108 protein-coding genes, 2 pseudogenes and 1 riboswitch (1 of these 111 only partly in view) are annotated in these 111,181 nt (G+C 72.4%); of the genes and pseudogenes, 64 read left to right on the forward strand and 46 right to left on the reverse strand.

Annotation, left to right across the window (positions count from 1 at the left end; all coding sequences use genetic code 11):
• Positions 1–25 precede the first annotated feature (25 nt).
• On the forward strand, positions 26–1,681 hold the full coding sequence (gene pgi, locus ACZ3X1_RS25915) for a glucose-6-phosphate isomerase (protein WP_390075196.1): 1,656 nt from the start codon (positions 26–28) through the stop codon (positions 1,679–1,681).
• 72 nt (positions 1,682–1,753) lie between these two features.
• Here the strand turns inward: pgi and pgl are convergent, their stop codons facing one another.
• From pgl to tkt, 5 genes are all read right to left on the reverse strand, one after another.
• The gene (pgl, locus tag ACZ3X1_RS25920) at positions 1,754–2,536 is read right to left on the reverse strand and encodes a 6-phosphogluconolactonase (protein ID WP_467281126.1); all 783 of its coding nucleotides are present in this window, start codon (positions 2,534–2,536) and stop codon (positions 1,754–1,756) included.
• 161 nt (positions 2,537–2,697) lie between these two features.
• Positions 2,698–3,741 carry a glucose-6-phosphate dehydrogenase assembly protein OpcA gene (opcA, locus tag ACZ3X1_RS25925; protein ID WP_467281127.1) on the reverse strand — a complete coding sequence of 348 codons (1,044 nt, stop codon included), beginning with the start codon at positions 3,739–3,741 and terminating at the stop codon, positions 2,698–2,700.
• On the reverse strand, positions 3,738–5,264 hold the full coding sequence (gene zwf, locus ACZ3X1_RS25930) for a glucose-6-phosphate dehydrogenase (RefSeq protein ID WP_356811984.1): 1,527 nt from the start codon (positions 5,262–5,264) through the stop codon (positions 3,738–3,740). The genes opcA and zwf overlap by 4 nt, the downstream gene beginning before the upstream one ends.
• A 5-nt stretch (positions 5,265–5,269) precedes the next feature.
• A complete protein-coding gene (tal, locus tag ACZ3X1_RS25935) occupies positions 5,270–6,388 on the reverse strand; it encodes a transaldolase (RefSeq protein WP_356811985.1) in 1,119 nt (372 codons plus the stop codon).
• Between the two features lie 32 nt (positions 6,389–6,420).
• A complete protein-coding gene (gene tkt / locus ACZ3X1_RS25940) occupies positions 6,421–8,523 on the reverse strand; it encodes a transketolase (protein WP_362631739.1) in 2,103 nt (700 codons plus the stop codon).
• A gap of 326 nt (positions 8,524–8,849) precedes the next feature.
• Between tkt and ACZ3X1_RS25945 the strand changes: the two genes are divergently transcribed.
• The 3 genes from ACZ3X1_RS25945 to ACZ3X1_RS25955 all read left to right on the forward strand — a co-directional run bounded on the left by ACZ3X1_RS25945 (position 8,850) and on the right by ACZ3X1_RS25955 (position 11,401).
• Positions 8,850–9,797 (forward strand): heme o synthase, encoded by a 948-nt coding sequence (locus ACZ3X1_RS25945; protein ID WP_467281183.1) that lies wholly within the window; start codon positions 8,850–8,852, stop codon positions 9,795–9,797.
• A gap of 24 nt (positions 9,798–9,821) precedes the next feature.
• Positions 9,822–10,181 (forward strand): hypothetical protein, encoded by a 360-nt coding sequence (locus ACZ3X1_RS25950; protein ID WP_356811988.1) that lies wholly within the window; start codon positions 9,822–9,824, stop codon positions 10,179–10,181.
• A gap of 128 nt (positions 10,182–10,309) precedes the next feature.
• Complete coding sequence (locus tag ACZ3X1_RS25955) at positions 10,310–11,401, forward strand: amidohydrolase family protein (RefSeq protein WP_467281128.1); 1,092 nt, start codon at positions 10,310–10,312, stop codon at positions 11,399–11,401.
• Between the two features lie 31 nt (positions 11,402–11,432).
• Here ACZ3X1_RS25955 and ACZ3X1_RS25960 read toward each other — a convergent pair whose 3' ends face one another.
• The 4 genes from ACZ3X1_RS25960 to ACZ3X1_RS25975 all read right to left on the reverse strand — a co-directional run bounded on the left by ACZ3X1_RS25960 (position 11,433) and on the right by ACZ3X1_RS25975 (position 15,319).
• Positions 11,433–12,392, reverse strand: a complete 960-nt coding sequence (locus ACZ3X1_RS25960; RefSeq protein ID WP_467281129.1) for a COX15/CtaA family protein — start codon at positions 12,390–12,392, stop codon at positions 11,433–11,435.
• 34 nt (positions 12,393–12,426) lie between these two features.
• Positions 12,427–13,560: a hypothetical protein gene (locus ACZ3X1_RS25965; protein ID WP_467281130.1), complete on the reverse strand. Its 1,134-nt coding sequence runs from the start codon at positions 13,558–13,560 to the stop codon at positions 12,427–12,429.
• A 68-nt stretch (positions 13,561–13,628) separates the two neighbouring features.
• Complete coding sequence (locus ACZ3X1_RS25970; RefSeq protein WP_467281132.1) at positions 13,629–14,396, reverse strand: ABC transporter permease; 768 nt, start codon at positions 14,394–14,396, stop codon at positions 13,629–13,631.
• Positions 14,393–15,319, reverse strand: a complete 927-nt coding sequence (locus ACZ3X1_RS25975) for an ABC transporter ATP-binding protein (protein WP_467281133.1) — start codon at positions 15,317–15,319, stop codon at positions 14,393–14,395. The genes ACZ3X1_RS25970 and ACZ3X1_RS25975 overlap by 4 nt, the downstream gene beginning before the upstream one ends.
• A gap of 358 nt (positions 15,320–15,677) precedes the next feature.
• On the opposite strand from ACZ3X1_RS25975, the gene ACZ3X1_RS25980 reads away from it, so the two are divergent.
• The 10 genes from ACZ3X1_RS25980 to ACZ3X1_RS26025 all read left to right on the forward strand — a co-directional run bounded on the left by ACZ3X1_RS25980 (position 15,678) and on the right by ACZ3X1_RS26025 (position 23,454).
• Positions 15,678–16,439: a helix-turn-helix transcriptional regulator gene (locus tag ACZ3X1_RS25980; protein WP_356811994.1), complete on the forward strand. Its 762-nt coding sequence runs from the start codon at positions 15,678–15,680 to the stop codon at positions 16,437–16,439.
• The gene (gene sufB / locus ACZ3X1_RS25985; protein ID WP_356811995.1) at positions 16,436–17,851 is read left to right on the forward strand and encodes a Fe-S cluster assembly protein SufB; all 1,416 of its coding nucleotides are present in this window, start codon (positions 16,436–16,438) and stop codon (positions 17,849–17,851) included. Before ACZ3X1_RS25980 ends, sufB begins: the two co-directional genes overlap by 4 nt.
• Positions 17,852–17,927: 76 nt before the next feature.
• On the forward strand, positions 17,928–19,106 hold the full coding sequence (sufD, locus tag ACZ3X1_RS25990) for a Fe-S cluster assembly protein SufD (protein ID WP_356811996.1): 1,179 nt from the start codon (positions 17,928–17,930) through the stop codon (positions 19,104–19,106).
• The gene (locus ACZ3X1_RS25995; RefSeq protein ID WP_030831344.1) at positions 19,106–19,423 is read left to right on the forward strand and encodes a bifunctional 3-phenylpropionate/cinnamic acid dioxygenase ferredoxin subunit; all 318 of its coding nucleotides are present in this window, start codon (positions 19,106–19,108) and stop codon (positions 19,421–19,423) included. Before sufD ends, ACZ3X1_RS25995 begins: the two co-directional genes overlap by 1 nt.
• A 7-nt stretch (positions 19,424–19,430) precedes the next feature.
• The gene (sufC, locus tag ACZ3X1_RS26000) at positions 19,431–20,195 is read left to right on the forward strand and encodes a Fe-S cluster assembly ATPase SufC (protein WP_356811997.1); all 765 of its coding nucleotides are present in this window, start codon (positions 19,431–19,433) and stop codon (positions 20,193–20,195) included.
• Entirely contained in the window at positions 20,192–21,448 is a 1,257-nt protein-coding gene (locus ACZ3X1_RS26005) for a cysteine desulfurase (RefSeq protein ID WP_356811998.1), read from the forward strand. Before sufC ends, ACZ3X1_RS26005 begins: the two co-directional genes overlap by 4 nt.
• 22 nt (positions 21,449–21,470) lie before the next feature.
• Positions 21,471–21,932, forward strand: coding sequence for a Fe-S cluster assembly sulfur transfer protein SufU (gene sufU, locus ACZ3X1_RS26010; RefSeq protein WP_030027090.1), 462 nt, complete (start codon positions 21,471–21,473; stop codon positions 21,930–21,932).
• Positions 21,929–22,273 carry a metal-sulfur cluster assembly factor gene (locus ACZ3X1_RS26015; RefSeq protein ID WP_030027092.1) on the forward strand — a complete coding sequence of 115 codons (345 nt, stop codon included), beginning with the start codon at positions 21,929–21,931 and terminating at the stop codon, positions 22,271–22,273. Before sufU ends, ACZ3X1_RS26015 begins: the two co-directional genes overlap by 4 nt.
• A 309-nt stretch (positions 22,274–22,582) precedes the next feature.
• Complete coding sequence (locus tag ACZ3X1_RS26020) at positions 22,583–22,903, forward strand: DMT family transporter (protein ID WP_030831355.1); 321 nt, start codon at positions 22,583–22,585, stop codon at positions 22,901–22,903.
• A complete protein-coding gene (locus tag ACZ3X1_RS26025; protein ID WP_390075108.1) occupies positions 22,903–23,454 on the forward strand; it encodes a TetR/AcrR family transcriptional regulator in 552 nt (183 codons plus the stop codon). Before ACZ3X1_RS26020 ends, ACZ3X1_RS26025 begins: the two co-directional genes overlap by 1 nt.
• A gap of 237 nt (positions 23,455–23,691) precedes the next feature.
• Here the strand turns inward: ACZ3X1_RS26025 and ACZ3X1_RS26030 are convergent, their stop codons facing one another.
• Entirely contained in the window at positions 23,692–24,576 is an 885-nt protein-coding gene (locus ACZ3X1_RS26030; protein WP_362631719.1) for a winged helix-turn-helix transcriptional regulator, read from the reverse strand.
• A gap of 94 nt (positions 24,577–24,670) precedes the next feature.
• On the opposite strand from ACZ3X1_RS26030, the gene ACZ3X1_RS26035 reads away from it, so the two are divergent.
• Entirely contained in the window at positions 24,671–25,900 is a 1,230-nt protein-coding gene (locus tag ACZ3X1_RS26035; protein ID WP_467281184.1) for an MFS transporter, read from the forward strand.
• Positions 25,901–25,909: 9 nt separating this feature from the next.
• Positions 25,910–26,890 (forward strand): 2,3,4,5-tetrahydropyridine-2,6-dicarboxylate N-succinyltransferase, encoded by a 981-nt coding sequence (gene dapD / locus ACZ3X1_RS26040; RefSeq protein ID WP_356812001.1) that lies wholly within the window; start codon positions 25,910–25,912, stop codon positions 26,888–26,890.
• Between the two features lie 118 nt (positions 26,891–27,008).
• Here dapD and ACZ3X1_RS26045 read toward each other — a convergent pair whose 3' ends face one another.
• The 3 genes from ACZ3X1_RS26045 to ACZ3X1_RS26055 form a co-directional block, all read right to left on the reverse strand.
• Complete coding sequence (locus ACZ3X1_RS26045) at positions 27,009–27,467, reverse strand: hypothetical protein (RefSeq protein ID WP_356812002.1); 459 nt, start codon at positions 27,465–27,467, stop codon at positions 27,009–27,011.
• A 24-nt stretch (positions 27,468–27,491) separates the two neighbouring features.
• Positions 27,492–27,746: a hypothetical protein gene (locus tag ACZ3X1_RS26050; protein WP_356812003.1), complete on the reverse strand. Its 255-nt coding sequence runs from the start codon at positions 27,744–27,746 to the stop codon at positions 27,492–27,494.
• A 445-nt stretch (positions 27,747–28,191) separates the two neighbouring features.
• On the reverse strand, positions 28,192–30,033 hold the full coding sequence (locus ACZ3X1_RS26055) for an endonuclease/exonuclease/phosphatase family protein (RefSeq protein ID WP_356812004.1): 1,842 nt from the start codon (positions 30,031–30,033) through the stop codon (positions 28,192–28,194).
• Positions 30,034–30,409: 376 nt separating this feature from the next.
• Here ACZ3X1_RS26055 and ACZ3X1_RS26060 point away from each other — a divergent pair, with 376 nt between their 5' ends.
• Positions 30,410–31,906 (forward strand): hypothetical protein, encoded by a 1,497-nt coding sequence (locus ACZ3X1_RS26060; protein WP_467281135.1) that lies wholly within the window; start codon positions 30,410–30,412, stop codon positions 31,904–31,906.
• Between the two features lie 188 nt (positions 31,907–32,094).
• Positions 32,095–33,534 carry an alkaline phosphatase PhoX gene (locus tag ACZ3X1_RS26065; protein WP_467281185.1) on the forward strand — a complete coding sequence of 480 codons (1,440 nt, stop codon included), beginning with the start codon at positions 32,095–32,097 and terminating at the stop codon, positions 33,532–33,534.
• A gap of 27 nt (positions 33,535–33,561) precedes the next feature.
• On the opposite strand, the gene ACZ3X1_RS26070 is transcribed toward ACZ3X1_RS26065, so the two are convergent.
• The 4 genes from ACZ3X1_RS26070 to ACZ3X1_RS26085 all read right to left on the reverse strand — a co-directional run bounded on the left by ACZ3X1_RS26070 (position 33,562) and on the right by ACZ3X1_RS26085 (position 37,079).
• Positions 33,562–33,738, reverse strand: coding sequence for a hypothetical protein (locus ACZ3X1_RS26070; RefSeq protein WP_356812006.1), 177 nt, complete (start codon positions 33,736–33,738; stop codon positions 33,562–33,564).
• 102 nt (positions 33,739–33,840) lie between these two features.
• A complete protein-coding gene (locus ACZ3X1_RS26075) occupies positions 33,841–35,118 on the reverse strand; it encodes a TerD family protein (protein WP_467281136.1) in 1,278 nt (425 codons plus the stop codon).
• A gap of 91 nt (positions 35,119–35,209) precedes the next feature.
• Positions 35,210–35,464 (reverse strand): hypothetical protein, encoded by a 255-nt coding sequence (locus tag ACZ3X1_RS26080; RefSeq protein WP_356814763.1) that lies wholly within the window; start codon positions 35,462–35,464, stop codon positions 35,210–35,212.
• Between the two features lie 91 nt (positions 35,465–35,555).
• Positions 35,556–37,079, reverse strand: a complete 1,524-nt coding sequence (locus ACZ3X1_RS26085; RefSeq protein ID WP_467281137.1) for an aldehyde dehydrogenase (NADP(+)) — start codon at positions 37,077–37,079, stop codon at positions 35,556–35,558.
• A gap of 127 nt (positions 37,080–37,206) precedes the next feature.
• Between ACZ3X1_RS26085 and ACZ3X1_RS26090 the strand changes: the two genes are divergently transcribed.
• The 9 genes from ACZ3X1_RS26090 (at position 37,207) to ACZ3X1_RS26130 (ending at position 46,898) form a co-directional block, all read left to right on the forward strand.
• Complete coding sequence (locus ACZ3X1_RS26090; RefSeq protein WP_356814761.1) at positions 37,207–37,989, forward strand: IclR family transcriptional regulator; 783 nt, start codon at positions 37,207–37,209, stop codon at positions 37,987–37,989.
• Between the two features lie 141 nt (positions 37,990–38,130).
• On the forward strand, positions 38,131–39,114 hold the full coding sequence (locus ACZ3X1_RS26095) for a hypothetical protein (protein WP_467281138.1): 984 nt from the start codon (positions 38,131–38,133) through the stop codon (positions 39,112–39,114).
• Entirely contained in the window at positions 39,114–40,406 is a 1,293-nt protein-coding gene (locus ACZ3X1_RS26100) for a sensor histidine kinase (RefSeq protein ID WP_467281139.1), read from the forward strand. Before ACZ3X1_RS26095 ends, ACZ3X1_RS26100 begins: the two co-directional genes overlap by 1 nt.
• Positions 40,403–41,086, forward strand: coding sequence for a response regulator (locus ACZ3X1_RS26105; RefSeq protein WP_467281140.1), 684 nt, complete (start codon positions 40,403–40,405; stop codon positions 41,084–41,086). The genes ACZ3X1_RS26100 and ACZ3X1_RS26105 overlap by 4 nt, the downstream gene beginning before the upstream one ends.
• 62 nt (positions 41,087–41,148) lie before the next feature.
• Complete coding sequence (locus ACZ3X1_RS26110) at positions 41,149–42,597, forward strand: peptidoglycan D,D-transpeptidase FtsI family protein (protein ID WP_356814757.1); 1,449 nt, start codon at positions 41,149–41,151, stop codon at positions 42,595–42,597.
• A gap of 213 nt (positions 42,598–42,810) precedes the next feature.
• Positions 42,811–43,518, forward strand: a complete 708-nt coding sequence (locus ACZ3X1_RS26115) for a DsbA family oxidoreductase (protein ID WP_467281141.1) — start codon at positions 42,811–42,813, stop codon at positions 43,516–43,518.
• Positions 43,519–43,588: 70 nt separating this feature from the next.
• Positions 43,589–44,650: an aminotransferase class V-fold PLP-dependent enzyme gene (locus ACZ3X1_RS26120; RefSeq protein WP_390075122.1), complete on the forward strand. Its 1,062-nt coding sequence runs from the start codon at positions 43,589–43,591 to the stop codon at positions 44,648–44,650.
• 30 nt (positions 44,651–44,680) lie between these two features.
• A complete protein-coding gene (locus ACZ3X1_RS26125) occupies positions 44,681–45,775 on the forward strand; it encodes an amidohydrolase family protein (protein WP_467281142.1) in 1,095 nt (364 codons plus the stop codon).
• Positions 45,776–45,962: 187 nt separating this feature from the next.
• Positions 45,963–46,898 (forward strand): SCO1860 family LAETG-anchored protein, encoded by a 936-nt coding sequence (locus ACZ3X1_RS26130; RefSeq protein ID WP_390075126.1) that lies wholly within the window; start codon positions 45,963–45,965, stop codon positions 46,896–46,898.
• Between the two features lie 259 nt (positions 46,899–47,157).
• On the opposite strand, the gene ACZ3X1_RS26135 is transcribed toward ACZ3X1_RS26130, so the two are convergent.
• A complete protein-coding gene (locus ACZ3X1_RS26135; RefSeq protein WP_467281143.1) occupies positions 47,158–48,390 on the reverse strand; it encodes a CapA family protein in 1,233 nt (410 codons plus the stop codon).
• Between the two features lie 216 nt (positions 48,391–48,606).
• Positions 48,607–50,028, reverse strand: a complete 1,422-nt coding sequence (cobC, locus tag ACZ3X1_RS26140; RefSeq protein ID WP_467281144.1) for an Rv2231c family pyridoxal phosphate-dependent protein CobC — start codon at positions 50,026–50,028, stop codon at positions 48,607–48,609.
• A 128-nt stretch (positions 50,029–50,156) separates the two neighbouring features.
• Here cobC and ACZ3X1_RS26145 point away from each other — a divergent pair, with 128 nt between their 5' ends.
• A complete protein-coding gene (locus tag ACZ3X1_RS26145) occupies positions 50,157–50,882 on the forward strand; it encodes a ZIP family metal transporter (protein ID WP_362631673.1) in 726 nt (241 codons plus the stop codon).
• An 11-nt stretch (positions 50,883–50,893) separates the two neighbouring features.
• Here ACZ3X1_RS26145 and ACZ3X1_RS26150 read toward each other — a convergent pair whose 3' ends face one another.
• The 7 genes from ACZ3X1_RS26150 to ACZ3X1_RS26180 all read right to left on the reverse strand — a co-directional run bounded on the left by ACZ3X1_RS26150 (position 50,894) and on the right by ACZ3X1_RS26180 (position 59,634).
• Positions 50,894–52,321, reverse strand: coding sequence for a cobyrinate a,c-diamide synthase (locus tag ACZ3X1_RS26150; RefSeq protein ID WP_467281186.1), 1,428 nt, complete (start codon positions 52,319–52,321; stop codon positions 50,894–50,896).
• A gap of 11 nt (positions 52,322–52,332) precedes the next feature.
• Positions 52,333–52,932: a cob(I)yrinic acid a,c-diamide adenosyltransferase gene (gene cobO / locus ACZ3X1_RS26155; RefSeq protein WP_356814750.1), complete on the reverse strand. Its 600-nt coding sequence runs from the start codon at positions 52,930–52,932 to the stop codon at positions 52,333–52,335.
• Entirely contained in the window at positions 52,932–55,058 is a 2,127-nt protein-coding gene (locus ACZ3X1_RS26160; protein WP_467281145.1) for a putative cobaltochelatase, read from the reverse strand. The genes cobO and ACZ3X1_RS26160 overlap by 1 nt, the downstream gene beginning before the upstream one ends.
• Positions 55,059–55,269: 211 nt before the next feature.
• The gene (locus ACZ3X1_RS26165; protein ID WP_356814748.1) at positions 55,270–56,829 is read right to left on the reverse strand and encodes a cobyric acid synthase; all 1,560 of its coding nucleotides are present in this window, start codon (positions 56,827–56,829) and stop codon (positions 55,270–55,272) included.
• Positions 56,826–57,782 carry a cobalamin biosynthesis protein gene (locus tag ACZ3X1_RS26170; protein ID WP_467281146.1) on the reverse strand — a complete coding sequence of 319 codons (957 nt, stop codon included), beginning with the start codon at positions 57,780–57,782 and terminating at the stop codon, positions 56,826–56,828. Before ACZ3X1_RS26170 ends, ACZ3X1_RS26165 begins: the two co-directional genes overlap by 4 nt.
• 58 nt (positions 57,783–57,840) lie before the next feature.
• Positions 57,841–57,926: riboswitch (cobalamin riboswitch) on the reverse strand.
• 180 nt (positions 57,927–58,106) lie between these two features.
• Positions 58,107–58,328: a hypothetical protein gene (locus ACZ3X1_RS26175; protein ID WP_030766819.1), complete on the reverse strand. Its 222-nt coding sequence runs from the start codon at positions 58,326–58,328 to the stop codon at positions 58,107–58,109.
• A 31-nt stretch (positions 58,329–58,359) separates the two neighbouring features.
• Entirely contained in the window at positions 58,360–59,634 is a 1,275-nt protein-coding gene (locus ACZ3X1_RS26180) for an inorganic phosphate transporter (RefSeq protein ID WP_356814746.1), read from the reverse strand.
• Positions 59,635–59,943: 309 nt separating this feature from the next.
• On the opposite strand from ACZ3X1_RS26180, the gene ACZ3X1_RS26185 reads away from it, so the two are divergent.
• Together ACZ3X1_RS26185 and ACZ3X1_RS26190 are read left to right on the forward strand one after the other, a co-directional pair.
• Positions 59,944–61,074, forward strand: coding sequence for an alpha/beta hydrolase family protein (locus ACZ3X1_RS26185; RefSeq protein ID WP_356814745.1), 1,131 nt, complete (start codon positions 59,944–59,946; stop codon positions 61,072–61,074).
• 116 nt (positions 61,075–61,190) lie between these two features.
• Positions 61,191–62,618 (forward strand): hypothetical protein, encoded by a 1,428-nt coding sequence (locus ACZ3X1_RS26190; RefSeq protein ID WP_390075135.1) that lies wholly within the window; start codon positions 61,191–61,193, stop codon positions 62,616–62,618.
• Positions 62,619–62,689: 71 nt separating this feature from the next.
• Here the strand turns inward: ACZ3X1_RS26190 and ACZ3X1_RS26195 are convergent, their stop codons facing one another.
• Entirely contained in the window at positions 62,690–63,085 is a 396-nt protein-coding gene (locus ACZ3X1_RS26195; RefSeq protein WP_356814744.1) for a VOC family protein, read from the reverse strand.
• Positions 63,086–63,147: 62 nt separating this feature from the next.
• Positions 63,148–63,386 (reverse strand): annotated as a pseudogene (locus ACZ3X1_RS26200) (neutral zinc metallopeptidase); the annotation flags it as partial.
• Between the two features lie 37 nt (positions 63,387–63,423).
• Here ACZ3X1_RS26200 and ACZ3X1_RS26205 point away from each other — a divergent pair.
• From ACZ3X1_RS26205 to amaP, 8 genes are all read left to right on the forward strand, one after another.
• The gene (locus ACZ3X1_RS26205; RefSeq protein ID WP_030829587.1) at positions 63,424–65,022 is read left to right on the forward strand and encodes an ABC-F family ATP-binding cassette domain-containing protein; all 1,599 of its coding nucleotides are present in this window, start codon (positions 63,424–63,426) and stop codon (positions 65,020–65,022) included.
• A 386-nt stretch (positions 65,023–65,408) separates the two neighbouring features.
• Entirely contained in the window at positions 65,409–65,630 is a 222-nt protein-coding gene (locus ACZ3X1_RS26210) for a helix-turn-helix domain-containing protein (RefSeq protein WP_030010789.1), read from the forward strand.
• Between the two features lie 157 nt (positions 65,631–65,787).
• Positions 65,788–66,567 (forward strand): enoyl-CoA hydratase/isomerase family protein, encoded by a 780-nt coding sequence (locus ACZ3X1_RS26215; protein WP_467281147.1) that lies wholly within the window; start codon positions 65,788–65,790, stop codon positions 66,565–66,567.
• 130 nt (positions 66,568–66,697) lie between these two features.
• Positions 66,698–67,132 carry an Asp23/Gls24 family envelope stress response protein gene (locus ACZ3X1_RS26220; RefSeq protein WP_467281148.1) on the forward strand — a complete coding sequence of 145 codons (435 nt, stop codon included), beginning with the start codon at positions 66,698–66,700 and terminating at the stop codon, positions 67,130–67,132.
• A 17-nt stretch (positions 67,133–67,149) separates the two neighbouring features.
• Positions 67,150–67,347 (forward strand): hypothetical protein, encoded by a 198-nt coding sequence (locus ACZ3X1_RS26225; RefSeq protein ID WP_356815104.1) that lies wholly within the window; start codon positions 67,150–67,152, stop codon positions 67,345–67,347.
• 86 nt (positions 67,348–67,433) lie between these two features.
• Positions 67,434–67,766 (forward strand): Asp23/Gls24 family envelope stress response protein, encoded by a 333-nt coding sequence (locus tag ACZ3X1_RS26230; RefSeq protein WP_467281187.1) that lies wholly within the window; start codon positions 67,434–67,436, stop codon positions 67,764–67,766.
• Positions 67,763–68,338, forward strand: coding sequence for a DUF6286 domain-containing protein (locus ACZ3X1_RS26235; RefSeq protein WP_467281149.1), 576 nt, complete (start codon positions 67,763–67,765; stop codon positions 68,336–68,338). The genes ACZ3X1_RS26230 and ACZ3X1_RS26235 overlap by 4 nt, the downstream gene beginning before the upstream one ends.
• Positions 68,335–68,892 (forward strand): alkaline shock response membrane anchor protein AmaP, encoded by a 558-nt coding sequence (gene amaP / locus ACZ3X1_RS26240; RefSeq protein WP_467281150.1) that lies wholly within the window; start codon positions 68,335–68,337, stop codon positions 68,890–68,892. The genes ACZ3X1_RS26235 and amaP overlap by 4 nt, the downstream gene beginning before the upstream one ends.
• A gap of 44 nt (positions 68,893–68,936) precedes the next feature.
• On the opposite strand, the gene ACZ3X1_RS26245 is transcribed toward amaP, so the two are convergent.
• From ACZ3X1_RS26245 to ACZ3X1_RS26265, 5 genes are all read right to left on the reverse strand, one after another.
• Positions 68,937–69,692 carry an SDR family oxidoreductase gene (locus tag ACZ3X1_RS26245; RefSeq protein WP_467281151.1) on the reverse strand — a complete coding sequence of 252 codons (756 nt, stop codon included), beginning with the start codon at positions 69,690–69,692 and terminating at the stop codon, positions 68,937–68,939.
• Between the two features lie 10 nt (positions 69,693–69,702).
• Positions 69,703–70,494, reverse strand: coding sequence for an SURF1 family cytochrome oxidase biogenesis protein (locus ACZ3X1_RS26250; protein ID WP_356815108.1), 792 nt, complete (start codon positions 70,492–70,494; stop codon positions 69,703–69,705).
• A gap of 91 nt (positions 70,495–70,585) precedes the next feature.
• Positions 70,586–70,819, reverse strand: a complete 234-nt coding sequence (locus ACZ3X1_RS26255; protein WP_075972011.1) for a hypothetical protein — start codon at positions 70,817–70,819, stop codon at positions 70,586–70,588.
• Between the two features lie 99 nt (positions 70,820–70,918).
• Positions 70,919–71,890 carry a DEDDh family exonuclease gene (locus tag ACZ3X1_RS26260; protein WP_467281152.1) on the reverse strand — a complete coding sequence of 324 codons (972 nt, stop codon included), beginning with the start codon at positions 71,888–71,890 and terminating at the stop codon, positions 70,919–70,921.
• 48 nt (positions 71,891–71,938) lie between these two features.
• A complete protein-coding gene (locus ACZ3X1_RS26265; RefSeq protein ID WP_356815110.1) occupies positions 71,939–72,574 on the reverse strand; it encodes a TetR/AcrR family transcriptional regulator in 636 nt (211 codons plus the stop codon).
• 138 nt (positions 72,575–72,712) lie between these two features.
• Here ACZ3X1_RS26265 and ACZ3X1_RS26270 point away from each other — a divergent pair, with 138 nt between their 5' ends.
• From ACZ3X1_RS26270 to ACZ3X1_RS26300, 7 genes are all read left to right on the forward strand, one after another.
• Positions 72,713–73,510, forward strand: coding sequence for an acetoacetate decarboxylase family protein (locus ACZ3X1_RS26270; protein WP_467281154.1), 798 nt, complete (start codon positions 72,713–72,715; stop codon positions 73,508–73,510).
• Complete coding sequence (locus tag ACZ3X1_RS26275; protein ID WP_356815112.1) at positions 73,510–74,394, forward strand: SDR family NAD(P)-dependent oxidoreductase; 885 nt, start codon at positions 73,510–73,512, stop codon at positions 74,392–74,394. The genes ACZ3X1_RS26270 and ACZ3X1_RS26275 overlap by 1 nt, the downstream gene beginning before the upstream one ends.
• Before the next feature lie 12 nt (positions 74,395–74,406).
• Positions 74,407–75,699, forward strand: a complete 1,293-nt coding sequence (locus tag ACZ3X1_RS26280) for an amidohydrolase family protein (RefSeq protein ID WP_467281155.1) — start codon at positions 74,407–74,409, stop codon at positions 75,697–75,699.
• Positions 75,696–76,919 (forward strand): amidohydrolase family protein, encoded by a 1,224-nt coding sequence (locus ACZ3X1_RS26285; RefSeq protein WP_467281156.1) that lies wholly within the window; start codon positions 75,696–75,698, stop codon positions 76,917–76,919. Before ACZ3X1_RS26280 ends, ACZ3X1_RS26285 begins: the two co-directional genes overlap by 4 nt.
• A gap of 202 nt (positions 76,920–77,121) precedes the next feature.
• Positions 77,122–78,078, forward strand: coding sequence for a sterol desaturase family protein (locus ACZ3X1_RS26290; RefSeq protein ID WP_467281158.1), 957 nt, complete (start codon positions 77,122–77,124; stop codon positions 78,076–78,078).
• Positions 78,075–78,758 (forward strand): lysoplasmalogenase, encoded by a 684-nt coding sequence (locus ACZ3X1_RS26295; protein ID WP_436840871.1) that lies wholly within the window; start codon positions 78,075–78,077, stop codon positions 78,756–78,758. The genes ACZ3X1_RS26290 and ACZ3X1_RS26295 overlap by 4 nt, the downstream gene beginning before the upstream one ends.
• A 56-nt stretch (positions 78,759–78,814) precedes the next feature.
• The gene (locus tag ACZ3X1_RS26300; protein WP_390075146.1) at positions 78,815–79,858 is read left to right on the forward strand and encodes a zinc-dependent alcohol dehydrogenase family protein; all 1,044 of its coding nucleotides are present in this window, start codon (positions 78,815–78,817) and stop codon (positions 79,856–79,858) included.
• A 72-nt stretch (positions 79,859–79,930) separates the two neighbouring features.
• Here the strand turns inward: ACZ3X1_RS26300 and ACZ3X1_RS26305 are convergent, their stop codons facing one another.
• A complete protein-coding gene (locus ACZ3X1_RS26305) occupies positions 79,931–81,475 on the reverse strand; it encodes a S8 family serine peptidase (protein ID WP_362634709.1) in 1,545 nt (514 codons plus the stop codon).
• Positions 81,476–81,732: 257 nt separating this feature from the next.
• On the opposite strand from ACZ3X1_RS26305, the gene ACZ3X1_RS26310 reads away from it, so the two are divergent.
• The 3 genes from ACZ3X1_RS26310 to moaA all read left to right on the forward strand — a co-directional run bounded on the left by ACZ3X1_RS26310 (position 81,733) and on the right by moaA (position 84,890).
• Positions 81,733–82,098, forward strand: a complete 366-nt coding sequence (locus ACZ3X1_RS26310; RefSeq protein WP_356815118.1) for a DUF485 domain-containing protein — start codon at positions 81,733–81,735, stop codon at positions 82,096–82,098.
• A complete protein-coding gene (locus tag ACZ3X1_RS26315; protein WP_467281159.1) occupies positions 82,095–83,723 on the forward strand; it encodes a solute symporter family protein in 1,629 nt (542 codons plus the stop codon). The genes ACZ3X1_RS26310 and ACZ3X1_RS26315 overlap by 4 nt, the downstream gene beginning before the upstream one ends.
• A 177-nt stretch (positions 83,724–83,900) precedes the next feature.
• The gene (moaA, locus tag ACZ3X1_RS26320; protein ID WP_356815120.1) at positions 83,901–84,890 is read left to right on the forward strand and encodes a GTP 3',8-cyclase MoaA; all 990 of its coding nucleotides are present in this window, start codon (positions 83,901–83,903) and stop codon (positions 84,888–84,890) included.
• Positions 84,891–84,957: 67 nt separating this feature from the next.
• Here the strand turns inward: moaA and ACZ3X1_RS26325 are convergent, their stop codons facing one another.
• Entirely contained in the window at positions 84,958–85,209 is a 252-nt protein-coding gene (locus tag ACZ3X1_RS26325) for a hypothetical protein (RefSeq protein ID WP_356815121.1), read from the reverse strand.
• Positions 85,210–85,355: 146 nt separating this feature from the next.
• On the reverse strand, positions 85,356–85,634 hold the full coding sequence (locus tag ACZ3X1_RS26330) for a DUF3099 domain-containing protein (RefSeq protein WP_356815131.1): 279 nt from the start codon (positions 85,632–85,634) through the stop codon (positions 85,356–85,358).
• A gap of 238 nt (positions 85,635–85,872) precedes the next feature.
• On the opposite strand from ACZ3X1_RS26330, the gene ACZ3X1_RS26335 reads away from it, so the two are divergent.
• Positions 85,873–86,151 carry a GlsB/YeaQ/YmgE family stress response membrane protein gene (locus tag ACZ3X1_RS26335; protein ID WP_356815122.1) on the forward strand — a complete coding sequence of 93 codons (279 nt, stop codon included), beginning with the start codon at positions 85,873–85,875 and terminating at the stop codon, positions 86,149–86,151.
• A 106-nt stretch (positions 86,152–86,257) separates the two neighbouring features.
• Here the strand turns inward: ACZ3X1_RS26335 and tyrS are convergent, their stop codons facing one another.
• The 3 genes from tyrS to ACZ3X1_RS26350 all read right to left on the reverse strand — a co-directional run bounded on the left by tyrS (position 86,258) and on the right by ACZ3X1_RS26350 (position 90,582).
• Entirely contained in the window at positions 86,258–87,526 is a 1,269-nt protein-coding gene (gene tyrS, locus ACZ3X1_RS26340; protein WP_356815123.1) for a tyrosine--tRNA ligase, read from the reverse strand.
• Between the two features lie 52 nt (positions 87,527–87,578).
• Positions 87,579–88,970, reverse strand: coding sequence for a metallopeptidase TldD-related protein (locus ACZ3X1_RS26345; RefSeq protein WP_467281160.1), 1,392 nt, complete (start codon positions 88,968–88,970; stop codon positions 87,579–87,581).
• Between the two features lie 88 nt (positions 88,971–89,058).
• The gene (locus tag ACZ3X1_RS26350) at positions 89,059–90,582 is read right to left on the reverse strand and encodes a TldD/PmbA family protein (protein WP_467281161.1); all 1,524 of its coding nucleotides are present in this window, start codon (positions 90,580–90,582) and stop codon (positions 89,059–89,061) included.
• Positions 90,583–90,766: 184 nt separating this feature from the next.
• Here ACZ3X1_RS26350 and fabG point away from each other — a divergent pair, with 184 nt between their 5' ends.
• From fabG to ACZ3X1_RS26365, 3 genes are all read left to right on the forward strand, one after another.
• Complete coding sequence (gene fabG, locus ACZ3X1_RS26355; RefSeq protein WP_356815126.1) at positions 90,767–91,486, forward strand: 3-oxoacyl-[acyl-carrier-protein] reductase; 720 nt, start codon at positions 90,767–90,769, stop codon at positions 91,484–91,486.
• Between the two features lie 5 nt (positions 91,487–91,491).
• Positions 91,492–92,262 carry an enoyl-ACP reductase FabI gene (gene fabI, locus ACZ3X1_RS26360; RefSeq protein WP_467281162.1) on the forward strand — a complete coding sequence of 257 codons (771 nt, stop codon included), beginning with the start codon at positions 91,492–91,494 and terminating at the stop codon, positions 92,260–92,262.
• Between the two features lie 245 nt (positions 92,263–92,507).
• The gene (locus tag ACZ3X1_RS26365; RefSeq protein WP_362634729.1) at positions 92,508–92,939 is read left to right on the forward strand and encodes a hypothetical protein; all 432 of its coding nucleotides are present in this window, start codon (positions 92,508–92,510) and stop codon (positions 92,937–92,939) included.
• Here ACZ3X1_RS26365 and ACZ3X1_RS26370 read toward each other — a convergent pair.
• The gene (locus ACZ3X1_RS26370; protein ID WP_467281164.1) at positions 92,920–93,642 is read right to left on the reverse strand and encodes a FadR/GntR family transcriptional regulator; all 723 of its coding nucleotides are present in this window, start codon (positions 93,640–93,642) and stop codon (positions 92,920–92,922) included. The genes ACZ3X1_RS26365 and ACZ3X1_RS26370 overlap by 20 nt on opposite strands.
• 64 nt (positions 93,643–93,706) lie before the next feature.
• Between ACZ3X1_RS26370 and ACZ3X1_RS26375 the strand changes: the two genes are divergently transcribed.
• The 4 genes from ACZ3X1_RS26375 (at position 93,707) to ACZ3X1_RS26390 (ending at position 96,116) form a co-directional block, all read left to right on the forward strand.
• Complete coding sequence (locus tag ACZ3X1_RS26375; RefSeq protein ID WP_467281165.1) at positions 93,707–95,011, forward strand: CynX/NimT family MFS transporter; 1,305 nt, start codon at positions 93,707–93,709, stop codon at positions 95,009–95,011.
• 4 nt (positions 95,012–95,015) lie between these two features.
• Positions 95,016–95,135: an SGM_5486 family transporter-associated protein gene (locus ACZ3X1_RS26380; RefSeq protein ID WP_356815958.1), complete on the forward strand. Its 120-nt coding sequence runs from the start codon at positions 95,016–95,018 to the stop codon at positions 95,133–95,135.
• A 156-nt stretch (positions 95,136–95,291) separates the two neighbouring features.
• A complete protein-coding gene (locus tag ACZ3X1_RS26385) occupies positions 95,292–95,513 on the forward strand; it encodes a hypothetical protein (RefSeq protein WP_467281166.1) in 222 nt (73 codons plus the stop codon).
• 81 nt (positions 95,514–95,594) lie between these two features.
• Positions 95,595–96,116, forward strand: a complete 522-nt coding sequence (locus ACZ3X1_RS26390) for a SixA phosphatase family protein (protein ID WP_356815960.1) — start codon at positions 95,595–95,597, stop codon at positions 96,114–96,116.
• Positions 96,117–96,273: 157 nt separating this feature from the next.
• On the opposite strand, the gene serB is transcribed toward ACZ3X1_RS26390, so the two are convergent.
• Together serB and ACZ3X1_RS26400 are read right to left on the reverse strand one after the other, a co-directional pair.
• Entirely contained in the window at positions 96,274–97,473 is a 1,200-nt protein-coding gene (gene serB, locus ACZ3X1_RS26395) for a phosphoserine phosphatase SerB (protein WP_467281167.1), read from the reverse strand.
• A 213-nt stretch (positions 97,474–97,686) separates the two neighbouring features.
• Positions 97,687–99,078: pseudogene (locus ACZ3X1_RS26400) on the reverse strand (streptophobe family protein).
• Positions 99,079–99,302: 224 nt separating this feature from the next.
• Between ACZ3X1_RS26400 and ACZ3X1_RS26405 the strand changes: the two are divergent.
• Positions 99,303–101,825, forward strand: coding sequence for an ABC transporter ATP-binding protein/permease (locus tag ACZ3X1_RS26405; protein ID WP_467281168.1), 2,523 nt, complete (start codon positions 99,303–99,305; stop codon positions 101,823–101,825).
• Positions 101,826–101,925: 100 nt separating this feature from the next.
• Here the strand turns inward: ACZ3X1_RS26405 and ACZ3X1_RS26410 are convergent, their stop codons facing one another.
• The 3 genes from ACZ3X1_RS26410 to ACZ3X1_RS26420 form a co-directional block, all read right to left on the reverse strand.
• Positions 101,926–102,636 (reverse strand): transglycosylase SLT domain-containing protein, encoded by a 711-nt coding sequence (locus tag ACZ3X1_RS26410; protein WP_467281169.1) that lies wholly within the window; start codon positions 102,634–102,636, stop codon positions 101,926–101,928.
• 296 nt (positions 102,637–102,932) lie between these two features.
• Entirely contained in the window at positions 102,933–104,051 is a 1,119-nt protein-coding gene (locus tag ACZ3X1_RS26415; RefSeq protein ID WP_467281170.1) for an S-adenosylmethionine:tRNA ribosyltransferase-isomerase, read from the reverse strand.
• The gene (locus tag ACZ3X1_RS26420; protein WP_356815425.1) at positions 104,048–104,770 is read right to left on the reverse strand and encodes an SDR family NAD(P)-dependent oxidoreductase; all 723 of its coding nucleotides are present in this window, start codon (positions 104,768–104,770) and stop codon (positions 104,048–104,050) included. The genes ACZ3X1_RS26415 and ACZ3X1_RS26420 overlap by 4 nt, the downstream gene beginning before the upstream one ends.
• 194 nt (positions 104,771–104,964) lie before the next feature.
• On the opposite strand from ACZ3X1_RS26420, the gene ACZ3X1_RS26425 reads away from it, so the two are divergent.
• From ACZ3X1_RS26425 to ACZ3X1_RS26435, 3 genes are all read left to right on the forward strand, one after another.
• Positions 104,965–106,113 (forward strand): GAF domain-containing sensor histidine kinase, encoded by a 1,149-nt coding sequence (locus ACZ3X1_RS26425; protein WP_467281188.1) that lies wholly within the window; start codon positions 104,965–104,967, stop codon positions 106,111–106,113.
• Positions 106,106–106,768, forward strand: a complete 663-nt coding sequence (locus ACZ3X1_RS26430) for a response regulator (protein WP_467281171.1) — start codon at positions 106,106–106,108, stop codon at positions 106,766–106,768. The genes ACZ3X1_RS26425 and ACZ3X1_RS26430 overlap by 8 nt, the downstream gene beginning before the upstream one ends.
• 150 nt (positions 106,769–106,918) lie before the next feature.
• Positions 106,919–107,164, forward strand: coding sequence for a chaplin (locus tag ACZ3X1_RS26435; RefSeq protein ID WP_045322296.1), 246 nt, complete (start codon positions 106,919–106,921; stop codon positions 107,162–107,164).
• Positions 107,165–107,579: 415 nt separating this feature from the next.
• On the opposite strand, the gene ACZ3X1_RS26440 is transcribed toward ACZ3X1_RS26435, so the two are convergent.
• Complete coding sequence (locus tag ACZ3X1_RS26440) at positions 107,580–108,362, reverse strand: hypothetical protein (protein WP_356815428.1); 783 nt, start codon at positions 108,360–108,362, stop codon at positions 107,580–107,582.
• A 133-nt stretch (positions 108,363–108,495) separates the two neighbouring features.
• Here ACZ3X1_RS26440 and ACZ3X1_RS26445 point away from each other — a divergent pair, with 133 nt between their 5' ends.
• The 4 genes from ACZ3X1_RS26445 to ACZ3X1_RS26460 form a co-directional block, all read left to right on the forward strand.
• Positions 108,496–109,290: an ABC transporter ATP-binding protein gene (locus tag ACZ3X1_RS26445; RefSeq protein ID WP_356815429.1), complete on the forward strand. Its 795-nt coding sequence runs from the start codon at positions 108,496–108,498 to the stop codon at positions 109,288–109,290.
• A 136-nt stretch (positions 109,291–109,426) separates the two neighbouring features.
• A complete protein-coding gene (locus tag ACZ3X1_RS26450) occupies positions 109,427–109,849 on the forward strand; it encodes an NfeD family protein (RefSeq protein WP_467281172.1) in 423 nt (140 codons plus the stop codon).
• 83 nt (positions 109,850–109,932) lie between these two features.
• Positions 109,933–110,919: an SPFH domain-containing protein gene (locus ACZ3X1_RS26455; protein ID WP_356815430.1), complete on the forward strand. Its 987-nt coding sequence runs from the start codon at positions 109,933–109,935 to the stop codon at positions 110,917–110,919.
• 89 nt (positions 110,920–111,008) lie between these two features.
• A protein-coding gene (locus tag ACZ3X1_RS26460) for a sulfite exporter TauE/SafE family protein (protein WP_467281173.1) crosses the window boundary here: on the forward strand, positions 111,009–111,181 show its 5' portion. Its footprint extends 598 nt past the window's final position; only the first 173 of its 771 coding nucleotides appear in the window; the start codon lies at positions 111,009–111,011; its stop codon lies beyond the right edge, outside the window.

The raw sequence follows: 111,181 nt of genomic DNA on the forward strand, positions 1-111,181 counted from the left end.
CGGAAGAAGTGGGTTGATGTCCGAGATGAACGCAGGCAGCCGTACGAAGCTCAACCGGACGCCCGAGTGGCAGGCACTCGGCAAGCACCGGGAGGAGTTCGGCCAGACGCATCTGCGGCAGCTGTTCGAGGAGAATCCCGGCCGCGGCGCCGGCTACACGCTGCGGGTCGGCGACCTGCACATCGACTACTCCAAGCACCTCGTCACCGACGAGACGCTGGAGCTGCTGCGCGAACTGGCTGCGGCGACGGGCGTGGCCGAGCTGCGCGAGGCCATGTTCCGCGGCGAGAAGATCAACACGACCGAGGACCGGGCGGTCCTGCACACCGCGCTGCGCGCACCGGCCGACACCGTCGTCGAGGTGGACGGCGAGGACGTCGTCCCCGGCGTGCACGCGGTCCTCGACAAGATGGCGGCCTTCTCCGAGCAGATCAGGTCGGGGAAGTGGACCGGCTTCACCGGCAAGCGCATCAGGAACGTCGTCAACATCGGCATCGGCGGCTCCGACCTCGGTCCCGCCATGGCCTACGAGGCCCTGCGCGCCTTCGCCGACCGCGCCCTGACCGTGCGTTTCGTGTCCAACGTCGACGGGGCGGACCTGCACGAGGCCGTGCGCGACCTGGACCCGGAGGAGACGCTGTTCATCATCGCCTCCAAGACCTTCACCACCATCGAGACCATCACGAACGCCACGTCGGCGCGCAGCTGGCTGCTCGCCGGACTGGGCGGCGACCAGGCCGCCGTGGCACGGCACTTCGTGGCGCTGTCGACCAACGCGGAGAAGGTCACCGAGTTCGGCATCGACCCGGCCAACATGTTCGAGTTCTGGGACTGGGTCGGCGGGCGCTACTCCTTCGACTCGGCCATCGGGCTCTCCCTGATGATCGCGATCGGCCCGGGCGCCTTCCGCGACCTGCTGGCCGGCTTCCACCTGATGGACCAGCACTTCCGCACGGCGCCCGCCGAGGAGAACGCCCCGCTGCTGATGGGCCTGTTGGGGATCTGGTACGGCGCCTTCTTCGACGCGCAGTCGCACGCGGTGCTCCCGTACAGCCACTACCTCTCGCGCTTCACCGCGTACCTGCAGCAGTTGGACATGGAGTCCAACGGCAAGTCCGTGGACCGCGACGGCAATCCGGTGGAGTGGCAGACCGGCCCGGTGGTCTGGGGCACGCCCGGCACCAACGGCCAGCACGCCTACTACCAGCTCATCCACCAGGGGACGAAGGTGATCCCCGCGGACTTCATCGGCTTCGCGAACCCGGTGGCCGAGCTGGAAGCCGCCCCGGCGGCCCAACACGACCTGCTGATGGCCAACTTCTTCGCGCAGACCCAGGCACTGGCCTTCGGCAAGACGGCCGACGAGGTCCGCGCGGAAGGGGCGCCGGAGTCGCTGGTCCCGCACAAGACCTTCCACGGCAACCATCCGACGACCACCATCCTGGCCACGGAACTCACCCCCGGGGTACTGGGCCAGCTGATCGCGCTGTACGAGCACAAGGTGTTCGTCCAGGGCGCCGTGTGGAACATCGACTCCTTCGACCAGTGGGGCGTGGAACTCGGGAAGGTGCTCGCCAAGCGCATCGAGCCCGCCCTGACCGAAGGCGCGGACGTGCCCGGTCTGGACGCCTCGACGCAGGCGCTGGTGACCACCTACCGGACGCTGCGCGGACGCGGCTGACGGGTGCGCAAAGGGCCCGCTCTCCCGGAGGAGGGCGGGCCCTTCGCGTCGGCTCCCGTCAGTCGGCTCCCGTCAGGAGGAGGCCGGAGGATACATCCCGGACGGCAGCTTGGCCGCCGCCGCACGGTCCAGGAGCCACAGGGTGCGCGAGCGCCCGTACGCCTCCGCGGCCGGCGCCTGCACGCCGCCCGCCCCGCCGAGGGCGATGGCTACCGCTCCGGCCTTGTCCTCCCCCGCCGCCAGCAGCCAGACCTCGCGGGCCGCCCGGATGGCCGGGAGGGTCAGTGAGATCCGGGTGGGCGGGGGCTTGGGGGCGCCGTGCACGCCGACGACCGTGCGGTCGGTCTCCCGGGTCGCAGGGTGCTCGGGGAACAGCGAGGCCACGTGCGTGTCCGGGCCGACGCCCAGCATCAGCACGTCGAAGGTGGGGACCGGGCCGTGGTCCTCCGGGCCGGCCGCCCTGGCCAGCTCGGCCGCGTACGCGGCGGCCGCCGCGTCCACGTCGGCGCCGTAGGGGCCGTCCGAGGCCGGCATGGCGTGCACGCGGGCGGGGTCGACCGGGACGGAGTCCAGGAGGGCAGCGCGGGCCTGGGTGTGATTGCGCTCGGGGTCGTCGGCGGGCACGTACCGCTCGTCGCCCCACCACAGGTCGAGCCGCTGCCAGTCGATCGCGTCGCGGGCCGGGGCGGTGGCCAGCGCGGCGAGGAGCCCGTTGCCGTTGCGTCCGCCGGTGAGGACCACGGACGCGGTGCCGCGGGCCGTCTGGGCGTCCACGATCTTCGTGATGAGCCGGGCCGCGGTGGCCTGGGCCATCAGTTCCTTGTCCCGGTGGACGACGACCTGAGGAGTCGTCATACCCATGTGCTGCCGCCTTCTGTGTAGTTCAGGGTGTGCGGTGGTGCGCACACCGCTGCGCGGAGCCGCTCCCCGCCCCGCCCTTTCGCCGTTTCCTGGGGCTCCGCCCCGGTTTGGAGAAGGGGCGGGGTGGGGCAAGGGCTTCCGCGCAGCGGCCGCACCTACTTGGCCGGGGCCTTCTTCGCCGGCTTGGCGGCCGGCTTCGAGGGCTCGGCCTTGGCCGGAGCGGCCTCCTCCGCCTTCGCGGGAGCCTCGGGCGCGGGCGCGGGCGCGACGCTCGCCGCCGCCAGCTGCGACACGCCGTACTTCAGCGAGGCCGCGTACGTGTTGTCCGGGTCCAGCCGGCGCAGCTCCTCCGCCAGGAGCTCGGCCGTGTCGCGGCGCTTGAGCGCCACGTTCCGGTCGGGCTGCCCCGGCATGCACAGCGTGGCCAGCCCGCCGTCCGCCCGGTTCAGGACGATGTCGCCGTCCTTCGTCGCCAGACGTACGGCGGTCAGGCCCGGCCCAGGCGACAACTGGCGGCGGACGGGGACCTGCAGCCGGTCCGCCAGCCACATGGCCAGCAGCTCACAGCTCGGGTTGTCGCCCTCGCCCTCGACGGTCGCCGAGACGACCGTCAGGGCCTGCTGGTCCAGCGCCGCGGCCAGCATCGAGCGCCACGGGGTGATCCGGGTCCACGCCAGGTCCGTGTCCCCCGGTGCGTACGCGCCGGCCCGGGCGCCGAGCATCCCGACCGGGTTCTCGCAGGAGTACGTGTCCGTGATGCGGCGCTGCCCGAGCGCACCCAGCGGATCGCCCGCCAGGTCCGTGGGAGCACCGTCCGGCCACCAGACGACCACAGGCGCATCCGGAAGGAGCAGCGGGAGAACCACCGACTGGGCGTGGTCGACCAGTTCGCCGTGAAGGCGCAGCACGACCGTCTCACCGCTGCCGGCGTCCGCCCCGACGCGGACTTCCGCGTCGAGCCGGGCGTCACGGCGGCTGCGCGGCGAGCGGCTGGCCCGCTTGATGACGACGACGATCCGCGAGGGGTGTTCGTGGGACGCGTCGTTCGCCGACTTGAGCGCGTCGTACGCGTTCTCCTCGTCGGTCACGATCACCAGCGTGAGGACCATGCCGACGGCCGGCGTGCCGATGTCCCGGCGTGCCTGCACCATCGCAGCATTGATCTTGCTGGAGTTGGTCTCCGTGAGGTCGATCTTCATGGCCGGCGCCAGCTCCGTCCGTCTCGTGCGAGCATCTCGTCCGCCTCGACCGGCCCCCAGGTGCCCGCCGGGTACTGCGCGGGCTTGCCGTGCTTGTCCCAGTACTCCTCGATCGGGTCGAGGATGTTCCAGGACAGCTCCACTTCCTGGTGACGGGGGAAGAGGTTCGCGTCGCCGAGGAGCACGTCGAGGATGAGCCGCTCGTACGCCTCGGGGCTCGACTCCGTGAAGGACTCGCCGTAGGCGAAGTCCATCGTGACGTCCCGGACCTCCATGGAGGTGCCCGGAACCTTGGAACCGAAGCGCACCGTCACGCCCTCGTCCGGCTGGACCCGGATGACCAGGGCGTTCTGCCCCAGCTCCTCGGTCGCGCCCGACTCGAAGGGCAGGTACGGGGCCCGCTTGAAGACGACCGCGATCTCGGTCACCCGGCGGCCCAGGCGCTTGCCCGTCCGCAGGTAGAAGGGGACGCCCGCCCAGCGGCGGTTGTTGATCTCCAGGCGGATGGCCGCGTAGGTGTCGGTCTTCGACTTGGGGTCGATGCCGTCCTCTTCGAGGTACCCGACGACCTTCTCGCCGCCCTGCCAGGCCGCCGCGTACTGGCCGCGCACGGTGTGCTTGCCCAGGTCCTCCGGCAGCTGCACCGCCGTCAGGACCTTGAGCTTCTCCGCCACCAGCGCCTTGGGGTGGAAGGAGCCGGGCTCCTCCATCGCGGTCAGCGCGAGCAGCTGGAGCAGGTGGTTCTGGATGACGTCGCGGGCCGCGCCGATGCCGTCGTAGTAGCCCGCCCGGCCGCCGATGCCGATGTCCTCGGCCATGGTGATCTGCACGTGGTCGACGTACGACCGGTTCCAGATCGGCTCGAACATGGTGTTGGCGAAGCGGAGCGCCAGGATGTTCTGGACGGTCTCCTTGCCGAGGTAGTGGTCGATCCGGAAGACCTCGTCACGCGGGAAGACCTCGTGGACGACCTTGTTGAGCTCCTCGGCGCTCTTCAGGTCGTGGCCGAAGGGCTTCTCGATGACGGCACGCCGCCAGGAGCCCTCCTTCTGCGCCAGGCCGTGGTCCTTGAGCTGCTGGACCACCTTGGGGAAGAACTTCGGCGGGACGGACAGGTAGAAGGCGAAGTTGCCTCCGGTGCCCTGCGCCTTGTCGAGCTCGTCGATCGTCGCCTTCAGCGTCTCGAAGGCGGCGTCGTCGTCGAAGTCGCCCTGGACGAAGCGGCAGCCCTGGACCAGCTGCTGCCAGACCTCCTCCCGGAAGGGGGTGCGCGAGTGCTCCTTGACCGCCTCGTACACCTCCTGGGCGAAGTCCTCGTGCTCCCACTCCCGGCGGGCGAACCCGATGAGGGAGAAGCCCGGCGGGAGCAGGCCGCGGTTGGCCAGGTCGTAGACGGCAGGCATCAGCTTCTTGCGCGACAGGTCACCCGTAACGCCGAAAATGACCAGGCCGGACGGCCCCGCGATGCGCGGGAGCCGCCGGTCCTGTGCGTCACGAAGCGGGTTCGCTCCGTTGAGAGACAAGGTGTTCAGGCCTCCGTGGGGGCGAGGCGCTCGAGCTCCGCCTCGGTCGACTTCAGCAGGTCGTTCCAGGACGCCTCGAACTTCTCGACGCCCTCGTCTTCCAGCAGCTGCACGACATCGTCGTACGAGATGCCCAGCTTCGCGACCGCGTCGAGCTCGGCGCGGGCCTGCTCGTAGGTACCGCGGACGGTGTCACCGGTGATCTGCCCGTGGTCCGCGGCGGCCTCCAGGGTGGCCTCCGGCATGGTGTTCACCGTGTTCGGGGCGACCAGGTCGTCCACGTACAGGGTGTCCTTGTACGCCGGGTCCTTGACGCCCGTCGAGGCCCACAGCGCACGCTGCTTGTTGGCTCCGGCGCGCTCCAGGGCGGTCCAGCGGTCCGAGGAGAAGACCTCCTCGTAGGCCTCGTAGGCCAGACGGGCGTTGGCGAGGGCCGCCTTGCCCTTGAGGGCCTTCGCCTCGTCGGTGCCGACGGCGTCCAGGCGCTTGTCGATCTCGGTGTCCACGCGGGACACGAAGAAGGAGGCGACCGAGTGGATCAGGGAGAGGTCCAGGCCGGCGGCCTTGGCCTTCTCCAGACCGGCCACGTACGCGTCCATCACCTCGCGGTAGCGCTCCAGCGAGAAGATCAGCGTGACGTTGACGCTGATGCCCTTGCCGATGACCTCGGTGATCGCCGGAAGGCCGGCCTTCGTCGCCGGGATCTTGATGAGCGTGTTCGGGCGGTCCACCAGCCATGCGAGCTGCTTGGCCTCGGCGACGGTCGCAGCGGTGTCGTGCGCCAGACGGGGGTCGACCTCGATGGACACGCGGCCGTCCTGGCCGTCGGTGCGGTCGTAGACCGGGCGCAGGATGTCGGCGGCGTCCCTGACGTCCGCCGTCGTGATCATGCGCAGGGCCTCTTCCACGGTGACCTTGCGGGTCGCGAGGTCGGTGAGCTGCTGCTCGTAGCCCTCGCCGCCGCTGATCGCCTTCTGGAAGATCGCCGGGTTGGTGGTGACACCGACCACGTGCGACTGGTCGATGAGCTCGGCCAGGTTGCCGGACGTGATGCGCTTGCGGGACAGGTCGTCCAGCCAGATCGCGACGCCTTCGTCGGAGAGGCGCTTGAGTGCGTCTGTCATGGGATTACATCTCCTACTGGTTGCGTGCGGCGTCAGCGCGCGGCGGCGGCGAGGCGTACTGCATCGATGCTGGCCTGTGCGGCGGCCACCACGTTCTCGGGGGTGAAGCCGAACTCGCGGAAGAGCACCTTCGCGTCGGCGGAGGCACCGAAGTGCTCCAGCGACACGATCCGGCCGGCGTCGCCGACGTAGCGGTGCCAGGTCAGGCCGATGCCCGCCTCGACCGCGACGCGCGCCTTGACCGACGGCGGCAGGACGCTGTCCTTGTACTCCTGGCTCTGCTCCTCGAACCACTCGACCGACGGCATCGAGACGACCCGGGTCGGGACGCCCTGGGCCTGGAGCTGCTCGCGGGCCTCGACGGCCACGTGCACCTCGGAGCCGGTGCCGATGAGGACGACCTGCGCCGGGCCGCCCTCGGCCTCGAACAGGACGTACCCGCCCTTGGCGGCGGCCTCGTTGCGCTCGTAGGTCGGCACGCCCTGGCGGGTCAGCGCCAGGCCGTGCGGGGCGCCCTTGCCGAAGACCTTGGTGTGGCGGCGCAGGATCTCGCGCCAGGCGATGGCGGTCTCGTTCGCGTCGGCCGGGCGGACGATGTTCAGGCCCGGGATCGCGCGCAGCGAGGCGAGGTGCTCGACCGGCTGGTGGGTGGGGCCGTCCTCGCCGAGGCCGATGGAGTCGTGCGTCCACACGTAGGTCACCGGCAGGTGCATCAGCGCGGACAGGCGCACGGCGTTGCGCATGTAGTCGGAGAACACCAGGAAGGTGCCGCCGTAGATGCGGGTGTGGCCGTGCAGCGCGATGCCGTTCATGGCCGCGGCCATGGCGTGCTCGCGGATGCCGAAGTGGATGGTGCGGCCGTACGGGTCGGCCTCCGGCAGCGGGTTGCCCACCGGCAGGAACGAGGAGTCCTTGTCGATGGTGGTGTTGTTGGAGCCGGCCAGGTCGGCCGAGCCGCCCCACAGCTCCGGGATGACCGCGCCGAGCGCCTGCAGGACCTTGCCGGACGCGGCACGGGTGGCGACGCCCTTGCCGGTCTCGAAGACGGGGAGCTTGTCCTCCCAGCCCGCGGGCAGCTCGTTGGCGTTGATGCGGTCGAACTCGGCGGCGCGCTCCGGGTTGGCGGTGCGCCAGGCGGAGAAGTCCTTCTCCCAGGCGGCCTTGGCCTCGCGGCCGCGGTCCAGGGCCTTGCGGGTGTGGGCGATGACCTCGTCGGAGACCTCGAAGGTCTGCTCCGGGTCGAAGCCGAGCACGCGCTTGGTGGCCGCGACCTCGTCGTCGCCGAGCGCCGAGCCGTGGGCGGCCTCGGTGTTCTGGGCGTGCGGGGCGGGCCAGGCGATGATCGAGCGGGCCGCGATGAAGGACGGGCGGTCCGTGACGGCCTTGGCGGCCTGGAGGGCGGCGAAGAGCGCCTTCGGGTCGAGGTCGCCGTTCTCCTGCTGCTCGACGCGCTGGACGTGCCAGCCGTACGCCTCGTAGCGCTTCATGGTGTCCTCGGAGACGGCCGTCTCCGTGTCACCCTCGATGGAGATGTGGTTGTCGTCCCACAGCAGGACGAGGTTGCCCAGCTTCTGGTGGCCGGCCAGCGCGGACGCCTCGTGGGAGATGCCCTCCTGGAGGCAGCCGTCGCCCGCGACCGCGTAGACCATGTGGTCGAACGGGGAGGTGCCGGGGGCGGCCTGCGGGTCGAAGAGACCGCGCTCGTAGCGGGCGGCCATGGCCATGCCCACCGCGTTGGCGACACCCTGGCCGAGGGGGCCGGTGGTGGTCTCGACGCCGGCCGTGTGGCCGTACTCCGGGTGGCCGGGGGTCTTGGAGCCCCAGGTGCGGAACGACTTCAGGTCGTCCAGTTCCAGCCCGAACCCGCCCAGGTACAGCTGGGTGTAGAGGGTCAGGGACGAGTGCCCCGCGGAGAGCACGAAACGGTCGCGGCCCACCCACTCGGGGTCCGCCGGGTCGTGCCGCATCACCTTCTGGAAGAGGGTGTACGCGGCGGGGGCCAGGCTCATCGCCGTACCGGGGTGGCCGTTTCCGACCTTCTGGACCGCGTCAGCGGCCAGGATGCGGGCGGTGTCGACGGCCCGCTGGTCCAGTTCGGTCCACTCGAGCTCTGTGGTGGTCGGCTTGGTGCTCACCGTGGGTCAGGGCTCCTCTCCACATGTTTGTATCCCGGTGACGAACGGTGCACCGGCGCGATTCCGAGCCTACCCCCGCAACGGCGTGCAGCTATTCGAGTGCAGGCGGTCCGTCACCGCTCCGCCGGCCCGCGTTCACCCGGCCACGGGGCGCGGGCGGTGTCGTCCCCCGTATGTATGCACGGTCCGATCGGCTCAACACGAGGCGACCCCGGCGCGGGGCGACGTAAGCGCAACGTCTACAGTGGCGTGGTACGCGCAAGCCTTAACCGGGCCTTCATGTTGTGAACGGCCCGAGTCGGAGCTTGCTGGATTCTCTCTCAGGGGTGTGCGTGACGGCCGTCGAATCCCGTCCAGCGGGGGTGCTCGGGACGAGCCCCGGTCACCGGCCGTTCGGGACCCGCGTCATGGCTTTCGTGGCATTGACCAAGCCGCGGATCATCGAACTTCTGCTGATCACCACAGTGCCGGTGATGTTCCTCGCGGAGCAGGGCGTTCCGTCGCTGTGGCTGGTCCTGGTGACCTGCGTAGGCGGTTACCTGTCCGCGGGCGGCGCGAACGCGCTGAACATGTACATCGACCGCGACATCGACGCGCTGATGGACCGCACCTCGCAGCGCCCGCTGGTGACCGGCATGGTCAGCCCGCGGGAGTGCCTGGTCTTCGGCATCACGCTCGGCGTGGTCTCCACCCTGTTCTTCGGCCTGCTCGTCAACTGGCTGTCGGCGGCGCTCTCCCTCGGGGCGCTCCTCTTCTACGTCGTCGTCTACACGATGCTGCTGAAGCGGCGCACGACCCAGAACATCGTCTGGGGCGGCATCGCGGGCTGCCTGCCGGTGCTCATCGGCTGGTCCGCCGTCCGCAACGAGCTCTCCTGGGCCGCGGTCATCCTCTTCCTCGTCATCTTCTTCTGGACGCCGCCGCACTACTGGCCGCTGTCGATGAAGGTGGCCGACGACTACGCGCGCGTCGGGGTGCCGATGCTCCCCGTCGTCGCGGGCAACAAGGTCGTGGCGCGCCAGATCGTGCTCTACAGCTGGGTGATGGTCGGTGTCTCGCTGCTGCTGACCCCGCTGGGGTACACCGGCTGGTTCTACACCTCGGTCGCGCTGCTGGCCGGCGGCTGGTGGCTGTGGGAGGCGCACGCGCTGCACGCGCGGGCCAAGTCGGGCGTGACGGGCGCGAAGCTCAAGGAGATGCGCCTGTTCCACTGGTCGATCACCTATGTGTCGCTGCTGTTCGTGGCGGTGGCCGTGGATCCCTTCCTCCGTTGATTACTCGCCGGTAGCATGGCCTCCATGGGAGACACCGCAGACAGCGCGGCCGCCGCAGGCGCCGCGGACAAGAAGCAGGACCGTACCGCCGCGAAGCTGGCCAGGCAGATCGGCGCCTTCGCCAAGCAGCACGGCGGCGCCGAGGGCCAGCTCGCCCACATGGGCCAGGCCGGCACCCGCATCGTGCTCGTGGGCACGGACGGCGGCTGGGGCGACCTGGTGGCCCCGACCTTCGCGGTGGCGCAGCTCGCCGCGCAGAAGGCCGGGCTGACCCTCCACGAGGAGTTCGACGGGGAGTTCGCCGCGCGGGTGCGGACCGGCCCGTACGAGTGGTCGCGGATGGCCGGCATCCAGCTCGGCGGATCCGAGAACCCGGCGGCCTGACCGCCCCCGGACGGCGTCCTGAGGACCGGAGTGCGGTCTCGGTCAACAGCCCGAGCAACACCTCACACCCCGCTCACCCGTTAGGACGTGTGGAAGCGCCTTCCTCACGTCCGCAACGGGATGCCCGGATGATCGAAACGCCGCCCCTGGTGGACCAGTACTGCCACGGAGTCCTCCGTACGGAGCTGGGCCTGGGCACCTTCGAGGCCCAGCTGATCCACTCGGCCGGCCCGCCCGCCGCGGGCACGACCTTCTTCGACACCCAGACCGGCTTCGCCGTCCGCCGGTGGTGTCCGCCGCTGCTGGGGCTGGAGCCGCACGCCGCCCCCGCCCGCTATCTGGCCAGGCGCCGCGAGCTGGGCCCGGCCGAGTCCGCGCGGCGGCTGCTGCAGGGGTCCGGAGTCGCCGCCTACCTGGTCGACACGGGTATGGCCGGGGATCTGACGTGCCCCAAGGACATGGCGCTGGCCGCCGGCGCCGAGGCCTTCGAGACGGTCGGACTGGAGTTACTGGCCGAACAGGCCGCCGACACCTCCGGGACGGTGGCCGCCTTCCTCGCCAATCTCGCCGAGGCCGTGCACCACGCCTCCGCCGGGGCCGCCGCCTTCTCCTGCGCCACGGCCCTCGGCCGCGCGGACGGCCCGCTCCTCGACCCCGAGCCGCCCGGTCCGGGTGAGGTGCGCGGGGCGGCCGGACGGTGGCTGGCCGGGCGGGCGCGCGGCGGAGCGCTGCGGGACCCCGTGCTCCTGCGGCACCTGCTCTGGAGCACCGTGGCGTCCGGGCTGCCGCTCCAGCTGCACACCGGTACGGGGGACCCCTCGGCGCTGACCGGGTTCGTACGGGCCACCGCGGGGTCGGGCACGCGGCTGGTGCTGCTCGGCGGATATCCCCACCACCGGCACGCGGCGCGGCTCGCGGAGGCCTTCCCGCACGTCTACGCCGACACGGGCGCGGGCCTCGGGCGCACCGGGGCGCGGGCCGCGGCGGTCCTGGCCGAGCTGCTGGAGCTCGCGCCGTTCGGGAAGCTGCTGTTCTCCAGCGGGGGACGGCGGCTGCCCGAACTGCACGCGGTGGGCGCCCTGGTGTTCCGGGAGGCGCTGACCCGGGTGCTGGGCGGCTGGGTCGCCGAGGGGTCCTGGTCCTGGCGGGACGCGGACCGGGTGGCGGCCATGGTCGCGGCAGGCAACGCCCGCCGCGTCTACCGGCTGGACCGGCCGTGAGGCCGGTCCGGGGGCGTACCGCCCGGCCGGCTCAGACGGAGGAGAGCTGGGCGTCGCCCGGTGCGATGATCCCCACCTCGTCCGCCGGCCGCTCGCGCAGGCTCAGGGCGAGCCGGAGCACCGCGATCCACACCAGGCAGGAGCCCAGCATGTGGACGGCGACGAGGACCTCGGGCAGGTCGGTGAAGAACTGCACGTAGCCGATGCCGCCCTGGGCGAGCAGCACGAGAAGCAGGTCGCGCGCACGGGCCCGGGTGTCGACGGGGGCGTCGACGACGCGCAGCACCAGCCACATCGCGACGCCCAGCGCGCAGACCACCCAGGCGGCGATCGCGTGCACGTGCGCGGTGGCCTCCCAGTCGAACGGCATCCGCTTGATCTCGCTGCTGTCACCGGCGTGCGGGCCGGAACCGGTGACCACCGTGCCCGCGGCGATCAGTACGAGGGTGGTCATGATCAGTGCCCACGACAGCTTGCGGACCGGGCCGGGGACGCGCGGGCGGGGGGCGGTGTCGCCCTCGCCGACGCGCTGCCAGGTGACGGTCGTCACGGCGATCAGCGTGGTGGCCAGCAGGAAGTGTCCCGCCACGCTGTACGGGTTGAGGCCCGTCATGACGGTGATGCCGCCGAGCACGGCGTTGCACATCACGAGGGCGAACTGGAGCCAGCCGAGCTTCGTCAGCGAGCGGCGCCAGGGCTCCGCCGAGCGGGCCGCGACGATCACCCAGCCGACGGCGGCGCAGAGCACGTACGTCAGCATCCGGTTGCCGAATTCGACGGCGCCGTGGAAGCCCTGCTCCTGCGTCACGATCAGGCTGTCGTCGGTGCACTTGGGCCAGGTGTCGCAGCCGAGACCGGATCCGGTCAGCCGCACCGCGCCGCCGGTGACGACGATGGCCACGCTCATGAGGAGCGCGGCGAGCGCGGCCCGCCGGACGATCCGGGGTGACGGAGTCCAGCGGCTGGCGATGTATGCGAGGGGGTTCAACACGCCCCATATCGTAGGCGACCCCTTGTGCAAAGTTTCACGAGGGGGTGGGGGGTGGTGTGTCGGGGCCGACGAGCAGCCGGAACCGGGCTCCGGCGGGGTCGCCCTCCTCGTGCCACCACAGGAGGACGCGCCAATGCGCGGCGTCGCCCGGGTAGTCCGGCGAACTCGTGAACCCGCGAAGTAATTCGCCCGCTACGTCCTCGGCTGTCCGGTTCCTCACCTCTGTGGCGCTGTGCCAGGGGTGGGGGAGTGCGCCCCACCGTCCGTCAGGGCCGCGGACGTCGAAGCGCCACACCGCGAGCCACGGCGTGACCTCCAGCATCGTGCGCACCTGTTCGGTGTCGAGGTGCAGCCGGGCCGCGATCTCGGGCTCCGCCACCGACCGGATGCGGGCGGCCACCACGGCCCGGGGCAGCAGCCTTTCGGGCAGCAGTCCCCGGGCGCGCAGGCCGACCAGTTCGTCGAAGGCCAGGTGGCGCAGGCGCAGCTCCAGCTGGCGGCCGATGTGGTCGAGGGCCTCCTCGGCCGCCTCGGCCTCCTCCGCGCCGGGGTCGGCCAGGAGCAGCCGGCGGAAGTCGGACTCCGCGTCCACGGCCCAGGCCACCGCCTCCTCGGCGGAGCCCAGCTCGGCGAGGCGGTCCCCGAGGAACACCTTGGCCTGGGCGAGGCCCCGCCGGTTGACCGGATCGGCCTGGTCCAGTCCCGCCCACACCTCCACCGCGGTACGGGTCAGATCGCGGGCGCGCTCACCGGCGGCCCGCTCCATGGCGCTCGGGCCGCCGCCGGCGGCCGGGCCCAGCGGATGCTTCGGCAGCCGGTCCGCGTCGCTCAGAGGCCAGGCCAGCCAGACCCCGTGGTTGATCAGCCCGCGGGCGTACCAGCGGGCGTACTCCGGGGTGTGCCGGGCGGCGCGTTCGGAGCTGCGCAGGCCCTCCTCGATGGTGGCGAGGGCGCCCGCGCGGTCCCCCGCGGCGAACCGCAGGGCGGCCCGGTCGGCGAGGCGCAGCCCGAGCAGGGCGGTGCACTCAGGATCGTCGGTGAGCGTGCGCAGGGCGCCGATCAGCTCGTCCAGGAGCCTTTCGCGCTCCGCCGGCTCCGTCCGCGCGGCCCCCGCCCGCACCCGCGCCCATTGGTCGTCCAGCCGAAGAACGGCCTCCCGCTGCACCATGTACGCCCCCCGGCTTCATGTGTGGAGGCGCCCATCCTCGCGGCCGCGCCGCCGCGAGGGAAAGGGTTTCATTCCCAGCGGAAGAGCCGCGCGGCGGCGCCCAGACCGAGTACGGCCCAGGCCGCGAGGACGGCCGCGTCGCCCCACGGCAGCGCGGCCCCGTGCCGCAGCACCTCGCGCAGCCCGTCGGACAGGGCCGAGATCGGCAGCAGCTCCAGGAGGGACCGCACCGAATCCGGGAACTTCTCGAGCGGCACGATCACCCCGCCGCCGACCAGCAGCAGCAGGAAGACCAGGTTGGCGGCGGCCAGGGTGGCCTCGGCCTTGAGCGTGCCCGCCATCAGCAGGCCGAGCCCCGAGAAGGCGGCGGTGCCCAGCAGGACCAGCGCGGCGACCGACAGCGGGTTCCCCTGCGGGGACCAGCCCAGGGCGAGGGCGATCACCGTCAGCAGGGCGATCTGCAGCACCTCGGTGACCAGCACCGAGAGGGTCTTGGCGGCCATCAGCGCCCAGCGCGGCAGCGGGGAGGCCCCGAGCCGCTTGAGCACCCCGTAGCGGCGGTCGAAGCCGGTGGCGATGGCCTGGCCGGTGAAGGCGGTGGACATCACGGCGAGGGCGAGGACGCCGGGGGCGAGGAAGTCCACCGGCTTCCCGGCGCCCGTGTCGACGATGTCGACGGCGGAGAACAGCACCAGCAGCAGCGCCGGGATGATCACGGTCAGGAGCAGCTGCTCGCCGTTGCGCAGCAGCATCCGCGTCTCCAGCGCCGTCTGCGCGAGGATCATGCGGGACACGGGCGCGGCCCCCGGGCGGGGGGCGAACGTACCGGCGCTCATGCGCGCAGCTCCTTACCGGTCAGTTCGAGGAAGACGTCTTCGAGGGTGTGCCGCTCCACCGCCAGGCTGTCCGGCATCACGCCGTTCTGCGCGCACCAGGAGGCGACGGTGGCCAGCAGCTGCGGGTCGACCTCGCCGGTCACCCGGTAGACGCCCGGGGTGACCTCGGCCGCCTGGGTGCCGTCGGGCAGGGCCTTCAGCAGCGAGGCCAGGTCGAGGGAGGGGCGGCCGGTGAAGCGCAGGGTGTTCTCGGCGCCGCCGCGGCACAGCTGCTCGGGGGTGCCGTGGGCGATGACGCGGCCCGCGTCCACGATGGCGACCTCGTCCGAGAGCTGCTCGGCCTCGTCCATGTGGTGGGTGGTGAGGACGACGGTGACCCCGTCGGCGCGCAGTTCCCGTACGAGGTCCCAGGTGGCGCGGCGGGCCTGCGGGTCCAGGCCGGCGGTGGGCTCGTCGAGGAAGACCAGCTCGGGGCGGCCCACGACGGCCATGGCCAGGGCGAGGCGCTGCTGCTGGCCGCCGGAGAGCCGGCGGTAGGGGGTGCGGCCGCAGCCGCCGAGTCCCAGGCGTTCCACCAGGGTGTCCGGGTCGAGCGGGGCAGCGTACAGCTTGGCCATGTGGCGCAGCATCTCGACGGCGCGGGCTCCGGAGTAGACGCCTCCGGACTGGAGCATCACGCCGATCCGCGGGCGCAGGGCCTCGGCCTGGGCGACCGGGTCGAGGCCGAGGACGCGGACGGTGCCGGCGTCGGGGCGGTGGTAGCCCTCGCAGGTCTCCACCGTGGTCGTCTTGCCCGCGCCGTTGGGACCGAGGACCGCGGTGACGGAGCCCCTGCGGACGGTGAGGTCCAGTCCGTCCACCGCCGTCTTGGCGCCGTACCGCTTCACCAGTCCGCGGATCTCCACGGCGGGGTCGTTGCTCATGGTGGGTGAGTCTACGGAGCCGGGGGTCGGGCCCCCGGTCCCGGGTCCCGAGGGCCGGGGTATTCGAACACCCGGTAGTGAAAACGGCTTTTTTCAGTCCGGTGGCCCTGGGCGGACCATCCGGTTTCGGTGATCTTTTACGGAAGGCGGCGTTCAGGGCGCCGGGAACCGCCGCGGGGGCATGAGCGCTGGTGGGGGCCGTGAATCCGGCGGTGCAAGGTGTTTGGAGGGTGGGTGGAATTTACCCCTCCGAATAACTCTCCGTCGATAAATAAGGTAACCCTTAGTGATGGAGGCCACCAGGCGTGGCCTCCGTCACGGCTTGTCCGGGCTCGGTTAATTACGCAACAATGGCGTTGTGAAATACGGCGAACGGCAGAACGAGGCCCCCCAGGGGGAGCTCGCCACCGGGGAGCGGTCAACCCGCAACCGCGTGGCGCGCTCGATCCTGGACCACGGTCCGTCCACCGTCGCCGACCTCGCCCAGCGCCTCGGCCTCACCCAGGCCGCCGTCCGCCGCCACCTCGACGCGCTCGTCGCCGACGACGTGGTCGAAGCCCGTGAGCAGCGCGTGTACGGAGCGCGGACCCGGGGTCGGCCCGCCAAAGTCTTCGCGCTCACCGACTGCGGCCGCGACGCCTTCGACCAGTCCTACGACAAGCTCGCCGCGGACGCCCTGCGCTGGATCGCGCAGTCCGTCGGCGGCGGCGAGCAGGGCGAGGCGGCCGTCGCCGCCTTCGCCAGGTCGCGGATGGAATCGCAGGCGCAGGCCTACCGGGAAGCCGTCGACGCGGCCGCCCCCGAAGGCCGCACGCAGGCCCTTGCCAAGGCGTTGACGCAGGACGGGTACGCTGCTACGGCGAAGAGCGCTCCCGGTCCGCACAGCGGTGAACAGCTCTGCCAGCACCACTGCCCGGTCGCCCACGTGGCCGAGCAGTTCCCGCAGCTGTGCGAGGCGGAGACCGAGGTCTTCTCCCGCCTGCTCGGGACGCACGTGCAGCGCCTTGCCACGATCGCCCACGGCGACGGAGTGTGCACGACGTTCATTCCGCGAAGCGCGGGCGCCACACAGACCGACACATCAGTATCTGCAAGTACGGCCGGGAGGAACCCCGCATGACCACGGAGACTGCTCACCCTGAGCTCGATGGCCTGGGCACCTATGAATACGGCTGGGCCGACTCCGACGCGGCCGGTGCCGCCGCCAAGCGGGGTCTGTCCGAGGACGTCGTCCGCGACATCTCGGCGAAGAAGTCCGAGCCGGAGTGGATGCTGAACCTCCGCCTCAAGGGGCTGAAGCTCTTCGGCAAGAAGCCCATGCCGATGTGGGGCTCCGACCTCTCGGGCATCGACTTCAACAACATCAAGTACTTCGTGCGCTCCACCGAGAAGCAGGCCGCTTCGTGGGAGGAACTGCCCGAGGACATCAAGAACACGTACGACAAGCTCGGCATCCCGGAGGCGGAGAAGCAGCGCCTCGTCGCCGGCGTCGCGGCCCAGTACGAGTCCGAGGTCGTCTACCACCAGATCCGCGAGGACCTGGAGGAGCAGGGCGTGATCTTCCTCGACACGGACACCGCGCTCAAGGAGCACCCGGAGCTCTTCCAGGAGTACTTCGGCACGGTGATCCCGGTCGGCGACAACAAGTTCGCCTCCCTGAACACCGCGGTGTGGTCCGGCGGGTCGTTCATCTACGTCCCCAAGGGTGTCCACGTGGACATCCCGCTCCAGGCCTACTTCCGCATCAACACGGAGAACATGGGCCAGTTCGAGCGGACGCTGATCATCGTCGACGAGGACGCCTACGTCCACTACGTCGAGGGCTGCACCGCCCCGATCTACTCCTCGGACTCGCTCCACAGCGCCGTCGTCGAGATCATCGTGAAGAAGGGCGGCCGCTGCCGCTACACGACGATCCAGAACTGGTCGAACAACGTCTACAACCTGGTCACCAAGCGCGCCGTGGCGTACGAGGGCGCGACCATGGAGTGGATCGACGGCAACATCGGTTCCAAGGTCACCATGAAGTACCCGGCCGTCTACCTGATGGGCGAGCACGCCAAGGGCGAGACCCTGTCCATCGCCTTCGCGGGCGAGGGTCAGCACCAGGACGCCGGTTCCAAGATGGTCCACATGGCGCCGAACACCTCCTCGAACATCGTCTCCAAGTCGGTGGCCCGTGGCGGTGGCCGCACCTCCTACCGCGGCCTGGTCGAGATCGGCGAGGGCGCGCACGGCTCCAAGTCCAACGTGCTCTGCGACGCCCTGCTCGTCGACACCATCTCCCGCTCGGACACCTACCCCTACGTGGACGTCCGCGAGGACGACGTCACGATGGGCCACGAGGCCACCGTCTCCAAGGTCTCCGACGACCAGCTCTTCTACCTGATGGCCCGCGGCCTGACCGAGTTCGAGGCCATGGCGATGATCGTGCGCGGCTTCGTCGAGCCGATCGCCAAGGAGCTGCCCATGGAGTACGCGCTGGAGCTCAACCGGCTGATCGAGCTGCAGATGGAGGGCTCGGTCGGCTAGTCCCGGCCGCTCCCGCCCCGCAGCACATCCATAGACGTAGACGTGTTCTTTTAAGAGAGCGAGCAAGACGACAGCCATGGCTGAGGCTCAAAACATTCCGGCGGGCTCCACCACCGCCGGCGCGATCGCGGTGGCCGCCGAGTCCACCGTCGCCACCCGGATGAGCGCGCCCCCGTCCTTCGACGTGGCCGACTTCCCGGTTCCGCACGGCCGCGAGGAGGAGTGGCGGTTCACGCCGCTCGCCCGCCTCAAGGGCCTGCACGACGGCACCGCTGTCGCGGACGGCACCATGAAGGCCCAGATCGACGCGCCCGAGGGCGTCACGGTCGAGTCCGTGGAGCGCGGCGACGAGCGGATCGGCAAGGCCGGCACCCCCGTCGACCGCGTCGCGGCACAGGCCTTCTCGTCCTTCGCCAAGGCCACGGTCATCACCGTGCCCAAGGAGACCGTGCTCAGCGAGCCGATCCGGGTCGCCCTGCACGGCGAGGGCGGCACGACCTTCGGCCACACCGTCTTCGACGTGAAGCCCTTCGCCGAGGCGATCATCGTGATCGACCACACCGGCGACGGCGTACGCGCCGCCAATGTGGACATCCTCGTCGGCGACGGCGCCAAGGTGACCTTCGTGTCCGTCCAGGACTGGGACGACACCGCCGTCCACACCTCGCAGCACAACGCCCTCGTCGGCCGCGACGCGAGCTTCAAGTCCGTGGTCGTCACCTTCGGCGGCGACCTGGTCCGCCTGCACCCGCGCATCACCTACGCGGGCCCCGGCGGCGAGGCCGAGATGCTCGGCGTGTACTTCACGGACGCAGGCCAGCACCAGGAGCACCGCCTCCTCGTCACGCACGACGCCCCGCACTGCAAGTCGAACGTGGTCTACAAGGGCGCGCTCCAGGGCCAGGACGCCCACGCCGTCTGGATCGGTGACGTGCTCATCGAGAAGAGCGCCGAGGGCACCGACACCTACGAGATGAACCGCAACCTCGTCCTCACGGACGGCGCGCGGGTCGACTCCGTGCCGAACCTGGAGATCGAGACCGGCGAGATCGTCGGCGCCGGCCACGCCTCCGCCACCGGCCGCTTCGACGACGAGCAGCTCTTCTACCTGCAGGCCCGCGGCATCCCGGCCGACGAGGCCCGTCGCCTGGTCGTCCGCGGCTTCTTCGCCGAGCTCGTCCAGCAGATCGGTGTCGACGACATCGAGGAGCGCTTGATCACCAAGATCGATGCCGAGCTCCAGGGTTCCGTCTGATGAACTACGTCAAGGCCTGCGCGCTGAGCGAGCTGGAGGAGAACACCCCCAAGCGGGTGGAACTCGACGGCACGCCCGTGTCCATCATCTCCACCGACGGGGAGGTGTTCGCCATCAACGACATCTGCTCGCACGCGAACGTCTCGCTCTCGGAGGGCGAGGTCGAGGACTGCATGATCGAGTGCTGGCTGCACGGGTCGGCCTTCGACCTGCGCACCGGCAAGCCCTCCGGTCTGCCCGCGACGCGCCCCGTCCCCGTATACCCCGTAAAGATCGAAGGGGACGACGTGCTCGTCTCCCTCACCCAGGAGTCCTGAGGTATCCATGGCAACGCTTGAAATCCACGACCTGCACGTCTCCGTCGAGGCCGAGAACGGCGCCCGCGAGATCCTCAAGGGCGTCGACCTCACCGTCAAGCAGGGTGAGACGCACGCCATCATGGGTCCGAACGGCTCCGGCAAGTCCACGCTGGCGTACTCCCTGGCCGGTCACCCGAAGTACACCGTCACCGGTGGCACCGTGACCCTCGACGGCGAGGACGTCCTGGAGATGTCCGTCGACGAGCGCGCCCGCGCCGGCGTCTTCCTCGCCATGCAGTACCCGGTCGAGGTCCCCGGCGTCTCGGTCTCCAACTTCCTGCGCACCTCCGCCACCGCCATCCGCGGCGAGGCCCCCAAGCTGCGCACCTGGGTGAAGGAGGTCAAGTCCGCCATGGAGCAGCTCCACATGGACCCGGCCTTCGCCGAGCGCAACGTCAACGAGGGCTTCTCCGGCGGTGAGAAGAAGCGCCACGAGATCCTCCAGCTGGAGCTCCTCAAGCCGAAGATCGCGATCCTCGACGAGACCGACTCCGGCCTGGACGTCGACGCCCTGCGCATCGTCTCCGAGGGCGTCAACCGCGTCCGCGAGACCGGTGAGGTCGGCACCCTGCTGATCACCCACTACACGCGCATCCTGCGCTACATCAAGCCCGACTTCGTGCACGTGTTCGCGAACGGCCGCATCGCCGAGTCCGGCGGCGCCGAGCTCGCCGACCAGCTGGAGAACGAGGGCTACGACAAGTACGTGAAGGGTGGCGCGACCGCGTGACACAGCTGCCTGGCCTCCTCGACACCGAGGCGATCCGCAAGGACTTCCCCCTGCTGGATCGTGTGGTCCACGACGGGAAGAAGATCGTTTACCTGGACAACGCTGCGACCTCGCAGAAGCCGCGCCAGGTACTCGACGCGCTGAACGAGTACTACGAGCAGCACAACGCGAACGTCCACCGCGGCGTGCACGTGCTCGCCGAGGAGGCCACGGCGCTGTACGAGGGGGCCCGCGACAAGGTCGCCGCCTTCATCAACGCGCCGAGCCGCGACGAGGTGATCTTCACCAAGAACGCCTCGGAGTCGCTCAACCTCGTCGCGAACATGCTCGGCTGGGCGGACGAGCCCTACCGGGTCGACCGCGAGACCGAGATCGCCATCACCGAGATGGAGCACCACTCCAACATCGTGCCGTGGCAGCTGCTCGCGCAGCGCACCGGCGCGAAGCTGAAGTGGTTCGGCCTCACCGACGACGGCCGGCTCGACCTGTCCAACATCGAAGAGGTCATCACGGAGAAGACGAAGATCGTCTCCTTCACGCTGGTCTCCAACATCATGGGCACGGTCAACCCGGTCGAGGCGATCGTCCGGCGCGCCCAGGACGTCGGCGCGCTGGTGCTGATCGACGCCTCCCAGGCCGCTCCGCACATGCCGCTGGACGTGCAGGCGCTCGGCGCCGACTTCGTGGCCTTCACCGGCCACAAGATGTGCGGCCCGACCGGCATCGGCGTCCTGTGGGGCCGCCAGGAGCTGCTGGAGGACCTGCCTCCGTTCCTCGGCGGCGGCGAGATGATCGAGACCGTGTCGATGCACGCCTCGACCTACGCCCCGGCGCCGCACAAGTTCGAGGCCGGTACGCCCCCGATCGCCCAGGCCGTCGGCCTCGGCGCGGCCGTGGACTACCTGTCGGCGATCGGCATGGACAAGATCGCCGCGCACGAGCACGCGATCACCGAGTACGCGATCAAGCGCCTCGCCGAGGTGCCCGACCTGCGGATCATCGGCCCCACCACGGCCGAGGACCGCGGCGCCGCGATCTCCTTCGTACTCGGCGACATCCACCCGCACGACGTCGGCCAGGTCCTGGACGAGCAGGGCATCGCGGTCCGCGTGGGACACCACTGCGCGCGCCCCGTCTGCCTGCGCTACGGAATTCCGGCGACGACGCGAGCGTCTTTCTACTTGTACTCCTCTCCGGCCGATGTCGACGCGCTGATCGACGGGCTGGAGCACGTACGGAACTTCTTCGGCTGACGGACGAGGCGACGAGGACGCAGTGAAGCTGGATTCGATGTACCAGGAACTGATCCTGGACCACTACAAGCACCCGCACGGGCGTGGCCTGCGCGACGGCGACGCCGAGGTGCACCACGTCAACCCGACCTGCGGTGACGAGATCACGCTGCGCGTGAAGTACGACGGTGAGACGCTGACAGATGTCAGCTACGAGGGCCAGGGCTGCTCCATCAGCCAGGCCAGCGCCTCCGTACTGAACGAGCTGCTCGTGGGCAAGGAACTGGCCGAGGCGCAGAAGATCCAGGCCGTGTTCCTGGAGATGATGCAGTCCAAGGGCAAGATCGAGCCCGACGAGGCCATGGAGGAGGTGCTGGAGGACGCCGTCGCGTTCGTCGGCGTCTCCAAGTACCCGGCGCGTGTGAAGTGCGCTCTGCTGAGCTGGATGGCGTGGAAGGACGCGACGGCCCAGGCTCTGGGCGACGCGGAGAGGAAGACGGCATGACCGAGAACGCGACGCCCGAGGCGTCGACCAAGCCGGCCACCGAGGAAGAGGTCCGCGAGGCCCTCTACGACGTGGTCGACCCCGAGCTGGGCATCGACGTCGTCAACCTGGGCCTGATCTACGGCATCCACATCGACGACGCGAACATCGCCACCCTCGACATGACCCTGACCTCGGCGGCCTGCCCGCTGACGGACGTCATCGAGGACCAGGCGAAGTCGGCGACGGACGGCATCGTCAACGAACTCCGGATCAACTGGGTCTGGATGCCGCCGTGGGGCCCGGACAAGATCACGGACGACGGTCGTGAGCAGCTCCGCGCGCTCGGCTTCAACGTCTGATTCACCCCCGCTCGCCCAGGAGGGCCCCCGGCACGCGCGTGCCGGGGGCCCTCCTGCTTGCCCGCCGGCTGCCTCCCCGGCCCCGAACCTCTCGACGGCCGTCACGACGTGGCGCGGCATACGGCAGCCCCCCCGGACCGTCCGTTTCGCCGCCGGGGCCGCCTGTCCCGCCGCGCTGCTGATCGCCGGGCCGACCACGCCCGCACAGGCCGTGACGTACGGGCGCCGACGATCGCACTGTCCGCGTCCTACCCTTCCGGGCCCCTCCGTTGTGTACGGGCGTACGCATCGATGTGTACCCTTGTACACATGCCCTATGTCCTGCTCGCCGCCGCCATCGCCGCCGAGGTCGCCGGCACCACCGCCATGAAGTACAGCGACGGCTTCACGAAGCTGTGGCCCTCGCTCGGCACCCTGCTGGGATACGCCATCGCCTTCACCCTGCTCGCGCAGACGCTGAAATCCATGTCGGTCGGCACGGCCTACGCGATATGGGCGGGCGTCGGCACCGCCGCGATCGCCGCGATCGGCATGGTGTTCATGGGGGAGGCCGCCACCGCCGCGAAGATCGCCGGGATCGCCCTCGTGATCGGCGGTGTGGTCCTGCTGAACCTCGGCGGGGCGCACTGATGCCGCAGAGCGTGCGGCGCTACGACCCCGATCGGCGGCAGCGGATCATCGACGCCGCGATCCGCGTGGTGGGCACCAAGGGCATCGCCGGACTGAGCCACCGCAGCGCGGCCGCGGAGGCCGACGTACCGCTGGGCTCGACGACGTACCACTTCAAAACGCTGGACGACCTGCTGGTGGCGGCGCTGCGGCAGGCCAACGAGGGCTTCGCCCGTGCGGTGGCGGCCGCGCCGGTGCTCGCCGACCCGGACGCCGACCTCGCCGGTGCGCTGGCCCGCCTCCTGGGCGAGTTCCTGGCGGCGGACCGGGGCCGGGTGGAGCTGGAGTACGAGCTCTACCTCGCGGCGCTGCGCCGCCCGGCCCTGCGGCCGGTGGCCGCCGAGTGGTGCGAGGCCGCGTGCCGGGCGCTGACCTCGCGGACCGACCCGGTGACGGCGCGGGCGCTGGTCGCCGCGATGGACGGCATCAGCCTGCAGGTCCTGCTGACGGACGCCGAGTACGACGAGCCGTACGCCCGCGAGGTGCTGGCCCGCCTCCTGCGACCCGCCTAGGTCGTGTCGTCAAGGTCCCGCCTGGCCGGCCACGCCCTTGGGGCGGCCGACGCTGCTTTGACGACACTCCACTGTAAGAACCGTCCCGCAATCCCCGGTGGATCAGCGCGCGGCGTCAGACGCGGTGCATCGCAAGGCGGAGGAGCGTGCTGATACTGGGCGTATCCGGGCGTTCCGACAACGCGGCGAGGTGCCGTGGCTGTCGTCGTGCGCCCGCCGGGGATCACGGGACAGCCCTCAGGGGGTGTCCCCCGCGGAGCGGACCGCTGTCAGGGCCGCCTGCACGCTCGCCTCGATGTCGCGGATCGGATAGATCACCTCGCGCACCGTGCGGTCGCGGTCGACGACCAGGGTCAGCCGCTTGATCCGGCTCACCCCCGCCGCGCGGAACGTCGGCAGGCGCAGGGCGGCCGTCAGTGCCAGGTCGGCGTCCGAGAGGAGCGGGAAGCGCAGCCGTTCCTGCTCTGCGAACTCCCGCTGCTCGTCCGGGCGCTGCGTCGACACCCCGTGCACGGTGGCGCCGGCCGCGGTGAACTCCGCGAGCTGGTCGCGGTACGTGCACGACTCGAACGTGCAGCCCTTGGCGCCCGGGATCCCGGCCCAGCCGGGCGGGTAGGACTCGGCCCGCGCGTACGCGCCCGGGAAGAAGTACAGGACCGTGAACGGTGTGTCCGCCACCGGGTCTCCGACCCCGCCGAAACGGTCCGGCAGCAGCAGCGGCGGCACCCGCGTGCCGTGCAGCGAGTGCACCCGTTCCGCCTCGCGCGATGCCTCATCGGTCGTCGCCGTCATCTCTCCCTCTCCCAGGACCCAGGTGTCGCCCCAGTCCTGGAGGGCCACCAGGACCGGCAGCAGCCCCCGCCCGCGCGGAGTCAGCCGGTACTCGTGCCGCACCGGACGTTCCTGGTACGGCTCGCGCGACAGCACCCCGGCCTCCACGAGCAGCTTCAGCCGCTCCGTGAGCACCTTGCGGGACACCCCCAGCTCGCGCTGGAGCTCGTCGAAGCGGTGCAGACCGCGCGCGGTGTCGCGCACGATCAGCAGCGTCCACCAGTCGCCCACCACGTCGAGGGCCTGGGCGATGGCGCAGTCCGCGTCGCCGAGGTGTGTGCGCTGGGCCATGGGAACTCCTTTGTCCGTTGACCCAAGGCTGTCATGCTGACATAGTCCGTTCCCAAAAGGAACTCACTGATCGGATGCGGGGGACACGGGTGTGCTGCAGGGGTTCAAGGACATACCGAGGGTCGTGTGGCTGCTGGTTGCGGGGGTGTTCGTCAACGCCGTCGTCGCCTTCACCTTCGTTTTCGTCTTCCTCTACCTGACCGGCCCGCGCGGCCTCGGCGCCGCCGAGGCCGGCCTCGTCAGCGGAATCGGCGGCGTCGGCCTGGTCGCGGGCAACTTCAGCGGAGGCTGGTTCGGGGACCGCTTCGGTCACCGACGGGTGCTCCTGGCCGCCGCCACCTTGGGTGGACTGGCCCTCGCGGCCTTCCCGCTGCTGCCCACGCCGCTCCTCTTCGTGGCCATGCCGGTGGCCCAGTACGCCTCCGGCGTGATCCGGGCCGCCAATTCCGCGCTGGTCGCGGTCACCGTCCCGGAGGGGGGCCGCCGCCAGGCCTTCGCCCTCGTACGGTGCGCCTCCAACGGCGGATTCACCCTCGGCCCGCCGCTGGGCGCCCTGATCGCGGCCGGGCTCTCGTACGACTGGCTCTTCGTCGCCGACGGCGTCGGAACCCTCTTCTTCGCCTTCTGGACCGCCCGCGTCGTCCCGGCCCGCGGCGCACCCCGCAAGACCTCCGCGGCCCCGGACGGGGGTCGGGGCCGCGGACTCGCCGCCGAGCTGCGGGCCCGGCCCGCCCTGCTGGTGCTGCTCGGGGCGATCCTGGTGACCGACGTCGTCTACCGCCAGCAGTACTCCGCCTTCCCCGTCTTCCTCGCCGACCACGGTCTGGACGTGCGCACCTTCGGGCTCGTCATCGCCCTCAACGGCGGCGTCATCCTGCTGCTGGAGCTCCCGGTCGCCGTCGCGCTGCGCGAACGGCCGGCGCTGCCGGTGATCGCCGCCGGGATCGTGCTGGTCGGGGCCGGGTACGGGGCGCTGGTGTTCGGGGCGGGGATCGCGAGCGCCGTGGTGATGATGGTGCTGCTGAGCCTCGGGGAGATCCTGTACAAGACCACCGCCACCGCCTACGTCGCCGACGAGGCGCCCGAGCACGCCGTCGGACGGTTCCAGAGCGTGTACGCGGGCATCTCGGTCAGCGGGGTCGTCATCGGGCCGCCCCTGGGAGGTGCGCTGTACTCGGCCGCGCCCGGCCTGCTGTGGCCGCTGTGCGCCGGGCTCGCGGTGGCGGCGGGCGGGGCGGTGCTGTGGGCTTCGGCGCGGCAGCGGCGACACGCGCCCCGACCGGCACATGAGACCGGTTCGCAACCTCAGGCCGTCGCCGGTTAGGTTTCGGGCATGACTGCTACGCGTACCACCGGCGCCGTCGCCGCCGGACTTGCCACCATCACCGCCGACGGCACCGTCCTCGACACCTGGTTCCCCGCCCCCGAGCTGGTCGCCGAGCCCGGCCCGGCCGGCACCGAGCGCCTCACCGCCGAGCAGGCCGTGGAGCTCCTCGGCGCCGCCGCGGCCAAGGCGATCCGCACGGACGCGGTCCGCGGCGTCGAGGTCGTAGCCGTCCGCACGGTCATCGCCTCCCTGGAGGACAAGCCGCTGGACGCGCACGACGCGTACCTGCGCCTGCACCTGCTCAGCCACCGCCTGGTCAAGCCGCACGGCCAGAACCTCGACGGTGTCTTCGGCCTGCTGGCCAACGTCGCCTGGACCTCGCTGGGCCCGGTCGCCGTCGACCAGGTCGAGACCGTCCGGCTCAATGCCCGTGCCGAGGGCCTGCACCTCCAGGTCACCTCGATCGACAAGTTCCCGCGGATGACGGACTACGTCGCCCCCAAGGGCGTGCGCATCGCCGATGCGGACCGCGTCCGCCTCGGCGCGCACCTCGCCGAGGGGACCACCGTCATGCACGAGGGCTTCGTCAACTTCAACGCCGGCACCCTCGGCACCTCCATGGTCGAGGGCCGCATCTCCGCGGGCGTCGTCGTCGGCGACGGCTCCGACATCGGCGGCGGCGCCTCCACGATGGGCACCCTCTCCGGCGGTGGCAAGCAGATCATCTCGATCGGCGAGCGCACCCTGGTCGGCGCCGAGGCGGGCGTGGGCATCGCCCTCGGCAACGAGTGCGTCGTCGAGGCCGGCCTCTACGTCACCGCCGGCACCCGAGTCACCCTGCCGGACGGCCAGGTCGTCAAGGCCCTGGAGCTCTCCGGCGCCGACAACATCCTCTTCCGCCGCAACTCGGTCACGGGCACCGTCGAGGCCCGCCCGTACAAGGCCAACTGGGGCGGCCTGAACGAGGTCCTCCACAGCCACAACTGACGGCCGTACACGTCTGCGAGCGCCCTCCCGGACCCACCGTCCGGGAGGGCGCTCGATATTGCCGGCCGACGGGCACCGGCGCCGGGGGGCTCATGTCGGGGGGCCGGGCGGTCGGCGGTCAGTCGCAGCGCTCGACGGCGTTCGGCTGCAGCCGCAGTTCCTGGACCTGGTAGCAGTCCGAGTAGACGGTGGCGATGACCGCGCCGCACGTGCACACCAGGTTGGGGCCCCATTCGCCGTCCATCCCGCAGCAGTACCCGCGGCGCATCGCGACGTCCGGGTGTGCCTCCAGGCCGATGCCGTCACCGGGGCCGAGCACGATGGTGCCGCTCGGGCCGGACTCCATGAGCAGCCCGGACGAACCGTCCAGGACGTACGGGGGGCCGGACGGCTCGGGGTCGACCGCGAAGGTCCCGGGAGCCATCCGCACGATCGGTTCGTCGGTATGGCCGTTCACGTCCGTCGCGGACGCCTTCGGCCGATACCACTCGTCGTCCCTGTCCGGGTCCGGCAGGGACCGCTCGGTGACGGGCGCAGTCACCGCGCGGTGGCAGGCCCGGCACTGGAAGACCGTCATCGGGGACTCGTGCGTCGGCCGGTGCTAGTGCAGGGGGATCGTGCGGATCAGGCCGGCGAAGGCCTGCTCCTCCGCCTCGGTCAGCTGCACCGACTCCATCGGGTGCCCGGCGGAGCTGCGCTGCGCCGGGATCATCGGCAGCGCCTCGGAGGCGACGGGCTCCGGCTGCCGGAAGCGGCTGCCCCACAGCATGTGGCCCAGGCCGGCCACCCAGACGAGCGCTGCCACGAGCAGGACGGCGAGGCCGATTTCCTGGGCGAGGGAGATCGAGGGGAACACCAGGATCCTCCAGGGGAGCGGGCGGGGCGGGCGGCGCGAGCCGGGCTGGGCCGGGACAAGATCGGGCGTGCAGACACTCAACACCACAACCGGTCGATTCGGTGGAGATGTGGCGAGCGTCACGCCAGGGCCGAAAGTCCTCATCTCGCCCGGGACGGCCTCCACACGGCCGGCCGAGGGACCGCTTGAAGCCCTCGGGGCTGGGCGCGAAGGCCCAGCCGCTCGAAGGAGCGGTGGGCCGCCGTGCGCCGCTTGTTGCCGGTGAGCTGGACCAAGCCGCAACCGCGCCCGCGGGCCCGCTTCGCGGCCTGCCGCATCAGCTCCGCCGCCCCCTCCGAGCACGGCGGGCAGGTCCGGCGGGTGGCGGGGCGGAAGAGCATGGCGGGATCGTGGCAGGGGCCCGGCCGGGCCGGCGGCCGGGCCCCTGCTGCTCCTGGCCCCGGTGTTACGGGCGGAAGCGCAGCACCTGCGGGTCGTGGTCGCTGTTCTGGGCGGCGAACTCCGCGTTGATGTGCACGCTGTCGTACGTGAACTTCTTGATCGCCGGGCTGGTCAGGATCTGGTCCAGCACCTGCGCGTTGCCCTGGTAGACGTACGAGTACCGCTCGGCCTTCGGCAGCGACTTGATCGCCGGGTACAGCGCCCCGCCGTCCGCCAGGGCGTCCGTGGTCGCCGAGAACTCGAAGTCGTTGATGTCGCCGAGGACGACGACGTTGGCGTTCTTGTCCTCCGCCAGGATCTGCTTCACGAAGCCGTTCACGGCCTGCGCCTGGAGCAGCCGCTTGGTCTCCGAGGAGCGCAGCGGCGGCTGGTGGTGCGAGGTCAGGCCCTCGTCGCCGCCCTTCGAGCCGAAGTGGTTGGCGATCACGAAGACCGTCTTGCCGCGGAAGGTGAACTCGCCGGCGAGCGGCTTGCGGCTGTCGGCCCACGCCGGGTTCGCGGGGTCCACGCGGCCGGGGGAGTGGGTCAGGTGGGTCTTGCCGTTCTCCGTGACGACGCCGGTCGCCGTCACCGCGTCGCCCGGGGCGCGCTCGGTGAAGGAGACCCGCGCCGGGTTGAAGAGGAACACCTGGCGGATGTTCCCGCCGGGCTCGCCGCCGTCCTTCTTGTCCTCCGGGTTGACGGTCCGCCACTGGTAGGCCGGGCCGCCCGCCGCCGCGATGGCCGTGGTGAACTTCGTGAGCGTCTGTTCGGCCGAGACGGTGCCGTCGTTCTTGGCGCCGTTGTCGTCCTGGATCTCCTCCAGGGCGAGGACGTCGGGGGAGGCCAGGTTCTCGACGACCGCCTTCGCCAGCGCGTCGAACTTCTCCTGGGGGTCGGTGGGGTCGAGGTTCTCGACGTTGTACGTGGCCACCGCGAGCTCCTGCTCGGCCTGCGGCTTGGTCTTCTCGGGGGCGAGGGTGCCCGCCTTGACGGTGCCGAGGGTGCGGGCCACCAGCGTGTAGCCGCCGAACTGGTTGAAGTCCAGCGGGCCCTCGGTGGTACCGGTCAGCTTGTCGCCGACGTTGGCCACCGGGAAGGGCTGCTGCGCGAGGGGCGCGAGCTGCTGGATCTGGAGGCGGCCGGTGTTCTGGGACTCGTAGGAGCCGTAGACGGTGCCGCCGCGCTTGGCGGCGTTCTCCCAGCCCTTGACCGTGACCCACAGCTCCGCATACGGGTCGGTGGCGCCGACGACGCGCGAGGTGCCGATCTTGACGTTCATGCCCTCGAGTGACTCGTAGTGGTCCAGGGCGTAGCGCGACGGCTCCAGGGCCAGGCCGTTGATGCTGCCGCCGGCGGCCGGGTCGCCGGCCGGGGTGTACTCGGCGGGCACCGTGTACTCGTTGATCGCGGCGGCCTCGGGCAGCGCGTTGCCGGAGGAGACCACGGTGACCGTCGGCTTGGAGATCTGGGTCACCGACTGGTTGCCGGAGTTCACGCCGCCGGGGATGTACTCGCCGACCGTGCCGGAGACCTTGACCGCGTCGCCGACGGCGACGGTCGGCACCGAGTTGCTGAAGACGAAGACGCCCTCGCTGGTCGCGGCGTTGTCGTCGGCGTCGGGGTCCTGGATCCAGAAACCGCGCGAGCCGTAGGCCCGCACGCCCGTCACGATGCCCTCGACATCGGCGACCTGCTTGCCGTTGAGCGGGGATATCCGGGTGGTGCCCTGGATGTCGTGGATGCGTACCGGGTCGGCGGACGCCGCGCCCTCGGCCGCGTCGGCGGAGCCCGCGAGCAGGCCGGTGGCCAGCGCGGAGGCGACGAGGGCCGCGACGGCGGCGGAGCGGGGATGCGAGGAGCGCATGGTCAGGAAACTCCGGTGTGGGAGAGGGGTAAGGAGAGGCTGCAACAGCGGGATCTGCGGGGGGTTGGTCAGCCCCCGAACGTCTACGCGCGTCAATTTCCTGTGTTGCCAGCAAAGTTGTCAAGCCCTCCAGGGGAGACGGCGGCTGACTGTGGGATGAACCAAAGCCGATGACCCGTCGGGGGCGCCCGATATGCGTCTACGCTGGGTCGCCGTAAGACGGCCATGGCTGTCATCTGCGCCACATCCGCCATGCCCGCACTGCCCCGTCATGTCGGCCATGTCACCGGTTTTCGGGCGTGTATGACGGTCCGGCCGCCCGGCCGGACCGTCACGGCCCGCCCGTCACCACCGCGTCCGCGAGGAGAGCCGCCCCATGTCCGCTGAGTCGCACCCCACACTGCCGCCGGTCCGGCTGCACTCCGATGCGGAGCTGGCACGCGACGCCCTGGGCGCCCCGCTGTTCGCGCGCGCCGTACGTCTGGCCCGCTGGGCCGGCCCCGGAACCCGCGTCGGCGTCGGCGGTGAACTGGCGGCCGAGCAGCTGCCCGACGCCGCCGCCCACCTCGGCCTCGACGCCGGCGACGAGGACGCCCCCGGGCAGGCGAGCCAGGCCTGGCGGGTGGCCGTGGACACCGGGCTGGTGGACGTGACCGAGCCCGAGGAGGACACGGACGGGGACGCCGAGGGCGCCCCCGGGGCCGGAGAGGAGCCGTACGGCACGGCCGCGCCCGGCGAGGACCTGGCACTGGTGACGGGCGGAACGCCCGGCGACGTGCTCGACCTGTGGCGGGCGGCCCTGGAGGCGGTGCTCGCGGACGCGGCGGTGCCCGACCTGGAGGACCTGGTCGACGCGCTGGACGCCGGCGGGGAGATCGACTTCGACCGGTTGGACTGGAACCCGGGCCGCGAGGCGGACGTGCTCGACGAGGTCCTCGCCAACCTCTACCTGCTCACCGTCTCCGGGACCGGCGGCGTCGACCGACCGATTCCGCTTCCGGTGCTGGCCGCTTCACTGGTGGCGCCCGAGACCATGGGCGAGCCCAGCGACGCCGTGCTGGAGCAGGTCTCGGACGCGATGATGCGCCTCGACGACCAGTTCCGGCAGCTGGAGCCGATCGGACTGGTGGAGTTCCGGCCCGTCGACGAGGAGCTCATGGCGCAGGCGGACGAGGACGGCCCGCGCGCCGGGCGCGAGGACGACGACGCGGACGTATCCCGCTACGGCATGGTCCGCCTGACCCCGCTCGGCCTCTACGGCATCCGCGCCCGGATGCTGGAAGCGGGAGTTGACGCCCCTGCCGTCGGGGAACTGGCCGGCAAGGGCGCCGACGCACTCCTCGACGCCGTCGCCTCCTACCCCGAGCACGCCGCGCAGGCCGAGATCGAGCAGTGGCTGGCGGGCCGCGACCTGCTCGCCGCCGTCGCCGAGCTGCTCGCCGCCGCCCGCGGGGACGACGAGGGCGGCCCGCTGCGACGGCTACGCTGCCAGCAGGCCCTCGCGCTGGCCGGGCCGGAGGCCGAGCCGGCGGTCCGCTCGGTGCTGCACGAGGCGGAGCTCGGCGGGCTCGCCCGGGTCTGGCTGGCGGAGCACGGGGTGGCCGACGTACCGCCGCCCGCCCCGGAGATGGTGTTCTGGCTGACCGTCGACACGATCGCGGCGCAGCTCGCCGCAGACGGCGAGACCGAGGAGCTGCCCCTCCTGATGGAGACCCTGACCGCGCATCACGCGGGGTTCTTCGACCAGGTGTGGCGCGTCGAGCACCCGTCGACGGCCCAGGTCCTGGAGGCGATGGGCCGGCTGCACCCGGACCGGAAGACGGCCAAGGAGGCCCGCAAGGCCGCATTCAAGGCGCGCTCCCGCAGGCCCTGAGCCGGGCCCGCCCGCCGGGTCGGCGACAATGCGCCGTTCATGGGCCGGAGTTGGCCATTGACGCCCACCGGCAAGGGGCCGGTTCTCTTCGTGGGTAATTCAGCCGCCGTTCACGTGCGGGCGGGAGCGTGTGCGCCGACGACCGCACGACAGGCGCACCACTCCCCACCCCAGGAGACCCGATGCCGATGCCGCTCAGCCGTAGAGACTTCACCGCCCGTACCGTCATCGCCGGCGCGGGAGTCGCGCTCACCGGGACGGTCGGCGCCCTCGCCACCGCTCCGGGCGCGCTCGCGGCCGAGGAGGGCGCGGGCCGCGACGAGCACGGGCGGCCCTGTGAGCCCGGCTACGGCCCGCTCGTCCCCGACCCGGCCGGCATCCTCGCCCTCCCCGCCGGCTTCCGCTACCGCGTGATCACGCACAGCGGCGTCACGACGCTGGAGTCCGGTGAGACGACCCCGTCCCACCACGACGGGACCGCGGCCTTCGAGGGCCACCGCGGCGTCACCCTCCTCGTCAACAACCACGAACTCAAGGGCAAGCGTGCGAACTGGGCCCGCCCCGTCCCGCTCACCGAGGGCCTCGTCTACGACCCGGCCGCTGCCGGCGGATGCACGGTCGTCGAGGTCCGGCGCGGCGGCGAGGTCGCCGAATGGGTGGGCATCTCGGGTACGTCGACCAACTGCGCGGGCGGCGCCACCCCCTGGGACACCTGGCTTACCTGCGAGGAGAACTCCGACCTCGCCGGGAAGAACGGCATGACCAAGGACCACGGCTACGTCTTCGAGGTCGACCCGCACGACCGCCGCGCCAACCGCGACCCGCGCCCGGTCAAGGCCTTCGGCCGCTACGACCACGAGGCCGTGGTCATCGACCCGCGGCAGGGCCACGCGTACCTGACCGAGGACGCCTCCGGCCCCAACGGGCTGCTCTACCGCTGGACCCCGCCCCGCGGCTTCCGGCACGGGCGCGGCAGGCTCCGTACGCTCGCCGCCGACGCGGGCGTGCTCCAGGCCGCCAAGTGCATCGACAGCTCGGGCCGGTTCGTCGACGACCTCTCGCGAGCCACGAGGACCGGCACCGTCTACGGCGTCGACTGGGTGGACGTGCCGGACCGCGACGCGCGGACCGTACCGACGCGCAAGCAGTTCGCGGACAACGCGGTGACGCGCGGACGCAAGCTCGAGGGCATCTGGTGGGCCGACGGCGGCGCGTACTTCGTGTCCTCCTACGCCCGTGAGGAGAGCCCGGGCGCGGCGCACGACGGCCAGGTCTGGTTCTACGACCCCAAGCGGCGCACGATCCGGCTGACCGTCCTCATCGGCGTGAACGCGGACCCGTCGGTGGACGGCGGCTACGACGGCCCCGACAACATCACCGTGTCGCCGTACGGGGGCCTGGTCATCGCGGAGGACGGCTCGGGGTTGCAGCACCTCTTCGGTGCGACCGAATCCGGCCGCACCTACCCGCTGGCGCGCAACGAGCTGAACATCGGGACGCCGGAGGAGCCCGAGTACGCGGAGTTCACCGGCGTCTGCTTCTCGCCGGACGGGCGGACCCTGTACGCGAACATCCAGGACCCGGGGATCATGCTGGCCATCACCGGGCCGTGGCGGCGCGCACACTGACGCCCCGCCCGGCCGGGATCGCGGGCCTCACTGGGCCGGGGAAACCTCCGCGCGGGAGGCCTCGGCCCACTCGGCGAGCAGGAACTCATACGCCTCGGAAGGCCACTCGCCGTCCACCCGGGTCTCCACGAGGTGCCGTATCGCCTCGTTCGCCTCGGCGGCGGACGGGCGGGCGGGCCCCGCGGGCGTGAGTGTCTCGTGCATGCTTCCAAGGCTACGGGCGGGCACTGACAGCCACCCACGGATTACGCGTGGCATCCATCACCCGCGATCCGCTCCGGTGGCCGCCCGTGCCCGCCCACCTGCTCAGAGTGCCTGGGCGGCGGGCTTGACCATGCCGCGCACTGTGCGCGACTTCACAAACTCACCCATGGCCGTCATCTCCCACTCGCCGGAGAACTGACGGATCAGCTTCGCCATCATCACGCCCGTCTGCGGCTCGGCACCGGTGAGGTCGAAGCGCACCAGCTCCTCGCCGCTCGCCGCGTCGATCAGACGGCAGTAGGCCTTGGCCACCTCGGTGAACTTCTGGCCGGAGAAGGAGTTGACCGTGAAGACCAGGCCGGTGGCGTCGGCGGGAAGCCGGCCGAGGTCGACGACGATCACCTCGTCGTCGCCCGCGCCCTCACCGGTGAGGTTGTCCCCGGAGTGCTTGATGGCGCCGTTCAGGATGGACAGCTTGCCGAAGTAGCAGCTGTCGATGTGGTTGCGCTGCGGGCCGTAGGCGATGACGGACGCGTCGAGGTCGATGTCCCGGCCGGCGAAGGCGGGCTCCCAGCCCAGGCCCATCTTGACCTGGGAGAGCAGCGGGCGGCCGCCCTTGACCAGCGAGACGGTCTGGTTCTTCTGGAGGCTGACCCGGCCCTTGTCCAGGTTGATCTTTCCGGCGGCGGGCGGTGCGGCGGGGGCGGCCGGGGGCGCGGCGGGCGCGGGAGCGGGGGCCGGGGTGACCGGGGCGGGGGCGCCGGCGCCGGCGGTCAGCCAGGGGGAGGGCTGGTGGGTGACCGGCGGGGCGGGCGCAGCGGTGGGCGCCGCGGGGGCCGCGGGGGCGGGCGGGGCGACGGCGGCCGCGGGAGGCGGTTCCTCGTCCACGCTGACCCCGAAATCGGTGGCGATGCCCGCGAGGCCGTTCGCGTACCCCTGGCCGACCGCCCGGACCTTCCACGCGCCGCCGCGCAGATAGATCTCCACGACGACGAGCGCGGTCTCGGTGGCCAGCTGCGGCGGGGTGAACGAGGCGATCACCGTGCCGCCGTCGGCGTCGCGCACGGTGGCGGTGGGCTCGATGCCCTGGAAGGTCTGCCCGGCGGCGTCCGGACTGGCCGTGACCACGATCCGCTCGATGCCCGGGGGCACCGCGGAGGTGTCCACGGTGACCGAGTCCGGCGCCGCGCCCCCACCGGAACGGTAGGTGACACCGGGCCCGCTGGGCTGGTTGAAGAAGATGAAGTCGGCGTCGGAACGCACCTTGCCGTCCGCCGTGAGCAGCAGCGCGGACACGTCGAGCCGCACCGGCGCAGCCACGTCCACCGTCACACGGACGGCATTGAGCGGCAGGTTGGATCCAGGGGTCATAGCGGTCATGCCCGGAGAACGACCGGAGGTGCTTTGCCGTTCCCTTACCCTCGGTCGATATTTCCGCGCCGGGTGCGGATCGGCCGCGCCTTGCCGGGTGTCAAGGGCGGCGGTCGAGACGGAAGACCGCTGCCGCACCCCGGGCCGCCACGCCGATGGTGAACCAGTCGTCCATCATGTCCCACCCCAGGACGAACACGACGAGGCCGAAGACGAAGGCGAGCAGGCCGCACACGCCGAGCGCGATGCCGAGCGCCGTGCGGACGGTGCGCGTGAGCCGGCGGCGCAGGACGCGTCGGCGGGCACGGCGCCGACGGGTGCGCTGGTGGCGGTCGGCACTCCCGCCGCGCCCCATGAGGCAGTGGCCGCCGTCCTGGGTCAGGACGGCGGCCGCTCGGGTCGCGCGGTGGCGTGGGTGCAGGACCGGATGCGGCGGAGTGCTCCGCTCAGTCGCCCGTCACGCGGCGGGGGAGGTTCAGGGGATTGGCCTCGCGGAGTTCGGGCGGGAGGAGGGCGTCCGGGACCGACTGGTAGGCCACCGGACGCAGCCAGCGTTCGATCGCCGTGCCGCCCACCGAGGTGGAGTGCGAGGTCGCGGCCGGATACGGGCCGCCGTGGTGCTGGGCCGGGGCCACCGCGACCCCGGTCGGCCAGCCGTTGACCACGATCCGGCCCGCCAGCCCCGTGACCTGTCCGATCAGTTCGGCGGCCGGGCCCGGCGCACCCTCGGTCTCGGCGGCGGACAGCTGGAGGGTGGCGCTCAGGTTCCCGCCGAGCCGCCCGAGGACCGCGCCCGCCTCGCCCTGGCCGGCGTACCGGACGACGACGGTGACCGGGCCGAAGCACTCCTCCAGGAGGAGGTCGTGTCCCTCGCCCGCGAGGAGGTCCTCGGCCCGCACGGTCAGATAGCCAGCACCCACCGTGTGGTCGCCGCCGGACCCCGGAGTGACGGGGGCCTCGACGCCGGGCAGCGCGGCCCGCTCGCGCACCCCGGCGACGAAGTTCTCCCGCATCCGGTGATCGAGCAGCACCCCGGGCTCGGTCTCGCCGAGCGCCTTGGTCAGCTCGCCGGCGAGCCGGTCGCCGTCCGCGCCGTCAGGCACCAGGACGAGGCCGGGCTTCACGCAGAACTGGCCGACGCCGAGGGTGACCGAGGCCGCGAGGCCGGCGCCGATCTCCTCGGCGCGCTCGGCGGCCGCGGCCGGGGTGACCACGACGGGGTTGAGGGAGCCCAGTTCGCCGTGGAAGGGGATGGGCACGGGCCGAGCGGCGGCGGCGTCGAACAGCGCCCGTCCGCCCCGGATGGAACCGGTGAACCCGGCGGCGGCGACCAGCGGGTGGCGGATCAGCTCCAGGCCGGCTTCGAACCCGTGGACCACGGCCACCACTTCGGGCGGGAGCCCGTTCGCGACGGCCGCCCGGCGCAGCAGCGAGGCGCACAGCTCGGAGGTGGCGGGGTGGTCGGGGTGCGCCTTGACCACCACCGGGCAGCCCGCCGCCAGCGCGCTCGCGGTGTCCCCGCCGGGGACGGAGAAGGCGAGCGGGAAGTTGGAGGCGGCATAGACCGCGACCACGCCGAGCGGGACCTTGTAGCGGCGCAGCTCCGGGCGCGGCGGGCTGAGGGAGGGGTCGGCGCGGTCGATCCGGACGTCGAGGTAGGACCCCTCGTCGACGGCGTCGGCGAAGGCGCGCAGCTGGCCGGTGGTGCGGGCCAGTTCGCCGGTGAGCCGGCCCGGGCCGAGCGCGGTCTCGGCGTCGGCGGCCTCGATGACGTGGGGGGCGGCCTCGTCGAGGAGTGCGGCGGCGGTGCGCAGGAAGGCCGCGCGGACGGCGGCGTCCGCGAGCGGGCCGCGGGCGGCATGGGCGGCCCGTACGGCTTCGTCCACCTCGCGGGACGTGGCCTCCACCGCAACCTGCTCGCGCTGCTTCCCGGTGCGGGGGTCCACACTCCAGACTGGTGTCGTTGTCATGGCCCACTGCCTCCTGGATCGTTCAGTATTCTGAACGCGGTTCCGGTGGATGAATGATCACATCTGCTGCGGACTCTATTTCCGGGGTCCTCCGCGTGACAAGAGGCGACCAGAGGGGAAGCAGCGTATGACGACGACCGAGTCGGGGATCCCTGCCCAGGCGGCGCCGGTCAAATCGGCGGTCCGGACCGTCCTGCTGCTGGAGCACTTCGCGGCCCGGCCGGGGCTGCACAGCCTGGCCGACATCCAAAGCGACCTCTCCCTGCCCAAGTCCAGCCTCTACATGCTGCTGCGCACGCTGGTGAACCTGGGCTGGGTGGAGACGGACGCGACGGGCACGCGGTACGGCATCGGCGTACGGGCCCTGCTGGTCGGCAGTTCGTACATCGACGGGGACGAGGTGGTCGCCGCGGCCCGGCCCACCCTGGACCGGCTCTCCGACGACACGACGGAAACCATCCACCTGGCCCGACTCGACGGGACGAGCGTGGTGTACCTCGCCACCCGGCAGTCCCAGCACTATCTGCGGCCCTTCACCCGGGTCGGGCGGCGGCTGCCGGTGCACTCGACGGCGCTCGGCAAGGCGCTGCTCGCCACCCACTCGGACGCGGAGGTACGGGCGCTGCTGCCGCGGCGGCTGGAGGCGGTCACCGAGCACACCATCACCGACCGGGAGCACCTCATCGAGGAGCTGGAGCTGGTGCGGGAGCAGGGGTACGCGGTGGACCGGGAGGAGAACACCCTCGGGCTGCGCTGCTTCGGGGTGGCCGTGCCGTACCGGACGCCCGCCCGGGACGCGGTGAGCTGCTCGGTGCCGGTGGCGCGGCTGACGCCGGGGCACGAGCAGGTCATCAAGGCCGCGCTGTTCGAGGCGCGCGACCGGCTGTCGGTGGTGACGCGCCGCATGTGACGGTGCGTGGGACGGCGCGCGTGACGCCGTGAGCGGCGGGTGCGTGTGACACCCGGGGCCGGTGGTTCCTCCCCCGCACGGGGGAGGCGGTTCCCCTTTGCGGGGGAGGTGGCGGGCCGTCGTACACGGGACCGTTGGGGCATGACCACACGAGCCGTTCACACGACGCAGGCACCGCAGTCCTCCGCTCCCCCGCCGGGGGCCGGGAGGCACATCCTCGCGGCGGTGGCCCTGGCGGCCACGGTGCCGTACCTGGCGCTGAAAGCCGCCTGGCTGTCCGGCAGCCGGATCGGGATACCGGACGGCAGCGTGCTGCTGGAAGCCGGCCTGTTCCTCACGGTGGCCAATGCCGTCACGCTGGCCATGGACGCGTGCGTGATCCTGCTCGTCCTGGTGCTCACCAGACCCTGGGGGCTGAGAACGCCCGCCTGGACACTGGCCGTTCCGGTGTTCACGGCCACGGGCCTGCTGACCCCGATCCTCCTCGGGTTCCCGGGCCAGCTGCTCGTCCGGGCCCTGGGCTTCGGGACCGCCCCGGAGGCGGCGGCCGCGCAGCAGCCCTTCCTGGACTCCTGGGTCTTCATCGTCGTCTACACGGGATTCACCGTCCAAGGACTCGCGCTGGCAGCACTGTTCGTGCCCTACGCGCGCAAGCGCTGGGGCCGGCGGTGGCAGGGCGTGCTGGGAGAGCGGCTGCCGTCGCCCACGGGGGTGGTGGCGGCAGCCGCGGCCTCGGGCGCCCTGGCCGTGGCCGCGATGTTCGCCTACTGGGCCTTCGGCGGCACCGCCGGGCTGAGCGGCGGGCGGGCCGAGGCGCACTCGGTGGAGAGCGCCGTGGGCCCTGTGGCCCAGGCGGTGTGCGCGCTCGCCGCTGGATCGGGAGCGCTGCTCCTGGCCCGCGGCGGGGCACTGCGGGCACGGTGGCCGCTCGGCCTCACCTGGGTCGGCGCCGCAGCGACCCTGGCCTGGGGGTCTTGGGTGCTGATCGCCTCTCTGGGGCCGCAGTTGGACGGCGGTGAAGGGGCGTCCGGCATCGCCCGGTTGATCTACGCTGGCCAGATGGTCACCGGATCGCTCGCCACCGCCGTCCTGATCCGGTTCCTCATATCCCGACGCGAGAGCTGATGCGCGACGGCCTGGGGCGGCTGCTGGGAGCGCGCGCCCGGCTGCGGTGGGTCCACCAGATCCTCGGCGGGGCTCTGCTGATGCCGTACTTTCTCCTGGCGACGGTGGGGGTCGGCATGGCGGCCGGCGGAGCCAACGCCCTGTCCTCCCTCCCCCTGTCCCTCGCCGCCTACGCCGCGGCGCTGCCGCTGGCCGCCGTCACCGGGGTGTACGGGCTGGTCCGGCCGCTGTCGGTGACCGCCGTGCGGGTCATGTGCGGGGTGCCGGGGGAGCGGCTCGCCGAAGGGCCCGCGCGGTCCTGGGCGGCGCGGGGGCGGGCATCGGCCTGGTGGACCCTGCACCTGGGGGTCGGAGCGCTCGTCAGCGGGATGACCCTGGCGGTGCCGCCCATGGCCCTGGTGCTGCTGGTGCTGCCCTTCGTGAGCGGACTGCGCGAAGTCCGGCTGGGTTTCGGGTGGTTCACCACGGGCGCCGAACCGTACACGGCCCCCCTCCTCGGGATCGGCCTGCTGGCCGCACTCGCCCTGTGCGCGGCCGGGGCCGGGGCGCTGCTGGCCCGGCTGGCGCCCCTACTGCTCGGGCCCACGGCGGCGGACCGGCTCGCGGCGGCCGAGGAGCGGGCCGCCGACCTGGCCGTGCGCAACCGGCTGGCCCGGGAGCTGCACGACGCGGTGGGGCACGCGCTCAGCGCCGTCACCCTCCAGGCGGCCGCCGCCCGGCGGATGCTGGAGCGCGACCCCGACTTCGTACGGGAGGCGCTCACCGCGATCGAGGACACCACCCGGCGGACGGTGGGCGAACTGGACGCAGTACTGGGCCTGCTGCGCGAAGGGGACCCGGCCCGGCCGGACGGCGGGACCGCCCCCGCTCCGACGCTCGCCGTCGACCTCGACGGGCTGCTGGCCCGCACCCGGGCCTCGGGCACCACCATCACCGCGGACCAGGACCCCGGGCCCGCGGGGGACTGGGCCCGGCTCCCGGAGATCACCTCACGCGAGGCCTACCGGATCGTCCAGGAAGGCCTCAGCAACGCCCTGCGCCACGGCACGGGCCCGGTGGACCTGCGCATCCGGGTCCGGGCGGGACACGACACCGCACAGCGAGAACTGGAGATCACCATGACCAATCCGCCCGCCCCATCCGGGGGAGGGGAGCCCCGCACCGGCGGGGGACGCGGGCTGCGCGGCGCCCAGGAGCGGGCCGCACTGCTCGGCGGCGGGGTCGAGGCCGGACCGTACGGGGACCGGTGGCGGCTGCGCGCGGTCCTCCCGCTGGCCGGAGGCGACCGATGACCGGGGCCGCACCGGCGGCCCGGCCGCCGCTGCGCATCGTGCTCTGCGACGACGAGCGGATGGTCCGCACCGCGCTGCGGGTCATCCTGGAGGCCGAGGCCGACCTGGAGGTCGTCGGCGAGGCCGCCACCGGCGCCGAGGCGGTCCCGCTCGTGCGGTCCCTCGCCCCCGACGTGGTGCTGATGGACGTCCGGATGCCCCAGATCGACGGCATCCGGGCCACCGAGCAGATCCTCGCCACCATGGCCGAGCCGCCCCGGATCGTGGTCGTCACCACCTTCGAGAACGACGCCTACGTCTACGACGCGCTGCGCGCCGGAGCCGCCGGCTTCCTCCTCAAGCGCGCCGACCCCGACGAGCTGATCGGTGCGGTCAGGCTCGTCGCCCGCGGCGACTCGCTGCTCTTCCCTGCCGCCGTCCGCTCCCTCGCCGCCGCGCACGCGGCGGCCACCGCACCCGCCACCGCCCCCTGGGTCGCCAGGCTGACCGACCGGGAGGCCGACGTACTGAGCCTGATGGCCACCGGGCTGTCCAACCACGAGATGAGCGAACGCCTCGGGGTGGGACCGCAGACGGTCAAGACGCACGTGGCGTCGGTCCTCACCAAGACCGGCTCCCGCGACCGCACCCAGGCGGTCATCGCGGCCTACGAGGGGGGCTTCGTCATGAAGAAAGGCTGAGAACTCGACCACAATCGGGGCAGAGCGGAACGCCTGGAGCCCTCGGGACGTCCTTCCGGGGGATGAACAAGACGATCAGGCGTGCGTCGGTCTTCTGTCTGCTCCTGGTGCTGGCCCTGCTGGTCCGCGTCACCTGGGTGCAGGCGTACCAAGGCCAGGCCCTCGCAGACGACAAGCACAACCGCCGCAATCTCATCGGGCAGTACGAGAACCCGCTGGGCAACATCATCGTGGGCGGGGAGGCGATCACCGGCTCGGAGAAGACCGGCGGCAAGGACTTCGGCTACAAGCGGACCTACGTCGACGGCCCGCTCTACGCGCCGGTCACCGGCTACAGCTCCCAGGCCTACGGCACCAGCATGCTGGAGGGCATCTACAAGAACGTCCTCAACGGCTCCGACAGCCGGCTGAAGACCGTGATGGACATGCTCACCAACAAGCGGGCCGACCCCGGCAACGTCCTCACCACGATCGACAAGGACGTGCAGAAGGCCGCCTACGACGCGCTCCACGGCAAGCAGGGCGCCGCCGTGGCGTTGGACCCCGTCACCGGCGAGGTCCTCGCCGTCGTGAACAACCCCTCCTTCGACCCGGGCAGCATCGCCGGTGCCACCGACCAGAAGGCCTGGGACCAGCTCTCCGCCGACAAGGGCAAGGCCATGGAGAACGTGGCGCTGCGCAAGCCCCAGGCGCCCGGCTCCACCTTCAAGCTGGTCACCCTGGCCGCGGCCATCGAGAACGGCCTGGTCACCGACATCGACCAGCAGACCGGCATCCCCGATCCCTACACGATCCCCGGCACCCGCACCGCACTGCCCAGCGAGGCCGGCTCCGCGGCCTGCAACAACGTCTCCGTGCGCACCGCCCTGCGGCTGTCCTGCAACAACGTGTTCGCCGAGCTGGCCTCCAAGCTCGGCCAGGACAAGATGCGCGCGACAGCCGAGAAGCTCGGCTTCAACACCCAGATCGACACCCCGGTCCGCACCAACCCGCCGAGCAAGTACCCGTCCAAGAAGATGTCGGTCGACCAGGTCGCACAGACGGGCATCGGCCAGTTCGACGTCCAGGCCACCCCGCTCCAGATGGCGATGGTCACCGCCGCGGTGGAGAACGGCGGCAAGCTCGTCGCCCCGCACATGGTCTCCGAGGTCACCGACGCCAACGGCAACGTGCTGGAGAGCTTCAAGGACCCGAAGTCCCAGCAGGTCATGAAGGAGCGGACGGCCTCGATGATCCGCGACGCCATGCGCACGGTCGCCACCGAGGGCGGCGGCAAGCCGGCCCAGGTGTCGGGCGCCGAGGTGGGCGGCAAGACCGGCACCGCCCAGCGCGGCGTCAACAACAGCCTCGCGCCGCTGGCCTGGTTCACCTCGTACGGCAAGGCGAACGGCAAGCAGATCGCCGTGGCCGTGGTGATCGAGAACTCCGACACCGACCGCTCCGAGATCGGCGGCGGCAAGCTGGCCGCGCCGATCGCGCAGAAGATGATGCAGGCCTGGCTGAAGAAGTAGACACGCGGGGATCCATGCCCGACGCGCCGGGAACCGCCCGGGTTCCCGGCGCGTTCCCCCGCCCCCGTGGTCAGGACCGCGCACCCCGCCGACCTCGACGCCATGGCCGCCCCCCCCGGTGTCCGGGGAATGGGACGGGCGGGCGGATGGTTCGAACCACTGATGGTTGAACAGCAAACCGTCTCGTCATCGACCCCGGAGAGAAGAAGGACCATGCGCGTCGAGATCTGGAGCGACATCGCCTGCCCCTGGTGCTACATCGGGAAGGCCCGCTTCACCAAGGGGCTGGCCGAGTTCGCGCACCGCGACGAGGTGGAGGTCGTCTTCCGGTCCTTCGAGCTCGACCCGAACAGCCCCAAGGGTGTGACCGCCCCCGTCGTGGAGATGCTCGCCAAGAAGTACGGCCGCACCCTCGACGAGGCGCGCGGCATGGAGGAGCACGTCGCCGCCAGTGCCCGCGCCGAGGGGCTGGCGTACCGGACCGACGGGCGCGACCACGGCAACACCTTCGACATCCACCGGCTGCTGCACCTGGCCGACGCCCGCGGCCGGCAGGAGGAGCTGCTCGACCTCGCCTTCCGGGCCAACTTCGGCGAGGAGCGCTCCGTCTTCGACCCCGAGGTGCTGATCGCGCTCGCGGTCGAGGCCGGCCTGGACGAGGCGGAGGCCCGCGCCGTCCTCGCCGACGGCTCCGCCCATGCCGACGAGGTCCGTGCCGACGAGCGCGAGGCCGCCGAGCTGGGTGTGAACGCCGTGCCGTTCTTCGTCCTCGACCGCCGCTACGGGATCTCCGGCGGACAGCCGGCCGAGGTGTTCACCCGTGCCCTGGAGCAGGCCTGGGCCGGGCGCGAGGTGGCGGAGCCGGCGGCCGCGGCCGGCGCGTGCGAGCCCGACGGGGTCTGCGCCGCCACCCAGGTATAAGCATCACTTGGGGTGTACTGGCGAAAATCGACTGTGGACTTTGGGTGGTTCCTGGCGCAGAGTTGACGGCATGGATCTTTCGATCGCCGAAGCGACCCGTGCCGAGTTCGCCCACTCCACCACCTATCTCAACTCCGCCAACTGCGGCGTCGTACCGCGTTCCGCCGTCGCCGCGGTGAGGGAACTGGCCGAGGCGGCGGGGGCCGGGATCCCCGCCGGATTCGGCGACTTCGACCGCGTGAACCGCTCCCGCGCCTCCTTCGCCCGCCTGGTCGGGGTGGACGCCGACCGGGTGGCCGTCGGCGCGGCCGTGTCCACCCATGTCGGCCTCGTCGCGGCTTCGCTGCCCTCCGGCGCAGAAGTGCTCTGCCCGGAGGGGGAGTTCGCTTCCGTGATCAACCCGTTCGTGGTGCGGGACGACCTCAAGGTGCGCTTCGCACCCCTGGAGTCCCTCGCCGAGGCCGTCGGCCCGGACACCGCCCTGGTCTCGCTGAGCGCCGTGCAGTCCGCGGACGGGCGCAAGGCCGACCTGCCGGCGGTGCGCGCGGCGACGGCGGCGCACGGCGCCCGGATGCTCGTGGACGCGTCCCAGGCGGCGGGCTGGCTCCCCTTCGACGCCTCGCCGTACGACTACACGGTCGCCGTCGGCTTCAAGTGGCTGCTCAGCGTCCGCGGGGCCTCGTTCATGACCGTGTCGCGGGAGGCCCAGGAGACCCTCACTCCGCTGCACGCCGGCTGGGTCGCGGCCGAGTCCATGTGGGACGCCGTCTACGGCCCCATGCCGAAACTGGCCGATTCCGCGCGGCGGTTCGACGAGTCCCCGGCCTTCCTCGCCTACCACGCGGCCGAGGTCTCGCTGGCCCTGATCGAGCGGATCGGCATCGATGCCGTGCACGCCCACGACACCGCCCTGGCCGCCCGCTACCGCGCCGGACTCGCGAGCCTCGGCCACGAGCCCGTGCCCGGCGATTCCGCCATCGTCTCCGTGCCGGGCCTGGCGGACCGGCAGCCCGCCCTGCAGGCGGCCGGCATCCTCACGTCGGCCCGTGCGGGCCTCCTGCGGGCCTCGTTCCACCTGTACAACACGGAGGCGGAAGTGGACCGGCTGCTGGATGTCCTCTCCGCCTCCTGACGCGGCGGGGGCCGCGCGTACAGTGCCGCCATGAGCGATGTGAGCGATGTGCTGCACGTGAAGGGGCGGGTGCTGGTCGGGCCCGACGAGGTCCGCGACGAACTCTGGGTCGTCGGCGGCCGCGTCTCCTACGAGCGCCCGCCCGGCGCCCGCGAGGTCACCACGGTGACCGGCTGGGTCCTGCCCGGGCTGGTCGACGCGCACTGCCACGTGGGGCTGGACGCCCACGGCCCGGTCGACTCCGGGACGGCCGAGCGCCAGGCCCTCACCGACCGCGACGCGGGCACCCTCCTGATCCGCGACGCCGGATCGCCCTCCGACACCCGCTGGATCGACGACCGCGAGGACCTGCCGAAGATCATCCGGGCGGGCCGGCACATCGCGCGCACCCGCCGCTACATCCGCAACTACGCGCACGAGATCGAGCCGGCCGACCTCGTCGAGTACGTCGGCCGCGAGGCGCGGCGCGGTGACGGCTGGGTGAAGCTCGTCGGCGACTGGATCGACCGCGACGCCGGCGACCTGACGGCCTGCTGGCCGCGCGCCGAGGTCGAGGCGGCCATCGCCGAGGCGCACCGGCTGGGCGCCCGGGTCACCGCGCACTGCTTCGCCGAGGACTCGCTGCGCGACCTCGTCGAGGCGGGCATCGACTGCATCGAACACGCCACCGGCCTCACCGAGGACACCATCCCGCTGTTCGCGCAGCGCGGGGTCGCGATCGTCCCCACCCTCGTCAACATCGCGACCTTCCCGAAGCTGGCGGCGGGCGGCGACGCGAAGTTCCCCCGCTGGTCGGCTCACATGCGACGGCTCCACGAGCGGCGCTACGACACCGTCCGGGCCGCCTACGACGCGGGCATCCAGGTCTACGTCGGCACCGACGCGGGCGGTTCCCTGCCGCACGGCCTGGTCGCGGCGGAGGTCGCCGAGCTGGTGACGGCCGGGATACCGGCACTGGACGCCCTCTCCGCCACCGCCTGGGCGGCGCGCGAATGGCTCGGCCGGCCGGGGCTCACCGAGGGCGCGCCGGCGGACCTGGTGGTCTACGACGCCGACCCGCGGGCCGACGTACGGGTCCTGGCGCAGCCGCGGCGCGTTGTCGTCGACGGAAGGGTCAGGGCCTGAGCGCGCGCGGTGAGCCGGGCCGCAAATCGAATCCCCGCACGGAAACCACCCTTTGGGGTGAAGTGACGTCGGGTAGCTGCCCCGTCACCCACATTGAGTAAGGATTCCCAGGGTCGAAGCCGTCTGCGCGTGCGATGTCCCCCATTGGCCGCGCGACGGCACCCAACTCCCCGGGGGTTCCACCACCTTGAACAGCAACACCTTCCGCATGCCCGCGGCCGTTCTGCTCGCCACGGGAACGGTCGCCCTGCTCACGGCGCCGCCCGCCTCCGCCACGGGAGGCACCCCCGTAGGCGGAGAGGGCAAGTCCGGCGCCGTCGTCCTGCGCACCGGGCTGGACGTGGGCCTGCTGAACAAGACCGTGCACATCCCGATGAAGGCGACCCTCAACGAGGTCAGCGCCCCCGCGACCGCCGAGAAGACGGCGCTGACCGTCACCCTGGACGGGGTCGAGGGGAACCAGCCGGTCAGCGTCCTGCGCGCGGACGTCGCCACCTCCAAGGCCACCGCGGACAAGACCGGGGCGGAGGCCGAGGCCAACCTGGCCAAGGCCCGCGTGCACGTCCCCGGGCTGCCGCTGCTCTCGCTGATCGAGGTGGAGAAGGTCACCTCCAAGGCGGTCTGCGAAGCCGGCAAGAAGCCCGTGGCCAGCGCTGACGTCCTCGGCACGGTGACCGCGCTCGGCAAGAAGGTCACCCTGTCCGCGGGCGGCCCCACCAAGGTCGAGGTCCCGGGCGTGGGCACGGTCAACCTGGAGCTGTCCGGCACGCAGACCACCTCCACCACGGCCGCCGCGGCAGCGCTCCGCCTGAAGGTGGCCGTGAACCCGCTGAACCTCAACGTGGCCCAGGTGGACGGCGAGATCGTGCTGGCCGAGGCGCACTGCGAGTCCCCGACGGGCCCGGCACCGACGGCGAAGGCGCCCGAGCAGCCCGACATCAAGACCCAGACCGGGACGGGTACCGGCACCACCGCCGGTCCCGCCACCGGCTCGGGCACCACCGCCAACCTGGCCGAGACCGGCGGCGGTTCGCTCACGCCCTTCATCACGGGCGGTGCGCTGACGCTGCTCGCGCTCGGCGGCGGCGCGCTCTTCCTGACCCGGCGGGGCAAGGCCCAGTAGGACCGCCGGGCGACCCGGCCCCGGTCCCCGGTCCCCGGCCCTGGCTCCCGCCCCGACCCCGACCCCGACCCCGACCCCGACCCCAGCCCCGGCCCCGGCCCCGCCCCAGCCCCGGTCCCGCCCCGGTCCCGTCGCGGCCCCGGACCCGTCGTGCGGCCCGGGTCCCGGCGCCGACCGGTCCCGGCGCCGACCGGTCCCGGCGCCGGCCGGGGTTCCGCCGGCGCCACCGCCGCCCGGCGAGCACATCGGAGGGGAGTGCTCAACGGGTGGCGTGGGTCAGCCCCTGCTCGCCCGCGCCGCGTGACATCACGGCGTCGGCGACCTGCCGGTCGATCCGCGCGTACTCGTCGCGTTTGCCGGCCGGGAGCGCGCCGTCCGAGGCCGCGCAGGAGGCGCAGACGACACGGAACGGCGGTCCCATGTCCGAGTACTGCGTGAGGTACTCGGCCTTCACCACCTCCCAGCGGCCCGGACGGTCCGCCGCCGGGGCGAAGGTGAAGCGGGGGACCGAGGACTGGTTGCCGCGCAGCTTGTCGGCCGGCACGAAGCTGGCGACCTGGTCGCCCATGCCGAAGACCACCCAGGTGCCGTTGATCTTCTCGTAGGGCTGCGGGACGTGGTTGTGCGTGCCGATGATCAGGTCGATGTCGGGGAGGCCGTCGGCCGAGCGGGACGCGGTCAGTGCCTGCGCCAGCTCCTGTTGCTGCTCGTCGGGCGCCGTCTGCCACTCGGTGCCCCAGTGGACGCTGAGCACCACGACCCCCGCGCCGCCGGCCCGGGCCGCGCGGGCGTCGGCGATGATCCGGTCCTTGTCGATCAGGTTCACGGCCCACGGCTTGTCCGGGGGGAGCGGGATGCCGTTCGTGCCGTACGTGTACGAAAGCTGCGCGACCTTCGCGCCGCCCGCCGACAGCAGGGCCGGCGCCTTGGCCTCCTCCGCGCTGCGGGCCGAGCCGACGTGCGGGATGCCGACCCGGTCCAGGTGCTCCAGGGTGCGGGCCAGGCCCTCGTAGCCGTCGTCCAGCGTGTGGTTCGAGGCGGTGGAACACCCGTCGTAGCCGGCGTCCTTGAGGGCGTCCGCCAGCTGGTGCGGGGCCTTGAAGGCGGGGTAGCCGGTGTAGGGGCCGCCGGGGCGCCCGTACGGTATCTCGTGGTGGCATATCGCCAGGTCGGCGGCGGAGACCAGGGGCTTGACCCCCGCGAGTATCTTCCGGAAGTCGTACTCCCCGGCCTGGCCGGCGTCGTCCCCGGCCCGCTGGATGATCGACGGGTACGGGATGATGTCCCCGGTCGCCACCAGCGTGAACGGCTGCCCCGCAGGGGCGGCGGGAGCCGCCGGCGGGGACGGCGTCCCCCGGGCCGGCTCGCCCCCCAGCCGCTGCCGTGCGGCGGGCGCGTCATCTGCGTCGAGCAGCTGCGGTACGGCGTACAGCGCGCCGCCCGCGACCGCCAGCCCGGCCAGCGCCGCGACTGCCGCGGTGGATGCCTTCATTCCCGACCCCCGTTGGTTCCTCAACCGATGCGGGGATCCTCGAACGGCCCCGCCCCCGCAGCCATCGTAGGTGGGCCGTTCGAGTGAACCCCATGCCGGAGCCGCCGGAAACGCGCAGGTCAGCCAGGCGGCTGCGGGCTCCGCCCCAGGTCGGCGGCCACTGCGGCGCGAGGTCGGCGGGCGGACAGGGCGAGGTCGGGGCGAGTCGGGCCGAGGTCAGCGCGAGGTCAGCGCGAGGGCGCGGTCCAAGGCCTGCAGCAGTCGGCCCGTCGTCGCCCGGTCGCGCACCGCCAGGCGGAGCCAGGTCCGGTCCAGCCCGGGGAAGGTGTCCCCGCGCCGGACGGCGAAGCCGAGGGCCCGAAGCCGGGTGCGGACCTCCGCGCCGTCCGCCACCTGGATCAGGACGAACGGCCCCTCCGCCACCCCCACGACCCTCACCTCGTCGAACTCCGCCAGCCCGGCCAGCAGGTGCGCCCGGTCCACCGCGATCCGCCGGGCCGCCTCCTCGGCCTCGGCCAGCGCCGCCGGAGCCACACAGGCCTCGGCCGCCACCAGGGCCGGTGTCGACACCGGCCACAGCGGCTGCGCCGCCGCCAGCTTGGCGATCACCCCGGGCTCGGCCAGCACGTAGCCGATCCGCAGCCCCGCCAGGCCCCACGTCTTCGTCAGGCTCCGCAGCACCACCAGCCCCGGCAGGTCCGTCCGGCCCGCGAGGGCCTCCCGTTCGCCCGGGACGGCGTCCATGAACGCCTCGTCCACCACCAGGATCCGGCCCGGCCGGGCCAGCCGCGCCAGGACCGCCGCCGGGTGCAGGACGGACGTCGGGTTGGTCGGATTGCCGATGACCACCAGGTCCGCGTCCTGCGGCACGGCTGCCGGATCCAGCCGGAACCCGTCCTCGGCCCGCAGTACCACCCGCTCGACCCGGTGGCCGGCGTCCCGCAGGGCCGCCTCCGGCTCGGTGAACTGCGGATGCACCACGACCGGCCGTACGGCGCCCAGGGCCCGCGCCACCAGTACGAAGGCCTCCGCCGCCCCCGCCGTCAGCAGCACCCGCTCGACCGGCAGCCCGTGCCGGGCCGCGACTGCCGCGCGGGCCGTGCGCCCGTCGGGGTAGGCGGCGAGGTCCCCGAGGGAGGCGGCGATCCGCTGCCTGAGCCACTGCGGGGGCGTGTGCGCCCGTACGTTGACCGCGAGGTCCTCCAGGTCGGAGCCCGCGTCCACCACCTCGGCGTCCCCGTGGTGGCGCAGGTCGTGCGCCTGCGCCGTGGCGACCGCGCAGGTCGCCGAGAGCGAGCGCCGCTTGGGCACGAGGAGTTCCCCGCCCGCCACGAGGGCGGCGGCCTCCGCCACCGAGGGGGTCCCGGTCGCGGCCCGCGCCGCCTCCGAGGGATGCGGTACGGCGACGTCGGCCAGCCGGTCCGCGGGATAGCCGAGGACAGGTACGCCGAAACGTTCCGCCGCACCGGCGATCCCCGCCTCGCCCACCTTCGAGTCCACCGTGGCCAGCGCCGTCACCGCCTCCGCGGCCAGCCCGGCACCCCGCAACGTCTCCTCGACCAGGGCGCAGACCTCCTCCACGGAGACCCCCGCGCGCCCGCCGACCCCGACCACCAGCCGCGTCGTGTACTCGCCCACCGGGGGGCCTCCCTCCGTAGTCACGGTCACCGGCACATCACCGGACACCGGTCAGTCGTCAACACCGCGACGCCCGGCACCCGCGCGCGGACGTGCGCGCGGGGCGAGGAGTCTGTATTCAGGGGCACATGGCCGTGATCGTGGCGCTGGGCGCGTTCCTGATGACCCTGCTGGGCGGTTGGACGGCGCAACGCGTCACCGACCGCCGCCACCTCGTGCTGGGCCTGGCCGGGGGGCTGATGCTCGGCGTCGTCGGCTTGGACCTGCTCCCCGAAGCCCTGCACGCGGCGGGTGACGAGGTGTTCGGCGTCCCGCTCGCCCTGCTGCTCTTCGTGGGCGGCTTCCTGGTCGCCCACGTCGTCGAGCGGCTCCTGGCCGTGCGCCAGGCCGCGCACGGCGCCGAGAACGGCGCTCGCGTCCCGGAGGTCGGGCTCACCGCGGCTGCCGCGATGGTCGGCCACAGTCTCGCCGACGGGGTGGCGCTGGGCGCGGCCTTCCAGGTCGGCGGCGGGATGGGCGCGGCCGTGGCGCTGGCCGTCATCACCCACGACTTCGCCGACGGGTTCAACACGTACACGCTCACCAGCCTCTACGGCAACGACCGCCGGAAGGCCCTGATGATGCTGTTCGCGGACGCGGTGGCCCCCGTGGCCGGTGCCGCGTCCACTCTGCTGTTCACCCTTCCGGAGGAACCTCTCGGCGCCTACCTGGGCTTCTTCGGCGGCCTCCTGCTCTACCTCGCGGCCGCCGAGATCCTGCCCGAGGCGCACCACAAGCACCCCGCCCTGTCCACGCTGATGTGCACGGTGGGCGGGGTGGCCGGGATCTGGCTCGTGGTGGGCATCGCGGAGTGAGCCGGCAGGGTTCACGGCCGCGCTGCCGCGGCGTCCCGTACGGCCCCCGTCCGCGCGGCCGCGGCCTGCGCGAAGCGGCGGGCGACGGACGGCTCCGCCGCCCAGTGGGTGTGCAGGTAGCTGGCGTGCACACCCTGCCGGACGAAGCCCTCGACCCGGCGCTCCGGGTGCGTGAACCCCCATGCGGGAGCCGCTCCGGCGCCCGGCTCGATCACCGTCCGGTGGAACTCGTGCCCGCGCAGCCGGGTCCCGGCCGCCGCGAGCGAGCTGTCGGACACCGCCACCGCCTCGCGGTAGCCGAGGGTCAGCCGCTCAGACATCCGCCCGTCCGCGTCGAGCACCCCGCACATGGGCTTGCCGTCCAGCGACCGCGCCAGGTACAGCAGCCCGGCGCACTCGGCCGCCACCGGGCCGCCGGCCGCCGCGAAGGCCGAGACGGCCGCCCGCAGCGGTTCGTTGGCGGACAGCTCGGGCGCGTACACCTCGGGGAACCCGCCGCCGATCACCAAACCGCCGGCCCCTTCGGGCAGCGCCTCGTCCCGGAGCGGGTCGAAGGTGACGACCTCCGCCCCGGCGGCCGTGAGCAGCTCCGCATGCTCGGCGTACGAGAAGGTGAACGCCGGCCCGCCGGCGACGGCGACGACCGGCCGTCGGTACGGCGCGGCGCCGTCGCCGGGACCGCCGCACCCGGATCCCCCCGCCTCGAACGCCGGCGGGGCCGGATGCGGCGACCACGGCTCGCAGGACAGCGGCGGTGCCGTCCGCGCCAGCGCCATCAGCGCGTCCAGGTCACAACCCGCCCTGACCTGCTCGGCCAGCGCCGCCACGGCGGCCAGCGCGTCGGCGTGCCGCTCGGCCACCGGCACCAGCCCCAGGTGGCGCGAGGGCGTGGCCACCTGCGGAGCCCGCCGCAGGACGCCGAGCACCGGCATCCCCGCTTCCTCCAGGGCCTCCCGCAGCATCACCTCGTGCCGGTCCGAGCCGACCTTGTTCAGGATCACGCCGCCCAGCCGGACCTGCGGGTCGAAGGACGCGAAGCCGTGCACCAGCGCCGCCACCGACCGCGACTGCGAGGACGCGTCGACCACCAGCACCACCGGCGCCCGCAGCAACTTCGCCACCTGCGCCGTCGACGCCAGCTCGCCCCGGCCCGCGGCCCCGTCGTAGAGCCCCATCACGCCCTCGACCAGGGCGAGGTCGCACCCGGACGCGCCGTGCGCGAACAGCGGAGCGACCAGCTCCGGCCCGCACATGAAGGCGTCGAGGTTGCGCCCCGGCCGGCCGGTGGCCAGCGCGTGGTAGCCGGGGTCGATGTAGTCGGGCCCGGCCTTGTGCGGGGACACGGCGAGGCCGCGCTCCGCGAAGGCCGCCATCAGGCCCGTGGCCACGGTGGTCTTGCCGCTGCCGGACGACGGCGCGGCGACGACCAGCCGGGGCATGTCGAACGCAGTCACCACTCGATGCCCCTCTGGCCCTTCTGGCCGGCGTCCATCGGGTGCTTCACCTTGGTCATCTCGGTGACCAGGTCCGCGAACTCCACCAGCTTCTCCGGCGCGTTGCGGCCGGTGATCACCACGTGCTGCGTGCCGGGGCGGCTGCGCAGCACCTCGATGACCTCGTCGACGTCGATCCAGCCCCAGTGCATCGGGTACGCAAACTCGTCGAGCACGTACAGCTTGTGCGTCTCGGCGGCCAAGTCCCGCTTGACCTGCTCCCAGCCCTCCTTGGCCGCCTGCTCGTTGTCGAGCTGGGCGTCCCGCTGGACCCAGGACCAGCCCTCGCCCATCTTGTGCCAGACGACGCTGCCGCCCTCGCCGGAGGCACCGAGCACCTTGAGCGCGTTCTCCTCGCCGACCTTCCACTTCGCCGACTTGACGAACTGGAACACCCCGATCGGCCAGCCCTGGTTCCATGCGCGCAGCGCCAGCCCGAAGGCCGCCGTGGACTTGCCCTTGCCGGGGCCGGTGTGGACGAAGACGAGCGGGCGGTTGCGGCGCTGGCGCGTGGTGAGTCCGTCGTCCGGAACGACGGACGGCTGTCCCTGAGGCATTAGGCGGCCCTCCTGGTGGTGTGGGAAGCGGGAGTTGTCACTGCGGTACGTACGTCCTTCACGAGCCCGGCCAGTGAGTCGGCCCGCAGCCCGTCGAGGGTGACGGCCGCCCCGCCGAGGTCGGCGGCCAGCGCTCCGGCGAGCCCCAGCCGGACCGGCCCCGACTCGCAGTCGACGACCACCGACGCGATTCCTTCGGCGGCCAGCAGCCGGGCACTGCGCGCCGTCAGCTCGCGCGGGTCGCCGCCGACGGCCCCGGCCGAGGTGGCCCGCCCGTCGGTGACCACGACCAGCAGCGGCCGGCGGCTCGGATCCCGCAGCCGCTCGATCCGCAGCACCTCGTGGGCCTTCAGCAGCCCGGCCCCCAGCGGGGTGCGGCCGCCGGTGGGCAGCTTCTCCAGCCGGGCGGCCGCCGCGTCCACCGAGGAAGTGGGCGGCAGCGCCAGCTCGGCGGCTGCGCCGCGGAAGGTGACCAGGCCGACCTTGTCCCGGCGCTGGTAGGCGTCCAGGAGCAGCGACAGCACGGCGCCCTTGACCGCGCTCATCCGCTGCCGGGCGGCCATGGAGCCGGAGGCGTCGACCACGAAGAGGACGAGGTTGCCCTCGCGGCCCTCCCGGACGGCCTGGCGCAGGTCGTCCTTGCGGATCACCAGGCCGCGCCCGGCGCGGCCGCGCGCCTTCTGGTGCGGGGCGGCCGCGTGGACGGTGGCCGCCAGGTGCAGCTTCGTCAGCTGGCCGCGGGGGCGCTGGGCGCCGGTGGTCCGGCCGTGGGCGGTCCGGGCGCGCGAACGCCGCCCGGCGGCCCCCTCACCCAGTCCGGGGACGCTCAGCATCTTGGTCCGGAACGGCTCGGCCGCCCGTACGGCGGCCTGCTCGGGCCCGCCGGCCTCCTGGGCGGAAGGCTGCCGGGGCGCCTCGGGGGAGTCCGCGGGGGCCTCGGCGGGCTCCCCCGGGCACTGCGCGTCCTGGGGGCCGCTGCCCTGCGGGGGCACTCCGCCGCCACCGTCGGGGCCGCCGTCGCCGTCCGGGCCCTGCGGGTTCTGGGGGCCGCCGTCCGGGTCGGTGCCGGGATCCGGCTCCGGCTCCGGGTCCGGGTCGTTCTCCGGCTCCTCGTCGGGGAACTGGTCGAGGATCTCGTCCAGCTTTCCCTCGTCCAGGCCCGGCGCGTCGAAGGGGTTGCGGCGCCGGCGGTGGGGGAGCGCCAGCAGCGCGGCCTGCCGCACGTCCTCCTTCAGCACCACCGTGCGCCCCGCCCAGGCGGCCAGCGCGGTCGCGGTCCGCGCCATCACGATGTCGGCCCGCATGCCGTCGACCTCGAAGCCGGCGCAGGCCGCGGCGATCCGGAGCAGTGCGGTGTCCCCGAGGCGGACCTGCGGCAGCAGCGCCCGTGCGGCCACGACCCGGGCGCGGACCTCGCTCTCGTCCCCCGACCAGCGGGCGGCGAAGCCCGCGGGGTCGTCCTCGTAGGCGAGCCGGCGGCGGACCACCTCCACCCGCTGGGCGGGCTCGCGGGAGGCGGCGACCTCCACGGTCAGCCCGAAGCGGTCGAGGAGCTGCGGGCGCAGCTCGCCCTCCTCCGGGTTCATGGTGCCGACGAGCAGGAACCGGGCCGCGTGCCGCACGGAGACGCCCTCGCGCTCCACGTACGAGGCGCCCATCGCGGCGGCGTCGAGGAGTACGTCCACCAAGTGGTCATGGAGCAGGTTGACTTCGTCGACGTAGAGGATCCCGCGGTGGGCGTCGGCAAGCAAGCCCGGCTCGAAGGCCTTCACGCCCTCGGCGAGGGCCCGTTCGATGTCGAGGGCGCCGACGAGGCGGTCCTCGGAGGCGCCGACGGGCAGCTCCACCATGCGGGCCGGCCGGGCGCCGCCCGGGCCGGCCTCGTGCGGACCGTCGGGGCAGGCCGGGTCCGGCGCGGCGGGCGCGCACGAGAACCGGCAGCCGGGTACGACGTCGACCTGCGGCAGCAGCGCCGACAGCGCGCGCACGGCGGTGGACTTGGCGGTCCCCTTCTCGCCGCGCACGAGCACACCGCCGACCGCCGGGCTCACGGCGTTCAGCAGGAGCGCCAGCCGCAGGTCGTCCTGTCCGACAACGGCGGAGAACGGGAAGTTGGCGCTGCTCATGAAACGGTCACTCCTTCGAGTGGCTTGCGATGGACGTCGGTGCCGTCGTATCGACGGTTCGCCGGGCTTGGTACCTGCTCCCCGCACCGGCGGGGATGGCCCGCTCCTGCACGAGCACCTGGGCGAGCTGCTCCTGTGGTCCCCGCGACGGCGGGGGTGGCACGCCTTCCGCCGCTCCGGCGCTCGGTGCGCGCAACAGGTTCCCGGCCCGTCACGGCGCGCCCGGCGGGAGGAACGGGAGCCCGGCCGGGGCCCCGGACTCGATCAGCTTCAGCAGCGCATCCGTGTCCGCGTGCTGCTCGATCAAGTCGCCCAGCAGGTCGAGCTGTTCCTCGCGCAGCGTGGCGAACGAGGTGTCCGGGGCCGGCACGAAGCGCCGCCCGGCGGCCGCCGCCACCTCCCGCAGGAACGCCCGGCGGAAGCCGTCCGACTCCAGCGAGCCGTGCCAGTGCGTGCCCCACACGGAGCCCACCCGGCAGCCGTCCAGGAACGGCTCCCCGCCCAGGACCTCGGCCACCCCGTGGTGGATCTCGTACCCGTCCACCGGCTCGCCGAGCGCCGTCCCGGACGGCCGGGCCAAGGTCTTCTCGGGCGCGAAGCGCACCCGTACCGGCAGCAGCCCGAGGCCCTCCACCGAGCCCGCCCGCGATTCGACGTCGTCCTCGATGTGTTCGCCCAGCGCCTGGAAACCGCCGCAGACGCCCAGCACCGGCCGTCCTTCGGCGGCCCGCCGCGCCAGGGCGGCCGCGAGCCCGCGCTCGCGCAGCCACGCCAGTGCCTTCACCGTGCCGCGGGTGCCCGGTACGACGACCAGGTCCGCGTCGGCCAGCTCCTCGGCGCGGTCCACGAAGCGCACCACGACGCCGGGCTCGGCCGCGAGCGCGTCGACGTCCGTGAAGTTCGACATCAGCGGCACCGCGCACACCGCGACCCGCAGCACGTCCTCGCCCACGGGCGGCGCCACCACGGACTCCCGTACGGCGCCCCGCAGGGAGACCCGCAGGCCGTCCTCCTCGTCGATGCCCAGCCCGTGCTGGAACGGCAGCACCCCGTACGTCGCCCGGCCGGTCAGCCCGCGCAGCATCTCCATGCCGGGCTCCAGCAGGGACACGTCGCCGCGGAACTTGTTCACCATGTACCCGGCGATCAGCTCCTGGTCCTGCGGGGAGAGCAGCGCCGTCGTGCCGAAGAAGGACGCGAAGACCCCGCCGCGGTCGATGTCGCCGACCACGACCACCGGGAAGCGCGCGGCCCGTGCGATGCCCATGTTCACGATGTCGGTCCGGCGCAGGTTGATCTCGGCCGGACTCCCCGCCCCCTCGCAGATCACGGCGTCATACGTGCCCCGAAGCTGCTCCAGGCAGTCCGTGACGACGCCGAGCAGCTGCTCCTGGCGCCCGCCCCGCAGCGCCTCGCCGGGGGACGACCCCCGGGACCCCCCGAAGAACCCGCGCGCGCTCATCTCGCCCACCGGCTTGCCCAGCAGCACCACCTGGCTGCTGCGGTCGCTGCCGGGCTTGAGCAGCACCGGGTTCATCAGCGCGGTCGGCTCCACGCGGGCCGCCTGGGCCTGCATCGCCTGGGCGCGGCCGATTTCGGCACCCTCCCGGGTGACGAAGGAGTTCAGCGACATGTTCTGCGCCTTGAAGGGCGCCACCTTCACGCCCTGGCGGGCCAGCCAGCGGCAGATGCCCGCTGTGACCACGCTCTTGCCCGCGTCCGACGTCGTACCCGCCACCAGCAGTCCGCCGCCGCGCTTCACGCCGCTCATGCGCGTCCCCTCCGTACTCGTTCCCCCAGCGTCCGGACGGCCACGCAGGCGCCCAGGGCCAGCCACGTCACCTGCCGTGACAGCCGTACCGCCCGTTCGATGTCCGCGACCTCCACCGGCCGTCCGGCCCCGCCGTTCAGCACGGCCCGGTGCTCGACCCGGCCGCCGTAGGCCAGGGTCCCGCCCAGTCTGACGCCCAGCGCCCCGGCGAAGGAGGCCTCGACGGGCCCCGCGTTCGGGCTCGGGTGCGCGGCGGCGTCCGCGCGCCACGCCCGTACGGCTCCGCGCCGGTCGGGGCCGGCCACCACGGCGGCCAGGGCCGTCAGCCGGGCCCCCGGCCAGCCGGCGAGGTCGTCGAGCCGGGCCGAGGCCCAGCCGTAGCGCAGGTGGCGGGGCGACTTGTGGCCGACCATCGCGTCCAGGGTGTTGACGGCGCGGAACGCCAGCAGTCCGGGGACCCCGGCGACGGCGCCCCACACCAGGGCCCCGACCACCGCGTCGGAGGTGTTCTCGGCGACGGACTCCACGACGGCGCGGGCCATCTGCTGCCCGTCCAGGGAGTGCGGGTCGCGCCCGCACAGGTGCGGCAGCCGCTCGCGGGCCACCTCGACGTCCCCGGCGGCGAGCGCGCCGCCGATGGCCCGGGCCTCCCGGCCCAGCGAGGTGCCGCCCACGACGGCCCACGTGGCGGCGGCGGTCAGGGCGATACGGGCGGCCGCGGGCCCGGAGCGCAACGAGCGGGCGCCCAGTGCGCCGACGGCGGCCGCGCCCCCGGCGCACAGCAGGGTGTGCAGGACGCCCCGGCCGCGGTCGTCACGCCACAGGGAACGCTCGACGGCGGCGGCGGCTCGTCCGAAGGCGGCCACGGGGTGCCCTCGGCGGGGATCACCGAGGATCCGGTCGCCGATCAGGCCCGCCGTGGCGCCGTACGCGAAGACGCGATCGGCACGCATGGTGGCAGGTATGTCCTCACTCAGGGTCCGCGCCCTGGTTCGACGTGTCCGGCGGCGAGAGTTCCTGGCTCCCGGGGCGCACGCGAGGCGTGCGTTCCCCGGTGACAGTGGCGGGACCGCGCCGGAATCGCACCGGACTTCCTCTCCATGCCGCCGTATTGGCTCGGGCAGTCCACCACGCGCCCGGAAGGCCCGTCAACTCGCCGTTGACCAGCGGCGCGGCAGGGCCGGGAGATGCGGAAGCTCCCTCCGGGACGAACCCGGAGGGAGCTTGCACGAGCTTTCACGCCCTACCCGCGCTGTCGCGGCGGATACGGGCGACGATCAGGCGACGATCAGGTAGATCCCGTACGTCACGGCCGCCGCGACGAGCGCGAAGCAGAGGTACGCGCCGCTGCGGGCCAGGGTGGCGCTGCCGCCCTGCTCGGTCGCGGCCTCGTGCTTGGACAGGCCCACCAGACCCAGGGTGAAGAGGGCCACGAGGGCGACGGTGGCGAAGAGGCTGACCCCGAAGACGGAGCCGAGCGCTTCCCAGTCGATCTTCATACTGCCGATTCCTCTTGTGTCTGTGTCTCGGTCAGACCGTGGCGGCCGGAGCCGCCGGGGTCGTCGCGGCCGGGATGGTGGCCTTGAGGTCTGCGTCCGTGACCGCGGCGGTGGTACCGGCCGCGGCGACGGTCGGGGGGACGGTGACGGCCGCGATGGCCGTGGTGACGACACCCGGTGCCTCGGCCTCCGCCCGCTCGGCGTCGTTGACGTCGTTGACGTTGTGGTGGTCGACGACCTGGCGGCGCGAGATGAGCCAGATGGCGAGGCAGGAGCCGACCAGGAAGACGGTGACGGCGGCGATGCCGATGTCACCGGCGCGCATGACCAGCTCGGCACCGGCCGAGACCAGCGCGGCGGCCGGCAGGGTCAGGCCCCAGGCGACGAACATGCGGGTCGCGGTGGACCAGCGGACCACACCGCCCTTGCGGCCCAGGCCCGCACCCATGACCGCACCGGAGCACGAGTGGGTGGTGGAGAGCGAGAAGCCCAGGTTCGAGGAGGCGAGGATGACGGACGCGGCCGAGGTCTGGGCGGCGAAGCCCTGCTGCGGCTGCAGGTCGGTCAGGCCCTTGCCCATGGTGCGGATGATGCGCCAGCCGCCCAGGTAGGTGCCCATGGCGATGGCCAGACCGGCGGAGACGATGACCCAGACCGGCGGGTTCGCGTCGGGCGCGATCGCGCCGCCGGCGATGAGGGCCAGGGTGATGATGCCCATCGTCTTCTGCGCGTCGTTGGTGCCGTGCGCGAGGGAGACCAGGCCGGCCGAGGCGATCTGGCCGGCGCGGTAGCCCTTGGCGGCGGTCTTGCCGCCGACCTTGTCACCCAGCTTGTAGGTGACCTTCGCGGCCAGGTACGCGGCGATGCCGGCCACCAGCGGAGCGGCGATCGCGGGGATGAGCACCTTGGTGACGACGACGCTGCCGTTGACCGCGCCGATGCCGGCGGAGGCGACCGCGGCGCCGATCAGGCCGCCCATCAGGGCGTGGGAGGAGCTGGAGGGGAGTCCGACCAACCAGGTGACGAGGTTCCAGAGGATGGCGCCGACCAGCGCGGCGAAGATCACCTCTGGCTGGATGCCTTCCTCGTTGACCAGGCCCTTGGAGATCGTCTTGGCGACCTCCACGGACATGAAGGCGCCGACGAGGTTGAGGACGGCGGACATCGCCACCGCCGTCTTGGGCTTGAGGGCGCCGGTCGAGATGGTGGTGGCCATCGCGTTGGCCGTGTCGTGAAAACCGTTCGTGAAGTCGAACACGAGAGCGGTGATGATCACGATCCCGAGGAGAAGCGTTATGTGCTCCATTTACCCAGGCTTCTGTTTGGCGTCAGTGGCTCAGCGAACGTAGGCAACCTGGATGAACGGAAGGTGAACTGGCTCCGGCGGAGCGGTGTACGGGCACGGGGCGCGATCGGGACATTCGTCCTGATTCTTGCGCACATTTCAGCATTAATGCACGTCAAAGCCGGGTGAATGAACCCCTCCGCACGTCTCCGTATGTGCACCCGGCCGCCCCTCCCGCCCCTTGAAAGAGACCCAGATCACGCTCCCCGAGTAGACCCGGAATGACCCGCTCCGGTGGCCCGCCCGACTCTGCGCGACGACACTGGAACGGTGCGTACCGTTACAGCGGCGGCAGCTGCCGTCACCACGACCCTCATCGGCGCGGGGGTGGCCGCCGTGGCGGCCGGCCGGTACGCCGCCGACGCCGCCCTGCGACCCCGCCCCGGCGCGCCGCTCCCCGGCGGGGCCCGGCTCAGCGTCCACTCCGCGGCGGACGGCCGGATCGCGCTGACCCGCTCCCTCACCTCTCTGCGTCCCGGCACGTACGGCCTGGTCGCGCCCGGGGTGCACGCCGTCGTCGGGCCCGTGCTCCCGGACGCCGAGCACGACCCGGACACCGTCGTTCGCAGGCTCCTCTCCGTCACCCACGGCAGGCTCGACCCCGGGACCCGGGTCGCCCTCACCCCCCAGGTGCACCTGGGCAACCCGCGCACCGCCCTCGGCCTCGACCACGCCGACGTGGACGTCCCCGGCGAGCTCGGCGCGCTCCCCGCGTGGTTCGTGCCCGCCGCCCGGGACACCTGGGTGATCGCCGTCCACGGACTCGGCGCCGGCCGCGAGCACCCGATGGTGGTCATGCCCTTCCTGCACCGCCACCGGCTGCCCGTCCTCGCCCTCGGCTACCGCGGCGACCTCGGCGCCCCCGCACCCCTCGACGGCCTCGGCCACCTCGGCGAATCCGAGTGGCGGGACCTGGACGCCGCCATCCGCTACGCCCTGCGCTACGGCGCCCGGCGCGTGATCCTGCACGGCTGGTCCACCGGCGCCACCATGGCCCTGCGCGCCGTCGAGCGCTCGGCGCTCGCCGACCGGATCGCCGGCCTGGTGCTGGACTCGCCCGTGCTCGACTGGCGCACCACCCTGCGCGCACTCGCCGCGGCGCGCGGCGCCCCGGCCCCCGTGCTGCCGCTGGCGGTCCGGGCCGCCGAGGGCCGCGCGGGGCTGCGCGCCGACCGCCTGCCGCCGGGCGCCGACCCCGGAGCGCTGCGGGTCCCCGTACTGATCTTCCACGGGCCGGACGACGCGCTCGCCCCCTGGGAGCCCTCCCGCAGGCTCGCCGCCACCCGTCCCGACCTGATCACCCTGCACACGGTGCGGGGGGCCGGGCACGGGGCGATGTGGAACGCCGATCCCGCCCACTACGAGGAAGTCCTGCGCCGCTTCCTCACCCCTCTGATGTGAAGGCCGTGTGACGGACCGGGCCCTGCGGGCGGGTTGTCCCGGTCTGCCCCCGGGCGGGTGGTGGAAGGAGCCGATTCCGTTTGGGCTTTCGGCCAGTGACGGGCGAGACTGCTTCCGTGACGTCCCGAAAGCCTGATGAGCAGTTGGCTCGCGACTCCAGACTCCGACTCGTCTCCCCGCGCTCCGTCGCCGCGGCGCGCAAGGCGGTGACCGACCGCCGGACCCGTCCCGCCCCGAGGCCCCCGGCGGGCACCCCGGCCACCGCCGACCTCGCGAACCGCGCCCGGGCCTCGCTGGCGGACGCCGTACGCCTGACCCGCTGGGCCGAGCGCAACCTCGGCGCGGCGGACGGCGGCCGGCCCGCTCCCACGGGCGCCCTGCCCGCCGCCGACGTCGAACGGGCCGCCGACGAGCTGGGCCTGACGCACGGCCAGATCCGCGTCGGCTGGGACCGCGCCCGCCTCGCCGGCCTGGTCGAGGTGCACGGCGGCCACGCCCGCCCCGGCTGGCGGCTGCGCGCCTGGGACCGCGACGACACCGCCGTCCTGCGCGGCTGGGTCGCCCTCTTCGACGCCTGGTCGCTGGTCCACCCGGCCCCCGCCGACATCGCACCAGCGGCCGTCGCCGAGGTCGTCGAGGCCATGCCCCAGCTCCTCTCCCTGCTGCAGCTGTCCGCAGGTCCCGTGACCGTCCCCGACCTGCTGGACCTGCTCGGGCAGCGCGTCACCGAACTGCGCGACGAACGCTGCGAGATCCCCTACGAGGCGGAGCCCGCGGCGGCGCGGACGCCCGCGCCCACCGCCTCCGCGGAAGCCCGCCCGGTCCCGCTCGCCCGGCTGCTGCGCTGGGCGCTCGGCGGCCTCGCCGCCGTGGACGCCGTCACCCTCGGACCCGCCCGGGCCACCCTCACCCCGCTCGGCAGCTGGGCCGTCTGGGTCAAGCTGGAGCAGATCTGCGTCGCGGCGCAGAGCCCCGCCGGGAACATCGAGCAGTCCGCCGCCGCCATGCTGCACGGATGCGCCCGGCTCACCCCCGGACCGGCCCGCGCCGAGTACCGGGCCTGGCTGGCCGCGCGGCCCGTCGGCCACGCCGTGGCCGAACTCATCCAGGCCGCCCGCGGCGAGGACGCCCTGCTGCGCGGCCTCGCCTTCGAGGCGCTGCGCGTGGTCGGTGCCCCGGCGGAGCCCGAGGTGCGCGCCACCGTGCGCGAGCCCGCGCTGCGCCCGTACGCGCTGCTCTGGCTCGCCGAGCACGACGGCGTCGACCCCGACGAGGCCCAGGACGTGCTCACCGCCGAGGAGTCGACCTGGCTCTGGGTCGACACCGCCGCCGCCATCGCCGACCACGGTGAGGCCGAGCTGCTGGCCCGCCACCTGGACTCGGCCGTCCGCACCACCGTCCCCAGGCTGCTGGACGAGGTCCGCGAGGTCGGCCATCCGCGCACCGTGCAGGTGCTGGTCGCACTGGCCGCGGCCCACCCCGACCCGGCCCTGGCCAAAGCGTTCCGGCGGGCCGCCTTCCAGGTACACACCGGCGGCGCATGACACGGCGCTACGCGCGTCCGCGCCGCGGGTCCGGTCGTGCCGGGCCCGCGGCGCAGGACGCGCCGCCGGTTTCAGACCTGCGGCGCGTACGTGCCGAAGCTCCAGATGTTGCCCTCGCCGTCCCGGGCCATGTAGTCACGGGAGCCGTAGTCCTGATCGGTGGGTCCCATGAGGATCTCCACGCCGTGCTCGACGGCCCGCCCGTGGTGGGCGTCCACGTCGTCGACGACGACGTAGACCCCCGAAGGCCCGGCGCCCTCCATGGCCTTGTCGAAGGCCCCGCCCGTGCCCCTGCTGCCCAGCATCACCACACCGTTTCCGTACGCCAGCTCCGCGTGCACCACCGAGCCGTCGTCCCCCTCGTACACCGCGACCTGGCTGAAGCCGAAGGCCTCGGTCAGCAGCTTGATCGCCGCCTTAGCGTCGCGGTAGACCAGCGTGGGACAGATGGACGGAACGCCTGCCATGACGATCACTCCCTCTCGTGACGGTGACCCGCGTCACACAGCATGGCAGGCGCCGCCGACGGTCAGCGGAAGGTGTTGCACCGGGCCATGTCGCCGGTCCGGTAGCCCTGGTGGAACCACTGCCGGCGCTGCTCGGCCGAGCCGTGCGTCCAGGACTCCGGCGTCACCCGGCCCTGTTCTCCTGGACGCGGTCGTCGCCGACCGCGGCCGCCGCCCCGGAAACCAGTTGCACACCCCCGGTAGAATGAATCCCATGGCGAATCTCCTCGCGGATTAGCGGCGTCGAAGCCTCGCGTCCCGCCCCCTTCCGCCGTCCCCACCCGCCCTGGAGTATTTCCGTGATCACCGCCACCGGCGTCGAGCTGCGCGCCGGCGCCCGCGTCCTCATCGAGTCCGCCTCTTTCCGCATCGCCAAGGGCGACCGCATCGGCCTCGTCGGCCGCAACGGCGCCGGCAAGACCACTCTCACCAAGTGCCTCGCGGGGGAGGGCCAGCCCGCGGGCGGCTCCATCACCCGTTCGGGCGAGGTGGGCTACCTGCCGCAGGACCCGCGCACCGGCGACCTCGACGTCCTGGCGCGCGACCGGATCCTCTCCGCCCGCGGCCTGGACGTCCTCATCAAGAAGATGCGGATGAACGAGGAGCGCATCGCCACCGGCTCCGGCGCCACCCGCGAGAAGGCGCTCAAGCAGTACGAGCGCCAGGAGACCGAGTTCCTCACCAAGGGCGGGTACGCCGCCGAGTCCGAGGCCGCGACGATCTCGGCCGCGCTCAGCCTGCCCGAGCGGGTCCTCGGCCAGCCGCTGCACACCCTCTCCGGTGGTCAGCGCCGCCGTGTCGAGCTGGCCCGGATCCTCTTCTCGGACGCCGACACCCTGCTCCTCGACGAGCCCACCAACCACCTCGACGCCGACTCGATCGTCTGGCTGCGGGACTACCTCAAGAACTACCGCGGCGGCTTCGTCGTGATCTCCCACGACGTCGACCTCGTCGAGACCGTCGTGAACAAGGTGTTCTACCTGGACGCCAACCGCGCCCAGATCGACGTCTACAACATGGGCTGGAAGCTCTACCAGCAGCAGCGCGAGGCCGACGAGAAGCGCCGCAAGCGCGAGCGCCAGAACGCCGAGAAGAAGGCCGCGGCCCTGAACTCGCAGGCCGACAAGATGCGCGCCAAGGCCACCAAGACGGTCGCCGCGCAGAACATGGCCAAGCGGGCCGAGCGGCTGCTGTCCGGTCTGGAGGCCGTCCGCGTCTCCGACAAGGTCGCCAAGCTGCGCTTCCCGGACCCTGCGCCCTGCGGCAAGACCCCGCTGACCGCCGAGGGCCTGTCGAAGTCGTACGGCTCCCTGGAGATCTTCACCGACGTCGACCTGGCCATCGACAAGGGCTCCCGCGTCGTCATCCTCGGCCTCAACGGCGCCGGCAAGACGACCCTGCTCCGCCTGCTGTCGGGCACCGAGAAGCCCGACACCGGCACGGTCGTGCCCGGCCACGGCCTCAAGCTCGGCTACTACGCCCAGGAGCACGAGACCCTGGACCCGGAGCGCACGGTCCTGGAGAACATGCGCTCCTCCGCGCCCGACCTGGACCTGGTCGCCGTGCGCAAGACGCTCGGCTCCTTCCTCTTCTCCGGCGACGACGTCGACAAGCCCGCGGGCGTGCTCTCCGGTGGTGAGAAGACCCGGCTGGCCCTGGCCACGCTGGTCGTCTCCTCGGCGAACGTGCTGCTCCTCGACGAGCCCACGAACAACCTCGACCCGGCCAGCCGCGAGGAGATCCTGGGCGCGCTGCGCACCTACAAGGGCGCCGTCATCCTCGTCACGCACGACGAGGGCGCCGTCGAGGCCCTCGAACCGGAGCGGATCATCCTGCTGCCGGACGGTGTCGAGGACCTGTGGGGACCGGACTACCGGGACCTGGTGGCCCTCGCCTGACGGCCCGCCCAGGCCGTGCCGGGGCGGGCCGGGATGCCGTCCCCGCACTGATCCAGTTCCTTCTGGATCATTCGGCTCAGGGGTGATCCATCATCTGAGTGAGGCGGTCTCGTACCGTTGCGCGTCGTACGACGGCCCTGGCCGCACCCGCGAAGGTGCGCGACCGGGGCCGTCGGTTTTCCGCGGACCGGCCCCTGACCTGGGCATTCCTGGGCCGAGCGGCGAAGTGTGACGGAAGTCATGCGGCGGAAGAGGAGATTCCGTTCTGCTCGGGTGTCCACGGCTCGGGGAAGGCCGTCGTACCGACCTTGCTGAATGGGTGGCCAGGAAGCCGGGGAGGGGTGATCATGAGAAGTCCAGAGCGCACTTCCCACGAGGAGGCACGGGTGGCCGAGACTCTGAAGAAGGGCAGCCGGGTGACCGGCGCCGCGCGCGACAAGCTCGCGGCAGACCTGAAGAAGAAGTACGACTCCGGTGCGAGTATCCGGGCGCTGGCCGAAGAGACCGGCCGGTCCTACGGATTCGTCCACCGGATGCTCAGTGAGTCCGGGGTTTCGCTGCGCGGCCGCGGTGGCGCGACGCGTGGCAAGAAGGCGGCTACGGCCTGACCCCGGGTCCATCGGTTCCAACGCTCCAACGGCTCCAAGGCTCACATGATCCGACGTTCCCTCCGGTGACCCCCGGTCGGCCTCCCGGTCGACTGGGTGGTTACTGTGCAGTCACTTAGGCCGAGCTTGCGGCCGACTGCACACCGGAGGCATACAGATGGCTCTGCTCGACAAGGACGGCGTACGACTCACCGTCGACGACACGGTCGCCACGGTGACACTGACCAATCCGGCCAAGCGAAATGCCCAATCCCCCGCGCTCTGGCGGGCTTTGGCCGAGGCGGGAAGGTCGTTGCCGGGCACCGTCCGGGTCGTCGTGCTGCGCGGCGAGGGCAAGTCCTTCTCCGCCGGGCTCGACCGGCAGGCGTTCACCCCCGAAGGCTTCGAGGGCGAGCCGTCCTTCCTCGATCTGGCGCGCGGTTCGGACGAACTCCTCGACGCCACGATCTCCGAGTACCAGGAGGCGTTCACCTGGTGGAGGCGTAGCGACATCGTCTCCGTCGCCGCCGTGCAGGGGCACGCGATCGGCGCCGGCTTCCAGCTCGCACTCGCGTGCGACCTGCGCGTTGTCGCCGACGACGTGCAGTTCGCCATGCGCGAGACGAGCCTGGGACTGGTCCCCGACCTGGCCGGCACCCAGCCGCTGGCCTCCCTGGTCGGCTACGCCCGCGCGCTGGAGATCTGCGCGACGGGCCGCTTCGTGCACGCGGAGGAGGCGGAGCGGGTCGGCCTCGCCAACCTGGTCGTTCCGGCGGACGAGCTCGACGCCGCCGTCCAGGACCTGACCACCGCCCTGCTGGCCCCGCCGCGGGACGCCGTGATCGAGACGAAGACCCTGCTGCGCTCCGCGCTGACCCGCCCCTACGACGACCAGCGCGCCGCCGAGCGCGCGGCCCAGGCCCGTCGCCTGCGGGACCTGGCGGGCCTCTCGGACTGATCCCCCGCCCCACCGCGGAGGCGAGAAGGCGCCCCGGGACCACGCCGAGCGGCGTAGCCCCGGGGCGCCTTCTCGCCTCCGCGCGCCTAACGTGGTGCGCAGTGAGTCCGTATACGTGAAGGGACACGCGATGACCGACACCGCATCAGGGGGCTCCCAGAAGGCACCCGGCGACCGGGGGCGCACGACCGTCGCGGACGGGGTGGTCGAGAAGATCGCCGGCCTCGCCGCCCGTGAAGTGGTCGGCGTGCACGCCCTGGGCAGCGGCCTGTCCCGTACGTTCGGCGCCGTCCGGGACCGGGTTCCCGGCGGCGGGAAAGCCGCGGTCAGCCGCGGGGTCAAGGCCGAGGTCGGCGAGGTCCAGACCGCCCTCGACCTGGAGATCGTCGTCGACTACGGCGTGTCGATCCGTGACGTCGCACGGGCGGTACGCGAGAACGTCGTCTCCGCCGTCGAGCGCATGACCGGCCTGGAGGTCGTCGAGGTCAACATCGCCGTGAGCGACGTCAAGCTGCCCGACGAGCGCGAGGAGCCCGACGAGGAGCCGGAGTCCCGACTCCAGTAGCGAAAGGGAACTGGCACATGAGCATGGCGGTCGCCGGCATGTTGGCCGGCATGGCCCTGGGGTTCGCCGGCTATTTCGGCGGTTTCGGTGCCTTCCTGCTGGTCGCCGCCCTCGGAGCCGTCGGCTTCGTCGCCGGTCGCTTCCTCGACGGAGATCTGGATCCCGGAGACCTGTTCCGCCGCCGCGACGACCGGCGGCGGGGTGAGCCGCGGTGAGCACCCTCCCGCAGGCCACCCCGTCCGGCCCCACCCCGCCGGGCCCCGCCGCGCCGCACACGGGCGTACGGGCCACTCCGGCCGCGGTGGCCGCCGGCGACCGGGGGGCCACCCGGATCGCCGACCGGGTCGTCGCCAAGATCGCCGTGCAGGCCGCCCGGGAGGCGCTCGCCCGACCCTCCGGCGCGCACCCGCACGCCACCGTCACCGTGCACCACGACATCGCACGGGTCCGGGTGAGCCTGGAGCTCGACTACCCCTCCGACCTCGCCGCCCAGTGCGCCGCCGTACGCACCAGCGTGGTCCGCCGCGTCGAGGAGTGCGCGAACATGGCCGTACCCGAGGTGGACGTCGACATCGAGCACCTGCACTCCACCCTCGCCCGGACCGGTGCCGGCCGGGACCGGCGGCTGCGGTGACGGCACACCGCTTCCGCTCCGACCGCCGCATCCCCGCGGCCCTCGTCGCCCTGCTCGTACTCGGCGTGGCCGGCCTGTTCCTCTACGACCTGGCCGCCGTACGGGCCGGCCGCCCCGCCCTGGCCTGGCGCCGCGAACTCGCCCACCGGCTGGCGGTCCACACCCCGGCCGACCCGGGCGTGCAACTGGTCGGCTGGGCCCTGGCCCTGGCCGGGGCGGTGCTCCTGCTGCTGGCCCTCACCCCCGGGATCCGCAGGATCCTGATGATGAGGAGCCCCGACCAGGACGGCGGCTTGGGCGGCGCCCAGGACGCCCGCCCCCGGCTGCGGGCCGGGATCGGCCGCAAGGACGCCGCCCAGGTGCTGCGCGACCGGGCCGTGGAAGTGCCCGGCGTACGGTCCGCCCGGGTCCGGATGGGCCGCTCCCGCGTCCGGGTGCGGGCCACGTCGCACTTCCGCGAACTGGACGAGGTACGGGCCGACCTGGACGCGGTGATCGCGGTCGGCATCGAGGAACTGGGCCTCGCGCACCCGCCGCGGCCCCGCCTGCGGGTCAGGAGGCGAGCGGATTGATCGGGACCGTCAACCGGATCCTGCTGGCGGTGGCCGGCGCGGTGCTGCTGGCGGCCGGGGTCGTACTGCTGACGGCCGTGCGGCCGCTGGGCGGCCCCGCCGCGCCCCTGCTGAGCGCCGCCGACCGGCGCCGGTACCTGCACGCCGAAGGCTGGTGGTGGTGGGCGCTGATCGCCGCGCTCGTCGTGTGCGTGCTGTTGGCCCTGTGGTGGCTGCTGTCCCAGCTCAAGAGCGCGCGACTGCGGACGGTCGCCGTGGACACCGGGGACGGAGGCTTCGCGGTGCTGCGCGGCCACGCCCTGGCGGACGCCGTCGCCGCCGAGGCCGGCGCCCTGGACGGGGTCGCCGGCTGTCGGGTCGTACTGCGCGGCCGGCGGGGCTCTCCCGCCCTGCGGGTGGCGCTGGAGCTGGAGCCCCATGCCGTCCCGGCCGACACGCTGGCCGGCCTGGCGGGGCCGGTCCTGACCCACGCCCGGACCTCCGCGCGCCTCCCGGACCTGCCGGCGGAGGCCCGTTTCAAGGTCGCGTCCCACCGCGCCCGCCGCGTCAGCTGACGGCCGCCGGGCGGCGCCGGGCGGGCGCGCGCCGCGACGCGGGGTCAGAAGCCGTGCCGGGAGCCGCCGTCGACCGGGAGCATCACGCCCGTCAGGTACGAGGCGGCCGGCGAGAGCAGGAACGCCGCCGTGCGGCCGAACTCCTCCGGGGAGCCGTACCGGCGCAGCGGGATGCGGGACTCGTTGCCCGCGCGGGCCGCCCCGGCGTCGCCCGACAGCGCGTCCAGCTCCCGTACCCGGTCGGTGTCGATACGGGCCGGAAGCAGGCCGACGACGCGGATCCCGCGCGGACCGAGCTCCACCGAGAGGGACTTCGCGAAGCCGGCCAGGCCCGGGCGCAGGCCGTTGGAGATGGTCAGGCCGGGGATCGGCTCGTGGACCGAGCCCGACAGGACGAAGCCGATGACCCCGCCCTCGCCCAGCACCGCGGCGGCCGCCCGGGCGAGGCGCACCGCGCCGAGGAAGACCGACTCGAAGGCGGCCGACCACTGCTCGTCGGTGCTGTCGACGGCGAAGCCCGGAACGGGGCCGCCGACGCTGATGAGGATGCCGTCGAGGCGGCCGAAGCGCTCGTGTGCGGTGGCGATGAGCCGGCCGGCCGCCGCCGGGTCCGCGTTGTCCGCCGCCGCCCCCACGGCGCTCGGGCCGAGTGCGGCGGCCGCGTCGGCCGTCCGCTTCTCGTCGCGGCCCGTCACGAGGACCTTCGCGCCGTCGGCGACCAGTTCCCGGGCGGAGGCGAAGCCGAGGCCTCGGCTGGCCCCGGTGACGATGTAGACACGGTCTTTCAGTCCAAGATCCATGCCCGACACGCTACGCCGTCGCGGGCTCCTGTTCGGCGGCTTCGGCCCGGGCCGCCGCCTCCTCGCGGTCGCGCTTCTCGCGCCGGACGAGGACCAGCCAGCCCACCGGCACAGCGGAGGCGAACAGCCACCACTGGACCGCGTAGGCCATGTGCGCGCCGATCGAGTCGTGGTCGGGGTCGGCGACGGTCTCGGGGCCGGCGTCGCCCGGATCCGGATCGGTCAGCTCCAGGTAACCGCCGAGGACCGGCCGGCCCAGGTACTCCGCCTGCCGGCCGCTGTTGATCAGCATCACCTGACGGTCGGGCAGGCCCTTGCGGTCCTTGATGCCGCTGCCGCCGCTCGTCTCGTCGGCCTTCAGCCGCCCGGTGACGGTGACCTCGCCCGAGGGCGCGGCCGGCACCGGCGGGTAGGCGCGCGGGTCGTCGCCGCCCGGCACCCAGCCGCGGTCGACCAACACCACCCGGCCGTCACCGAGGACGAGCGGGGTCACGACGTGGAAGCCGACCTTGTCACCGTTCGAGGTGCGCATCCGTACGACCACCTCGTGTGCGGAGTCGTACGTGCCGGTCGCGGTGACCGCGCGCCAGAAGTCGGCGCGGGGGACCTGGTGGCCGGGGGAGGTGACCTCGGTCATGGGGACGGGCTTCGCCCGCAGGTTCGCCTCGATCAGCTGGTTCTGCGCGACCCGGTGCACATGGCGGTGGTACTGCCAGAACCCCAGCTTGATCATCACGGGGATGAGGACGAGGGCGACGAGGGTGAGGCACACCCACTGCCGGGTCAGTACAAAGCGGTACACGCCCACGACGGTACCCCGGCCGACGAGGACCCCGGCGGCCGGGTGGCCCTCCGGGGTCGCGGGAAGGAGCGGGAAGGAGAAGGAGCGGCGGTCAGACGTGGTCGACGATGCCCACCTTCCCTTCCGCGCGGGCGCAGTGCCCGCCGCAGAACCACTGGCCCTCGACCTCGACGCCCTGTCCGATGATCTGGACCCGGCAGTGCTCGCAGATGGGCGCCATGCGGTGGATGGCGCACGAGAAGCAGTCGAAGACGTGCACCGCGCCCTGCGCGTGCACCTCGAAGGACATGCCGTAGTCGTTTCCGCAGACCTCACAACGTGCCATGCGCCGCATGCTGCGCACGGCGGAGCGGCGGAACAAGATCCACCCTGGTGAGTCGCCGCGCGGACACCCGGCCGGCCCAACAAGCGGTGGCCGGTCCGCTCAGTCCCCGGCCGGGGCCACGTCCCGCAGCAGCTGCGTGAAGGCCGCCTCGTCGACGACGGGGGTGCCGAAGGACTTCGCCCTGACCGTCTTGGAGGTCGCCGAGTCGGGGTCGTTCGTCACCAGCAGGCTGGTGAGCCGCGACACACTCGTCGCGACGTGCAGGCCCGCCTCGACCGCCCGGTCCTCCAGCAGCTCCCGCTCCACCGAGGTGTCGCCGGAGAACGCGATCCGCATCCCCTGCTTCAGCGGCTTGCCGTCCTCGAACCGCCCCGGATTGGGGTGCGGGCACGGTGGCCGCTTGCGCGAGGGCCGCCAGCTGCCGCCCCGGTACGAAGCCTGGTGCCCCACGCGCGGGGTGGCGGCTGAGTCCGACCACTCCGTCAGCGGCCGGCATTCCAGCAGGGGCAGCCGTACGCCGCCCTGCGCCGCCGCGTGGAGCGACGGACGGAAGGCCTCCGCGAGCACACGGGCGTCGTCGAGGGCGTGGTGGGCGCGCTGCTGGACCACGCCGAAGTGCGCGGCGAGCGACTCCAGCTTGTGGTTGGGCAGCGGGAGGTTCAGCTCCTTCGACAGGGCGATGGTGCACAGCCGCTGACGGACCGGCGCGGCCGTCTCGGCGCGCGCGTACTCCCGGGCGATCATCTGCCAGTCGAATATGGCGTTGTGCGCGACCAGCACGCGCTCCGCGAGCCGGCCGGCGAACTCCTCGGCGATGTCCTTGAAGAGCGGCGCGCCGGCGAGCACGTCACTCGTCAGACCGTGGATCCACACCGGTCCCGGGTCCCGCTGCGGGTTGACCAGCGTGTACCAGTGGTCCTCCACGTTGCCCTGTGCGTCGAGCCGGTAGACGGCGGCGGAGACTATCCGGTCGTCGCGAGCGAGCCCGGTGGTCTCCACGTCGACGACCGCGTACCCCTGTGGGTACGCGGTCGGCCACGTCGTCTCTGCGGTCGTACGGTCGTCGAGCATGGTCACAGAGGATATCGGCACGGACTGACACCGCCGCCCCACCCTCGGTCAGCCCGGGGCCGGCGGCGCCGTCGCGAGGAGGGCCGCCACCAGCGCGCGTACGGACAGCAGGAAGAGCCGCTCCGGGTCGGCCGGCCGGGCCAGCGCGCGGGCGAGCCCCGGGTCGTCGGGGGCCGCGGCCGGGTCCCAGAGCTCGCTCTCGGCCGGGCACTGGGCGGGGGAGCGCTCGCGGTTGCGCTCGACGAGCAGGAAGCCGACGATCTGGAACTGCACCGCGCGCACCGCGTCGGCGGCCCGGGCGCCGCGCAGGCCGGCGGCGTGCACCTCGTGGACGAGCGCCTGCTGCGCCGGCAGGAACATCCGCTCCGTGAGGCCGCGTTCGTGGACCATCGCGATCAGGTGCGGGCGTTCGCGCAGCTCGCGGCGCAGGATCCGGGCGACCGACAAGATCCGTTCGGCCGGGGTGCGGCCGGCGGGGCGGATCGCGCCCATCTCCTGCACGGTCCGCTCCACGAGGGCGTCGAGCAGCGATTCGCGGTTGCCGACGTGCCAGTAGATGGACGTCACCGCGGTCCCCAGCTCGGCGGCGAGCCCCCGCATGGTGAGGGCGCCCGGGCCGCGCTGCTTGACCAGGGACGCGGCGGCGTCCAGTACCTCGTCGCGGGTCAGCGAGGATCTGGCCATGTCAGCGGTCCGCCGATCTGTCGATGTCACCTGTTGATGCGTCAGTTTCCTTGTCCGCAAGGGTCTTTACCCTTCATCGGCAGCGGTGTAACTGTGTTACAGAACCGACTCCGCCCTAGACGAGAGATGGTGCGAGACATGGCACGCGTACGGTACGGAGCGCGGACCGAGGCCGAGATCGCCGCGTCGCGCGAGAAGAGTTCCAAGCTCCCCGACATCTGGTCCACCGGCGTGGTGGCCCTCTGGGAGACCGATCCGGACGTGGTCGCCGCGGTCCTCCCGCCGCCGCTGAAGCCGGCCGACCGGCCCCTCGTACGGGCGAACATCAGCAAGGTCGACCTGCCCGGCTACCCGCTCGGCGCCGGCTCGGTGGCCGTCGCCGCCCAACACGACGGCGTGCAGGGCTGGTACCCGCTGGTCATGCCGATGACCCACGAACGCGCCCTGACCGGCGGCCGCGAGGTCTTCGGCGAACCGAAGAAGCTGGGCGAGGTCACCGTCGAGCGCGACGGCCTCGTCGTCCGGGCCCTCCTCGCCCGCCACGGCATCGCCTTCGTCGAGGTGCGCGGCGCCGTGGACCGCCCGCTCCCGCTGCCCGAGCCCACCCGCAAGACCGACTTCTACTTCAAGTTCCTGCCCGCCGTGGACGGTTCGGACTTCGACGCGGAGCCGGTCCTGGTGCACTGCGTCCGCAACGAGATGGTCCGCAAGCTGGAGCACATCACCGGCGACGTCGTCCTGCGCGAGTCGATGTTCGACCCGGTCGCCGACCTCCCCGTACGCCGGATCGTGGAGATCACCATCGGCGAGAAGACCACCGACCAGAAGGGCCGCGTTGTCGAACGGGTCAGCGCCCGGGCCCTCCTCCCGTACGTCCACCAGCGCTACGACGACCCGATGCAGATCCTCGACGGACCACCCGAAGGGAGCCTGTGATGCGGCTGGAACCCGGACAGGTGGCCGTCGTCACCGGAGCGGCAAGCGGCATCGGCCTCGCCATGGCCCGCCGCTTCGCCGCCGAGGGACTGAGCGTGGTCCTCGCCGACGTCGAGGAGGCCGCCCTGCGCAAGGCCGCCGACGAACTCGCCGCGGACGGGGCCCGGGTCCTCGCGCGGACCGTCGACGTCAGCGACCGCGACTGCGTGCTCGCCCTCGCCGATGCCGCGTACGACGCCTTCGGCGCCGTCCACGTGCTCTGCAACAACGCGGGCGTCGGCTCCGGCGCCGAGGGACGGATGTGGGAGCACGAGCCCAACGACTGGAAGTGGGCCTTCTCCGTCAACGTGTGGGGCGTCTTCCACGGCATCCAGGCCTTCGTCCCCCGCATGATCGCCGGCGGGGCCCCCGGACACGTCGTCAACACCTCCTCCGGCGACGGCGGCATCGCCCCGCTGCCCACAGCCTCGGTGTACGCCGTCACCAAGGCCGCCGTGGTCACCATGACCGAGTCCCTCTACGCCCACCTCAAGGCGGAGGGAGCCGCAGTCGGAGCCTCCGTGCTCTTCCCCGGCCCGCACATGCTGCGCACCGGACTGTGGGAGTCCCACCGCAACCGGCCCGAGCGGTACGCGAAGCAGCGCCCGCGCAGGACCCCGTACCGCAGCCTCGACCAGTACGAGGCCGCCATGAGGCAGGCCGGCCACGAGGTGGACTTCACCCCGGTCGAGGAGGTCGCCGAGCACGTCGTCGACGGCATCCGCGCCGACCGCTTCTGGATGCTGCCCCCGAGCGAGCACAGCGACCGGCAGATCCGCGCCCGGTCGCAGTCGATGCTCGACCGCGCCAACCCCGCCTACCTGGAGAGCTTCATCCTCGACTGAGGAGCGTCCGCCATGAGTGACACACCGTACGAAGACCCGTACCTGATCATCTCCTCCGACTGCCACGCGGGCCTGCCCACCGAGCTGTACCGCCCCTACCTCGACTCCCGCTTCCACCCGCAGTTCGACGAGTTCCTCGGTCAGCGCGACGCCCGCCGCGCGGAGGCCACCCGCCTGGGCGTCCGCAACGAGGCCTTCGCCGAGAAGTGGTTCCACGATCACGAGGAGGGCCTGCGGGGAGGATGGGACACGGGGCAGCGGCTGAAGGAGCTCGACGGCGACGGCGTCGCCGCCGAGGTCGTCTTCCCCGACGCGGACGCCGTCGACAGCCAGACCGCGGCCCCCTTCGGGGTGGGGCTCGGGCTCTCCGGCGACCAGGACCCCGAGCTCGGCATGGCGGGCGCGCAGGCGCACAACCGCTGGCTGGCCGAGTTCGTCTCGCAGAACCCCGAGCGCCACTGCGGCGTCGCCCTGCTGCCCATCACGGGCGAGCCGGACAAGGTCGTCGCCGAGATCCACCGGGCCAAGGAGTCCGGGCTGGGCGCGCTGATGATCCCCGCCATGTGGGTGGACAAGGCGCCCTACCACGACCGCCGCTACGACCCCGTCTGGGCGGCGGCGGCCGAGACGCGGATGCCGGTCGTCACCCACTCCGGGTCCTCACCGCGCCACGAGTACGGCGACCACCTGGGCATCTTCGTCTCCGAGGTCACCTGGTGGCCGGCCCGCCCGCTGTGGTTCCTGCTCTGGTCGGGGGTGTTCGAGCGGCACCCGGGCCTGCGGTTCGGGGTCGCCGAGTCGGGCTGCTGGTGGCTGGCGAACCAGCTGTGGTTCATGGACCGGCTCTACCTCGGCGCGCACGGCGGCAAGAAGCTCTCGCCCTTCGAGGAGCTGAAGCGGCCGCCGAGCGAGTACCTGGACCGGCAGGTCTTCGTCTGCGCGACGAACACCAAGCGGCGCGAACTGGCCCAGCGCTACGAGATCGGCGTGGACAACATCCTGTGGGGGTCGGACTTCCCGCACCCCGAGGGCACCTGGCCCGACACCCGCAACTGGCTGCGGAAGACCTTCCACGACATCCCGGTCGACGAGACCCGGCGGATGCTCGGGCTCGCCGCGGCTGAGGTCTTCGGCTTCGACACGGAGAAGCTGGCCCCGGTCGCCCGCCGGATCGGCCCCACCCCGGCCGAGCTGGGCCAGTCCCCGGACCAGGCGGCGGTGGCGGCCTCCTGGGCGCGCTCGCGCGAGGTGGGCCGCCACTGGCTGACGGACCACGACTTCCCCGTCCTGGGGGTGGCGCGGTGACCGGTGACGACCGCTACACGGTGATCTCGGCGGACTGCCACGCGGGCGCCGACCTCCTGGACTACAAGCCGTACCTGGAGAGGCGGTACCACGACGAGTTCGACGCCTGGGCCGCCACGTACGTGAACCCGTACGAGGACCTCCTCGCGGACACCGCGGACCGCAACTGGAACTCGGCGCGGCGCCTGGCGGAACTGGAGGCGGACGGCATCCTCGCCGAGGTCGTCTTCCCCAACACCATCCCGCCGTTCTTCCCAGAGGCCTCCCTGATGGCGCAGCCGCCGACGGCCGAGGAGTACACGATGCGCTGGGCGGGCCTCCAGGCCCACAACCGCTGGCTGGCGGACTTCTGCGCCGACGCCCCGGGCCGGCGGGCGGGCGTCGCGCAGATCCTGCTGAACGACGTGGACGCGGCGGTGGAGGAGATCCGCCGCGTCCGGGAGGCCGGCCTGACGGGCGGCATCCTCCTGCCCGGCGTACCGCCAGGCTCGACGGTCCCCGAGCTGTACTCGGCCGCCTACGACCCCGTCTGGGCGGTGTGCGCCGAGCTCGGCGTCCCGGTCAACCACCACGGCGGCTCGGCGTCGCCGCCGCTCGGCGACGAGCCGGCGGCCCGGGCCGTATTCATGGTGGAGACCACCTGGTTCTCGCACCGCGCCCTGTGGCACCTGGTGTTCGGCGGGGCGTTCCGGCGCCACCCGGGCCTCAGGCTGGTCCTGACGGAACAGGGCTCAGGCTGGATCCCGGGCGTGCTGGAGATGCTGGACTACTACCACGGCCGCCTGGTCGCGGCGTCGGCCACGGCCGAGTCCAAGTTCGGGGCGGGCCTCGCCGAGGCGATGGGCAAGGGCCCGAGCGAGGTCTGGCGGGACAACTGCTTCGTGGGAGCGAGCTTCATGCGCCCCCACGAAGTGCCGCTGCGGGACCGGATCGGCCTCGACAAGATCATGTGGGGCAGCGACTACCCTCACGACGAGGGCACCACCCCGTACTCCCGCGAAGGCCTGCGCATCGCCTACGCGGGCCTCCCGCGGGACGAGGTCGCGGCGATGGTCGGCGGCAACGCGGCCCGCGTCTACGGCTTCGACCTGCCGCTGCTCGACGCGCTGGCCGCGAAACACGGCCCCCGGGTCTCGGAGGTCGCCGAACCCCTGACGCAGATCCCACCCGGTGCCACCAGTCCGGCCTTCGCCAAGGGCGGCTCGGTCCGGGTCTGGTGACGGACGGCCCCCGCCGGGGCGGCTCAGGCCATGGAGCGGAGCCGCTCCGGCGGGAACAGTTCGGTGCCGTGCCCGCCACCCGGAACGGAACCGTCTCGAATCCCGTCAATCCCCGCCCTCCCCGAACCGTCGGTAACCGCGATGGGTACCGATCGGTAACAACCTCTAGCGGCACCCCCGAAGGCGCCTCTATGGTGCGGACATGCCGAACCTGCCCGATGTCGTGCTGTGGTCCATACCCGCCTTCGTGCTGCTCACCGTCATCGAGCTGGTGAGCTACCGCCTCCATCCCGACGAGGACGCGGAGGGCTACGACACCAAGGACGCCGTCACCAGCATCAGCATGGGGCTCGGCAGCATCGGCTTCGACCTCCTCTGGAAGATCCCGGTGGTCGCGGTCTTCACCGCCGTCTACGAACTCACCCCGCTGCGGGTGCCGTTGCTGTGGTGGACCATTCCGCTGATGCTGCTCGCCCAGGACTTCCTCTACTACTGGCAGCACCGCGGCCACCATGTCATCCGCATCCTGTGGGCCTGCCACGTGGTCCACCACAGCAGCCGGAAGTTCAACCTCACCACCGCCCTGCGCCAGCCCTGGACCAGTGCCACGACCTACTGGTTCTACCTGCCGATGGTGGCCGTCGGGGTGCACCCGGCCGTGATCCCCTTCTGCTACGGCATCAACCTGCTGTACCAGTTCTGGGTCCACACCGAGCGCATCGGGAAGCTGCCCCGGGCCTACGAGTACGTCTTCAACACCCCGTCCCACCACCGCGTGCACCACGCGTCCCAGGGCGGCTACCTGGACCGCAACTACGGCGGCATCCTGATCGTCTGGGACCGGATGTTCGGCTCTTGGGTGGGGGAGACCGACAGGCCCGTCTACGGGCTCACCAAGAACATCGGCACCTACAACCCGCTGCGCGTCGCCACCCACGAGTACGCCGCCATCGCCCGGGACGTCCGCGCCGCCCGAAGCTGGAGCGAGCGGGCCGGCCGGGTCTTCCGCGGCCCCGGCTGGCAGCCCGCGCCCGCTCCCGAGCCCGCGCCGGCCCCCGCTCCCGAGCCGGCCCCCGCCCCCGCCGCCCCCGCCACCTCCGCCCCTGCCCCCGCCCCCGCTCCCGCCTCCGACCCGGCCGTACAGGAGACCAACGCGTGAGCACCGACTCCCCCGGCCGCCCCGCACCCTCCTGGGCCGCCCCGCGGGCGGCGGCCGACCGGGCGCGCCTCGGCCGCCTCGCCCTCTACGGCTTCGCCGCCGCCACCGCCGTCGACCTCGGATCGCTGCTGGCCGGCTGGCACCTCGGGCACGTCATCGCCAAGCCACTGCTGATGCCGCTGCTCGTCGCCTACGTGATCACGCGCGGCGCGCCCCGCCTGCTGGTCGCCGCCCTGCTGTTCGGCTGGGGCGGGGACCTGGCCCTGCTCTTCGACGCCGAGGCCGCGTTCCTGGTCGGCATGGGCTCCTTCGCCCTCGGACACGTCTGCTACCTCGTGCTCTTCGGCAAGCGCCCCGCGAACCCCCTGCTCGGGGGCGCCTACACCCTGGCCCTCCTGGGGACCGTCGCCCTGCTGTGGGCGGATCTGCCCGCGGACCTGCGGATCCCCGTGGCCGGCTACAGCCTGCTGCTCACCGCCATGGCCTTCCGCTCCAGCGCCCTCGGCCTGCGGGCCGGCATCGGCGGCGCGCTGTTCCTGCTGTCCGACACCCTCATCGCCACCGGCGTCGCCGAATGGCCGCAGCTGCCCCGCCCGGACTTCTGGATCATGGCCACCTATCTGGCCGCCCAGTACCTGCTGGCCACTGGCGCGACCTCCCGGGAAGCGGGCGTACGGTAGGACGGTTCCACAGTCGTACAAGACTGAACGATCTCGAACCGGAGGACTGCACCACCATGCGCGCCACCGTCATCCACGCCCCGCACGACATACGCGTGGAGGAGGTGCCCGACGCTGCGATCCAGCGCCCCGAGGACGCCGTCGTCCGCGTCCTGCGTGCCTGCATCTGCGGCAGCGACCTGTGGGCCTACCGCGGCGAAGCCGCGCGCCGGCCCGGCCAGCGCATCGGCCACGAGTTCCTGGGCGTCGTCGAGGAGACCGGCTCCGCGGTGTCCGGACTGCGCGCCGGCGACCTCGTCGTCGCGCCCTTCATGTGGTCGGACGGCACCTGCGAGTACTGCACCGAGGGCCTGTACACCTCCTGCGACCACGGCGGCTTCTGGGGCTCGGTCGGCCACGACGGCGGCCAGGGCGAGGCCGTGCGCGTCCCGCACGCCGACGGAACGCTGGTGAAGCTGCCGGCCGAGGCCGTCTCCGACGACCACCTGCTGACCGGCCTGCTCGCCCTCTCCGACGTCATGGGCACCGGGCACCACGCCGCGCTGGGCGCGGGCGTGCGCGAGGGCTCCACGGTCGCCGTGGTCGGTGACGGCGCGGTCGGCCTGTGCGGGGTCCTCGCCGCCAAGCGTCTCGGCGCCGAGCGGATCATCGCGCTGGGCCGCCACACCGTCCGTACCGACATCGCCAGGCTCTTCGGGGCCACCGACGTCGTCGCCGAGCGCGGCGAGGCCGCCGAGGCGGCCGTGCGCGAGCTCACCGGCGGCCGCGGCGCGCACTGCGTCATCGAAGCGGTCGGCAGCGAGATGTCCATGCGCACGGCCGTGAACATCACCCGTGACGGCGGGGCCATCGGCTACGTCGGCGTCCCGCACGGCAGCGGCACCGGCCTCGACCTCGGCGTCATGTTCGACCGCAACATCACCCTGCGCGGCGGGGTGGCCCCGGTCCGCGCCTACATCCCGGAGCTGCTGCAGGACGTGCTCGGCGGCGTGATCGACCCGGCGCCCGTCTTCGACCGCGCCGTGTCCCTGGACGAGGTGCCGGACGGCTACCGCGCGATGGACGACCGCAGCGCGCTCAAGGTGCTGATCAAGCCCTGACCAGGGCCGCCGGAGTGACGGACGGGCCGGGCGGGGAGCGCCCCGGCCGGCCCGTCCGTACGGGGTTCCGTACTACTTCACGGCCTTGAGGGCGTCCACGACGCCGTAGCCGTAGTAGCCGGTCTGGCCCCACTTGGCCTGGCAGGTGGTGGCGTTTATCAGCGTGCCCGTGGCGTCGTAGATCTGGGCCGGGCAGGCCGCCTTGGTGGACTGCGCCTTCAGCATCGCCTGGAGCTGGGACGGCGTGGCCGAGGGGTGGGCGCTCTTGAGCAGCGCCGCGACGCCCGCGACGTGCGGGGCGGCCATCGAGGTGCCCTGCTTGTATCCGTAGCCTCCGCCCGGGACGGTCGACAGCACGCGCCCGTTGGCGTCCGGCGTGGCCGGGACCTGCCACTTGTCGCCGCCGGGGGCCGCGACGTCCACGACCCCGAGGCCGTAGCTGGAGTAGTACGAGCGCAGGCCCTTGTCGCCGGTCGCGGAGACGGTGACCACGCCCGGCAGCTGCGTCGGCAGGTCCAGGCAGACCTTAGGGTCGATGGTGCGCGTCACCGGGGTGGTGTCGTTCGGGCTGGTGGTGTCCTCCAGGGAGTCGGCCGCCAGGTCCTGGTTGGAGTTGCCGGCGGACGCCACGTGCAGGGTGCCCTTGCGCTCCGCGTACTTGGTGGCCCGGCCGATGGCCTCCACCAGCGCCTTCTGGTCGTCGTCGGTCTTGCAGTTGAAGAGCCACGGGTCGACGTAGTAGCTGTTGTTGGTCACCTCGATCCCCTTCTCGGCGGCGAACATGAAGCCGCAGACGACCGCCTCGGTGTAGAAGAGGCTGGTCCCGGGCTCGCTCACCTTGATCGCGGCGATCTTCACGCCGGGCGCCACACCGCTGATGCCGACGCCGTTGCGCGGGGCGCCGATGGTGCCGGCGACGTGCGTGCCGTGGTCGCTGCCGTCGGGGTACGGGCGCCAGGCGCCGTCGGTGGTGTCGGCGACCCCGCCGACGCAGTTGGCCGACTGGCCCTTGGAGAAGTTCGGGGCGAGATCGGGGTGGGTGTCGTCCACACCCGTGTCGATGATGCCCACCGTGACGTCCTGGCTGCCATCGTTGATCTTGTGAGCCTCGTCGGCCTTGATCGTCCGCAGGTCCCACTGGTTGGGTTCGAGCGGCTCCTGACCCTCCTGTGCCCGCGCCGCCGCCTTGGCGGCGTCCGCCTCGCCCAGCAGCTGGGTCGCGCCCTCGTCGGTGGTCTGCACCGCCTGCATCGGGGCCGTCCGGGTGGCGCCCACCGACACGAACAGCCCACGCTGGGCGCGCAGCTGCTGGGCGAAGTCCGGGTTCTGGGAATGTGCGACGACGACCCCGATCTGCTCATAGGCCGTCACCACCGTTCCGCCGGCCCGCTCGACGGCCTTCTTCGCCGCCTTCATCGTGGCGTAGGTGTTCAGGTTCGCCACGTACGACAGCTTGGGGCCGGTGGTCGCGGCCTTCCCGGCCGTCGCCGCGTCCGCGGTGGTGCCCAGCGGGGCGGCGGAGGCCGACACCGAGGGCAGCAGGGCGAGCGAGGCGGTGAGCGCCAGGCCGACCGGCACGGCCAGGGCGCGCCGGCGGACGGATCCCAGATGAGCCATGGGTTCTCCAGATCATCGTCAAAAAGCCGTCCGCACGCGGTCACGTCGGACGGGTCCATGACAAGCGAACCTAGTGCCGCCGTTCCCCTCTCCGCCATCTGTTCGAGAAATCAGTTCCTCAAGAATCCACGGGTGTTGAACCGTCCCGACACGCCGGCCGTGCCGTTGACAGAGGGGGGTCAGCGCCATCGACCCGCCACACGGAGGTTGTTTTGTCCGTCGTCCCCACCGCACCTGCGTCACAAGGAGATTCCCCCGTGACCACCGAAGCAGCGCCGCCTCCGGGCAGCACGGGAACGCCCCTGGCGGGCCCCACGGCCGAAGAGTTCGTGAGCGTCCAGCAGAGCCCCGAGTTCGCCGAACTCCGCCGCTCCTACCGCTCCTTCGCCTTCCCGCTCACCGTGGCCTTCATCGCCTGGTACCTGCTCTACGTCCTGCTGTCCAACTACGCGGGCGGCTTCATGGGGACCAAGGTCTTCGGCAACATCAACGTCGCCCTCGTGCTCGGCCTCGCCCAGTTCGCGACGACCTTCCTCATCGCCTGGCTGTACGCGCGCCACGCCGCCGCCAGGCTCGACCCCAGGGCGGCGGCCATCAAGGCGCGGATGGAGGCCTCCGAATGAGCGGCACGCACCACGTGGCGACGCTCGCCGCAGGCGCCTCCGAGCACCGGCCGCTCATCATCACGCTCTTCGGGCTGTTCGTCGTCGCCACCCTGATCATCACGGTCTGGGCCGGCCGCCAGACCAAGGACGCCGCGGACTTCTACGCGGGCGGCCGCCAGTTCACCGGCTTCCAGAACGGCCTCGCCATCTCCGGCGACTACATGTCCGCCGCGTCCTTCCTCGGCATCGCCGGAGCCATCGCCCTCTTCGGCTACGACGGCTTCCTCTACTCCATCGGCTTCCTCGTGGCCTGGCTGGTCGCCCTGCTGCTCGTCGCCGAGCCGCTGCGCAACGCCGGCCGCTACACGATGGGCGACGTCCTCGCGTACCGGATGCGCCAGCGCCCCGTCCGCACCGCCGCCGGCACCTCCACCATCGTGGTCTCGATCTTCTACCTGCTCGCCCAGATGGCCGGGGCCGGCGTGCTGGTCTCGCTGCTCCTGGGCATCACCAGCGACGGCGGCAAGGTGGCGGTCGTCGCGCTCGTCGGCGTGCTGATGATCGTCTACGTGACCATCGGCGGGATGAAGGGCACCACCTGGGTCCAGATGATCAAGGCGGTCCTGCTGATCGCGGGCGCCCTGCTGATCACCTTCCTGGTGCTGGTGAAGTTCGACTTCAACGTCTCCGACCTGCTGGGCAAGGCCGCCGAGAACAGCGGACAGGGAGCCAAGTTCCTCGAACCGGGCCTGAAGTACGGCAAGGACTCCACCTCGAAGCTGGACTTCCTCTCCCTCGGCCTCGCCCTGGTCCTCGGCACCGCCGGACTCCCGCACATCCTGATCCGCTTCTACACGGTGCCCACCGCGCAGGCCGCCCGTAAGTCCGTGAACTGGGCCATCGGCATCATCGGCGCCTTCTACCTGATGACCATCGCCCTGGGCTTCGGGGCCGCGGCCCTGCTGGAGCGCGCGGACATCCTGGCCTCGAACAAGGCGGGCAACACCGCCGCGCCCCTGCTCGCCCAGGCGGTCGGCGGCGGCGCGGACTCCACCGGCGGCGCCGTCCTGCTCGCCGTGATCTCCGCGGTCGCCTTCGCCACCATCCTCGCCGTCGTGGCGGGCCTCACCCTCGCCTCCTCCTCGTCCTTCGCCCACGACCTGTACGTGAACGTGATCCGCAGGGGCAAGGCCACCGAGCAGGAGGAGGTGCGCGCCGCACGCTGGTCCACGGTGGTCATCGGCGCCGTCGCCATCGGCCTGGGCGCGCTGGCCCGCGACCTGAACGTGGCCGGACTCGTCGCGCTCGCCTTCGCGGTCGCCGCATCCGCCAACCTGCCGACGATCCTCTACAGCCTCTTCTGGAAGCGCTTCAACACCCAGGGGGCGCTCTGGTCCATCTACGGCGGACTCATCTCGGCGGTCGGCCTGGTGCTGTTCTCCCCGGTCGTGTCCGGCAAGCCGACCTCGATGTTCAAGGACGCCGACTTCTTCTGGTTCCCGCTGGAGAACCCGGGCATCATCTCGATCCCCCTCGGCTTCCTCCTGGGATGGCTGGGTACCGTCCTCACCAAGGAGGAGGCGGACCCGGAGAAGTTCGCCGAGCTGGAGGTGCGCTCCCTCACCGGAACAGGGGCGCACTGACATCGTCCGAACACCCAGCGTGGCCGCGTCGTAGGTCCCTACGACGCGGCCACGTCACGTCTCGTTCATTCGGGCATCACACAACGGCACACGCGTCCCGTAGTCTCGAAATAGAACGCGTGAAGTAGATCCAATGTCGCGCGTATGTCTACTTCCGGACAGGGGAGGGGGCCCACAGTGCTTCTCGACACCTATGGCCGCGTGGCCACTGACCTGCGCGTCTCGCTCACCGACCGGTGCAATCTGCGCTGCACGTACTGCATGCCCGAAGAGGGCCTGCAATGGCTCGGCAAGTCCGACCTGCTGACCGACGAGGAGATCGTCCGGCTGATCCGCATCGCGGTCACGCAGCTCGGCATCACCGAGGTCCGCTTCACCGGCGGCGAACCGCTGCTCCGCCCCGGCCTGGTCGGGATCGTCGAGCAGTGCGCGGCGCTGGAACCCCGCCCCAAGATGTCGCTCACCACCAACGGCATCGGCCTCAAGCGCACCGCCCAGGCCCTGAAGGCCGCCGGCCTGGACCGGGTGAACGTCTCCCTGGACACCCTGCGCCCCGAGGTCTTCAAGACCCTCACCCGCCGCGACCGGCACAAGGACGTCATCGAGGGCATGGCCGCGGCCCGCGACGCCGGCCTGACCCCCGTCAAGGTCAACGCCGTTCTCATGCCGGGACTCAACGACGACGAGGCCCCCGACCTGCTGGCCTGGGCCGTCGAGAACGAGTACGAGCTCCGCTTCATCGAGCAGATGCCGCTCGACGCCCAGCACGGCTGGAAGCGCGAGGGCATGATCACCGCAGGCGACATCCTTGCATCGCTGCGCACGCGCTTCACGCTCACCGAGGAGGGCGCCGACGAGCGCGGCTCCGCCCCGGCCGAGCGCTGGGTCGTCGACGGCGGTCCCGCCACCGTCGGCGTCATCGCCTCCGTCACCCGCCCGTTCTGCGGCGCCTGCGACCGTACCCGGCTGACGGCCGACGGCCAGATCCGTACGTGCCTGTTCGCCACCGAGGAGTCGGACCTGCGCTCCGCCCTGCGCTCGGGCGCCCCGGACGAGGAGATCGCCCGCCTGTGGAAGGTGGCGATGTGGGGCAAGAAGGCCGGCTCCGGCCTCGACGACCCCTCGTTCCTGCAGCCCGACCGCCCCATGTCCGCGATCGGAGGCTGACCCGCGCCGGCCGGTCCGCGCCCGCGGACCGGCCACAGCGCCGAATCAGTGCCGGATGAGCGCCGGATCAGCGCGGGCGCTCCGAGCCTTCGGGCTGCACCCACTCGTCGAGCTTCACCACGTCTTTGAGGAAACCGCGGACCCCCAGGAACTGGGAGAGGTGCTCGCGGTGCTCCTCGCACGCCAGCCACGTCTTGCGCCGCTCCGGCGTGTGCAGCGTCGGGTTGTTCCACGCGAGGACCCAGACGGCCGCGTCACGGCAGCCCTTGGCCGAGCAGGTGGGGATTTCGTCGGGAGTGGGGGAGTCGGAGGAAGTCACGACCTCACCCTAGGGGTGTCCCGAACGGAAAGGCGACGCCGAGCAGCCACGGGGGGAGCTGCCCGGCGTCGGTCCGTCGCTCCGACGGGGGATGCGGAGCGCGTGAGCAGTATGTCACGCAGGACCCGGTGCAGTGCACCGGAACTTCATGATTGATCTGAGCTTTTCTTGAGGTTTCCCGCGTCCAGCGCCGGACGGACCGGAGTCGGGACGAAATGCGAGGGCAGCGACGGCGTCGACTCGCGCCCCGCGTTGGCGATGACCACGGCCACGTAGGGCAGCAGGGCGCCCGCGACGAGCGTCACGACGGCCACGGGGCGGGACACGTTCCACAAGAGCACGGTTGCGATGACCGACAGCGTCCTGACCGCCATGGAGATCACGTAGCGGCGCTGACGACCCCGCACGTCCTCGGCGAGCCCCATCCGGGCGCCCGTGATCCGGAAGACCTCGGTCCCGTTCCGCTTCTGTCGCTTCACCCGTTCCACGTCCTACCACCCGATCGCACGGCCGGGCGCTCCCCGGCCCGGACCCCTCCACGGTACGCGCCCCCCGCCGCCACCGGTACGGGGGGATCCCAACGGAACCGCCCGAAATGCGCGCTACGCCGGACCGGCCGACACTGGGCGCACGTGCGCACACCGCGCCAGGAGGAGGCTGGACATGAGCTGGTTGTGGGCGATCATCGTCGGTTTCGTGCTGGGGCTGATAGCCAAGGCCATCCTGCCGGGCAAACAGCATCAGCCCCTGTGGCTGACCACGCTGATGGGCATCATCGGCAGCGTCCTCGGCAACGCCGTCGCCGGCTGGATCGGGGTCGCCGAAACCCGCGGCATCGACTGGACCCGTCACCTGCTGCAGCTCGCGGGAGCGGTCCTCTTCGTCTTCCTCGGCGAGATGGCCTACAAGGCGATGCGCGGAGGCAGCCGCCAGATGACCTAGGGCCGTCCGCGTCACCCCCGGCGCACGGCGGAGGGGCCGGCCGGACCGTGAAGTCCGAACCGGCCCCTCGGCCATGCCGTACGGGTCCGACGCGTCCCGGGACGCGTCAGGCGCCGGTGACCTCGACCGCCGCCAGGTTCTTCTTGCCCCGGCGCAGGACCAGCCAGCGCCCGTGCAGCAGGTCCTCCGCGGCGGGGACCGCGTCCTCGGCGGTGACCTTCGCGTTGTTCACGTAGGCACCGCCCTCCTTCACCGTCCGGCGCCCGGCCGACTTGCTCGCGACCAGGCCGGTCTCCGCGAAGAGGTCCACCACCAGGGCCAGCTCCGACACCTTGGCGTGCGGCAGCTCCGACAGGGCCGCGGCCAGCGTGGCCTCGTCCAGCTCCGCCAGGTCGCCCTGGCCGAACAGCGCCCGCGACGCGGCGATCACGGCGGCGCACTGGTCGGCGCCGTGCACCAGCGTGGTCAGCTCCTCCGCCAGCGCCCGCTGGGCGGCGCGCGCCTGCGGCCGCTCGGCGGTCTGCGCCTCCAGCTCCTCCAGCTCCTCGCGGGACTTGAAGGAGAGGATCCGCATGTAGGTGGAGATGTCCCGGTCGTCCACGTTCAGCCAGAACTGGTAGAACGCGTACGGAGTGGTCATCTCCGGGTCCAGCCAGACGGCCCCGCCCTCGGTCTTGCCGAACTTGGTGCCGTCCGCCTTGACCATCAGCGGGGTCGCCATCGCGTGGACGTGCGCGTCCGGCTCGACCCGGTGGATCAGGTCGAGGCCGGCCGTCAGGTTGCCCCACTGGTCCGAGCCGCCCTGCTGGAGGGTGCAGCCGTGGCGCCGGTACAGCTCCAGGAAGTCCATGCCCTGGAGCAGCTGGTAGCTGAACTCCGTGTAGCTGATGCCCTGGTCCGACTCCAGCCGCTTGGCGACCGAGTCCTTCGTCAGCATCTTGTTGACGCGGAAGTGCTTGCCGATGTCCCGCAGGAACTCGATGGCGGACATGCCCGCCGTCCAGTCCAGGTTGTTGACCAGGACCGCGGCGTTCTCGCCCTCGAAGGACAGGAACGGCTCGATCTGCGAGCGCAGCCGGTCCACCCACTCCGCGATGACCGCGGGATCGTTCAGGGTGCGCTCGGCGGTCGGACGGGGGTCACCGATCTGACCGGTGGCCCCGCCGACCAGCGCGAGCGGCCGGTTGCCCGCCAGCTGCAGCCGCCGCATCGTGAGCACCTGCACCAGGTGGCCGACGTGCAGCGAGGCGGCGGTCGGGTCATAGCCGCAATAGAACGTGACCGGACCGTCCGCGAAGGCCTTGCGCAGCGCTTCTTCGTCGGTGGACTGGGCGAAGAGCCCGCGCCACTTCAGTTCGTCGACGATGTCCGTCACGGTCTCTCGACTCCTTACGTTTTGTGGAAATGCCGTGCTCAGTCTAGGTGGGTCAGACGCCCTTGCTCACCGAACTCATGTTGAAGTCCGGGATGCGGACAGCCGGCATCGCAGCCCGCGTGAACCAGTCGCTCCACTCGCGCGGCAGGGTCTTCTCCGTGCGGCCCGCCTCCGAGGCCCGCGACAGCAGGTCCACGGGGGACTCGTTGAAGCGGAAGTTGTTCACCTCGCCCACGACCTGCCCGTTCTCCACCAGGTAGACCCCGTCGCGGGTCAGGCCCGTCAGCAGCAGCGTGGCCGGGTCCACCTCGCGGATGTACCAGAGGCAGGTCAGCAGCAGGCCCCGCTCGGTGTCCGCGACCATCTCGTCGAGGGACTTCTCGCAGCCGCCGTCCAGGATCAGGTTCCCGAAGCCGGGGGAGACCGGCAGGCCGGTCAGGCCGGCCGTGTGCCGGGTCGTCGACAGCCGGGCCAGCTCGCCGTCCCGGATCCACTCGGTCACCGGGACCGGCAGACCGTTGTCGAAGGCCGAGACGTCGTCGCCGGAGCTGTGCGCGATGACGAACGGCGCGGACTCCAGGCCCGGCGCGTTCGGGTCGCTGCGCAGCGTCAGCGGCAGGTCGGTCAGCTTCTCGCCGAGCCGGGTGCCGCCGCCGGGCTTGGAGAAGACCGTACGGCCCTCCACCGCGTCCCGGGCCGACGCCGACCACATCTGGTAGATCAGCAGGTCCGCCACGGCCGTCGGCGGCAGCAGCGTCTCGTACCGACCGGCGGGCAGCTCGATCTTCCGCTCCGCCCAGCCCAGCCGTACGGCGAGCTCCGCATCCAGCACGGTCGGGTCCACGTCCTTGAAGTCCCGGGTGGAGCGGCCGGCCCAGGCCGAACGCCGGCGGTCCGGGGACTTCGCGTTGAGCTCCAGGGTGCCGTTGGGCTGGTCGTGGCGCAGCCGAAGGCCCGTCGAGGTGCCGACGTACGTGGAGACCAGCTCGTGGTGGGCGAAGCCGTACAGCTCCCGGCCGCCCGCCCGGGCCCGGGCGAAGGCCTCCCCGAGGGCCGGGGCGAAGTCCGCGAACACGGCGGAGGTGGTCTCGGCCGGGGCGTCGGTGAAGTCCGGCGACACCGGGGTCCCGGTGACCAGCGGCTGGGCGTCCTCGGCGGGTCCGGCGCCCCGCGCGGCCGCCTCGGCGGCCCGTACGAGGGGCTCCAGGTCCTCGGCGGTGACGGCGGAGCGCGACACGACCCCCGAGGCCGTGCCCTCCTTGCCGTCGACCGTGGCGATGACCGTCAGGGTCCGGCCGCGGGTGACCCCGTTGGTCGTCAGGGCGTTGCCGGCCCAGCGCAGGTTGGCGCTCGACTCCTCGTCGGCGATGACGACGCATCCGTCGGCGGTGGACAGCTCCAGGGCCCGCTCGACGATCTCGTGCGGCTTGGTCGATCGGCTCATCGGCCTGCCTCCTGCGTGGTGTTCGGACTGTGCTGTCCCGGGGGGCGACCCCCGGACCCCCGGCAGATCTCGTGGTGATCGTGCGTGGTCATCGGCCGCCCTCCTGCGTGGTGTTCAGGATGTTCACGTCGCGGAACAGCGCGGACGGGCAGCCGTGCGAGACCGCCGCGACCTGGCCCGGCTGGGCCTTGCCGCAGTTGAAGGCGCCGCCCAGGACATAGGTCTGCGGGCCGCCGACCTTCTCCATCGAGCCCCAGAAGTCGGTGGTGGTGGCCTGGTAGGCGACGTCGCGCAGCTGCCCGGCCAGCCGGCCGTTCTCGATCCGGAAGAACCGCTGCCCGGTGAACTGGAAGTTGTAGCGCTGCATGTCGATCGACCAGGAGCGGTCGCCGACCACGAAGATGCCGCGCTCCACCCCGCCGATCAGGTCCTCGGTCGACAGTCCGCCGGGATCCGGCTGGAGGGACACGTTCGCCATCCGCTGGACCGGCACGTGCCCGGGGGAGTCGGCGAAGGCGCAGCCGTTGGACCGCCCGAGGCCGGTCAGCTTCGCGATCCGCCGGTCCAGCTGGTAGCCGACCAGGGTGCCGTCCTTGACGAGGTCCCAGCTCTGCGCCTGGACGCCCTCGTCGTCGAAACCGACGGTGGCCAGCCCGTGCTCGGCGGTCCGGTCGCCCGTCACGTTCATGATCGGGGAGCCGTACCGGAGCTTGCCCAGCTGGTCGAAGGTGGCGAAGGAGGTCCCCGCGTACGCCGCCTCGTAGCCCAGCGCCCGGTCGAGCTCGGTGGCGTGGCCGATGGACTCGTGGATGGTGAGCCACAGGTTGGACGGGTCCACCACTAGGTCGTAGCGCCCGGCCTGCACGCTCGGCGCCCGCATCTTCTCGGCGAGCAGGCCGGGGATCTCCTCCAGCTCGGCGTTCCAGTCCCAGCCGGTGCCGGTCAGGTACTCCCAGCCGCGGCCGGTGGGCGGGGCGATGGTGCGCATCGAGTCGAACTCGCCGGTGGTGCCGTTGACGGCGACCGCCGTGAGCTGCGGGTGGATCCGGACCCGCTGCTGCGTGGTCGTGGTGCCCGCGGTGTCGGCGTAGAACTTGTTCTCGTGCACCGCGAGCAGCGAGGCGTCCACGTGCGCGACGCCGTCGGCCGCCAGCAGCCGGGAGCTCCAGTCGGCGAGCAGCGCCGCCTTCTCCGCGTCCGGCACCTCGAAGGGGTTCACCTCGTAGGAGGAGATCCACGTCTTGTCCGCGTGCACCGGCTCGTCGGCGAGCTCCACGCGCTCGTCCGAACCGGCGGCCTTGATCACCTGGGCGGACAGCTTCGCCATGGCCACGGCCTGCGAGGCCACCTTGGCGGCGCCGTCCATGGTGAGGTCCACGCCGGAGGCGAACCCCCAGCTGCCCCCGTGCACGACCCGGACCGCGTAGCCGAGGTCGGTGGTGTCGGACCCGCCGGAGGGCTTGGCGTCGCGCAGCCGCCACGAGGCGCTGCGGATCCGCTCCAGCCGGAAGTCGGCATGGTCGGCGCCCAGCGCGCGGGCCCGGGCGAGCGCCGCGTCGGCGAGCGCCCGCAGGGGCAGCGCGGTGAAGGCCGCGTCGATGGAATGGGGCACGGAAGTCCTCCCGGGGTCGGGGACGGTCGCCCCGATCATGTCGCGATCGGGGCCCTTGTGCCTACATCTTTCTGTAGGGACTCGACAGAGCCCGCTGCGAGGCCCTGTCGGGGCTCGATTCTCCGTACGAGCGATGCGACCTATAGGTTTTCGGTATTCAGACCGCTAGCGAAAGGGTGATCCGTTGAGCCGCTCGGTTCTCGTCACCGGAGGAAACCGGGGCATCGGCCTCGCCATCGCCCGAGCCTTCGCGGAGGCCGGCGACAAGGTCGCGATCACGTACCGGTCGGGTGAGCCGCCGCAGGCCCTCACCGAGCTCGGTGTCCTGGCGGTGCGGTGCGACATCACCGACTCCGAGCAGGTGGAGCAGGCCTACAAGGAGATCGAGGACGCGCACGGCGCGGTCGAGGTGCTCGTGGCCAACGCCGGCATCACCAAGGACACGCTGCTGATGCGCATGTCCGAGGAGGACTTCTCCTCGGTCCTCGACACCAACCTCACGGGCACCTTCCGGGTGGTCAAGCGCGCGAACCGCGGCATGCTCCGTGCCAAGAAGGGCCGCGTCGTCCTGATCTCCTCGGTCGTCGGGCTCATGGGGTCGGCGGGGCAGGCCAACTACGCGGCCTCCAAGGCCGCGCTGGTCGGCTTCGCCCGCTCGCTCGCTCGCGAGCTGGGCTCCCGCAACATCACCTTCAACGTCGTCGCGCCCGGTTTCGTGGACACCGACATGACGAAGGTCCTCACCGACGAGCAGCGCGCGGGCATCGTGGCGCAGGTGCCGCTGGCCCGCTACGCGCAGCCCGAGGAGATCGCGGCAGCCGTCCGCTTCCTGGCGTCCGACGACGCCGCGTACATCACCGGAGCCGTCATTCCCGTTGACGGCGGATTGGGCATGGGTCACTGATCACCATGAGCGGAATTCTCGAGGGCAAGCGCATCCTCATCACGGGTGTGCTGATGGAGTCCTCCATCGCCTTCCACGCGGCCAAGCTGGCCCAGGAGCAGGGCGCCGAGGTCATCCTCACCGCGTGGCCGCGTCCGTCGCTGACGGAGCGCGTCGCGAAGAAGCTGCCCAAGCCGGTCAAGGTGATCGAGCTCGACGTCAGCAACGACGAGCACCTGGCCCGCCTGGAGGGCCTCGTCCGTGACGAGCTCGGCGGCCTCGACGGTGTCGTGCACTCCATCGGCTTCGCGCCGCAGGACGCCCTCGGCGGCAACTTCCTGAACACGCCGTTCGAGTCGGTCGCCACCGCCATGCACGTCTCGGCGTTCTCGCTGAAGTCGCTGACGATGGCCTGCAAGCCGCTCTTCCCGGCGCAGGGCGCGGCCGTCGTCGGCCTCACCTTCGACGCGCAGTTCGCCTGGCCGCAGTACGACTGGATGGGCCCGGCCAAGGCCGCGCTGGAGGCCACCAGCCGCTACCTCGCCCGCGACCTGGGCAAGGAGAACATCCGCTGCAACCTGGTCTCGGCCGGTCCGATCGGCTCCATGGCCGCGAAGTCCATCCCGGGCTTCGGCGAGCTGGCCGAGGTCTGGAACACGCGCTCCATGCTGGAGTGGGACATGAGCGATCCGGAGCCGACGGGCAAGGGCGTCGTCGCCCTGCTGTCGGACTGGTTCCCGAAGACCACCGGCGAGATCGTCCACGTGGACGGCGGCGTGCACGCGATGGGCGCCTGACCCCCGGTCAGGACCCCGTGTCCGTACGGCGGCGGCCGCGCTTCACCCCCGGGGGAGGCGCGGCCGCCGCCGTTCTCGTGTCCGCCCACGGGGGGCCGGGGCGGACGCGGGGGCCGGGGCCCGGAGGGCCGGCTTCGCTCGCATGTTCACCGGCTGACCGGATCTTCCCGAGTCGAAAACCGGCGCAGATGCCTGCAAACTGGCCAGGTCGGGATCTTCCCGGCTCCGGCGGGGAGGAGGCAGGAGTGCGCACCAGGCCGAGCCGAGCGGTATCGATGCTGGTCACGTCGGTGATCGTGACCGGACTCCTGATCCCGGCCGTCGCCGCGCAGCCCTCCGGAGACGAGGCCGCCCCCGGCCCCGAGGTGGCGGGCCCGGCCGTCGTGGAGTTCTCCGACATCCCCGCCGAGCCCCCCGTGCAGCCCTCGCCGCCCGCCGCCCGTGAACTCTTCGGCGCCGACTGCGCCACCTCGATCGAGGGCTCCCAGGTGACCGCGCACTGCCACAACGCCTACCCGGAGACCGACCTGGTGAGCCTGCACGTGGAGTGCGACCGCTGGTGGGACCTGGACGGCGACGGCGCGGCCGTCGCCGTCGGCCCGACCGGCCGGGCCGAGCTCACCGGCCGCTGCTGGAAGGAAGTCCGCGCGGCCTGGGTCAGCCACCGACGGGCGTGACCGGAGCCCCCTGGGCGTCCGTGCGGTCCTTGCCGTCCTTGCCGAGGCAGACGAAGGGGTAGCCCGCGGCCTCCGAGGCCGCCGCGTCCCCGTCACCGCGCCGGATCGCCTCGATCAGGCGGGCGTGGTCGAGATGGGCGGCGGGATCCAGCACGGTGCCCACGTCGGCCCGCAGCCAGTCGGCCACCAGCTCGCCCAGGTCCGCGTACAGCTCGATCAGTACGTCGTTGTGCGAGGCCGTCACCACCGCCATGTGCAGACTCACGTCCGCCGCGACGAAGACCTCCGCGTCCCCGCCCGCCCAGGCCTCCTCGCGGCGCGCCAGCAGGGCGTCCAGCTGGCCCAGGTCCCGCTCGGTACGCCGCTCGGCCGCCAGTCGGGCCGCCGAGGACTCCAGCGTGGAGCGCAGCTCGGCGATGTGCCTCGGCTCGGCCCCGGCGAAGCGCCTGTGCATGACGCCGGCCAGCTCGCTGGTCGCGATGACGTACGTGCCCGAACCCTGCCGGATGTCGAGGAGGCCGTTGTGCGCCAGTGCCCGCACCGCCTCGCGCACGGTGTTGCGGGCGACGCCGATCAGCTCCACCAGCTCCGGCTCGGTGGGGATGCGCGAGCCGACCGGCCACTCGCCGGAGGTGATCTGGTTGCGCAACTGGGCGATCACCTGGTCGACGAGCGCGGAGCGCCGGGGCGAGGTCAGCGGCATGGGTTCCTCTCACGTACGGGCTGCGGCTGGACAACCAATCATCCCATGATTCTATGATGGTTGAATGTCCGAGGAAGAAACCACGACGCTCGACCGGCCCACCGCAGACCGCGCCACGGTCGCCACCCCGGCCGCTACGGCGCGGCCGACCTGGCTCGGCCCGGTGCTCATCGTCGGAATCGTGCTGGCGGCCCTCAACCTGCGCCCCGCCATCACCAGCCTCGGCGCCCTCTTCGAGGAGACCCGCACCGGCCTGGGCATGAGCGGCACGGTCGCCGGACTGATCACCTCCGTCCCGGCCCTGTGCTTCGCCGTCTTCGGCGTCACCGCGCCCCGGCTCTCCCGCCGCTTCGGCCCGGTCGCCGTCGTCTGCGCCGGCATGGCCGCCGTCACCGCCGGACTGCTGATCCGGCCCTTCGCGAACGGTGCCGCCGGCTTCCTCGCCGCCAGCGCTCTGTCGCTGGCCGGCATAGCGCTCACCAACGTCCTGCTCCCGGTGATCGTCAAGCGCTACTTCCCCGACCGGGTCGGCACCATGACCGGCCTCTACTCCATGGCCCTGGCCGCCGGCACCTCGCTCGCAGCGGCCGCGACCGTCCCGCTGACCGGCGCCCTCGGGCGCAGCTGGCGCACCGGCCTGCTGATGTGGGCCGCCCTCGCGGTCCTCGCCGTCCTGCTGTGGCTGCCCCTCGCCCGCGCCGCCCGGCGCGCCGACCGGGCCGCTGCGGCAGCCGCAGCCGGCTCGGGCGCCGGCGCCGCCGTACGGACCGACGCGGGCCCGCGGGTCGCCCGTAGCCGTACCGCCTGGGCCCTCGCCTGCTACTTCGGCCTCCAGGCCACCGGCGCGTACGTCACCATGGGCTGGCTCCCGCAGATCTTCCGCGACGCCGGCGTCTCCGCCTCCACCGCCGGCGTGCTCCTCGCCGTCACCATGGTCATGGGCGTCCCGCTCGCCTTCGTCATCCCGGGTCTGGCCGGCCGTATGAGGAACCAGGGGGCCATCGCCGTCACCCTCGGCGTCTTCGGCCTCACCGGCTACCTGGGGCTCTACTTCGCCCCCGCCGCCGGAGCCTGGGCCTGGGCGCTCCTGCTCGGCGTCTCCAACTGCGCGTTCCCGCTGGTCATCACCATGATCGGGCTGCGCGCCAAGTCCCCGGCCGGCGTGGCCAAGCTGTCCGCCTTCGCCCAGAGCACCGGCTACCTCATCTCCATCCCCGGCCCGCTCGTCATCGGCACCCTCTACCAGCACAGCGGCGGCTGGGACCTGCCGCTCGCCCTGATGGCCGGCCTGCTCGTCCCGCAGATCGCCCTCGGCGTGCTGGCGGGACGGGACCGCACGATCGAGCACGAATGCGGCGTGCGAGACTGACCGCATGTCGCCCGTACTCGAACCGAACCCGCAGGACGGCCGCAAGAAGCTCGGCATCGTCCTCGGTGTCTTCCTCGGCATCACCGTGATCATCTCCGTCATCGCGACGATCGCCTCGCCCTGACGCCGGCCACCCCCCGGGGGTGGGGATATCCCCACCAACCCCTAGGGGGCCCGGCTCAGGGTGAAGTGGGGTGTGGCCCGGATGGGAACCGGCGTCCCGGATCCATAGATTCGTAGGCAGCAAGCCAGCCCGGTCCACACACCCACGGAGGCGGCCATGTCGGCCCCCACGCGCACACGGTCCCTCCCGTCCGCCCGCCGGGTGAGCGCCACCACCGTGGCGAGCACCCGGCTGCACTGGTGGGCGCCGGCCCTGCCCGCACTCGCCTTCGGGCTGCTCCTGCTGCTCCTCGCCGGATCCGGCGAGGCCCACGCGGCCACCGGCGAGGTCTCCGGTCTCGTCCAGGTCGCCGAGCAGTTCCTGCGCGCCGTCGGCTGACCTCCCGAGCGCCCCTCACCACCTGGGACGAGCCCCCAACAGCCTGCGCCCCACGGCCCGTTTCATGGGAAGCTGGGAGCCATGAGCGCAGACACACCCCGCAGGATCGCCCTCCTCCGGCACGCCAAGGCCGACTGGCCCGAGGTGCCCGACCACGACCGTCCGCTGGCGGAACGGGGCCGCAAGGACGCGCCGGCCGTCGGTCTGAAGCTCGCCGAGACCGGCATCGCCTTCGACCTGGCCCTCTGCTCCACCGCGGCCCGCACCCGCGAGACCTGGAAGCTCGCCGTCCAGGAGATGCCGCACCGGCCGAAGACCCATTACGAGGAGCGGATCTACGACGCCTCGCCGGGCGAGCTCATCGCCCTGCTGAACGAGACCTCCGACGAGGTCTGCGACCTCCTCGTCATCGGCCACAACCCGGGCATGCACGCCCTCGCCGACGCCCTCTCCGGGCGGGCGGAGGGCGACACCCTGGCGCGGATGAACCGCACGGGATTCCCGACCGCCGCGCTCGCCGTCGTCTCCTTCACCGGCTCGTGGAAGTCGCTGGAGCACGGGGTGGGCACCCTGCTGGACTACTGGACTCCCAAGGGCCACTGACCGGCGCCGCACGCGAAGGGGCCCCGGCGGCCGCACCGGCCGCCGGGGCCCGCTCATGTCCGGGATCGGGGTGCCCAGGCCGTCCCTGCCGGATCCCGTCGGGCGGCGCGGGCCCGGCGGGGGCCGAAAGGGGCGGGCTCGGGGCACCGACGGGGGATCAGGCCAGGTCGGCTGCCTCGACCTCCTCGCGGGTGATCCCCAGCAGGTACAGCACCGCGTCCAGGAACGGCACGTTCACCGCCGTGTGCGCCGCCTCGCGGACCACCGGCTTGGCGTTGAAGGCCACGCCCAGCCCGGCCGCGTTCAGCATGTCCAGGTCGTTGGCGCCGTCACCGATGGCCACCGTCTGGGCCAGCGGCACGCCGGCCTCGGCGGCGAAGCGGCGCAGCAGCCGGGCCTTGCCCGCCCGGTCCACGATCTCCCCCGTGACCTTGCCCGTCAGCTTCCCGTCGACGATCTCCAGGGTGTTGGCGGAGGCGAAGTCCAGCCCCAGCTGCTCCCGCAGGTCGTCCGTCACCTGGGTGAAGCCGCCGGACACCACGCCCACCTGGTAGCCGAGCCGCTTCAGCGTACGGATCAGGGTCCGCGCGCCCGGGGTCAGCTGCACCTCGGCGCGGACCTTGTCGACGACGGAGGCGTCCAGGCCCGCCAGCAGCGCAACGCGGGCGTGCAGCGACTGCTCGAAGTCCAGCTCGCCGCGCATGGCCCGTTCGGTGACCTCGGCGACCTCGGCCTCGCACCCGGCGTGGGCGGCGAAGAGCTCGATGACCTCGTCCTGGATGAGGGTCGAGTCCACGTCCATGACGACCAGGCGCTGCGCCCGGCGGTGCAGGCCGGCCGAGACGACGGCGATGTCCACGCCGATGTGCGCGGCGGCCGTGGCCAGCGCCGTGCGCAGCGGCGCGGTCTCCACACCGGAGACGGCGAACTCCACCGCGGTCACCGGATACTTGGCGAGCCGGAAGATGCGGTCGATGTTGCCGCCGGCCCCGGTGATCTCCGCGGCGATGGCGGCCGTGGACTCGGCGGTGAGCGGGTGGCCGAGCACCGTGACGTGGGACCGGCCGCTGCCGCGCGGCCGGTTGTCACCGGTACCGGAGAGGATCTCGGCCTGCAGCTTGAGCGATTCGGCCCAGCTGTGGACGGTGGCCCGCAGGTCGCCCTCGGTGCCGCCGACGGGCTTGGTGACGAGGGCGCACAGGACGATGCGGCCACGGGTGACGACCTGCTCGATGTCGACGACGTCGACGGAGTAGGCGGCGAGGGTGTCGAACAGCCCGGCGGTGATCCCGGGACGGTCCTTGCCGAAGATCTTGACGAGGAGGGTGGGGACGTCGGAGGTCTGCGATGCGCTCATGGTGCCCTCACCGTATCTTCCCGGCCCCCGGGACAGGACCCCCGTCCCATTTCCTGAACGTGCCGCGTCCCGCTCCCGTAACGCGCGGCGTCCCGCTCCCGAACGCGCCGCGTCCGGCGCGGGCGTCACCGCGTCACCGTGGCGGAGCCGGCGGCTCCGGCGGTTTCGGCGGCGGCGGAGCGCCCGGGGGGTGCGGCGGGACGCCGGTGACCGTCACGTCCCAGGAGACGTCCGGATCCAGGTACGGCACAGCGCACTCGGGCGGCGGCGGACCCTGCCCGCTCCGGCCCTCGCGGCCGCCGCCCCGGCCGCCCCGGCGTACCGGGCCGGCCGGGCCCGCTCGGTACGGGACCGTGGGCGCACCGGGATCCACCGGGCCCGCCCGGCCGGGCGGGCCCGCGGCCGCGTGTCCCGTCGGATCGGCGGCCGCCCGGCCCCGGCCGGCAGCGCACCGGCCCCGCCGGCCACCGAACCCCACACCGAGCCCAGCAGCAGGGCGTACGGGACGTCCCCGCGCAGCTCCACCCCGGCATCCACCAGGTCCACCCCCAGCACCGCCGGCGAGGCGTCCGCCGACAACCGCGTCAGCCGCACCAGCACCGCCAGCGCCACCCCCGTCACCGCCCTCATCCGCACCGCGCACTCCGCGACGCCGCGCCCGGGGGTCCGTACGGCCGCCGGCACGCCCGCGGTGAGCAGCAGCGGGAACACCCCCACCACCAGCAGCCAGACCCGCCCGTCGTACTCCGCGAGCCGGGCCACCGTCACCGGCTCCCGCGTGGAGGCGGACAGCAGGTCGTCCAGTGGATCCGGCAGCAGCCGGGCCGGCTCTCCCGTGGCCCCGCCGCGCACCGGCACGAACAACCCCAGCAGCACCCCCAGCCAGCTACCGTTCGGTGCGCCCAGCAGCGCGGCGCCCAGCACCCGCCCGGGTCGTTCGTCGCCCAGCGCCGCCCCCACCGCCGCGGCCGGCCCCGCAGCCACCGCGACCAGCCCCGCCACCACCGCGGAGGCGGCGGGCCGCACCCGGGCGAGTACGGCCGGCCCGCGCCGAGACCAGCAGCGCCACCGCCGGCACCGCGAGCGCCCACAGGCCCGCGCCCAGCAGGGTCGGCCCGGGTGCCACGGAGAAGCCCGCCCGGGTCCGCGCCTCGACCAGGTCCCCGGCGCGGTCCGGGAGCAGCCCGCCGATGCCCCCGATCCCGGACACCTCGACCTTCACCGGGGTCCTCGGCAGCGCCGCGCCGTCGAGGGTGACCGCGTCGTGCCCGGCCCACGCCAGACCTCCCGCCGTCGCGACGAGCAGCGCCGTGAACGCCACGGCTCTGGCGGCCGTCTCACCCGCGCCCGCCCCGGCCCGCAGCGAGCGCGGGAACACCCCCGCCAGCACCAGGGCTCCGCCAGCGACACCCCCAAGGGCATGACGTCCAGGGAGGTTTGGGCCCCCGCCCCGGCAACTCCGAGGACCGAGACGTCACCCGAAGGGTCCACGGTTCCACCGACCGCGAGGACCACCACCACGGCGGCCGCCATCGGCCCGAGCGAACCCCCGGCCGCGTCCGCGCCCAGCAGGTGCAGGCCCAGGCCGGCCACCCCCGCCGTCACGATCAGGGACCAGCCGAGCGATACGCGACGGAAACCCCGGGCGAGAAGTCCCGTATCTCACTCTCCGGGTGACTTTCGACCCCGTCAACGGGCAGACGTGGACGCCCGGGCAAGGCCCGGATTCCACATACGGCGGCAGGCCTGAAATAGTTCCCCCGGATGTTCGCCATCCCTAGACTCCCTGACGTCATGGGGGATTCTCGGGGGACTTAAGTGGGGCTGGAGTGCCGGAACTCGTACTGGAATTGAATGGCAGGACCTGGACGCTCGATCCGTCCAGGTCGTACTCACTGGGGCGCGATCCCCAGGGAGACGTGGTGATCGACGATGCCCGGGTGTCGTGGCGGCACGCCACCATCGCCTGGAACGGCCAGGGTTGGGGGCTCGAGGACCACGGCAGCACCAACGGCACCTACGTGCAGGGGGCCAGAGTCCAGCAGACCGCGCTGGTGCCCGGCACGCCGGTCCACCTGGGCAACGCCACCGACGGACCGCGGCTGAATCTGAGCGCCGCCGCCGCGCCGCAGCCCGCCGTGGCACAGCAGCAGGCGCAGCAGACCCCGGCCCAGGCGTACGCCCAGCCGCAGGCGGCGGCCTACCAGGCTCCGCAGCAGCAGCCCCAGCAGGCCTGGAACCAGCAGCCGCAGCAGCCGCAGGTCCACGTCCCGCAGCAGCAGGGCGGCGGCGCCGCGCCCCGCCAGCCGCAGGCCGCAGCGCCGGGTTACGCCGGAGACCGCAGCCCGACGACGTTCCACCAGCTCTCGCTGGGCCACGTCATGCGGATCGGCCGCGCGCTGGAGAACGAGCTGGTGGTCTCCGACCTCCAGGTCTCGCGCCACCACGCCGAGTTCCACTCGATGCCCGGCGGCCGCTTCGAGATCCGCGACCTCGGCAGCCACAACGGCACCTACGTCAACGGTCAGCCGCTGGCGAAGTCCGGCACCCAGCTCCTCGGCCCGAACGACATCGTCGGCGTCGGCCACTCGACGTTCCGCATCGTCGGGGACCGCCTCGAGGAGTTCGTCGACACCGGTGAGGTCTCCTTCTCGGCCCGCCACCTCACCGTCACGGTCGAGGGCGGCAAGCAGATCCTCAAGGACGTCACCTTCGGCGTCCCGGAGAAGTCGCTGATCGGCGTCATCGGCCCGTCCGGCTCAGGCAAGTCGACGCTGCTCAAGGCGCTGACCGGCTACCGGCCCGCCGACCAGGGCGACGTCCTCTACGACAACCGCAACCTGTACAAGCAGTTCGCGGAGCTCCGCCAGCGCATCGGCCTGGTCCCGCAGGACGACATCCTGCACAAGGAGCTGAGGGTCAACACCGCGCTCAAGTACGCGGCCAAGCTCCGCTTCCCCGGCGACACCGCCGAGTCCGAGCGCGCCGCCCGCATCGACGAGGTGCTGCGCGAGCTCAAGCTCGACATCCACAAGGACAAGAAGATCACCGCGCTCTCGGGTGGTCAGCGCAAGCGCGTGTCCGTGGCCCTGGAGCTGCTCACCAAGCCTTCGCTGATCTTCCTGGACGAGCCGACCTCCGGCCTCGACCCGGGCATGGACCGCGACGTCATGCAGCTGCTGCGCGGCCTCGCCGACGACGGCCGCACGGTCCTCGTCGTCACGCACTCCGTCGCCGAGCTGTCGCTGTGCGACAAGCTGCTCGTCATGGCCCCGGGCGGCTCGGTCGCCTACTTCGGGCCGCCGGACGAGGCGCTGAACTTCTTCGGCTACAGCACCTGGGCGGACGTCTTCTCGGCCTTCGAGAACTACCGCGACTACGACTGGGCGGGCCGCTGGAAGGGCTCCCAGCACTACCAGCTCTACGCCGCCGAGCTCGACGCGGTCGCCCCGCAGCCGGTGGTCATGCCGTCGGCGCAGCAGATGCGCCCGACCAAGCCGCAGGGCTGGGGCTCGCAGCTGTGGACGCTGATCCGCCGCTACGTCTCGGTGATCGCGTCGGACAAGGGCTTCATGGGCCTGATGCTGATCCTGCCGGCGGTCCTGGGCGTGGTCTCCACGGTCATCCCGGCGACCTTCGGCCTGGCGCCGCCGACCCCGCCGTCGCGCTTCAACGGCGACGCGGGCACGATCATGCTGATCCTCGCGGTCGGCATGTGCTTCTCCGGCGCCGCCAACTCGGTCCGTGAGCTGATCAAGGAACGCGTCATCTACGAGCGTGAACGCGCGACCGGCCTGTCCCGGACGGCGTACCTCATGTCGAAGGTGATCGTCCTCGGCGTCATCACGGCCATCCAGGGCGTGATCATCTGTGCGATCGGCTTCGCCCCGCGCGACCTGCCCGCCGAGGGCCTGCTGATGCCGCCGGCCGTCGAGCTGTGCGTGTCGGTCATCGCGCTCGGCTTCACCTCGATGATGTTCGGCCTGGTCATCTCCTCGCTGGTGAAGACCGCCGAGAAGACCATGCCGCTGCTCGTCATGTTCGCGATCGTCCAGGTCGTCTTCACCGGCATCCTCTTCCAGGTCTACGACTCCCCGGGCCTGGAGCAGTTCGCCTGGCTGATGCCGTCCCGCTGGGCCGTCGCCGCCGCCGGCACCACGCTGAACCTCGGCAAGCTCATGCCGCCGTGGGACCAGGACAACCCGACCAACACCGACCCGCTCTGGGACGCCACGGTCGGCCAGTGGAGCCTGAACATCATCATCCTGCTGGCCATCGGCATCGCGTGCGGGTTCCTCGTGCAGCGCCTGCTGCGCCGCCACGAGCCCGAGGTCATGCGCGCGGGCAAGTAGTCGCCGGCGCGCAGTACGCGCAACGCCGAAGGGCGGCACCCGGGATCCGGGTGCCGCCCTTCGGCGTTGCGTGCGGGGTGGGGCGAGGACCGCCGAAGGCCTAGTAGGCGCTGTTGACGTTGTCCATCGAGCCGTACCGGTCGGCCGCGTAGTTGCAGGCGGCGACGATGTTGGCGACCGGGTCGTACTGGTCGAACTTGGTGCCCTTGACGTGGTACGCCTTGAAGGTCGGGAGGATGACCTGGAGCAGACCCTTGCTGGGGATGCCGTTCTGGGCGTTGATGTCCCAGTTGTTGATCGCCATCGGGTTGCCGCTGGACTCACGCATGATGTTGCGGTGAATACCGGCGTAGGTGCCCGGAATGCGCTCCTTCTTCATGATGAAGAGGGCTTCCTTGATCCAGCCGTCCAGGTTGTTCGCGAACACCGGGGTGCGGGCGGCGGAGCGGCTCGCGGCGGCCTTCTGCTCGCGGGCCTTCTTCGCGGCGGCCTCGGCCTTGGCCTTGGCGGCGGCCTTGGCCTTGGCGTCGGCGTCGGCCTTGGCCTTGGCGGCGACAGCGGCGGCCTTGGCGTTGGCCTGGGCGATGACCTGCTGGGTGGAGAGGTGGCCGTACAGCGCCTTCGTCTGCGTGCCGTTGACGGCCTGGGCCCAGGCGACGGGGGCGGCGGAGATGGTGGTCTCGGCCTCGGCGGTGTCGGCGGGGACGAGGGAGAAGGCGACGGCGGCGGCGCTCAGGGTGGCGACACCGGCGAGGGACAGCTTGTGTGCCTTCGTCAGACGACTGTGACCAGGGGTGCGGGAAGCAGACATGGCGGGGCAACCTCTTCGAATAGCGGGGGCCGCAGGAAGGCGCCGAGCGGATCCGGGATCCGCGGCGCCTGGCGACGGGAGCAATTCTTAGCGGCGGCAAAATGCTGTGGCAAAGGTGTGACGTACGATCCCGCTTAGTGGATCAGGGCCGGGCGCCGGGGCCCGCTGTGCGGCCCCGGCGCTACGCCTGCCCGACCTGACAGGACCTGCGCTCTTCCACTAGGGAGCTTCGTAAGTGATGTGGGTCCTATGCCGGGGCTCACATCGCCCTTACGCCGTTCTCACCACGCGTTGCTTCAGCAATGCACTCCGTGACGGTTGTCCTCCTTGAGTAGCAGATGCACGTCACCGAACTCGTGCCAGAGGCAGTGCCGGGCGAGCGCCTGGGCATACCCGAGCCGTACGGCGGCACGCCCCGCGACCGCCTCCAGCATCAGCAGGTGGGACGCCTCGGGCTCGTGCAGCCCGGTCAGCAGACCGTCCACCGCCCGCACACCGCGCTCCGGCGTCACCACCAGATCGGTCCACCCGCCCGCCGCGCGGACCACCCCGCGCGCGTCCGCCGCCGACTCCAGCGCCCGCACCGCCGTGGTCCCCACCGCGATCACCCGCCCCCCGCCCGCCCGCGCCGCGTTCACCAGCGCCGCCGTCGTGGCCGGCACCGCGTACCGCTCCGGGTACGGCGGCTCGTGCGCCTCCTGCGAGGCCACCCCCGTGTGCAGGGTCAGCGGCGCGAACTGCACCCCCCGGCTCACCAGCCGCGCCACCAGCTCCGCCGTGAAGGGCCGGCCCGCGCTCGGCATCTCGGCCGACCCCGACCCGTCGGCCGCGGGCACCGCGAACACCGTCTGGTACGCCGACAGCGGCTGGTCGCGCTCCGTATAGGCGTACCGGATCGGCCGCCCGTGCTCCCGCAGCAGCTGCGGGACCCCGTACGGCGCGGAGGAGGGTCGCGCCCACCACAGCCGGTCCGCACCCGCCGCCAGGGGCTCCTCCAGCACCAGTCGGCGCCCGCCCGGCAGCTCCACCACCGCCCCCGCCGGCCCGCCCGGGCGCTGCCGGGTGGTCCCCCGGCCCGCCGGAGCGCGCAGCTCCACCGCCCAGCGGCCGTCGTCACCCCGCGTCGAGAAGTGCACCACCACGTCTTCGCCGCCCAGCCGGGCGTCCACGGCGGCCGCGAGGGTGGCCGAGGTGTTCACCACCAGCACGTCACCGGCGCGCAGCAGGTGCGGCAGCTCTCGGAACGCGTGCAGCGACGGCTGCGCACCGCCGGGGGACACCAGCAGCCTCACCGCGTCCCGCCCCAGCCCCGGACCGCGCTGCTCGGCCGGCACACGGGCCAATAGTTCGCGCGGAATGTCCGTTATATACAGTCCTGAAATCGACCCGCCCCCGGTCGCCCCGCTCCCGCTCATCGCTGCGGCCCGCCGCCCGCCGGGGACCCGGCCAGCCCCTCCGCCGTGTACCGCCCGCTCGGCAGGCCCTGCGCCAGCAGCCGCAGCAGCACCGGAGCCACCTCCTCCGGCGCCGGCAGCCCCGCCAGGTCCTCTCCCGGCTCGGCCGCCGCCATCATCCGCGTCCGCATCGAGCCCGGATCCGCCCACCACACCCGCAGCTCCGGCTCCTCCACCGCCAGCACCGCCGACATCAGGTCCACCGCCGCCTTGGTCGCCCCGTACGCACCCCACGTGGCGTACGGAACGACCGCGGCGTCCGAGCTGACGTTCAGCACCGCCCCCGCCGCCGAGGCGCGCAGCAGCGGCAGCCCCTCCTGGACCAGCCCCAGCGGCCCCACCACATTGACCTCGAACGCCTCGCGCAGCCCGCCCGCCGGCTGGACCGCCAACGGCACCAGCGGCTCCGCACCGAGCACCCCCGCGTTGTTCACCAGCAGGTCCAGCCCGCCCAGCCCCCGCGCGGCCGCCACCAGCGCCGCCCGGTGCGCCTCCGAGGACACGTCCCCGGCCACCGCCACGACCCGCACCCCCTCGGCCCGCTCCAGCCCGGCCGCCGTCTCCTCCAGCGCGGCCGCGCCGCGCGCGCTCAGCACCAGGTCCCAGCCCCGCGCCGCCAGCTCCCCGGCCAGCGCCCGGCCGAGCCCCCTGGACGCCCCCGTCACGATCGCCACCGACATGACAGCACCATCGCCTTCGTTCCGATCAGCAGATGCCCTCAACCTAGGAACGGCCGGGGCGCCGCCGCGTCGGCCGCCGGCCCCACCCCCACGGGTCCCTTCGGCCTAGGTCGTATGGGGTGCCCCGGGTCCCCCCACCGCCCGATCCGGCAGGCCACGGCCGCCGGTACGGTGAGGCCATGACCGCAAGCCCCCTGCCGGGCGGACCCCGCAGCGGCCTGGCCGCCGTGAGCACCGCACTGCTCGCCATGAGCCGGCGCCTGGAGGTCCGCGACGTGCTGCGCACGATCGTGGTGTCCGCCCGCGAGCTGCTGGACGCCGAGTACGCGGCCCTGGGCGTCCCCGACGACCACGGCGGCTTCGCCCAGTTCGTCGTCGACGGCATCAGCGCGGAACAGTGGCGTCGGATCGGCCCCCTGCCCCGGCAGCACGGCATCCTCGCCTCGATGCTCCACGAGGACGGCCCCGAGCGGCTCACCGACGTACGCGAGGACCCCCGCTTCGGCGGCTGGCCCGCAGCCCACCCCGAGATGTCCGACTTCCTCGGGATGCCCGTCCGGGACGGCGAGGAGATCCTCGGAGCGATCTTCCTGGCGAACAAGCGCAGCGCGTCCGACGGCAGCGGGCGCGTCTTCACCGACGAGGACCAGGAACTCCTCTCCCTCCTCGCCCAGCACGCCGCGATCGCCCTCACCAACGCCCGCCTCTACGAACGCAGCCGCGAGCTCACCATCGCCGAGGAGCGCTCCCGCCTCGCCCACGAGCTGCACGACGCCGTCAGCCAGAAGCTGTTCTCCCTGCGCCTCACCGCCCAGGCCGCCGCGACCCTCGTCGACCGCGACCCGGCCCGAGCCAAGGACGAGCTCCAGCAGGTCGCCGTCCTCGCGGCGGAGGCCGCCGACGAACTGCGCGCCGCCGTGACCGAGCTGCGCCCGGCCGCCCTGGACGAGGACGGCCTGGTGGCCACGCTGCGCACGCACGTCCACGTACTCGACCGTGCGCACACCGCACACGTCACCTTCACCTGTGACGGCGTACGGGCCCTTCCCGCGCCCCAGGAGGAAGCGGTGCTCCGCGTCGCCCAGGAGGCCCTCCACAACGCCCTGCGCCACTCGGACGGCGACCGCGTCGAGGTCACCCTCGCCCGTACACCCACCGGTGGCGCGGTCCTCCAGGTCGTCGACTCCGGGAAGGGCTTCGACCCCGGGGCAGTACGCCGGGCGGGCCGCCATCTGGGCCTGGTCTCCATGCGGGACCGCGCGAGCGGCGTCGGAGGCCGCCTCGCCGTGCACTCGGAGCCCGGGCAGGGCACCACGATCGAGATGGAGGTCCCCGGTGGCTGACAGCACCGGCCGCAGCGGCAGCCCCATCCGGGTCCTGCTGGTGGACGACCACCAGGTGGTCCGGCGGGGCCTGCGCACCTTCCTGGAGGTCCAGGAGGACATAGAGGTGGTGGGGGAGGCCTCCGACGGTGAGGAGGGCATCGCCCGCGCCGAGGACCTGCGGCCCGACGTGATCCTCATGGACGTGAAGATGCCGGGCACCGACGGCATCGAGGCCCTGCGCCGGCTGCGCGAGCTGGCGAACCCGGCGCGGGTGCTGGTCGTCACCAGCTTCACGGAGCAGCGGACCGTGGTCCCCGCCCTGCGCGCCGGCGCGGCCGGGTACGTCTACAAGGACATCGACCCCGACGCCCTGGCCGGAGCCATCCGCTCCGTCCACGCCGGCCACGTGCTGCTCCAGCCGGAGGTGGCGCAGGCCCTGCTCTCCCAGGACGACCAGGGCTCCCCGGCGGGCCGGCCCGGCTCGCTGACCGACCGGGAGCGCGAGGTCCTCGTCCTCATCGCGGACGGCCGCTCCAACCGGGAGATCGCCCGCGCCCTGGTGCTGTCCGAGAAGACGGTCAAGACCCACGTCTCGAACATCCTGATGAAGTTGGACCTTTCCGACCGGACCCAGGCCGCATTGTGGGCGGTCAGGCACGGAATCGCAGACTGAGGAGTCCGAATCGGACCGTCTCCTTCCGGGCTGAGATTCATACCGTCGGGTGTATGTAGCCCACATGGCGTATCCCCGAGGGCGGGGCGGCCGTTCTTCATGGCGTGTCGCGACGGCTGGTCGCGGCCGACGTACTGGAGGAACGCGAACGTGAAGAACTTCAAGAAGGCCGCAGCCGTCACCATGATCGCGGGCGGCCTCCTCGCCGCCGGCGCCGGTGTCTCCTCGGCGCACGGCGGTGCGTCGGCGGAGGGCGAGGCCCTGAACTCGCCCGGCGTGGCCTCGGGGAACCTGCTCCAGGCGCCGGTGCACGTCCCCGTGAACGTCGTGGGCAACACGGTCAGCGTGATCGGTCTGCTCAACGGCGCCTGGGGCAACACCGGCGTGAACGCCTGACCCCACCCCGACCTGCGGCCCCGCTTCCCCCTCTCCCCGGAAGCGGGGCCGCACCCGCATGGGCCCGGCGGTGAACCGGACGGCCGCGCGCTGTACGTCGCCAACGCCGGTGCCGGCAGCGTCTGGCGTGATCCACACCGACACCGGCACGGTCACCGGCGCCTTCCACGCCGGGCGGTGATCCCCCTGCTCCGGCCCTCGCCACCCCGAACGGCCGTCACCTCTACGTCTCCCACCTCAGCTCCCACGACGTGTGGTGGTCGACACCCGGCACCGGAGGGCGACCGACCGCACCCCGCTCGGGGACCGGCCCGCACATCGAGCGCCGCCGGCGTCGCGGGCGCAGGGTGTGGGGCGAAGCCCCACGAAGCCCGGGCGCAGCCGCCCGGGGCCGTCCGCGCCGTGAGCCCGCGCCTCAGCCCCGCTCGCGCGCCTCTACGGCCGAGTTGTACGCCGCCACCAGCGCCCGCCGCGCCACCCGCTCCACCGGCCGCAGCGCCTCCGCCCGCGCCGCCATCTCCGACGCGGCCACCGCACCCCCGTGCCCGCTCTCGTACGCCAGCGACACCATCAGGTCCACCCGCTGCGCCAGCGCCAGCACCCGTACCGCCCGCGCCGGATACCCCGGCGCCAGCGCGTCCTGCCCCGCCTCGGCCCGCGCCCGGTACGCCGACAGCGCCGCCTCCGACATCGGCCCGGACCCCGCCACGTCCAGCCGGGTCAACACCACGGTCGCCTCGCGCAGCGCCTCCGCCAGCTCCCGCTCCGCCTCGCCCAGCGACGGCACGTCGGCCGGCGGGGCCTCCCGTACCGGCAGCACGTGCCAGGTCACCGACACGTGGACGTCCCCGGCCGGACCGGCCTCGGCCACCTCCGGCACCAGCCCCACCGCCGCACCCACCGTGACGACCGCCTCCTCGGCCTCCAGCGCCCGCGCGTTGAACTCCGGCGGTCCGCTCAGCCCCAGCGGATGCCCCGGCGCCGGCAGCGCGACCCGCAGACCCGTGACCCCCAGCGCGCGCAGCCGGCCGAGCGCCAGCGTGAGCCCCACCGGGCCCGCCTCGCCCGGCAGCCCCTCCACCCGGTGCACGGCGTCCTCGCCCACGATCGACATCGCGGCCTCGTCGGGCGAGACCAGACCGGCCAGCAGCGCGTTCCCCCAGGCGGCCAGCCGCCCTGAACGTGGTTCGAAAAGCATCCCCCCACTTTACGGATCGCCACCCGCACCGGGCCCCGGCCCCGGACCCCATCGCGAGTGGCGTAGGTTTTCCCCTGGGGCTGCGTCTACCGGCGCACAGTGAACCGTGACTGCAAGGGGTGACAACACGCTCATGAGCGATGTTCTGGAGCTGGTGGACGTATCCGTGGTCCGCGAGGGCCGGGCTCTGGTGGACCAGGTCTCCTGGTCGGTGAAGGAGGGCGAGCGCTGGGTGATCCTCGGCCCCAACGGCGCCGGCAAGACCACACTGCTGAACCTCGCCTCCAGCTACCTCTTCCCCACCACGGGCTCCGCCACCATCCTCGGCAGCACCCTCGGCAAGGTCGACGTCTTCGAGCTGCGCCCCCGCATCGGCGTGGCCGGCATCGCCATGGCCGACAAGCTCCCGAAGCGGCAGACCGTCCTGCAGACCGTCCTCACCGCCGCCTACGGCATGACGGCGACCTGGCAGGAGGAGTACGAGGCGGTCGACGAGCAGCGCGCCCGTGCCTTCCTCGACCGCCTCGGCATGACCGAGTACCTCGACCGGAAGTTCGGCACCCTCTCCGAGGGCGAGCGCAAGCGCACCCTGATCGCCCGCGCCCTGATGACCGACCCCGAGCTCCTGCTCCTCGACGAGCCCGCCGCCGGCCTCGACCTCGGTGGCCGCGAGGACCTCGTACGCCGCCTCGGCCGCCTCGCCCGCGACCCGCTCGCCCCCTCCATGGTCATGGTCACGCACCACGTCGAGGAGATCGCCCCCGGCTTCACCCACGTCCTGATGATCCGTCAGGGCAAGGTCGTCACCGCGGGCCCCATCGACCTCGAACTGACCTCCCGCAACCTCTCGCTCTGCTTCGGCCTCCCCCTGGTCGTCGAGCGCAACGGGGCCGACCGCTGGACCGCCCAGGGCCTGCCCCTCGGCTGAGCCGGAGCCCCGCGCCGGAGCCCCGCGCCGGAGCCCCGGGCCGGAGCCCCGAGCCGGAGGAACCCGCACGGTCACGCTCCGGGTACGGTCCCCCGCACCCTGTCCCGACCGCGCCCGATCGACCTACCATGACCACGTGGACATCGACGCGTGGGTGTGGTGGCTCATCGGCGCGGTCGGACTGGGCATCCCCCTTGTCCTGACCGCCATGCCGGAGTTCGGCATGTTCGCCGTCGGGGCGGTGGCGGCAGCCGTCACGGCGGCCCTGGGCGGGGGAGTGGTGGCCCAAGTCCTCGTGGTCGTGTCGGTCGCGCTCATCGCCGTCGTCCGGCCCATCGCCAACCGCCACCGCGACCAGCGCCCCCAACACCGCAGCGGCATCGACGCTTTGAAGGGCAGGAGCGCCGTCGTCCTCGAACGCGTCGACGGCGGCGGCGGCCGGATCAAGCTCGCCGGCGAGGTCTGGTCCGCCCGCACCCTCGACGCGGACACCAGCTTCGAACCCGGCCAGTCCGTCGACGTGGTGGAGATCGACGGGGCGACCGCCGTCGTGATGTGAAAGCAGCCTGCTCGCGGCCCCCAGGTCTGCGAGACTCCGATCAACGGGGCAGCACAGACAGCCGGAAGGGCACGGGGAACCGCATGCAACCGATCATCATCGTCCTGATCATTCTGGTGGTTCTGGTCTTCATCGCACTGGTCAAGACGATCCAGGTGATCCCGCAGGCCAGCGCCGCCATCGTCGAGCGGTTCGGCCGCTACACACGCACCCTCAACGCGGGCCTCAACATCGTCGTCCCGTTCATCGACTCGATCCGCAACCGGATCGACCTGCGCGAACAGGTCGTCCCCTTCCCGCCGCAGCCCGTCATCACCCAGGACAACCTGGTGGTCAACATCGACACCGTCATCTACTACCAGGTGACCGACGCGCGCGCGGCCACGTACGAAGTGGCCAGCTACATCCAGGCCATCGAGCAACTCACCGTCACCACGCTGCGCAACATCATCGGCGGCATGGACCTGGAGCGCACCCTCACCTCCCGCGAGGAGATCAACGCCGCCCTGCGCGGGGTCCTCGACGAGGCCACCGGCAAGTGGGGCATCCGCGTCAACCGCGTCGAGCTCAAGGCCATCGAGCCGCCGACCTCCATCCAGGACTCGATGGAGAAGCAGATGCGCGCCGACCGCGACAAGCGCGCCGCGATCCTCCAGGCCGAAGGTGTCCGGCAGTCCGAGATCCTGCGCGCCGAGGGTGAGAAGCAGTCCTCCATCCTGCGCGCCGAGGGTGAGGCCAAGGCCGCCGCGCTCAGGGCCGAGGGTGAAGCACAGGCCATCCGTACGGTGTTCGAGTCCATCCACGCCGGCGACGCCGACCAGAAGCTCCTCGCCTACCAGTACCTGCAGATGCTCCCGAAGATCGCCGAAGGCGACGCCAACAAGCTCTGGATCGTGCCCAGCGAAATCGGCGACGCCCTCAAGGGCCTCTCCGGTGCCATGGGCAACTTCGGTCCACTGGGCGGCGGTTCGGGCTTCAATCCGCAGAACTCCGGCAAGGACGGCGGCGGCATCCCGGCCGCCCGGGACAAGGACGCCGCGGACCGCCGCGAACAGCCCCCCATCGACTGACCCGCCACCCCTTCCTGCATGATCAGTGAGACCCCTCGACCTTCATGGCGGGGAGGCGACTCACTCATGCAAGGGGGATGGGACAGTCCATGTCCGTCTGGGAACCACTCGCGGTCTTCGCCGCCGGCATCGGCGCCGGCACGATCAACACCATCGTCGGCTCCGGCACCCTCATCACCTTCCCGGTGCTGCTGGCCACCGGCCTGCCACCGGTCACCGCCAACGTGTCCAACACCCTCGGCCTGGTCCCCGGTTCCATCAG

The organism is Streptomyces sp. NPDC023541 (assembly GCF_055559995.1).

Excerpts from the sequence above, each read along its gene's own strand:
- ACZ3X1_RS25955 (WP_467281128.1), top strand. The coding sequence starts at position 10,310 with ATGATCGAAACGCCGCCCCTGGTGGACCAGTACTGCCACGGAGTCCTC.
- ACZ3X1_RS26160 (WP_467281145.1), bottom strand. The coding sequence starts at position 55,058 with ATGAGCAGCGCCAACTTCCCGTTCTCCGCCGTTGTCGGACAGGACGAC.
- ACZ3X1_RS25965 (WP_467281130.1), bottom strand. The coding sequence starts at position 13,560 with ATGGTGCAGCGGGAGGCCGTTCTTCGGCTGGACGACCAATGGGCGCGG.
- ACZ3X1_RS26380 (WP_356815958.1), top strand. The coding sequence starts at position 95,016 with ATGTCGCCCGTACTCGAACCGAACCCGCAGGACGGCCGCAAGAAGCTC.
- ACZ3X1_RS26090 (WP_356814761.1), top strand. The coding sequence starts at position 37,207 with ATGACGACGACCGAGTCGGGGATCCCTGCCCAGGCGGCGCCGGTCAAA.
- ACZ3X1_RS26420 (WP_356815425.1), bottom strand. The coding sequence starts at position 104,770 with ATGTCGGTGGCGATCGTGACGGGGGCGTCCAGGGGGCTCGGCCGGGCG.
- ACZ3X1_RS26335 (WP_356815122.1), top strand. The coding sequence starts at position 85,873 with ATGAGCTGGTTGTGGGCGATCATCGTCGGTTTCGTGCTGGGGCTGATA.
- ACZ3X1_RS26075 (WP_467281136.1), bottom strand. The coding sequence starts at position 35,118 with ATGACCGCTATGACCCCTGGATCCAACCTGCCGCTCAATGCCGTCCGT.
- ACZ3X1_RS26445 (WP_356815429.1), top strand. The coding sequence starts at position 108,496 with ATGAGCGATGTTCTGGAGCTGGTGGACGTATCCGTGGTCCGCGAGGGC.
- ACZ3X1_RS26125 (WP_467281142.1), top strand. The coding sequence starts at position 44,681 with ATGAGCGATGTGAGCGATGTGCTGCACGTGAAGGGGCGGGTGCTGGTC.
- ACZ3X1_RS26085 (WP_467281137.1), bottom strand. The coding sequence starts at position 37,079 with ATGACAACGACACCAGTCTGGAGTGTGGACCCCCGCACCGGGAAGCAG.
- fabI (WP_467281162.1), top strand. The coding sequence starts at position 91,492 with ATGAGCGGAATTCTCGAGGGCAAGCGCATCCTCATCACGGGTGTGCTG.
- ACZ3X1_RS26105 (WP_467281140.1), top strand. The coding sequence starts at position 40,403 with ATGACCGGGGCCGCACCGGCGGCCCGGCCGCCGCTGCGCATCGTGCTC.
- ACZ3X1_RS26270 (WP_467281154.1), top strand. The coding sequence starts at position 72,713 with ATGGCACGCGTACGGTACGGAGCGCGGACCGAGGCCGAGATCGCCGCG.
- ACZ3X1_RS26345 (WP_467281160.1), bottom strand. The coding sequence starts at position 88,970 with ATGAGCCGATCGACCAAGCCGCACGAGATCGTCGAGCGGGCCCTGGAG.
- ACZ3X1_RS26260 (WP_467281152.1), bottom strand. The coding sequence starts at position 71,890 with ATGCTCGACGACCGTACGACCGCAGAGACGACGTGGCCGACCGCGTAC.
- ACZ3X1_RS26120 (WP_390075122.1), top strand. The coding sequence starts at position 43,589 with ATGGATCTTTCGATCGCCGAAGCGACCCGTGCCGAGTTCGCCCACTCC.
- ACZ3X1_RS26135 (WP_467281143.1), bottom strand. The coding sequence starts at position 48,390 with ATGAAGGCATCCACCGCGGCAGTCGCGGCGCTGGCCGGGCTGGCGGTC.
- ACZ3X1_RS26065 (WP_467281185.1), top strand. The coding sequence starts at position 32,095 with ATGCCGCTCAGCCGTAGAGACTTCACCGCCCGTACCGTCATCGCCGGC.
- ACZ3X1_RS25970 (WP_467281132.1), bottom strand. The coding sequence starts at position 14,396 with ATGAGCGCCGGTACGTTCGCCCCCCGCCCGGGGGCCGCGCCCGTGTCC.
- ACZ3X1_RS26300 (WP_390075146.1), top strand. The coding sequence starts at position 78,815 with ATGCGCGCCACCGTCATCCACGCCCCGCACGACATACGCGTGGAGGAG.
- ACZ3X1_RS26415 (WP_467281170.1), bottom strand. The coding sequence starts at position 104,051 with ATGAGCGGGAGCGGGGCGACCGGGGGCGGGTCGATTTCAGGACTGTAT.
- ACZ3X1_RS26175 (WP_030766819.1), bottom strand. The coding sequence starts at position 58,328 with ATGAAGATCGACTGGGAAGCGCTCGGCTCCGTCTTCGGGGTCAGCCTC.
- pgl (WP_467281126.1), bottom strand. The coding sequence starts at position 2,536 with ATGACGACTCCTCAGGTCGTCGTCCACCGGGACAAGGAACTGATGGCC.
- ACZ3X1_RS26070 (WP_356812006.1), bottom strand. The coding sequence starts at position 33,738 with ATGCACGAGACACTCACGCCCGCGGGGCCCGCCCGCCCGTCCGCCGCC.
- ACZ3X1_RS26280 (WP_467281155.1), top strand. The coding sequence starts at position 74,407 with ATGAGTGACACACCGTACGAAGACCCGTACCTGATCATCTCCTCCGAC.
- ACZ3X1_RS26030 (WP_362631719.1), bottom strand. The coding sequence starts at position 24,576 with ATGGCCCAGCGCACACACCTCGGCGACGCGGACTGCGCCATCGCCCAG.
- ACZ3X1_RS26195 (WP_356814744.1), bottom strand. The coding sequence starts at position 63,085 with ATGGCAGGCGTTCCGTCCATCTGTCCCACGCTGGTCTACCGCGACGCT.
- ACZ3X1_RS26095 (WP_467281138.1), top strand. The coding sequence starts at position 38,131 with ATGACCACACGAGCCGTTCACACGACGCAGGCACCGCAGTCCTCCGCT.
- ACZ3X1_RS25995 (WP_030831344.1), top strand. The coding sequence starts at position 19,106 with ATGAACTACGTCAAGGCCTGCGCGCTGAGCGAGCTGGAGGAGAACACC.
- sufD (WP_356811996.1), top strand. The coding sequence starts at position 17,928 with ATGGCTGAGGCTCAAAACATTCCGGCGGGCTCCACCACCGCCGGCGCG.
- serB (WP_467281167.1), bottom strand. The coding sequence starts at position 97,473 with ATGAGCGCATCGCAGACCTCCGACGTCCCCACCCTCCTCGTCAAGATC.
- ACZ3X1_RS26265 (WP_356815110.1), bottom strand. The coding sequence starts at position 72,574 with ATGGCCAGATCCTCGCTGACCCGCGACGAGGTACTGGACGCCGCCGCG.
- ACZ3X1_RS26275 (WP_356815112.1), top strand. The coding sequence starts at position 73,510 with ATGCGGCTGGAACCCGGACAGGTGGCCGTCGTCACCGGAGCGGCAAGC.
- ACZ3X1_RS26410 (WP_467281169.1), bottom strand. The coding sequence starts at position 102,636 with ATGTCTGCTTCCCGCACCCCTGGTCACAGTCGTCTGACGAAGGCACAC.
- ACZ3X1_RS25950 (WP_356811988.1), top strand. The coding sequence starts at position 9,822 with ATGGGAGACACCGCAGACAGCGCGGCCGCCGCAGGCGCCGCGGACAAG.
- ACZ3X1_RS26370 (WP_467281164.1), bottom strand. The coding sequence starts at position 93,642 with ATGCCGCTGACCTCGCCCCGGCGCTCCGCGCTCGTCGACCAGGTGATC.
- ACZ3X1_RS26290 (WP_467281158.1), top strand. The coding sequence starts at position 77,122 with ATGCCGAACCTGCCCGATGTCGTGCTGTGGTCCATACCCGCCTTCGTG.
- ACZ3X1_RS26215 (WP_467281147.1), top strand. The coding sequence starts at position 65,788 with ATGGCTCTGCTCGACAAGGACGGCGTACGACTCACCGTCGACGACACG.
- ACZ3X1_RS26180 (WP_356814746.1), bottom strand. The coding sequence starts at position 59,634 with ATGGAGCACATAACGCTTCTCCTCGGGATCGTGATCATCACCGCTCTC.
- cobO (WP_356814750.1), bottom strand. The coding sequence starts at position 52,932 with ATGCCTCAGGGACAGCCGTCCGTCGTTCCGGACGACGGACTCACCACG.
- ACZ3X1_RS26390 (WP_356815960.1), top strand. The coding sequence starts at position 95,595 with ATGAGCGCAGACACACCCCGCAGGATCGCCCTCCTCCGGCACGCCAAG.
- ACZ3X1_RS26015 (WP_030027092.1), top strand. The coding sequence starts at position 21,929 with ATGACCGAGAACGCGACGCCCGAGGCGTCGACCAAGCCGGCCACCGAG.
- ACZ3X1_RS26145 (WP_362631673.1), top strand. The coding sequence starts at position 50,157 with ATGGCCGTGATCGTGGCGCTGGGCGCGTTCCTGATGACCCTGCTGGGC.
- ACZ3X1_RS26330 (WP_356815131.1), bottom strand. The coding sequence starts at position 85,634 with ATGGGGCTCGCCGAGGACGTGCGGGGTCGTCAGCGCCGCTACGTGATC.
- ACZ3X1_RS26440 (WP_356815428.1), bottom strand. The coding sequence starts at position 108,362 with ATGCTTTTCGAACCACGTTCAGGGCGGCTGGCCGCCTGGGGGAACGCG.
- ACZ3X1_RS26045 (WP_356812002.1), bottom strand. The coding sequence starts at position 27,467 with ATGACGGTCTTCCAGTGCCGGGCCTGCCACCGCGCGGTGACTGCGCCC.
- ACZ3X1_RS26165 (WP_356814748.1), bottom strand. The coding sequence starts at position 56,829 with ATGAGCGGCGTGAAGCGCGGCGGCGGACTGCTGGTGGCGGGTACGACG.
- ACZ3X1_RS26315 (WP_467281159.1), top strand. The coding sequence starts at position 82,095 with ATGAGCGGCACGCACCACGTGGCGACGCTCGCCGCAGGCGCCTCCGAG.
- ACZ3X1_RS26220 (WP_467281148.1), top strand. The coding sequence starts at position 66,698 with ATGACCGACACCGCATCAGGGGGCTCCCAGAAGGCACCCGGCGACCGG.
- ACZ3X1_RS26245 (WP_467281151.1), bottom strand. The coding sequence starts at position 69,692 with ATGGATCTTGGACTGAAAGACCGTGTCTACATCGTCACCGGGGCCAGC.
- opcA (WP_467281127.1), bottom strand. The coding sequence starts at position 3,741 with ATGAAGATCGACCTCACGGAGACCAACTCCAGCAAGATCAATGCTGCG.
- ACZ3X1_RS26305 (WP_362634709.1), bottom strand. The coding sequence starts at position 81,475 with ATGGCTCATCTGGGATCCGTCCGCCGGCGCGCCCTGGCCGTGCCGGTC.
- tal (WP_356811985.1), bottom strand. The coding sequence starts at position 6,388 with ATGACAGACGCACTCAAGCGCCTCTCCGACGAAGGCGTCGCGATCTGG.
- ACZ3X1_RS26080 (WP_356814763.1), bottom strand. The coding sequence starts at position 35,464 with ATGGGGCGCGGCGGGAGTGCCGACCGCCACCAGCGCACCCGTCGGCGC.
- ACZ3X1_RS26025 (WP_390075108.1), top strand. The coding sequence starts at position 22,903 with ATGCCGCAGAGCGTGCGGCGCTACGACCCCGATCGGCGGCAGCGGATC.
- ACZ3X1_RS26455 (WP_356815430.1), top strand. The coding sequence starts at position 109,933 with ATGCAACCGATCATCATCGTCCTGATCATTCTGGTGGTTCTGGTCTTC.
- ACZ3X1_RS26055 (WP_356812004.1), bottom strand. The coding sequence starts at position 30,033 with ATGCGCTCCTCGCATCCCCGCTCCGCCGCCGTCGCGGCCCTCGTCGCC.
- ACZ3X1_RS26110 (WP_356814757.1), top strand. The coding sequence starts at position 41,149 with ATGAACAAGACGATCAGGCGTGCGTCGGTCTTCTGTCTGCTCCTGGTG.
- sufC (WP_356811997.1), top strand. The coding sequence starts at position 19,431 with ATGGCAACGCTTGAAATCCACGACCTGCACGTCTCCGTCGAGGCCGAG.
- ACZ3X1_RS26060 (WP_467281135.1), top strand. The coding sequence starts at position 30,410 with ATGTCCGCTGAGTCGCACCCCACACTGCCGCCGGTCCGGCTGCACTCC.
- ACZ3X1_RS26225 (WP_356815104.1), top strand. The coding sequence starts at position 67,150 with ATGAGCATGGCGGTCGCCGGCATGTTGGCCGGCATGGCCCTGGGGTTC.
- ACZ3X1_RS26255 (WP_075972011.1), bottom strand. The coding sequence starts at position 70,819 with ATGGCACGTTGTGAGGTCTGCGGAAACGACTACGGCATGTCCTTCGAG.
- ACZ3X1_RS25975 (WP_467281133.1), bottom strand. The coding sequence starts at position 15,319 with ATGAGCAACGACCCCGCCGTGGAGATCCGCGGACTGGTGAAGCGGTAC.
- ACZ3X1_RS26020 (WP_030831355.1), top strand. The coding sequence starts at position 22,583 with ATGCCCTATGTCCTGCTCGCCGCCGCCATCGCCGCCGAGGTCGCCGGC.
- pgi (WP_390075196.1), top strand. The coding sequence starts at position 26 with ATGAACGCAGGCAGCCGTACGAAGCTCAACCGGACGCCCGAGTGGCAG.
- ACZ3X1_RS26375 (WP_467281165.1), top strand. The coding sequence starts at position 93,707 with ATGTCCGAGGAAGAAACCACGACGCTCGACCGGCCCACCGCAGACCGC.
- dapD (WP_356812001.1), top strand. The coding sequence starts at position 25,910 with ATGACTGCTACGCGTACCACCGGCGCCGTCGCCGCCGGACTTGCCACC.
- ACZ3X1_RS26385 (WP_467281166.1), top strand. The coding sequence starts at position 95,292 with ATGTCGGCCCCCACGCGCACACGGTCCCTCCCGTCCGCCCGCCGGGTG.
- ACZ3X1_RS26150 (WP_467281186.1), bottom strand. The coding sequence starts at position 52,321 with ATGCCCCGGCTGGTCGTCGCCGCGCCGTCGTCCGGCAGCGGCAAGACC.
- ACZ3X1_RS26170 (WP_467281146.1), bottom strand. The coding sequence starts at position 57,782 with ATGCGTGCCGATCGCGTCTTCGCGTACGGCGCCACGGCGGGCCTGATC.
- ACZ3X1_RS26115 (WP_467281141.1), top strand. The coding sequence starts at position 42,811 with ATGCGCGTCGAGATCTGGAGCGACATCGCCTGCCCCTGGTGCTACATC.
- sufB (WP_356811995.1), top strand. The coding sequence starts at position 16,436 with ATGACCACGGAGACTGCTCACCCTGAGCTCGATGGCCTGGGCACCTAT.
- ACZ3X1_RS26100 (WP_467281139.1), top strand. The coding sequence starts at position 39,114 with ATGCGCGACGGCCTGGGGCGGCTGCTGGGAGCGCGCGCCCGGCTGCGG.